The sequence below is a fragment of the Thalassobaculum fulvum genome (assembly GCF_014652915.1).
GTDB classification, from domain to species: domain Bacteria; phylum Pseudomonadota; class Alphaproteobacteria; order Thalassobaculales; family Thalassobaculaceae; genus Thalassobaculum_A; species Thalassobaculum_A fulvum.
In genome coordinates this window covers 1-112,181 of record NZ_BMZS01000013.1, presented here as the reverse complement: position 1 = coordinate 112,181, position 112,181 = coordinate 1, and the positions used below count along the sequence as shown (strand labels likewise).

The window sequence follows — 112,181 nt, the reverse complement described above, 5'->3', positions numbered from 1 at the left end:
GGATCTCGTAGGCGTCGACCTCGCCGGACATCAGCGCCTGGGTCGCGGTGTTGGTGTCGGGGATGTAGATCCACTCGACGGTGTCCACCTTGGCGACCTTGCCGCCGGAGAAGCCGTCGACCGGCTCCGAGCGCGGCTTGTAGTCCTTGAACTTGCGGTAGACTACGCGGTCGCCCGGGACCCAGGCCTTGTCGTCGAACACGAACGGGCCGGAACCGATGATCGTGGTGACCTGCGTGTTCGGGTCGGTCTGGGCCTCCTCCTCGCGCATGACCGGCAGCGGCAGCGTCGGGTTGGCCAGCACGCTCAGCATCGGGCCGAACGGCTTCTCGAGACGGATCTCGAAGGTCTTCGCGTCGACCGCGACGATCTCCTTGACGCGCGTCATGAGCGCCTGCCCGTCGGCCCGCTTGACCGACCAGCGCTTGATCGACGCGATGGCATCCTTCGACTCGACCGGCGAGCCGTCGTGGAACAGCAACCCGTCCCGCAGCGTGAAGCTCCAGGTCAGGCCGTCGTCGCTGGTCTTCCAGCTGTCCACCATCTGCGGCTGCGGCTGCAGCTTGCTGTCCATCGAGAACAGCATGTCGTAGACCATGTAGCCATGGTTCTGGGTGATCGCCGCCGTCGTCCAGACCGGGTCGACGTTCTTCAGGTCGGCCTGCGGCACCACCTTCAGCGTGGTCTCGGCCATGGCCAACGACATACTCGCAAATACTGCTGCGGCCCCCAAGAGAGCCGTAACTCCCATCCTCGCGCGCCTCATAGCGGTCTCCTTCTGTTGAAATCCTCCGAGCAGGCTTTTCACTCAGATACTCACGGCGGGAACCGCACCGAACGCCGGCCGCCGCCTGCGGCCGGCCGGCTTGATCAGTGCGGCATGACGAAGTGCCCGGGGGACACTTCCTCGAGCGGCAGGGTCTCGGGCTCGAAACCCCACGGCTTGAGCGGGGAAGGAATCTCGTCGGTCATCAGGCGCAGGTCGGTCCGCCGCTGGCGCGGATCGGCGACCGGCACCGCCGACATGAGCTTCCTGGTGTAGGGATGTCGCGGATCCTCGAACACCGCCGCGCGCGGGCCGAGCTCGACGATCTGGCCGAGATACATCACGGCGACCCGGTGGCTGATCCGCTCGACCACCGCCAGGTCGTGGGACACGAACAGGTACGAGATCCCGAACTCGGCCTGCAGGTCCAGCATCAGGTTGACGATCTGCGCCTGGATCGACACGTCGAGCGCCGACACCGCCTCGTCGGCGACGATCAGGTTGGGGTTGAGGGCCAGCGCCCGGGCGATGCAGATCCGCTGGCGCTGGCCGCCCGAGAACTCGTGCGGGTAACGCCGGGCGTGCTCGGGCCCGAGCCCGACCCGCCGCAGCAGGTCCGCCACCCGGTCCTGGAGCGCCTTGCCCGAGGCCAGGTTGTGGATGCGCAGCGGCTCGCCGATCAGGTCCGCGACCGACAGCCGCGGGTTCAGCGAGGCGAACGGGTCCTGGAAGATCATTTGCATCTGACGGCGCACACTCTCCATGGCGCCGCGGCCGAGCTTGGTGATGTCGCGGCCGCCGAACACCACCCGGCCGCGGGTCGGCTCCTGCAGGCGCAGGATGGTGCGGGCCGTCGTCGACTTGCCGCAGCCGGACTCGCCGACCAGCGCCAGGGTCTCGCCGACGCCGAGGCTGAACGAGATGTTCTCGACCGCGTGGATCGCCGCTTTCGGCTTGCCCAGCAATCCGCCGCCGACCGGGAACCGGGTCACGAGCCCGTCGACCTCCAGCAGCGGCCCGGCATCCGCCGGCCGCGGCGCGGCGTCGGCCGCCGGCTTCGCCGCGGTCGCCGGCTCGCTCGCATCCCGGCCATATTCGAGGTTCGGGAACTTCATCGGCAGCGGCTGGCCGCGCATCGCCCCCAGCCGGGGCACCGCGTCCAGCAATGCCTTGGTGTAGGGATGCTGCGGCGCGTGGAAGATCTCCTCGACCGGGCCCTCCTCGACCTTCTCGCCGCGGTACATGACGACGACCCGGTCGGCCATCTCGGCCACCACGCCCATGTCGTGCGTGATGAACAGCACGGCCATGCCGATCTCGCGCTGCAGCGTCTTGATCAGGTCCAGGATCTGCGCCTGGATCGTGACGTCGAGCGCGGTGGTCGGCTCGTCGGCGATCAGCAGCGCCGGCCGGCAGGCCAGGGACATCGCGATCATCGCCCGCTGCCGCATGCCGCCGGACAGCTGATGCGGGTACTCGTCGAGCCGCTTCTCGGCCTCCGGCATGCGCACCAGATTCAGCATCTCCAGGGCCAGCTCGTCGGCCTCCCGCCTGGACTTGCCCTGGTGCAGGCGGATCGCCTCTACGATCTGGAAACCGATGGTGAACACCGGGTTCAGCGAGGTCATCGGCTCCTGGAAGATCATCGAGATCTCGTTGCCCCGGATGTCCCGAAGCACCGGCAGCGGCTGCTGCACCATGTCGACCACCGCGCCGGACTTGCGGCGGAACTCGATCTCGCCCGAGACGATCCGGCCGCCACCGAGCTCGGTCAGCCGCAGCAGCGACAGCGCCGACACCGATTTGCCGGAGCCGGATTCGCCGACGATCGCCAGGGTCTCGCCGCGGTCGATGTGCCAGGAGACACCGTCGACCGCCTTCACCACGCCGCCCTCGACCGGGAACTGCACCCTCAGGTCGCGGACGTCGATCAGTCGCTGCTGGTCCATGGCCGCGCCGCTCATTCGTTGTTGGTCGAGCGGCGGAGCCGCGGGTCCAGGGTCTCGCGCAGGCCGTCGCCGAGCAGGTTCACCGCCAGCACCACGAGGCTGAGGAGCAGCCCCGGGAACAGCAGCAGCCACCAGCCGACCAGCACGTAGGTGCGCCCCTCGGCCATCATGTTGCCCCAGCTCGGGATCGCCGGCGGCGTACCGGCCCCGAGGAACGACAGGATCGCCTCGATGATGATCGCCGAGGCGCAGACATAGGTCGCCTGCACGATCAGCGGTGCCATGGTGTTCGGCATGACGTGCACGAACAGGATCCGCGGCAGCTTGGCGCCGAGCGAGACCGCGGCGTCGACGAACAGCTGCTCGCGCAGGGTCAGGACGATGGCGCGCACCAGCCGCACCACGCGCGGCACCTCGGGGATGGTGACCGCGATCACCACGGCCCAGATGCTCGACCGGGTGATGCCGACGATGGCGATCGCCAGCAGGATGGCGGGGATCGCCATCAGCCCGTCCATGATCCGCATGACCACCGGGTCGAGGACCCGGATGAAGCCTGACACCAGGCCGATCACCAGCCCGACGATGCAGGCGAAGGCGGCGACGGTGAAGCCGACGATCAGCGAGACCCGGGAACCATAGACGGTCCGGGCGAAGACGTCCCGTCCGAGCTGGTCGGTGCCGAACCAGTGCTCGGCCGACGGCGGCTTGAGGCGCTGCAGCGGGTCCAGGCGCTGCGGGTCGTAGATGGTGAACAGCGGCGCGAACACCGCCATCAGCGTAACCGTCAGCAGGATGACGAGCCCGGCCAGGACCGTCGGGTGCCGGCGGAGCCAACGCATGGCCTGCCCGACCCTGGCCATCGCGCCGGCCGACGGCGCGGAGGTGTCGATCGCCATCAGTAGCGAATCCGTGGATCGACGAGGATATAGATGATGTCGATCGTCAGGTTGATGAGCACGTAGATCCCCGAGAAAATCAGGATAACCCCCTGCACTATCGGATAGTCGCGTCTAAGGATCGAATCGGCCGTCAGCCGCCCGAGCCCGGGAATCGCGAACACGCTCTCGGTCACCACCACGCCGCCGATCAGCAGCGCGATGCCGATGCCGACGGTGGTGACGATCGGCACCGAGGCGTTGCGGAGCGCATGGCGGAACAGGATCGGCACGATGCCGAGCCCCTTGGCGTGGGCGGTCCGGATGTAGTCCTGGTTGATCGCCTCCAGCATCGACGCCCGGGTGATCCGCGCGATCAGCGCCACGTAGGTGACCCCGAGCGCCACCGTCGGCAGGGCGATCGCCCGCAGGAAACCGCCCAGGTCCTTGAACGGCGACACGTAGCCCATCACCGGGACCAGCTTGAGCTGCGCCGCGAACACCATGATCAGCAGGTAGGCGAAGACGAAAACCGGCACCGAGAACCCGAGCACGGCGAAGCCCATCATCGTGCGGTCGATCCAGGAGCCGGCGCGCCAGGCGGCGGCGATGCCCAGCGGGATCGCGACGACGACGCTCAGCAGGATGGTGGTGGTGGTGAGCGCCAGGGTCGGCTCGACCCGCTGCAGGATCAGCTCGGAGACCGGCCGGCCGGAGAAGATCGACGTGCCGAGGTCGCCCTGCATGATCGCGCCCAGCCAGTTCAGGAACTGGGTGTGGAACGGCAGGTCGAGGCCGAGGGTCGCGCGGATCCGCTCGATGTCCTCCTTGGTCGCGATGTCGCCGGCGATCACCGCGGCCGGGTCGCCCGGCGCCAGGTGCAGCAGCCCGAACACGAAGAACGCGACGAACGCCATCACGAAGGCGGTCGCGACCAGGCGCTTGAGGATGAGGGCGATCACCGGCCGGGCCTCACAGCGCCGGCCGCCGGTCGGCCCAGGGGCGCGCCCGCTCGAAGGCCCGGCTGGCCTGCAGCACGCGGAGGTCCTGCCCCCGGCCCGCGACGATCTGGATGCCGACCGGCCGGCCGTCCGGCGTAAAGCCGCACGGACAGGTCGCGGCCGGGACCCAGGTCAGGTTGAACGGGTAGGAGAACCCGGCCCAACGAATCCAGTCCCATGAATGCTGTTCCCAGTGCTCGGGGATGATGCGCCCGGCCGGGAACGCCGCGACCGACATGGTCGGCGTCACCAGCAGGTCGTAGCGGGTGAAGAGGTCCTGGACCTTGGCGTAGAAGTTCAGGCGCTCCTGCTTGGCCCGGACGTATTCGGCCGCGGTGACCGACAGGCCGTCGCGCACGCACGCAACCAGGCCCGGGTCCATGCGGTCCTGCCACTCATCGAGCAGCAGGCCGAGATTGCCGGCGAAGTTGGACACCCAGAAGCAGCGGTGCATCTCGCTCGGGTCGTCCCACAGCTGGCCGACCTCCTCGACATGGCAGCCGAGCTCGGCGAACGCGTCGACCGCCTTGCGCACCGGTTCGGCGACCTCGGGGTCGACCTTCAGGTAACCGAGGTCCGGGCTCCAGGCGACCCGCAGGCCGCTGAGATCGGCCTCCAGGTTGTCCAGGAATCCCGGCGGCCGGTCGGTCAGGCTGGCCATGTCGCGGTCGTCCGGTCCGGCCAGCACGTCCAGCATCATGGCGGCGTCGCCGACGGTGCGGGTCATCGGGCCGATGTGGGAGACCATGTCGTTGTTCGGCGCCGGCGCGTACGGGATCCGGCCGAAAGTCGGCTTGATGCCGTAGACCCCGCAGAACGACGCCGGCATCCGGATCGAGCCGGCGCCGTCGGAACCCTGGTGCAGCGGGCCGATGCCGGCGGCGGCGCAGATGCCGGCCCCGGTGCTGGATCCGCCGGCGTTGTAGCCGTGCTTCCACGGGTTGTGCGAGATGCCGGTCAGCGGACTGTCGCCGCAGCCCTTCCAGCCGAGCTCCGGGGTCGTGGTCTTGCCGATCGTGATGGCGCCGGCGTCCCGCAGCCGCTCGACGATCGGGGCGTCGGCCTCGGGCACCCGGTGCTCGTGGATGAACGAGCCGGCCATCGACCGGATGCCCTTGGTCATCACCAGGTCCTTGATGGTGACCGGGATCCCCTCGAGCGGCCGAAGGTGCTCGCCGGCGGCGATCCGGGTTTCCGCGCGCTTCGCGGCCTCGCGCGCGGCATCGAACGTCGGGGTGCAGATCGCGTTCAATCGCGGATTGAGGGCCTCGGCGCGGTCGATCACCGCGTCCACGAGTTCGGTCGGCGAAAGCGCCTTCGACCGAAGGAGCTCGCGCAGGGTCGTCGCCGGTGTGAAACAGAGATTTTCGTCAGGCATGCCGACCCCCATCCCCCATGGAGCAATCGCGATGTCGGGATGCTAGCATCCGTTCAAAATTGGAAACAACCACCCTATCGCGGCCCTTTCATTGCCTGGATGTCAACAGAAGTGGGCCACGAGACACCTTCCGTTCCCAATGGGACATGGCCGGCCAGCCTCGACCGCAGCCTAAGATCGAAGATCCCGGGGCCCGCACAGGCAGCACGCCGAGCCACGTCGCAAATCTCTTGGAACTCAAATCCTTACCGCGACTGCGAAATCGAACGCCGGGCCGTCCGCCCCGAACCGCTGCGCCGCGAACGGCCGCGGACCCGGCCGTTCGCGGCGGGCTTCCCGGCACCGCCGCCCCCGAGACGGGGCCGCAGCTGCCGGCCCGCAGGCGAGGTTCCGGCGGGAACCGCGGGTGCTCCGAAACCGATGTACCAGGAGCCGATCCCGCGGCGGGTGTCGGGCTTCCCGGAGCGCCACCGGCGACGGCACGCCCGGCCCGGCCCCGCCCTCGCGGCGGGCTCGCATTGGTGGAGAGACCGCATTGGTGGCGAGACCGCGGTCCGGCCGATCCGCGGGCGCCTAAGCCTTTGCCGTCCCGCCGAGAATGCTCTTCTGCAGCGCCTGCTGGGTGTCGTCGAGCGGTCGGACGTCGACCGGGATGTTGCCGACCAGAAAGCCCGAGCAGGCTCCGTCACCTGCGAACAGCGGCAGGATGAGCCGTCGCCACGACCGGGCGGAAAGCCAGGACGGCGAGACGTGCTGCGTGAACAGGGCGAAACGGGCGCGGTACACCGCCCTGTAGCAGGCCCGGTACATCAGCGAGAGCGAGGTACGGGTGACCGCGTTCATCTCCGAGACCGTCGCACCGGTCCAGTCGCGCCCCGCGTAGTTGGCGATCCCCGAGCCGTACACCCGGTACCGCGCGTCGAAGCCGTCGCGCAACGAATCGAGCAGCAGCACGTTGCCCGCCGCCGGCAGGATCGCCAGAACGTCGACATGCTCCCGCGACGGACGACCGTCGTGCTTCGCGAACAGCTCCTGCCAGTACGCGTACAGCACCTGCAGCTTGGCCTCGGGAAGCTGCCGCCCGTCGTCGACCACGAACATCTCGGTCAGGCCGTGGCCGAAGCGGCCCGACAGGTCGCCGGAAACGATCCAGCCCGCGGCCTCCTCGATCTCGTCGTCGGTCGGCTCCCGCCACGACGCCTCGGTTCCCGGCGCGTCCAGCTTCGACACGGGGTCAGGCACGCCCGGCCCTCGCCGGCGCGAGCCCCGGCGCCGACGACTCGATCCCGCGGATCCAGCCGCCGCCGAGCACCCGGCTGCCCTGCGGCGCGTACAGCACCGCGGCCTGCCCGGCCGACACACCGTACTGTGGCTCGTCGAGCACGATCGCCGCGCGGCCGCCACCGGCCGGCCACACGGTCGCCGCGGCCGGCGGCTGGGTCGAGCGCAGCTTGACCAGCACCCGCCCGCCTTCGGCCGGGATGCCGTCGCCGCCGCCGAGCCAGTTGACTTCGCTCGCCAGCACGGTCGCCGCCGCCAGCGCCTCGCGCGGGCCGACCACCACGCGTCGCGTCTCGGGCTCCAGGCGGACCACGTAGAGCGGGTCGGTATCGGCCTCGCCCTCGGGACCGCCCCCACCCGCTCGGCGCCGCCCGCCGATGCCGAGGCCGCGGCGCTGGCCGATGGTGTAGCCGATGATGCCGTCGTGCCGGCCGAGCACGGACCCGTCCAGGTGCACGATCTCGCCCGGATCGACCGCCCCCGGCCGCAGCCTGCGCACCACCTCGGCGTAGTTGCCGTTCGGCACGAAGCAGATGTCCTGGCTGTCCGGCTTGTCCTGCACGGCGAGGCCGAGGCGGCGGGCCTCGGCCCGGGTCGCGTCCTTGTCCATGCCGCCGAGCGGGAACCGCAGGAAGCCGAGCTGCTCCGGCGTGGTGGCGAACAGGAAGTAGCTCTGGTCCTTGGCCGGGTCGGCGGCGCGGTGCAGTTCCGGTCCGTCCGGCCCGACGACCCGGCGCACGTAGTGGCCGGTTGCCAGCGCCTCGGCGCCGAGGTCGCGCGCGGTCGCTGCCAAGTCGCGGAACTTGACGGTCTGGTTGCAGCGCACGCAGGGGATCGGGGTCTCGCCGCGCAAGTAGCTGTCGGCGAAGTCGTCGACCACGCTCTCGCGGAACCGGCTCTCGTAGTCGAGCACGTAGTGCGGGATGCCGATGCGCTCGGCCACCGTCCGGGCGTCGTGGATGTCGGAGCCGGCGCAGCAGGCCCCCTTGCGCGCCACCGCCGCGCCGTGGTCGTACAGCTGCAGGGTGATGCCGACCACGTCGTAGCCGGCCTCCTTCAGCAGCGCCGCGGTCACCGAGCTGTCGACGCCGCCTGACATGGCCACGACCACGCGCCGGCCACTGCGCGGACCGGGGAGGCCGAGATCGAGATCGGGGGCACCTGTCGTCATGGGCGGGATATAGGGCCGCGAGGGTGGCCGGCGCAAGCAACCGCGCCGTCAGTTACCGTCCGGCCGCGTCCAGGCCCATCTGCCAGAACCCGACTTCGAGGTCGGTCGCCTGCCGGAAGGTGCAGGCCAGATCGTCGAACCGGGCGTCGCCACCGCGCCGGACCGCCAGCCGGTCCATCTGCGCGATCGAGTTGCGCACCACCTCGCGGTAGTCCTCGCCGGCGTACACGGCGATCCAGGCCTCGTAGGGGTTGGCCTCGCCGCGCAGGGTGGCCGGGTCGGCGGCCAGCCGCTCGCCGATCACCCCGTAGCCGACCACGCAGGGCGCCAGGGCGGCGTACAGGTCCAGCAGGTCGCCGGCGTGGCCGCGGTCCAGCACGAAACGGGTGTAGGCGACGCAGGCGGGATCCTCCGGCACCGCCGCCATCTCGGCCTCGGTCATACCCCAGCCGGCGCAGTACTGGACATGCAGTTTCATTTCGGTATCGATCAGGGCCGACAGCGTTCCGGCCGCGTAACGCATGTCGTCCAGGGTGTCGGCCTTGTGGGCGGCCAGCGCGTAGGCCCGCGCGAAGTGGATCAGGAACAGGTAGTCCTGCGCCAGGTAGTGCCGGAACGCCGGCTCCGGCAGCGACCCGTCGGCCATGCCGGCGACGAACGGATGCCGGGTGTAGGCGGTCCAGGAATCGGGACAGGCGGCGATCAGCCGGCCGCAGAACGAGCCGGCGGGGACGAGGTCGGCGGAAGCGGTCATCGGGACTCCTTCAAGCTGGGAGGCGGGTCGTGTCGGACGGCCAGCGACAAGCGGTCACGCATGGACCGCCAGGTGGCCAGGAAGCGGTCGATGTCGGCCTCGGTCGTGGTCCAGCCGAGGCTGACGCGGATCGCCTGACCGGCCAGCGGGTCGTCGCCCAGCATGGCCGCGAGCACGTGCGAGCGCTTCACCTTGCCGGACGAGCAGGCGGATCCGGCGCTGACCGCCACCCCGGCGAGGTCGAGCGCCATGACCTGGGTCTCGGCAGGGACGCCGGGCAGCCCGAGGCAGGTCGTGGCGATCCGCTCGGCGCCGGCACCGAACACCCGCGCCTCTGGGGCGATCCCCGGCACCGCCGCCTCCAGCCGGTCGCGCAGGGACCGGGCCCGCTCCAGTTCCCGCCGCCCGTCGGCCAGCACCGCCGCGGCGGCGGCGCCGAAGCCGGCGATGCCGGGCAGGTTCTCGGTCCCGGAGCGGCGCCCGCGCTCCTGCCCGCCGCCGACGGCGACCGCCCGCAGCGCGACCTCCGGCCGGACCAGCAGGGCGCCGCTGCCCATCGGGCCGCCGAGCTTGTGCGCCGACAGCGCGATCAGGTCGGCCCCGCCCAGCACCGCCGGGTCCAGCTTGCCGGCGCCCTGGACCGCGTCGACATGGACCAGCGCGCCGGCGGCGTGAGCCAGGCGGATGGCCTCGGCCACCGGCTGGATCACGCCGGTCTCGTTGTTCACCCACATGACCGACACCAGGGCAGGCTCTTCGCTCGCCGCCAGCCGCCGCTCCAGGTCGGCGAGGTCGAGCCGGCCCTCGGCATCGACGGCGATCCGCTCGGCCCCTTCGGCCGCCGCCAGCACCGCGTCGTGTTCGATCGCCGACACCAGCAGCCGCGACCGACCGCAGCCGCGGACCGCCAGGGCGTCCGCCTCGGTGCCACCCGACGTGAACACCACCTGCTCGGCCGGCCGGTCGAGCAGGGCCGCGACCTGCCGCCGGGCCGCCTCCAGCCGCCCGCGCGCCGCCCGCCCGGCCGCGTGCACCGACGACGGGTTGCCGACCGCCCGGGCCGCCTCGGTCATGGCCTCCAGCGCCGCCGGTCGGATCGGGCTGGTGGCGTTGTGGTCGAGGTATGTGGAACCGCTCATCGTCCTGCCGTGCCCGGCCGTCTGCGACCGTTCTCTTGACTTGCCACGACCTGCCACAAAATTTCATCGGAATCGACAAATCGACACTCGACGCGCTATGTGCTCCCCCTGCGCCGAGTTCGGTCACGAGGAGGCCATGCCCGAGGTCATCATCAACGGTCCCGAAGGTCGCATCGAGGGACGCTACCTGCACGCGCAAGAGCCGAACGCGCCGATCGCGCTGATGCTGCACCCGCATCCGCAGCACGGCGGGACGATGAACAACAAGGTCGTGTACGCCATGTACCAGACCTTCGTCGCCCGCGGCTTCTCGACCCTGCGCTTCAATTTCCGCGGCGTCGGGCGCTCCCAGGGCAGCTACACCGGCGGCGAAGGCGAGCTGTCGGACGCGGCGACCGCGCTCGACTGGCTGCAGACCTACAACCCGAACGCCAGGTTCTGCTGGATCGCCGGCTTCTCGTTCGGCGCCTGGATCGGCATGCAGCTGCTGATGCGCCGGCCGGAGATCACCGGCTTCGTGTCGGTCGCCCCGCCGGCCAACATGTTCGACTTCTCGTTCCTCGCCCCCTGCCCGGCCTCCGGCCTGGTGGTGCAGGGCGACCAGGACGACATCGTGCCGCCGGAGTCGGTGAAGAAGCTGGTCGACAAGCTGTCGGCCCAGCGCGGCATCACCATCACCCACTCGGTGATCAAGGGTGCCAACCACTTCTTCGGCCAGCAGATCGACCAGCTGTCGGACATCATCGGCGGCTACGTCGACAAGTCGGTCGAAGCGCACGAGAAGGAAAGCGCGTAAGGCCTTCCCTCAGGAAGCGGGATTCAAGCGGCCGCCGGTCAGCGGGCGCGGCGCCCGGGTCGTGCCCGGGAAGCTGATCGGCAGGCCGAGCCGGCTGCGCACCGCCAGGTAGGCGAAGGCCTGCGCCTCCAGCGCGTCGCCGTCCCAGCCATGGGCGCCGGCGTCGTCCACCGGCACGCCGAGACGGTCGCGCAGCCCGGCCATCAGCACCGGGTTGCGCCGGCCGCCGCCGCACACGATCCAGCGCCGCGGCGGCTCCGGCAGCCAGTCCAGCGCCCGGCCGACCGAACCGACCGTGAACGCCGCCAGCAGCGCCGCGCCGTCGGCCGGCGACAGGCCCTCGGTCCCGGTCGCCGCGATCGCAGCGAACTCGTCGCGGTCCAGCGACTTCGGCGGCCGCCGCGCGAAGTAGCCATGCTCCAGCAACCCGGCCAGCCGGTCCGGGTCGACCCGGCCGGACGCTGCCAGCCGGCCGTCGAGGTCGCATTCGGTACCGACGGTGCGCCGGCACCAGTCGTCCAGCAGCGCGTTCGCCGGACCGGTGTCGAACGCCAGCAGGTCGTCCTCGCCCGGCCCGATCCAGGTGACGTTGCCGACCCCGCCCAGGTTCAGCACTGCCAGCGGCCGTTCCAGCCCGCCGGCCAGCGCCCGGTGATAGGCCGGGGCCAGCGGCGCGCCCTCGCCGCCGGCCGCCACGTCGGCGTAGCGCAGCCGGTCCACCACCGCGATCCCGAGCGCCGCCGCCAGCCGGGCGCCGTCGCCGATCTGGCGGGTGATGCCCTTGTCCGGCTCGTGCCGGATGGTGTGGCCGTGAAAACCGACCAGGTCGACCTCGGCCACCGACAGCCCGGCCTCTTCCATCAGCCGCCGCACGGCGTCGGCGTGCCGGCAGGTCAGCTCGGCCTCGACCCCGGCGACGTCGCCGCGCTCGCCCAGCACCGACCGCAGGCGCGCCCGGAACCCCTCGTCGTAGGGAACCGTCAGGGCGGCGCCGGCCTCGACCACCAGCGCGCCATCGGTTCGGATCACCGCGGCGTCGATGCCGTCCATCGAGGTGCCGCTCATCAGGCCGATGGCGACAAACAGGGAATTGTCCGTCATGGCGGGACAATCCCCCGCCGGCAGTCGACTGGCAAGCGGCGGCTGTGCTACATCCCGACGCCCTGCGCACGGACCAGCCGACGGACCCGAACCATGACCGCGCCCCGCTCCGAGTTCCTGAAGACGATCGTCGATCGCGGCTTCTTCCACCAGTGCACCGACCTCGAGGGGCTGGACGCCGAGTTCGCGTCCAAGATGGTCACCGGCTATATCGGCTACGACTGCACCGCCGACAGCCTGCACATCGGCTCGCTGCTGCAGATCATGCTGCAGCGCTGGATGCAGAAGACCGGCCACAAGCCGATCGTGCTGATGGGCGGCGGCACCACCAAGATCGGCGATCCGTCGGGCCGCGACGAGAGCCGCAAACTGTTGTCGGTCGAGGACATCGAGCGCAACAAGGCCGGCATCTTCCAGGTGTTCGACAAGTACCTGACCTTCGGCGACGGGCCGACCGACGCGGTCATGGTCGACAATGCCGAGTGGCTCGACCGGCTGCAGTACATCCCGTTCCTGCGCGACTACGGCGCGCATTTCTCGGTCAACCGGATGCTCAGCTTCGACTCGGTGAAGCTGCGGCTCGAGCGCGAGCAGCCGCTGAGCTTCCTCGAGTTCAACTACATGATCCTGCAGGCCTACGACTTCCTGGAGCTGCGCCGGCGCTACGGCTGCGTGCTGCAGATGGGCGGCTCGGACCAGTGGGGCAACATCGTCAACGGCGTCGAGCTGACCCGCCGGGTCGACCAGCAGACCATCTACGGCCTGACCTCGCCGCTGATCACCACCTCGTCCGGCGCCAAGATGGGCAAGACCGCCCAGGGTGCGGTGTGGCTGAACGCCGATCGCCTCAGCTCCTACGACTTCTGGCAGTTCTGGCGGAACACCGAGGACGCCGACGTCGGCCGGTTCCTGAAGCTGTTCACCGAGCTGCCGCTGGACGAGATCGCCCGGCTGGAGGCGCTGGGCGGCGCCGAGATCAACGAGGCCAAGAAGATCCTGGCGACCGAGGTGACGGCGCTGTGCCACGGCCGGGCCGCCGCCGACGAGGCCGCCGAGACCGCGCGCCAGACCTTCGAGGCCGGCCAGACCGCCGAGGGCCTGCCGAGCGTCGAGGTGCCGCGTGCCGAGTTGGCCGCCGGCCTGCCGGTGGTCGAGGCATTGCGCCGCTCCGGCCTGGCCGCCTCGAACGGCGAGGCCCGCCGGCTGATCCGCGGCGGCGGCGCCCGGGTCAACGACCAGCCGGTCGGCGACGAGAACGCCACGCTCGGCGAGGCCGACCTGGACGGCGACGGCGTGATCAAGCTGTCGGCCGGCCGCAAGCGGCACGCCCTGGTCAAGGCGGGCTGACGCCGCCGCGGGCGCGCCGGAAACCGGCTACCGCCCGCGGTCCTCGCGCTGCCCGGGTTGCGCCGCCGGCGGGGGCGGCGGCTCGACGACCGGGGCGTCGGCCGGGCGCTCGGCGGTCGACACCAACTCGCGCAGGAAGCCGGGGGCGAGCGCGGTCAGCGGATTCACCGCGACCTGCGGATCGTCGATCTTGCCGCGGACCCGGAACTCGGTGGCCAGCAGGCCCTCGCCCTCGCCGCCGGTCAGCAGCTGGCCGAACACCGGGATCTTGTCGATCAGCCGGGACAGCGAGTACGCCGGGGCGAGCAGGCCGACGAAGTCGATCAGCTCCGAGGTGCGGTCGTATGCCCCCTCGACCTTGAGGCCGAGACCGGGTCCGTAGGCGATGCCGTTACGCGCCTCGATGCGCTCCGGCGTCATGCTCAGATCGACCCGCAGGCGGCTGAACCGGATGCCGTCGCCGCGCAGCGTGTCGGCCAGCCCGGTGAACGACGCCACCGACAGGACCTGGGCCAGCACCGGGGCGTTGACCACGCGGTATTCGTCGATCCGGGCGGTCATCGCGAGGTCGTCGGTCAGCCCGTCGCCGTTCACCACGCCGTCGACGCCGAGCCGCCCGCCACGGATCGTCTCGACGATGTCGAAGGCACTCAGGAACTCGCCGGCATCCTCGGCCCGCAGGGTCAGCCGCCGCTCGCCGTCCACCGGCAGGACCGTCACGGTCGCGTAGCCCTCTCCCACGCGCCCGCGCAGGTCGAGCGACTCGATGCGCTTGCCGACCCGCCGGACCGCCAGGGTGGCCCGCGTCACCGGGGCCTTGCGGGTGACCATCAGGGTGTCGGCGGCGACCCTGAGATCGAGCGTCTGGGTACCGTCCGGCTCGTCCGGGGTGGTCGCCGCCCGGTCGGCGGCAGTCTCGTCCTGCTCCGGGTCGACGATCGGCGACAGGTCGATGACGCTGCCCCGCAACGCCACCCGCCAGTCGCCGGGCCCGATGCGCTCGACCCGCCCGGCCGCGTCGGTCCTGCCGATCTTCAGGCGCTCGAAGTCGATGACCTGCGGCACGCCGCCGGGCCCGAGCGCCGCGGTCGCCAGCGCCGCCATGTCGCCGGCCTTCATGTCGAAGGCGTCGACCGAGACCGGATTGCCGTCGCGCATCCCCAGCCTGGCCCGCAGGATGCCGCTGGAACCGGCGGGCTTCTCCCAGCCGAGTTCGTCGACGGTCAGCCGGGTGTCCTGCAGATCCGCCGTGATGGTGACCGTCTCCGCGCCGTCGGGGCGCACCTCGACCTGGGCGTCGACCGCCGCCTGCCCGCCGATCCGGTCGCCGAGGTCGAGGCCGAAGGCGGCCAGCCGCTCGCGGTCGGCCATGGTCCGGATACGGCTGCGGCTGGTGTAGGCCCCGCGCTTGTGGAAGCGCTGGTCGAGCGACACCTCGGCCCTGGTCCCCAGGACCGTCCCGGTGCCGTTCAGCTTCATGCCGGCGCCGTTCAGGTCGAGCGTCAGGTCGGCGTCCCGCAGGTCGTGCCCGGCGACCACCTCGGGAAGGTCGACATCGGCGAGGTTGGCCGCGGCCGCCAGCTTGACCTGCTCGATCTTCAGATCCTTGATCAGCGGCAGCTCGAACCGCAGCCGGACGCCGGCCTGCCCGGCGACCCCGTCGAGCTTCAGCCCGAGCCTGGTCGGATAGCCGAGCGGCTCGTGATCGATGACCTTAAGGGCGTCGAGCACCGGGCCGCGGGCGGCGACGTCGATCGCCGCCTTCTCGTTGTCGGTGTCCAGATCGCGGATCCTGACGATCGAGGGGTCGATCTCCAGCCGCCCGAGACGACCGCCGGCGATCGCGATGTCGAAGCTCCGGGCGTCGTACTCGGCGACGCCGTGCACGCCGGTCGCCGGCGGCAGCGGCCGGAAGTAGTGGGTGGTCACGCCGCTGAAGTCGATGCGCCCGCCGAGTTCGTCGAGGCGCGTCGTGCCGGGGTCGGCAGGGTCCAGCCAGCCGGCCGCCCGGACGGTCGCGCGCGGCACGGTGCCGTCCAGGAGATTGCCGGTGACCCATTCGCGCGCCGCTTCGCCGACCGTCTCGGGCCAGTAGCGCTTCAGGTCGTCGACCGGCACCGACTGCGCGGTCCCGTCGACCGTCACCCCGTAGCCGGAACCGCTCCGAACCGCCACCGCCCCGACCTCGAGGGTCGGCCCGCCGAGATCCAGCTTCAGCTCGAGCTCGGCACCGTCGAGACCCGGCTTGAGAACCCCGGACACCGACGCCCCGGCGACATCGACCGGCCGGTCGAGCAGGCCCGGGACCGTCACGGTCCCGGCACCGACCTCGATCTCCGCCGAGGCCGACAGCCCCTCGCCGGATATCCCGGACTCCGCCCGGATCGTGCCGCTGACCGGCACCGCCACGCCGCCCAGCGCGGCCAGCGTCGGATCCAGGGAGGCCAGCGCCGCCACCGGCAACCGGCGCACCAGGGCCTCCACGCGGAGCCGCCCGGCCTCGCGCTGGTAGCCGCCGTGGACCTCCAGCGGGGTTCGGGCGCCGCCGTCCCACAGCACGGTCCCGTCGCCGTGGAACGCGAGGCCCTCGCGGGTTCGCAGCAGGGCCATGGAGACCTCGTTCGCCTCGATCGCGTAGCCCCGCCGATCGTCGATCAGCCGGACGTCGGCGCCCGACACGTCGATCTCCAGCAAGTCCGACAGCGGACCGCCGGGCTCGGCGCCGGAGAACGCCCGCAACAGGCGCGCCAGGTCGAACTCCCCTGCGTCCTCGGCCTGCTCCGCGGCTTCCGGAACCAGCCGCCAGCCGCCTTCGGCGGTCCTGGTCACGACGATCCGGGGGTCCAGAACGTCGATCCGCTTCGGCGCCAGCCGCCCGGCCAGCAGCGCCTTCGGACTGAGGGCGACCGCCACCCGGTCGATCCGGACGCTTTCGGTGCCGTCCGGCTCGACCAGCCGGACATCCTGCGCGACCAGATCGAGGGCATGGTTCCAGCCGCTCCACGCGACCTGCGTGCCGCCCACCTCGGTCCGGAAGCCGATCCCCGGCGGGCTCAGCATCGTCTCGACATAGGGCCGCAGCCCGTCGAGCACGATCGGACCTTCCGACAGCCGCCATACCAGGACCAGGACGGCCAGCACCAGGCCGACGACCAGCGCCAGCAGGACCTCCAGGCAGACGACGGCGACGCGATGGATCACGGGTAGCGAACCCCGTTGGCGGGTCGTTGGGCGGTCTGCCCTGATAGCACGTTCCTCCTCCGCCTACGACGCCCGCCGAGCGCGACCGTGCGACGCTCCGGCTTGACCCGGGCGCGCGGAACTCCTCACTCTCCAACCGACTTCGAACCAGCGCGCCGAGACCGAGTTGAGCTTCAAACTGCAGCCCCGGACGCCTCCGGTCCCGACCGACCCGAACGCCGTTCGCGTCGGCCTCGAACGCTGGCAGGAACGCGCCGCGGAACTGTCCGGTTCCGAGGACCGCGACGCCGCCCTGGCCGCCCTGGAGGACGCCGGCACCCGCGCCCTCGTCGAGGGTATCGTGGCGCATTCCCCCTACCTGACCCGCGAGATGCTGCGCGAGCAGGCGTTCGTGGTCGGCGCGTTCCGCGACGGGGTCGACGCCGCCATCGCCCGGGTCTGGTCGGACTTCGCGGCGATCGATCCGCGCGACGGCGCCGACGCGATCATGAAGGCCCTGCGGGTCGCCAAGCGCCGCGCCGCGGTCACCATCGCGCTCGCCGACATCGCCAACCAGTGGAACCTGATCCAGGTCACCGACGCCATCACCGGCGCCGCCGACCGCGGCCTCGAGGTGTCCTGGCGGCACGCCCTGCTGGAGCAGATCCGGCGCAACAAGCTGCCGCTCGACCCGGACGCCGAGGACCCGCTGCTCGGCTCCGGACTGGTCTGCCTGGCGATGGGCAAGATGGGCGCGCGGGAGCTCAACTACTCCAGCGACATCGACCTGATCGTGCTCTACGACGACGCCCTGCCGGCCTATGCCGAGCACTGGGAGCTGCGGCAGGCCTTCGTCAACGCCACCCGCACGATGGTCAAGCTGATGGAGGAGCGCTCCGCCGACGGCTACGTGTTCCGCACCGACCTGCGGCTGCGCCCCGACCCCAACTCGACGCCCCCGGCGGTCTCGATGACCGCGGCCGAAACCTACTACGAGAGCATGGGGCAGAACTGGGAGCGGGCGGCGATGATCAAGGCCCGGCCGGTCGCCAGCGACCCGGAGTCGGCCGACGCCTTCCTGCGCGCGCTCAGGCCGTTCGTGTGGCGCCGGCACCTGGACTTCGCGGCGATCCAGGACGTGCACTCGATCAAGCGGCAGATCGCGGCCCACAAGAAGGGCATCGCGATCAAGGCCGAGGGCCAGAACGTCAAGCTCGGCCGCGGCGGCATCCGCGAGATCGAGTTCTTCGCCCAGACCCAGCAGCTGATCTGGGGCGGCCGCGACGCCCGCCTCAGGGTGCGCGGGACCGAGGACGCCCTGGCCGCGCTGGTCGACGCCGGCCGGGTGCGCGGCGAGGTCGCCGGCACGCTGAAGCTGGCCTACCGGTTCCTGCGCAAGGTCGAGCACCGGCTGCAGATGGTCGACGACAAGCAGACCCAGATCCTGCCGGACGACCCGGCCGAGTTGGACCGCTTCGCGGCCTTCCTCGGCTACGAGGACCCCAAGGGCTTTCGCGGCGATCTCGCGCACCACCTGCACACGGTCGCCTACCACTACGCCCGGCTGTTCGAGGAGGCCCCCGCCTTGTCCATTCCGACACGCGAGGCCGGGAGCCTGGTGTTCACCGGCACCGACAACGACCCGGAGACCGTGGCCACGCTCGCCGGCCTCGGCTTCGAGGACCCGGGCGCGGTCGCCGAGACCGTCCGCGACTGGCACCGCGGCCACACCCGCGCAACCCGCAGCGAGCGGTCGCGCCAGCTGCTGACCGAGCTGACCCCGGCGCTGCTGGACGCGCTCGGCCGGATGCCGCAGCCCGACCAGGCGTTCCGCCGGTTCGACCGGTTCCTGGAGGCACTGCCGGCCGGGGTCCAGATCTTCAGCCTGTTCCACGCCAACCCGGCGCTGATCGAGGTGATGGCCGAGATCCTCGGCATGGCGCCGTCGCTGGCCTCGCAGCTCGGCCGCGAGCCGGCGCTGTTCGAGGGCGTGCTGACCCACGACGTGATGCGCCCGCTGCCCGACGCCGACGCGCTGGCCGCCGAGCTCGACAGTCATCTCGCGGTCGTCGAGGACTACGAGGTTGCGCTCGACACCGCGCGGCGCTGGACCGGCGACCGGCGGTTCCAGGTCGGCGTGCAGATCATCCAGGCGCATCTCGACGCCGACCACGCCGGCGAGACCTTCTCCGACATCGCCGACGCCACCATCCGGTCGCTGCTGCCGGTGGTGGAGGACGAGTTCGCGGAGCGCCACGGCCGGCTCCCCGACGCCGGCTCGCCGGCGATCGCGGTGCTGGCGCTCGGCAAGTACGGCGGCCGCGAGCTGACCCACGGCTCCGACCTGGACCTGGTGTTCGTCTACGACACCCCGCTGGACCGCGAGTCGGACGGCCCCAAGCCGCTGATGACCTCGGCCTACAACATCCGCCTCAGCCAGCGCCTGCTGGCCGCTCTGTCGGCCAAGACCGCCGAGGGCGCGCTGTACGAGATCGACATGCGGCTGCGGCCGACCGGCAACAAGGGGCCGCTGGCGATCGGGCTGGACACTTTCGAGCACTACTACACCCACGACGCCTGGATCTTCGAGCACATGGCGCTGACCCGCGGCCGGGTGGTCGCCGGGACGCCCGCTCTGCGGGCCCGGATCGACGGGACCGTCCGCTCGATCCTGACCGCCGAGCGCGATCCCGGCGAGCTGCTGGCCGCGGTCCAGGCGATGCGGACGCGCACCGCCAAGCAGCACCGCTCGTCCAGCCCGTGGGAGGTCAAGCACTGGCGCGGCGGCCTGCTGGACCTGGAGTTCATCGCCCAGTACCTGCAGCTGCGCGAGGCGCACCGCCACCCGGCGGTGCTGGACGGCAACACCGCCGAGGCGTTCCGCCGGCTCGGCGCCGCCGGCGTGCTGGACGACGAGGAGGCCCGGTTCCTGGCGGCAGCGACCCGGATCTGGCGCAACCTGCAGGGCCTGCTGCGGCTCACCGTCGGGCGCGACTTCGACCCGGAGACCGCGCCCGAGGCGCTGAAGCGCCGGCTCGCCCGCACCGGCCGGGCCGTCGACTTCCCGAGCCTGCAGCGCAACATCGAGAAGATGAGCGAGACCGTCCGCGCCGCCTTCGCCCGTCACATCGGCGAGGCGCCGGAGTAGGCGGCGGGGGCCGAAGCGGCGGGTGGGTCCCGGGTCGCGCTGCGCTTGCCCGGGATGACGACAGGGAGGGTGGCGGTAGACCTCCGTACCGACGTCATCCCGGCCGACGTGGAGCGGCGAGCCGGGACCCACCCGCCGCCACCCCCTAATCAAGCTCATGCGCGGATGAGAGTTTTTCATCCCACGCCGCCGCGGATATCGGCCAGGATGCCTGCCCAGACCAGGACGCCCCCGGGAGAACGCCATGCCATACGCCTATGTCGTCGCGCAGGTCGACGTGAAGGATCCGGTCGCCTACGAGGAGTACAAGGCCCAGGTGCCGGCCACCATCGCCCAGTACGGCGGCGAGTACCTGGCGCGCGGCGGCGTCGTGGAGACCCTGGAGGGCGAGCCGCCGCTCGGCCGCGTCGTGGTCCTGCGGTTCCCGAGCCTGGAGCAGGCCAGGGCCTGGTACCGCTCGCCGGAATACGCCGGGCCGCTGGCCATCCGGCACCGCGCCGCGGTCAGCCGCTCCATGCTGATCGAGGGGATGGAGTAAGCCGATGAGCCGTCTCGCCGGACGCCAGTTCCTGAACATCCCCGGTCCGACCAACATCCCGGACCGCATCCTGCAGGCCATGCACCGGCCGGCCCTCGACTTCATGACCCCGGAGTTCTGGGAGATCCAGGTCGAGTGCCGCGACAACCTGAAGAAGGTCATGAAGACCGACGGCGAGGTGATGATCTACGCCTCCTCGGGCCACGGCTCGTGGGAAGCGGCGATGACCAACATCTGCTCGCCGGGCGACACCGTGCTGATGTGCGAGACCGGCCGGTTCTCGGAGTCCTGGGCGGACATGTGCAAGGCCTTCGGCCTGACCGTCGAGGTTCTGGCGAACCCCTGGGACCGGGCGACCGACCCCAACCGGGTCGAGGAGCGGCTGCGGGCCGACACCGCCGGCACCATCAAGGCGGTGGCCGTCGTCCACAACGAGACATCGACCGGCATGACCCACGACGTCGCCGGCATCGGCGCGGCGATCCGGGCCGCCGGGCATCCGGCACTGCTGATCGTCGACACCATCTCGTCGCTGGCCTCGATGGACTTCCGGATGGACGAGTGGGGCGTTGACGTGGCGGTCGCCGGCTCCCAGAAGGGGCTGATGCTGCCGGTCGGGCTCGGCATCTCGGCCGCCAGCGAGAAGGCGCTCGAGGCGACCAGGACCGCGAAGCTGCCGCGCAAGTACTACGACTGGAACGAGATCAAAACCGGCGACCACGGCCGCCTGCGGTTCGCCGGCACCGCCCCCAGCCACCTGTTCTTCGCCATGCGCGAAGGCCTGCGCCTGCTGCTGGAGGAAGGCCTGGACAACGTGTTCGCGCGGCACGCCCGGCTGGCCGAGGCGACCCGACGGGCGGTGCGGGCCTGGGGCCGCGGCAACGGCCCGACCCTGTTCGGCAAGGACGAGGCGGCGCTGTCGAACTCGGTGACCGCCGTGCAGATGCCGGCCGGCTTCGACGCCAACGCGTTCCGCGGCAAGGTCCTGTCCGAAACCAACGTGGCGCTCGGCGGCGGTCTCTCGCGGCTCAACGGCAAGGTGTTCCGGATCGGCCACCTCGGCGACCTGAACGAGCCGATGATCCTGGGTTGCCTGGCGACCGTCGAGCTCCAGCTCAAGCGGCAGGGCATTCCGCACGGGGCAGGCGGCGTCGATGCCGCGATCGAATACCTCGCCGGCTCGCTGGCCGCCTCATAGGTTCGTGAAGCGCGAAGATCAGGCTTGACGGACCGTTAACGGGTAGCGTGGCATGCTGCGCCGTTGAACAACCGAAACGAGCCTGTCCGAATTGACGACGACACCGTCGCCTATCGCTTCCCTGTTGCTCGGCGCCGGTGACGGCGACGAGGTGTGGGGCCGCCTCGCCTTCGCGCTCGGGCAGACCCGGATCGGCGTGGCGGTGTGGGATGCCGACGATCGGCTGGTGCTCGCCAACGCCCGGTTCCGCGAGATGTTCGCCGAGGTGGCGCCGTTCGACGGGAAGCTGCGGTTCGACGTTCTCCTGGAGCGCGCCAGGCAGGCCCGCGGCAGCGCAGCCCGCCCCGACCCGGTCGGTCACGACAGCCGCCACCGCGAACGCCCGGCGACCGGCGAGTTCCTGTCGTTCGGCAACCGGACCCTCCGCTACCACGACATCGCGACGCCGGACGGCGGCCTGGTCACGCTGTACGAGGACGTCACCCGCGAGCGCTCCGCCGAGGCGACGCTCGCGGCGCTGGCCAAGACGATCCCCGGTGCGATCTTCGAGCTCCGCCGCGATTCGCTCGACCGGATCGAATGCACCTATGTGAGCGAGCGCATCCGCGAGCTGACCGGGCTCGCCCCCGAACGCTACACGGCCGACTGGGGCGAGGCGGTCCGGGAGATCACCGGCGTGGCCGAATGCGCCGGTCTGGAGGACAGCCTGCGCGCCTCGGCGCGCAGCCTCGAGGACTGGCACGCCAAGCTGCCGATCCGGCACCCCGAGGCCGGGCAGCGATGGCTGCGCGCCCAGGCCTCTCCGCGCCGCCTGGAAGACGGCACGGTCCTGTGGTCCGGGATGGTCACGGACGCCACCGAGACCGTCCAGAGCAACGCCGCGCTGGCCGAGAGCGAGCGGCGGTTCCGCGACATCATCGACATCGCGTCGGACTGGGTGTGGGAATCCGACGCCGACGGCCGCATCACCTTCGTGTCGGAGCGGTTCACCGAATCCACGGGCCTCCCGACCGCTGCGTTTGTCGGCCGAACCCGGGCGGAACTGCCGTTCTACGACCGCAGCGACCCGGGCTTCCACGCGCTCGAGGAGGACACCCGGAACCGCAGGCCGATCCACGGGCGGCGCGTGCGGTTCGTCGTGCCGTCAGGCCATCGCCAGATCTCGCTGCGCGGCCGGCCGGTGTTCGACGAGGACGGCGACTTCCTCGGCTACCGCGGCACCGGCACCGACGTGACCCGCGAGCACGAGTACGTCCAGCGCCTGCACGAGGCCATGGTCGAGGCGCAGTCGGCGAACCGGGCGAAGTCGCGCTTCCTCGCCAACATGAGCCACGACCTGCGGACCCCCCTGAACGCGATCATGGGGTTCAGCGAGATCATGCAGGCCGAGGTGTTCGGACCGGTCGGCCACCCGCGCTACGCAGAGTACGTGCGCGACGTCCGGACCAGCGCCAGCCACCTCCTGGAACTGATCGACGACCTGCTGGACCTGGCCCGGATCGAATCCGGCCGGATCGAGATGGTCGAGGAACGCCTGGTCATCGCCGACATCGTGGACGAGGCGATGATGCTGGTGGCCCCGCGCTGCGAGGCGCGCGGCGTCGTGCTGGCCAAGACCTGCGACATCGAAGCGCCGGTCGTCCGCAGCGACCGCCGGGCGGTCAAGCAGATCCTGGTCAACCTGCTGACCAACGCGGCGAAGTTCACCGAGCGCGGCGGCTCGATCGAGGTGGCGGTGGAGCCGGACCGCAGCGGCGGCGTCTGGGTGACGGTCCGGGACGACGGCTGCGGCATCCCGCCGGCGATGATCGACGAGGTCACCAAGCCGTTCGTGCAGGGTTCCGACCCGTCGGCCGCCCCCCGCGACGGCGTCGGCCTCGGGCTCGCCATCGTGCGCTCTCTGGCCGAGGCGATCGGGGCGGAGATCCGGATCGAGAGCCAGGTCGGCGAAGGGACCAGCGTGGCGTTCAGGCTTCCGGCCGGGCGCGCCGCCCGGGCCGCCTGAGCGCGGCTACTCCGCCGCTTCGGCGTGCCGGACCGGCACCCCGTGCAGCCCCATCCGGTCGAACAGCGCGTTGGTCCAGCGCTCGATTCCGGCGTCGAACAGCTCGTAGCCCTTGACGTGGGCCCGCTTCGGCTGCGCCCCCGGCGCGTTCAGTCGATGCCCGCCGCCCATGTTCCAGCGGTGGATCATCTCCAAGGTCATCTCGGGGTGGAACTGCAGCCCGTAGGTCCGGTCGCCGACCCGGAACGCCTGGTTCGGGAACGAGTTGGTGCCGGTGGCCAGCAGCTCGGCGCCCGGCGGCACGTCGAACCCCTCGCGGTGCCACTGGAAGAAGAACCGGGAGTGCTCGAACAGTGACTCGGCCCCGGGAACCGGCTCGACCCTGGTGTAGCCGATCTCGACGTGGTCCTCCGGGTGCGGCTCCACCGTGCCGCCGAGTGCCCGGGCCAGGATCTGACCGCCGAGACAGATGCCGAGATAGGGCACGTCGGCGTCCAGGACCCGCTTGGTGAAGTCGATCTCGTGCCGGATGCCGGCCAGGGTGCCGCAGTCGTTCGCGCTCATCGGCCCGCCGAACACCACCACCGCGGCATAGTCCCGCGGGTCGGCCGGCAGGGGATGCTCGATGCAGGGACAGCGGCGGTCCAGCGTGTAGCCGCGCGCCTCGAGCAATTGGCCGACCCGACCCGGTGTGGAATGCCTCTGATGGACGAGAATCAGAACCCGATCGCGGCTCATCGCTCCCCTTCGCGCAGCAGAAACTCCCGGCCGACCTTCACGCGGGCCTCGCCATCGTAGTCGATGATGTCGGCCGTCGCGTAGGTCTCGCTCCACTTCTCGGGAAGATAGGAACCGGTGCCGATGACGTCCACCGGCGCCTTGGCCAGTGCCATCACCCGGCACTTCTCCGGCCCGAATCCGGACGACGCGACGATCCGCACCGCCGGATAGCCGGCCTGGTCGAGCTGCTCGCGGGTGTGCCAGATCGCGGCCGCCGACACGCCGGTGCCGATCAGCGACTTCAGCTCGGCCTCCGAGCGGTAGCCGCGGATCGCCTCGGGCGCGTTGCGGTCGAGGACCCTGTACGACTCCGCCATGTCGAGCCCCTCGATGTAACGGCCGCCATGGGTGTCCAGGCGGACCGCCAGCCGGCCGGCCGCCGCCAGTTCCGGGAACTTCCGGCAGACCGCGAGGGAGTCGGTGATCTCCTGGCCGAAATAGTCGACCAGCACCGTCAGGTTCTCGGACGGGTGGGTGTCGTGGAACATCTCGGCGGCCCGCACCGTCGAGCCGGCATAGCCGATCAGCGCGTGCGGCATGGTCCCGTAGCCGCGCGGCTGGCCGAAGTAGTGCGCCGTCGCGTCGGAAGCATTGCCGATGAAGCCCTTGGCACCGACCTTCTTCTTGGCCTTCTCGGAGCCGACGCTGGCGCCGTAGGCCATGATCTCGGCCATCTCGGTGCCGGCGCAGTGCCGCGCGTCCATCGCCAGGAACGCGGTCTCCGGCAGCTCCACGCACATGGTGTAGGCGTTGTAGGCCGCCACGCAGGCGGCCCCGAGCTTCTGCAGGTACTGGGTCTCGAGGTCGACCAGATGGAACAGCGAACCCGAGATGTACAGGATTGGCTCGCCGGCCCCGACCCAGGCGCCCTCGCGGTGGGTCAGCTGGATGTCGACGCTGGTGCCGCGGGCCGCCGCCATCGCCTCGATCCACTCGACCGCCAGGCGCGGCGCGCAGGTGACGGGCCGGCGCATGAACACCGCGTAGGTGACGCGCTTGTCGCCGAACCGGCGCACGCACTCCTTGGTCCGCAGGAAATACTTGTCCACATAGCCGGACAGCGTCGCGTCCGTCGGGTGGCGGGTCGTCGACATCCACTCGACCTCTCCGGCGCTTTCCTCCGGGTCTGGGACGGCGGCCTCACGATCTATCGCATTCATTGCCGGCTCCGGCCGTTGCACGCGGCACGATAACGCGACGTCCGTCGAACCGACAACGGTCGCTCGGCGAAGGAGTTATGCGCTCCGGGCAACGCTGCCGCGGAGGATCGCCGTCAGGACGCCGCCTTCAGGGGGGCGGCGGTCCCGGTGCGCCGCCGCCGCAGCATGTCGGCAATCAGAAACGCCAGCTCCAGCGACTGCGAGGCGTTCAGGCGCGGATCGCAGTGCGTGTGGTAGCGGTCGGCGAGCGCGTGCTCGGTGATCCGGGTGGCGCCGCCGATGCATTCGGTGACGTCCTGGCCGGTCATCTCGAAGTGCACGCCGCCGGCATAGGTGCCCTCGGCCTCGTGCACCTCGAAGAAGCTGCGCACCTCCGACAGGATCCGGTCGAACGGCCGGGTCTTGTAGCCGGTGGACGACTTGACCGTATTGCCGTGCATCGGGTCGCAGGACCAGATCACCTTGCGGCCCTCGCGCTCGACCGCCCGGATGAGCCTCGGCAGCGCCTCCTTGACCTTGTCCGAGCCGAACCGGGCGATCAGGGTGAGGCGACCGGGGTCGTTCTTCGGGTTCAGCGTGTCGATCAGCCGGATCAGCTCGTCCGGATCGAGGCTGGGGCCGCACTTCATGCCGATCGGGTTGTGGATGCCCCGGCAGTACTCGACATGCGCCCCGTCGAGTTGGCGGGTGCGGTCGCCGATCCACACCATGTGGGCGGCGGTGTTGTACCAGCCCTTGTCGTCGGTGATGGTGTCCTTGCGGGTCATCGACTCCTCGTAGCCGAGCAGCAGCGCCTCGTGGCTGGTGTAGAAGTCGGTCTCGCGCAGCTGCTGGACGTTGTCCGGGGTCAGGCCGCAGGCCCGCATGAACGCCAGGCATTCCTCGATGCGGGCCGCCAGCTGCTCGAACCGGTCGTTCTGCGGGGCGTCCGACAGGAACGACAGGGTCCAGGAATGGATCTCCTCCAGGTTGGCGAAGCCGCCCTGGGCGAAGGCGCGCAGCAGGTTCAGGGTCGCCGCCGACTGGTTGTAGACGCGCAGCAGCCGGTCCGGGTCGGGCGTGCGGGCGTCGGCGGTGAACTCCATGGCGTTGATCATGTCGCCGCGGTAGCTCGGCAGGGTCACGCCGTCGATCGCCTCGACGTCGGACGAGCGCGGCTTGGCGAACTGCCCGGCCATCCGGCCGACCTTCACGATCGGGCAGGCCGCACCGAAGGTCAGCACCACCGCCATCTGCAGGAACACCCGGAAGGTGTCGCGGATGTTGTCGGCGGAGAACTCGGCGAAGCTCTCGGCGCAGTCGCCGCCCTGCAGCAGGAACGCCTTGCCGTCGGCGACGTCGCCCAGCGCGTGGCGCAGGCGCTGCGCCTCGCCGGCGAACACCAGCGGCGGGAAGCTCTGCAGGGTCTGTTCGACCTGCCGCACCCGGTCGCTGTCCGGGTACTGCGGCTGCTGGTGGATCGGCTTCGAACGCCAGCTCGACGGGCTCCACTCGCGCATCATCGCACCCTCCCTGCGGTGCTCCCCGTTCGGGGCGTTTCCTGGATCGGACCGGCCGGTTCTACCAGCCGCTCCGCGGCTCTTCCAGCCGATTCGGGCGGTGCCGGCCGGGTTGACCGTTGCACCGAGCGGTCGGCCGCGCCATCGTCGAGCCGAACCAGCCAACCGGAGTCTTGCAGATGGCCACCGAATACCTCCCGGCGACCCCGACCGTTCAGGTCGACGACGAGCGCGTCCGGGTCACCGAATGGCGCATCCCGAAGGGCGGGGCCACCAGCTGGCACCGCCACGAAATGCCGTACGTCGTGGTGCCGATCCAGGGCGGCAAGCTGAAGATCGCCACCGCCAACGGCGACGTCGCCGCCGAGATGGTCGCCGGCCAGGCCTACTCCCGCCCGCTCGGCGTCGAGCACGACGTGATCAACGACGACGACCACGACATCGTGTTCATCGAGGTCGAGGTGAAGGGGTAAGCGGACGCCCGTCGCTCTGTAGGTTCCGGCTCCGTGCCGCCGCCGGCGGCCCGGTCCGGAATGACGGAGAGAAGTAGAAGGCGAGCAACCCTTTCCAAAATCCTCGTCATTCCGGGCAAGCGGAGCGCGACCCGGAACCCACGGGGCGACGGGCGCTATGCCCCCTACTCCGCCGCCTCCTGGCCCGGCTGCGGCTCGGGGCGCTTCTCGCGCATGGTGACGAACTCCTCGGCCGCGGTCGGGTGGATGCCGATGGTGCGATCGAAGTCGCGCTTGGTGGCGCCCATCCGCACCGCGATCGCCACGCCCTGGATGATCTCCGGGGCGTCGACGCCGAGCATGTGGGCGCCGACCACGCGCTGGCTGCCGCGGTCGACGATCAGCTTCATGAAGCCGCGTTCGGTGTTGTGGGTCAGCGTGTACTTCATCGGCCGGAAGCCGGACACGTAGACGTCCAGATCGCCGTACTTCTCGCGCGCCTGGGCCTCGGTCAGGCCGACCGTGCCGACCGGCGGCTGGCTGAACACCGCGCTCGGCACGTCGTCGTGGTCCGGCCTGATCGGGTTGCCGTTGAACTCGGTCTCGGCGAAGGCCTGGCCCTCGGCCAGCGCAACCGGGGTGAGCTGGATGCGGTCGGTGACGTCGCCGATCGCCCAGATCGACGGCACCGACGAGCGCGACCATTCGTCGACCTTCACCGCGCCGTTGGCGGTCAGCTCGACGCCGGCCTCCGCCAGACCGAGCCCCTTGGTGTTGGGCGCTCGGCCGGTCGCGTACATGATCGCGTCGACCTCCAGTGTCTCGCCGTCGGAGAGATGGACGACGTAGCAGCCGTCGGCCTTCTCGATCCGGGTCGGCAGGGTCTCCGGCAGCAGGTTGATGCCCTTCTTCTCGAGCTCGGCGGTCAGCGCCGTGCGGACGTCCTCGTCGAACCCGCGCAGCACCTTGTCGGCCCGGTAGATCAGGTGGGTCTCGCTGCCGAAGCCGTGGAAGATGCCGGCGAACTCGACGGCGATGAAGCCGCTGCCGACGATGGCGACGCGCTGCGGCCGTTCCGTGAGGTCCAGCGCCTCGTTCGAGGTGATGGCATGCTCGATGCCGGGCACGTCCGGCAGGGTCGGCCAGCCGCCGGTTGCGATCAGGATCCGCTCGGCGGTGTAGCGCTTGCCGTCGACCGCGACGGTGTGCGGGTCGACCACCACGCCGCGGCCGTCCAGCACCGTGTTCCCGGCGCCCTTCAGCAGGTTCATGTAGATGCCGTGAAGACGATCGAGCTCCTTCTCCTTGGCCGCGATCATCGCCCCCCAGTCGTGGCTGACGCCCTCGACCGACCAGCCGTAGCCGGCCATGTCCTCGATCTCGTGGCGCAGGTGCGAGCCGTAGACCAGCAGCTTCTTCGGCACACAGCCGCGCAGCACGCAGGTACCGCCGACCCGCAGTTCCTCGACCACCGCGACCTTGGCGCCATAGCGCCCGGCCAGCCGCGAGGCCCGCACGCCGCCGGAACCGGCGCCGATGGTGATCAGGTCGTAGTCGTAGCGTGCCATGACGGGGCCCCTGCTGGTCGAAAGCGAACGTTGGCGTATCTGGTGACGCGCACTCTAGGCGAAACCCGCGCGCCGTTCACGGTCTCGTGCCGAAGGGGAACGAGCAGGTCCGGAACCGCGGCGTTGCAGCCATCGGTGGAATCTGGCAATCACCCGACATGCCGGGCTGCCGGTCCGGCCCCGGCGGATGCGGGGGATGTTGCGATGCACGGGGCGATCTACGCGCTCGCGCTCGGCCTGTTTCTGGGCGGGTGCGTGAAGCTGACGGCCGGCAACGAGCTGGCCCAGGCCGGCGACGGAAGCGCCGCGGCCGCTTCCAACGGCGTCATCCTGTTCGGCTTCGAATCGGTCAAGGAAGAAGACCCGATCTTCTGGTCGGTCGCCATGAACCGGCTCGACCCCCGGACCGGCCGGCCGGAACCCTCCGACGGCACCAACGAGGTGGCGTTCCGGCAGTTCGGCGGCATGCTCGAGCGCGACGAGCGCTACGCCGCCTTCACGGTCCGGCCCGGCGAATATGCGGTGACCGGGCTGGTCCCGGCACAGCAGAGCGGGCTGTTCATGGACCTCAACTTCCGGGACAGCGCCGGACAGGCGGCCTCCATGGGGCTGGTCGGCCTGGCGTCCCTGGCGGTTCTCGGAACGGCGGCCAATGCCGAGCGGGCGGCCGAGGAAGCGCGGTTCGGCAAGCGCGGCCGGTCGCCGCTGGTCTATCTCGGCGAGGACGGCACCCTGAGCCCCGACGCGCCCCGTTTCACGGTAGAGCCCGGCGAGGTCGTCTATCTCGGCGAGTTCCTGTTCGGCACCAGGCGGTACTACGACGAGCGCCCCGACATCGGCGGCGGTGCCGGCGCCAAGTGGGTCCGGGTGTTCTCGAGCCCGTTCGTCGAACACGCGATCGACGAGGGCCGTGCCCGCGCCGGCATGGCGAAACTGGGCCTGAGCCGCTGGCCCATGCGCACGGTCCGCCCGAAGGCCCTGGCGAGCGGGCCGGTCTACTACGCCCCCTACCTCACCCGGGAGCGGGTCGACTGGCTGTCCAGCGGAACCGTGATCCGCGAGGAGGTCGTGCACGCCCGGCCGGGCGCTGCGTCGGCGCCGGACCGGACGGCGGCACCGGCACCCGCTTCCGCGACCGGCGCGGTGACCGGCCTTTCCGGCAGCAGCCGCGAAGAACTGCAGCGGCGGTTCCTGGCCGGCGAGATCTCGATCGAGCAGTACCGGGCCGCCATGGCGGCCCGGCGGTAGCCCCGCGGCCCGGGAGCGCCTTACGGCGCCCCGATGCCGCCCATCAGGATGTACTTCAGCTCGACGAACTCGTCGGCGCCGTACTTCGAGCCCTCTCGGCCGAGGCCGGACTCCTTCATGCCGCCGAACGGCGCCACCTCGGTCGAGATCACGCCTTCGTTGACGCCGACCATGCCGTACTCCAGCGCCTCGGCGACCCGCCACACCCGGCCGAGGTCGCGGGCGTAGAAGTACGACGCCAGCCCGTACTCGGTGTCGTTGGCGTGCCGGATCACCTCGGCCTCGTCCTTGAAGCGGAACAGCGGGGCGACCGGGCCGAAGGTCTCCTCGCGGAAGATCTTCATGTCCGGCGTGGTGCCGGTCAGCACCGTCGGCTTGTAGAAGTTCGGGCCCATGTCGGCGAGCCGCTGGCCGCCATAGGCGACCTTGGCGCCCTTGGCGACGGCGTCCTGCACGTGCTCCTCGACCTTGTCGACGGCGGCACCCTCGATCAGCGGGCCGAGCACAACGCCGTCCTCGAAGCCGCCACCCTGCTTCATCGCGCCGACCGCCGCCGACAGCGCCTCGGAGAAGCGGTCGTAGATGCCGTCCTGCACGAAGATGCGGTTGGCGCACACGCAGGTCTGGCCGGCGTTGCGGAACTTCGAGGCGATGGTGCCCTGCACCGCGGCGTCGATGTCGGCGTCATCGAAGATGATCATCGGCGCGTTGCCGCCGAGCTCCAGGCTGATCTTCTTCACGGTGCCGGCGGCCTGCTTCATCAGTTCCTTGCCGATCGGCGTCGAGCCGGTGAAGCCGATCTTGCGGACGATCGGGTTGGTGGCCAGCTCGGTGCCGATGGCGCTGGCGCTCTTGCCGATCACCACGTTGAACACGCCCTTCGGGAAGCCGGCGCGCTCGGCCAGCTCGGCCAGGGCCAGCGCCGAGTACGGGGTCATCTTCGCCGGCTTGATCACCACCGGGCAGCCGACCGCCAGGGCCGGCGCGCACTTGCGGGTGATCATGGCGTTCGGGAAGTTCCAGGGCGTGATCGAGCCGACCACGCCGACCGGCTGCTTGATCACCACGATGCGCTTGCCGGGCGCGTGGTTCGGGATGATGTCGCCGTAGACCCGCTTGGCCTCCTCGGCGAACCACTCGACGAACGACGCTCCGTACGCGATCTCGCCCTTCGCCTCGGCCCACGGCTTGCCCTGCTCGGCGGTCATGATGGCGCCCAGGTCGTCCTGGTTGGCCATCATCAGGTCGAACCACCGGCGCAGGATCGCGGCGCGCTCCTTGCCGGTCTTGGCCCGCCACTCCGGCCAGGCCCGGTTGGCGGCCTCGATGGCGCGCCGGGTCTCGGCCGCACCCATGTCCGGAACGGTGCCGATCTTCCGGCCGGTCGCCGGATCGTCGACGTCGACCGTGCCGCCGCCGTCGGCGTCGACCCAGGCACCGTCGACATAGGCCTGCTGGCGGAACAGGCTCGGATCCTTCAGGCGGCTGACGAGATCCATGATTTCCTCCGGATCGTTCGGTTAAGCGGTTGCTGCGTACTATAGGAACGGCACTGCGGTTTGAAAGGGTCGGCCGCCCCGGATCAGGTTACCGGGCGGAAATCCGCCGGCGCGAACTCGCCGAGCCGGCGCAGGATCGCCGGCCAGGCACGCAGGCCCATGGCGATCGACTCCATACGGAAGAACTCGTTCGGCGCGTGCACCGGCTCGTCCGGCAGGTTGAAGCCGAACATCAGCGTGTCGATCCCCATCGTCTCCTTGAAGATCGCAGTGATCGGCACGCTGGCGCCCAGCCGCACATGGATCGGGCGTCGCCCGGTCTCGGCCTCGAGCACGGCCTCGGCGGCCCGCACCAACGGATGTTCGGGGGCCAGGGTCGAGGCCGGCGAGCCGTCGCCGATCCGCCCGAAGGTCAGTTCGACGCCGGCCGGGCAGTGCCGGCGCAGGTGCGCCGCAACCGCGTCGACCACCCGGCGCGGGTCCTGACCCGCCACCACCCGGACCGAGACCTTGGCGTGCGCCTCGGCCGGGATGATGGTCTTGGAACCGGCGCCGAGATAGCCGCCCCACATGCCATTGATGTCCAGGCAGGGCCTGAGCGTGATCCGCTCGCGCATCGAGTACGCCGGGTCGCCGTGGGGCGCCGCCCCGACCTCCTCGACGAAGGCGGCCTCATCGAACGGGAATGCGGCGACGTCGGCGCGCTGGCGGTCGGTCACCGGCACCGCGTCGCTGTCGAAGCCCGCGACCGCCACCCGGCCGTCGCGGTCGTGCAGGGTCGCGATCAGCGCCGCCATCTCGTGCAGGGCGTTGCGCACCGCCCCGCCGTAGCGCCCGGAATGCAGGTCGCCGGACGCCGTGCGCAGGGTGAACTCCAGGCCGTTGGCGCCGCGCGCCCCGGTATTGACGGTCGGCAGTTCCCGGCTGGCGCGGCCGCCGTCGGCCGACAGCACGCCGTCGGCCCGCAGCAGGTCGCGGTAGCGCCCGATGATCGCCCGCAGGCTCGGGCTGCCGGTCTCCTCCTCGCCCTCGAGGAAGAACTTCACGTTGACCGGGCAGCACCCCTCGACCGCCAGCAGGGCGGCGACCGCCTCGATGGCGATCATGGTCGAGCCCTTCACGTCGGAGGCGCCGCGGGCAAACAGCTTGCCGTCGCGGATCGCCGGCTCGAACGGCGGCGTGGTCCAGGCGTCGAGCGGGTCCGGCGGCTGCACGTCGTAGTGACCGTAGACCAGCAGGGTCGGCCTGCCGGGCGCGTGCAGCCAGTCGCCGTACACTGCCGGCTGGCCACCGCCGTCGAGCAGCCGGACGTTCTCCATGCCGATCGCGGTCAGGCGGTCCAGCAGGAACCGGCGGGCATCGTCCATGCCCCGGGCGAAGGCCGGGTCGGCGCTGACGCTGGGCATCCGCAGCAGGGTCATGAGGTCGGTCACGATGGCGTCGTGGCGCGCCAACAGATGATCGACGACGGGGTCGCTCATGGGAAGGTCCGCTGATCGGGTTCGGATCCGTCACCGGCGGGTCGCCGGGCCGGGAACGCTGCGCGTACTATAGGCCCCGCCGCCCCGTTTGAAAGGACGCCGACCGGTGAGTGCCCCCGTGATCGTCAAGCTCGGCCCGAACGACTGGACGACGTTCCGGGCGATACGCCTGGAGTCGCTGGAGCGCGCCCCGCACGTCTTCGGCACCGCCCATCACCAGGAGGTCGACCGCCGCGGGGTCTGGTGGCGTAGCCGCCTGGCGTCGCCGGACATCGGCGTCTATGCCGCGCAGTTGGGCGACGACACGGTCGGCATGGCCGGCTGGCTGTTGCCGGCAGCCGCCAACACCCGGCACCGGGCCTATGTCTGGGGCGTCTACGTCCGCGACGGCCTGCGCGGCGGCGGGGTCGGTCGGGCTCTGATGACGGCGACCCTGGCCGAGGCGGAAACCCGCTCGGACGCCATCGACCTGAACGTGCTGACCGACAACGCCGCGGCGATCGGGCTCTACGAGTCCCTCGGCTTCGTCGTCGTCGGCACCGTGCCGCGCGCGCTCAAGCATGCCGGCGTGTACCGCGACCAGCACCTGATGGCGCGCGATCCCGGCGCTCAGTCGACGCCCGGAACCTTGCAGTCGCCGGTGGTGTAGATCGTCCGCACCGCTTCGGTCGCGCCGAGGTCGATGACCAGGTTGCCCTGGCAGTCCGTGAACGACACCCAGCCGACATAGCTCTGTACCGGCCGGTCCTGAGAGAACCCCTCGGGGGCCAGGTAGATCGACTTGATCCGCGACCGGTCCACGCCCAGGCGGTCCAGGACCGCCTCGACCGTGGCCCGAGCCTCGTCCTGCTTCGACGAAGCCGCCGCCGGCCGCGCCACCGCGAACAGCACCAACGCCCCCAGCAGCACAATCGCGAGGACGATCCGCATCGCTCCCTCCTTCGCACCGCCGGCCCGCTGCCGGCCTCCAGGACATGGGACGCCGGCGGCCGGCTGTCCACCGGCGAGGATCAGGAAGCGGTCAGCTTCAGGACCGCGTTCAGGACCGGCCGGCCGAACAGGATACGCAGGTGCCCGAGTCGCTCGGTCACCAGCAGCCGGGCGTCCGGCCGGGCCGCCGCCAGCCGCTCGGCATCGGCGACCGGCACCTCGGGGTCGCTGGCATCGTGGGCGATCAGCAGCCTCGACGGCAGCCGGTCCGCCGCCTTGACCAGATCGAAGTCGGCGGCGTCGTACCCGAAATCGTCGTGCAGGACGCGGTGCAGGCCCGGCATCAGCTCGTCCGGCAGCCCCTCCCCGCGCAGGAACCGCAGGGTCATGCTGTCGATCGTACTGGGCGCTGCCACCAGGGCCAGCGCCCGCGCCGCCAGCGGAACGCCGGGCTCCGGCCGCTCGGCGAAGGCGAGCCCGGCCGCCATGCCGCCGAACGAGTGCCCGACCACCGCGTCGACCGGGCCGAGTTCGGCGACGACCGCCCGCATGCAGCGGATTACCTGCGGCATGCTGGTGGCCCGGCCGGGGCTCTCGCCATGGGCCGGGGCGTCGAAGGCGAGGCAATCGCGGCCGGCCCGGTTGAGCGCCCGGACGAACGCCGCGAGATGGGTCGCGCGCGACGCCCAGCCGTGCACCAGCAGGACCGGCGGCCGGCCGTCACCGCCGGGCGCCCGCCAGCGATAAGCCGCGACCTCGATGCCGTCCGGCGCGACCCGCACCCGGGCGCGCTCGGCCGCCTCGGCCAGGGACCGGTCGCCATCGGTGGTCTCGGGCGGCTTCGGGGTGCGGTACCGCTCGAACAGGGCAGCCGCGTCCGGGGCGCCGCCCGCGCTCATTCCAGCCTTCTCATGCCAGCGGGCTCATTCGACCGTCACGCTCTTCGCCAGGTTGCGCGGCTGGTCGGCGTCGGTGCCCTTCTCGACCGCCGCGTAATAGGCCAGGAGCTGGACCGGAACCGCATACAGGATCGGCGCCACCACCGGCTCGACATCCGGCAGGATCATCACGTGGTCGTCCTTCTCGGCCAGCCGCTCGGCTCCGGCGGCGTCGGTCAGCAGGATGACGCGGCCGCCGCGCGCCCGCACCTCGGCGACGTTCGAGGCGGTCTTCTCGAACCAGCCGTCGCTCGGCGCCAGCACCACCACCGGCATCTTCTCGTCGATCAGCGCGATCGGCCCGTGCTTCATCTCGCCGGCGGCATAGCCCTCGGCATGGATGTAGGTGATCTCCTTGAGCTTCAGCGCCCCCTCGAGGGCGATCGGGTAGGACAGGCCGCGGCCGAGGTAGAGCACGTCGCGGGAATGGGCGAGCTCGCGGGCGACCCGCTGGTACTGCGCCTCGCGCTGCAGGACCTCCCCCACCCGGCCCGGCACTCCGGCCAGCGCCCGGCGCAGCTCGGCCGCCCGCTCCTCCGACAGCCGTCCGTGCTTGCGTCCGAGCGCCACCGCCAGCGAGCAGAACGCCGTGAGCTGCGCCGTGGTCGCCTTGGTCGACGCGACCCCGAACTCCGGCCCGGCCCGGGTCAGCAGCACGCCGTCTGCCTCGCGGGCGATCGTGCTCTCCGGCACGTTGACGATCGCCAGGGTCTTCTGGCCAAGCGCCTTGGCCCGGCGCAGCGCCATCAGGGTGTCCAGGCTCTCGCCCGACTGTGAGACCGCGATGGTCACGCCGCCCTCCGGCAGCACCGCGTCGCGGTCGCGGAACTCGCTCGCCAGCTCGACTTCGGTGGCGATCCCGGCCAACGACTCCAGCCAGTACCGCCCGGTCAGGCCGGCGTAGTAGCTGGTGCCGGCGGCGACGATGGTGATCTTCGGGATCGTCGCGGCATCCAGCGGCGCCGGGATGGTCGCGGCGCCGGTCCCGGAATCCAGCACGGCATGCAGGGTGTGGGCGATCGCCTCCGGCTGCTCGTGGATCTCCTTCTCCATGAAGTGCCGGTAGTTGCCCTTGCCGGCCATGGCGGCGCTGACCGTGGAGATCTGCTCGCGCCGCTGGACCGGCACGCCGGCGTCGCGGAACACCTGCACCCCCGACCGGCGCACCACCGCCCAGTCGCCGTCCTCCAGGTACACGATGCGCCGGGTCAGCGGCGCCAGCGCCACCGCGTCGGAGCCGACGAACGCCTCGCCGTCGCCGACCCCGATGGCCAGCGGCGACGCCCGGCGGGCGGCGATCAGCAGGTCCTCCTCGCCGGCCACCAGCACCACGAAGGCGAAGGCGCCGGTCAGGCGCGGCATCAGCGCCGCCATCGCCGCCTGCGGGGTCTGCCCGGCCCGGATCGCCCGGTCGAGCAGGTGGGCGACCACCTCGGTGTCGGTGTCGCTGGTGAACACCACGCCCTCGGCCTTCAGCTCGGCCTTCAGCTCGGCGTGGTTCTCGATGATGCCGTTGTGGACCACCGCGACCCGCCCGGCGACGTGCGGGTGGGCGTTCTCGGCGGTCGGCGGGCCGTGGGTGGCCCAGCGGGTATGGCCGATGCCCGAGGTGCCCGGCAGCGGATCGGCGGCCAGCACCGCCTCCAGCTCGGCCAGCTTGCCGGCGGCCCGGCGGCGGTGCAGGGCGTCGCCGACCACGGTCGCCATGCCGGCCGAGTCGTAGCCGCGGTACTCCAGCCGCCGCAGGGCGTCGAGCATCAGCGGCGCGGCCGGCCGGCCGGTCAGGGCTCCAACGATACCGCACATGGTTCAGTCTTCTCCCGATCCGGCCCGGCGCGACCGGAACCGCGTGGCCCCGCCCGGAATGGTCTTGCTCTCGGCCCGCTCGACGGTCAGCGCATCGGCCGGGACGTCGCCGGTGACGGTCGACCCGGCCCCGACGATGGCGCCGTCGCCGACGGTCAGCGGCGCCACCAGCGCGGTGTTGGAGCCGATGAACGCGCCGGCGCCGATGTCCGTGCGGTGCTTGTCGAAGCCGTCGAAATTGCAGGTGACGGTGCCGGCCCCGAGGTTGGCGCCGGCCCCGACCCGGGCGTCGCCGACGAACGACAGGTGGCTGGCCATCGCCCCGGCCCCGAGCACCGCGTTCTTGGTCTCCACGAAGTTGCCGATCACGGCGCCGGCCCCGATCTCGGTGCCCGGACGCAGCCGGGCGAACGGCCCGACGATCGCGCCGGTTCCGACGGTGGCGCCCTCGAGGTGGCTGAAGCTGCGGATCTCGGCGTCGTCGGCGACGCTGACGCCCGGACCGAACACCACGTGCGGCTGCACCGTCACGTCGCGGCCGAGCCGGGTGTCGTGGCTGAGGAAGACGGTCTCCGGGGCGACCAGCGTGGCACCGCCCGCCATCGCCGCCGCCCGCAGCCGCGCCTGCATGGCGGCTTCGGCGTCGGCGAGGCCGTGCCGGCTGTCGACGCCCATCGCCTCGATCGGGTCGCAGGTCACCACCGCACAGCGCCGGCCGCGCTCGTTGGCGATCCCGACGATGTCGGTCAGGTAGTACTCGCCCTTGGCGTTGGCGTTGCCGACGGCGTCGAGCAGCGGGAACAGGGCGGCGGCGTCGATCGCCATCACCCCGCCGTTGCACAGCCGGATGTCGCGCTCGACCGGGCCGGCGTCGCGGGCCTCGACGATCCGGTCGAGACCGTGGTCGGCGCCCAGAACCAGCCGCCCGTACAGCCCCGGGTCCTCCGGCTCGAAGCCGAGCACGACGACCGCCGGGTCCTCGACGCCGCTACGGGCCTCGACCATCCGGGCCAGCGTGGCGGCCGACATCATCGGGGTGTCGCCGTACAGCACCAGCACCGTGCCGCCGGCGGCGGCGATCCCGGCCAGCGCCTCGCGCGCCGGCTTGACGGCGTCGCCGGTACCGAGCGCCTGCTCCTGCACCACCGCCGTCGCCCGCCCGTCGACGGCGCGCCGCACCGCGTCCTGGTCGGGGGCGGTAACCACCACGACGGGATCGGCGCCGATCGAACCGGCCGCATCCAGCACCCAGTCGATCATCGGCCGGCCGGCGACCGGGTGCAGCACCTTCGGCCGGTCCGACTTCATGCGCGTCCCCTTGCCCGCGGCCAGCACGACCGCGGCGAGGCGATCCGTCATCGCACGCTTCTCCATCCTGATTCCGACTGTTGCCGGAAATTGCCATGCCATTGAGTCGGAACGAAGTCACGAATTACGACGATCCATGACGGCGGCGGACGGCGGTGCGGCAATGCGCTTGCCGGACTCCCCGGCCCTGGACGACACTCGCCGACCGATCCCGCCGCCCGCTTCCCGTGGAGACAGCCCCGATGCCCTCGCCCGCCCGATTCGCCGGCCGCCCGGTCGACGCCGTGGTCTTCGACCTGGACGGCACGCTGATCGACAGCGCCGCCGATCTGGGCCGGGCCGCCAACCGCCTGCTGGACGAGGAGGGCCGGCGTGCGCTGTCGATGGCCGAGGTCCGCAGCTTCATCGGCGACGGTGCCCGGGTCCTGGTCGACCGCGCGATGGCGGCGACCGGCGCGGCCGCCGGGTCGGCTGCCCTGGACGCGCTGACCCGGCGCTTCATCGCCCACTATGAGGCCGACGCGACCGCCGCGACCACCGTCTATCCCTCGGTTCCCGAGACCCTGGCCGCGCTGCGCCGGACCGGCATCCGGGTTGGGGTCTGCACCAACAAGCCGCAGGCCGCCACCGCCGCGGTGCTGGAGGCTCTCGGGCTCGCCGGCATGGTCGAGGCGGCGGCCGGCGGCGACCGCTTTCCGGTGCGCAAGCCCGATGCCGGCCACCTGCTCGGGACCCTCGACCTGCTCGGGACTCCGGCCGAGCGGGCGGTGATGGTCGGCGACAACGAGCACGACGCCGCGGTCGCCCGGGCCGCCGGCACCGGTGCCGTGCTGGTCACCTACGGCTATGCCCGCAAGCCGCTGGCCGAGATCGACGTCGACGCCCGGATCGACCGCCTCGACCGGCTGCTGGAACTTCTCGGCCTGAGTGGCTGATCGGGCGTTGACAAGGCCACGGCGCGCCCGTAGAAACCGGTCTCCCTTGGGCGGGCGCGTAGCTCAGCGGGAGAGCACTACGTTCACACCGTAGGGGTCACTGGTTCAATCCCAGTCGCGCCCACCATCCTTCCTCTCGATATCGTTGATGGTTCCGAAGCGGACGCCGGCGCGGCGTCCGGCGGGGCCCGGGCGCTTTGACCCGGATCAATGTCCGGCGACGGCGGCGGCCCTACTGATCGCCGATGCTGCGGCCGCTGCTCCACCTCGCTCGCCTCCTCGCCTTCCTGACCGCGCTGGCCGGTCCGGCACATGCCGCCGCGACCCAGGCGGCCATCCCGGCAGCCCCGGGACCGCGGGAGGTCACGGTCGGGGTCTATGTCTCGAGCCTGCACGGGCTGGATTTCGCGCGCGAGACCTTCCGGACGACGTTCTGGCTGTGGGCCAGCCACGACGACCCTGAGTTCCGGCCGGCGGCCGCCCTCGAGATCGTCAACGCCCAGACCATCCAGGTCGAGAAGGAATACCGCGAGGCCCTGCCGAACGGCCGGTTCACGGACATGATCAAGGTCCAGGCCGTGCTCAATCAGCGCTGGGACGTGCAGGACTATCCCTTCGACGATCAGCGGCCTTCCATCGTCGTCGAGAGCGTCGGGAGCGACGCGACGCGGCTGCGCCTGGTTCCCGACGCCCGCAACAGCGTGATCGAGCCGTCCCTGCACGTCACCGGCTGGACGACGGGCGCGCTCGCCCTCGAAACGGCCGACTTCCTCTACCGCACCAATTTCGGGATCGAGGGGGCGGGATATACCGCCTACAGCCGCCTGACCGCGTCGGTCGCGATCGAACGCGACGGATTGCGCATCTTCTTCACCGCCTTCGTGGGCTTCTTCGTCGCCGCCGCCCTGATGCTGCTGGTCGCGGCAACCGGCGCAGTCGAGACGATCCGCCAGGCGGTCGGCCTCCGGGCCCGCCTCGGCCTCGCGACCGCGGCCATCTTCGCCGCCGTCGGGAACAAGTACGTCCTCGACGCCTCGCTGCCGTTCGGCGGCAGCTTCTCGCTGGCCGACGTCATCGAGCTCGCGACCTTCGCGATGATCGCCTTCGTGCTGCTCGTCGCCGTCGTGGCCGAGTGGGCCGACGCGCGGCACCGCCCCGACGTCGCGACCCGGGTCAGCTGGATCGGCCTCGTCGCCTTCGTCGCGGTGCAGTTCGCCCTGACCGGGTGGTACGTCGTCGACGCGGCGGCTTAGGCCGGCCTTCGATGCGGCCTTGCGCGTCCCGGGGGATCGCCGGATGACGATGCGAATCGCGTCATCCCGGCCGGATCAGGTCCTGCAGGGCGGCGGCCAAGTCGGTTATCCGGAACGGCTTGCGGAGGAGCCGCGTGTCGGGTCCCGCCGGCAGTTTGCCGTTCGGCACCCGACCGACGTTCCCGGATATCAACAGCGCGGGCAGATCCGCCCGAAGACGGCGAGCCGCTCTGACGAACGCAAAGCCGTCCATCGAGCCCGGCAGCCTGACGTCGCAGAGGATCGCAGACACCGTCGCGGTCGTCTCCTCCAGGTAGCCGAGTGCGTGCGCCGGCAGACCGAACGCGGCGACCTCGAACCCCAGGTCGGAGAGCCCCTCTTCGACGAACTCGAGGACGTTCCGATTGTCCTCGACCAGGATGATGGTCCGACCTGTCTGGCGCACCACCGGCAGCGGCGGGGGCTGCCGGTCGGGCGGTTCGGCCCCGACCTGCACGGGCAGCAGGATCGACAGCGTCGTGCCCTTCCCCGGAGCCGACCGAAGCGCCACGGTTCCGCCGGAGTCCTGCGCGAAGTCACGGATGATCGCGAGCCCGAGCCCGGTGCCCCCGTGGTTGGACCTGGTCGTGAAGAACGGCTCGAAGACCTGTTCCCGGATCGCCGGGGGGATCCCGGTCCCGGTATCGGCGATGGCAAGCCGCACCATCGGGGCCGCCGGGTCCGCGGCCCCGGAGATCGAGAGCGTGATTCGGCCGCCGCCGGGCATGGCATCGCGGGCGTTCAACACGGCGTTCAGGAGAGCGGTCTCCAACCGCACCTTGTCGAGCCTGCACAGCACCCCGTCGAGCGTCGACCGGAAATCGATGACGACCTGTTCGCCGACGACCCGCGCCAGCGTCGGCAGGAACTCCCGCACGGTCGTACCGAGATCGATCGTGACGGGTACGCTGAGCTGACGGTTGAAGAACGCCAGCAGCCGCTCGGCGAGGGCCGCGCCGTTGACCACCGACGCCTGCGCCCGGTCGAGCAACCGTCCGGCGTCGGGCATGTCCCCGTATCGGATCCGCAGGATGTCGAGGTTGCCCGAGACCACGGACAGGAGGTTGTTGAAGTCGTGGGCGACTTCGCCCATCACCCGCGACAGGGTCGCTTCCCGCTCGGCACGGACCAGCCGCTCGCGGATCTCGTTGATCGGCGATATGTCCTGGACGGTCCCGCGGAAGAAGATCGGGCGAGCCGCCTCGTCATACTCGTGCTGCCCGTGCTCGAGAACATGGCGGACCGTCGAGTCCGGCCGGACGATCCGGTGCTCGATCTGGTAGGCCGTCCCGCCATCCCGGGAAGCGTGGATCGCCGCATGGACCGCCTCCAGGTCGTCGGGATGGATGAACCGGTCGAACCGGTCCAGCGACGGCTTGAAGGTCGCCGGGTCGACCCCGAAGAGCCGGTAGGTGGCCGCCGACCAGAGCAACGTCCGCTTTGTGAGGTCGACTTCCCAGTAGCCGATGCCGGTCAACTGCTCGACTAGGGCATGGCGTCGCCGGACCTCGGAATCGGACAGGCTCGGATCCGCACGCTTGTCCATTTCCCGCCCCCGCCCGCCTCGATCGCCGGTCAGACGATCGACAGGCGCAGAGCCGACGCCACCGCATCGGCCCGGTTGCGGACACCAAGAATATCGAAGATCCGCGACACGTGTTCCTTCACGGTGGCCTCGGATATCCCGAGGTCATTGGCAATTTCCTTGTTGGTCCGGCCATCGACGATCCGACTCAGGATCTGCATCTGCCGCGCGGTCAGCGTCGGCGACGAAGAGCCGGACGGTTTCCCTCCGTTCTGGCTCAGGGTCCGGGCGATCGAGCCGGACAATGGCGGGAAGTACGAGCCGTCGCGGAACACCTTGATGACGAGATCGAGGACGGACCGGGCCCCGAAGCTCTTCGGAATGTAGCCGGCGATCCCGACCGACCGCGCCGCCTCGAGTTCGGCTTCCGTGACGGCACCGGAGAACAGAACCACCGGAACGCCAGGATGCCGTTCCACGACCTTCTGGATCCCGGCGATCCCCGAATCGCCGGGCAACCTGAAGTCGATTAGTATCAGGTCGGGAACCTCGCCGGAGTCTAAGACTCGCAACGCTTCCGCGAAATCACCGGCCTCCGACACCTCCAAGCCAGGAATCGATGCCTTGAAGTACTCGGCAAGCGTTTCCCTGAGAACCGCGTGGTCGTCGACGATCAACAAACTTCGCATGGATCTACATTTATCATCCGCAACAGAGATCTTGCGCTGATAGTTCGGATGTCCAGCCCTACGATCGTAGGGAGTCATTTTCTCAAAACTCAACGAAATCTGAATCGATTGCCTTCGACACTCCCCCGGTGGCTTCCAGGAGGAGAAGTGTGATGCACCCCGCAACCGGCTCCGACACCTCAGACCTCGCGACCCGTCTCCGGTTCATGCGAGCGGACGACGAGACCACGGCGGTGCTTCGCGAAACCTGGCAGTTGATAGAGCCCGAACTGCCCCGGATCCTCGAAGGCTTCTACCGCCATGTGCTGGCCGTCCCCGCGCTGGCCCGCCTGGTCGGCGACAAGGCGTCCACCCTCACCGCGGCCCAGAACGCGCACTGGAAGCGGCTGTTCACGAGCGGCTTCGACGCCGGCTACGTCGCGAGCGTGCGCCGCATCGGGTCGGCTCATAACCGGATCGGCCTGGAGCCGCGCTGGTACATCGGCGGCTACAACTACGTGATGTGCGAACTGGTCGACATCATCATCAGGCGAAACCGCTGGTCGACGGCGAAGGCCGCATCCGCCGTCACGGCGACCACCAAGGCCATCATGATCGACATGGACTTCGCGATCTCCGTCTACCAGGAGGAGATGCTGGCGGAACGACAGGCCCGCCAGCACCGGATGGATCAGGCCATTCGGGATTTCAGAAGCGAGAGCGAGGGCGTCCTCGGCCTCGTTGGCGAGGCGATCGACGCGATGCGCGCCGTGGCGCAATCGATGACGGGAACCGCGCAGCAGACGATGGACCAGTCGGTGAGTGTCGCGGCGGCGTCCGAGCAGGCCTCCAGCAACGTCCAGACCGTGGCTTCGGCCGCCGAGGAGTTGTCGTCCTCGATCATGGAGATCGACCGGCAGGTCGGCGAGTCGGCCCGGATCACCTCGACCGCGGTCGCCAGCGCCGAGCGCACCAATGTCCAGATCAAGGGTCTTGCCGAGGCTGCGCAGAAGATCGGCGAGGTGATCAAGCTGATCAACGACATCGCCAGCCAGACCAACCTGCTCGCCCTCAACGCCACGATCGAGGCGGCGCGCGCCGGCGAGGCCGGAAAGGGCTTCGCCGTGGTCGCGTCGGAGGTGAAGTCGCTCGCGACCCAGACGGCCAAGGCCACCGAGGAGATCTCGGGCAAGGTCGCCGAGATGCAGTCGGCGACGGCCGGGGCGGTCGATGCCATTCGCGAGATCACCGACACCATTCGTCGGATCGACCAGATATCCACTTCGATCGCTTCCGCGATCGAGCAGCAGGGGTCGGCGACCGCCGAGATCGCCCAGAACGTCCAGCAGGCGGCGGTCGGCACCCACGAGGTGTCGAGCACCATCGTCGACGTCACGGCCGGGACGCGCGAGGTCAGCAACGGCGCGTCCGAGGTCGAAGGCTCCGCCCGCGAAGTGACGGAGCGCACGCAGCGCCTGCGCGCCGGGATCGAGGCGTTCTTCGAGCGCATCCGCGCCGCCTGAGGGAACACCCGGAGGCAGCGGTCGAGGCTCCGCGCTCCACGCTCCGTTCGGCCCGAACCCGGCCGGCCCACCGAACCCGAGATCTGCTGCGAGCCGAGAGACGATGGACACCAGTCCGAGTCATGTCCTGTTCGATACACTCAGCGAGGCGGTGGTCGCGGTGAGCGACCGCGCGGAGATCGTGTTCGTCAACAGGAGCGCCGAGAAGCTGTTCGGGTATGCGCGTTCGAGTCTTCTCGGCCGCCCGCTCGACATCCTGATCCCGGAACGGCACCGATCGGCTCACTCCCGACACCTTGCCGATTTCCGCGACAGCGGGGTGACCGCCCGCATGAAGAACGACCGGACGGAGGTGCGGGGGCAGCGAAGCGACGGGACGGAGTTCGATGGCGAAGCGTCGATCTGCCGGTCCGAACTGAACGGGACCCAGGTCTTCATCGCCTTGATCCGCGACGTGAGCGAGCGCAAGGCCGGCGAGTCCCTGCTGGCCGAGGCAGAGCGCGAGCAGCGGGTGATCCTCGACTCCTGTGCCGACGGCATACTTGTCCTCAGTGCCCAGACGGGCCTTGTCGTCAGGTCCAACGAGCGGGCGGCGGAACTGCTCGGCCACGAACTCCGGGACATGATCGGTCAGCCCCTGGACAGCCTGGGCCTGAACAGCAGGAATGTTGGCGACTTGCCCAGCACTCCGGACGACCATGCCGATCCGATACTCTTCGAGGAGGTGGTTACCAGGCCGGACGGCACAGCCCTGCCGGTCGAGGTCTTGGCCAGTACGACGCGTCTCGGGTTCGGACCAGCCGTCGTCTGTTGCGTGCGCGACATTTCGCAGCGCAAGGCCCATGAACGGGACCTGATCGAGGCCCGGAACGCGGCGCTGCGGGCGAACCGCCACAAGTCCGTGTTCCTGGCAGGCGTCAGTCACGAACTCCGCACCCCCCTGAACGCCATCATCGCGTTCGCCGAGATCATCCGGGATCAGACCTACGGCAACAGCCCCTTGGCGCACACCAAGTACCGGGAGTATGCCAACGACGTCGCCGAAAGCGGGGTCCACCTGGTCTCGGTGATCAACGACCTTATCGACCTGTCCCGGGTCGAGATGGGGATGATGGTCCTCCAGCACGAAACGGTCGATCTGCACGACATCGCCGCACAATGCATCCGGACGCTGCGGTCCCTGATCGACGACAAGTCGATCGATTGCCACGCGCGCATCGGCGAAGCGGCGCGCTGGCTCCGGGCGGATCCGAAGGCGGTCCGGCAGATGATCATCAACCTGCTGTCGAACGCGATCCGGCACACCCCGTCAGGCGGCACGATCGAAATCGCCGCGGCGGTCGGCGGCGACGGTGAACTGCTGGTTTCGGTCGAGGATTCCGGCGCCGGCATCCCCAGCAGCCGGCTCGCCTGGGTTACCACCCCGTTCAACAGCAGCGAAAGCGGCGTCGCTGCCGAACGGGTCGGCACCGGCCTGGGTCTCGCGATTACCAGAAGCCTGCTGGAGCTTCACGGCGGGACGCTGTCGATCCGGAGCGAGGTCGACGCCGGAACCTGCGTGACGCTCGCGTTTCCCGCAGACCGTATTCCCCAGCGAGGCGCCGGCCTGGGATGTCGGCGGGACCCGGCAAGCAGTCATCGCAAGACATTCCTGAAGTTGGTTCCGGCCGGCAACCGGGACGACGGGTCCCCCGCACACGGCAAATCAACCGGCCACGAGCATCCGTAGCCAGCGCTCGACCCGCGCGCGGTTGACCCCGAAATCCCAGTGGCCGTAGTTCGAGCGGCTGTAGACGATCAGCGCCGAGCCGCTGCCGGACGCCACCGCCTGGACCCGGACGGTATCGGGAAACCCGAAGACCGCCGAGCGCTGCACGAACACGAGTTGGTGCAGGTCGCGATCCTCGGCGACCAGCTCGGTCCGGGGGCGGCCGGACAGGATTGCCGCGACGCGGGCGGACAGCTGGTCGACCGGCAGCTCGAAGAACGGGCCGTCCCGGTCGGCCGCGGCCCGGCACAGCCCGGGCGGACAGGCCAGCGCGTCGTTCGGCTTGCCGCTGCGGGCGATCGTCCGCAGGTCGAGCGGGACCGTATCCGCCCGGCAGCCGGCCAGCACGACCGCCGACAGCAGGGCGGCCAGCGTCCCGGGCCGGCGGGTCACGCCCGGCCTTCCCAGCACGCCCGGCCTTCCCGTCGCCCGCTCACCGCCGGAACGCCGACAGCCGACCCCAAAGCGGGACCAGCACGCCGGACACCAGCGGGATCAGGGTCGCGCCCAGCAGCAGTCCGGCCACTCCCGCGGCGACGGCGCCGGCCAGCCACTCGACCGCTCCCGACGCCACCGGAACCCGATGCGCGACCGCCCCGGCGATCGCCTCGACGGCGTGGGCCGGCCACGGCAGGCCCAGCTCCTCGAGACCGTGCACGACGATCCCGCCGCCGACCCACAGCATGGCCGCGGTCCCGACGGTCGCCAGCAGTTCCAGGAACAGCGGCATGGTCCGCACGATCGCCAGCCCGAGGACCCGGCCGACCGATCCCAGGAAGGATTGCGACCGGTTGCGGCCGATCAGCACGCCGAAGTCGTCCGCCTTCACCAGCAGCGCCACCGCCCCGTACACCCCGACGGTGATGCCGACCCCGACCAGCGCCAGGACCGCCGCCCGCGACCAGAAGTCGGTGGCCGGTATCGCATACAGCGTGATCGCCATGATTTCCGCCGACAGGATGAAGTCGGTGCGGATCGCGCCGGCGACCCGCTGGCGCTCCATTGCCTCGGCATCCAGCACCGCCCGGGCCGCCTCCAGGCGCTCCTCCCCGCCCTTGTGCGGCACGATCGCCTCCCAGACCTTCTCGGCCCCCTCGAAGGACAGGTAGGCGCCGCCCAGCATCAGCAGCGGCGTGATCGCCCAGGGCGCGAACACGCCGAGCGCGAGCGCCGCCGGCAGCAGGAACAGCAGCTTGTTGCGCAGCGACCCCACCGCGATCTTGGCGACGATCGGCAGCTCGCGGTCGGCCGTGAAGCCGACCACGTAGCGCGGCGTCACCGCGGTGTCGTCGATCACCACCCCGGCCGACTTGGCACCCGCCTTGGCGGCATATCCCACCACGTCGTCGACCGACGCCGCCGCGACCTTGGTCAGGGCGGCGACGTCGTCGAGCAGCGCTAACAGTCCGGAACTCACGGGCAACTCCGAGCGGCGGCCGACGGTCGGGCGCACTGTATGGGAACCCCGGCGCCCGGTCACGCCCGCGGCGCTACCCCCCTTGCTCGCGGAACCCCGCATAGGCGTGGCTCAGGGCGTGCATCCAGGTCCGGGCCAGGACCTCGGGCCGATGGGTCTCGGCGACGTGCCGCTGAAGGGCGGCGAGTTGCCCGGCCGCCGCGTCCGGGTTCTCGACGGCCCAGGCGATGCCGTCGACGATCGAACGGTGCAGCACCCCGAACCGGGCGAACTCGGGATAGCCTTCCACGTCCTCGGAGACCGGCAGCCGGCCGCGCCAGGCCGCCTGAATCAGCCGGACCGGCGAGCGCCCCGAGTACGAGATGCTTTCGTTGTAGGGGATGACCGCGATGTCGCTCCGCTCCATGGCCGTGTTGAACGCCGAGAGGTCCCAGGGCACCGCCGCGATCGACAGCCGGTCGTACCGGCTCTCGACGATCGACTGCAGGATCGGCCCGACCGGCCGCAGGTTCGACATGATGGTCAGTTCGAGGGGTCGACGGGCCGCCAGCTCGGCCAGCGCCGGCAGACGCTCGGAGAGCGTCCGGAGCTTGTGCTGCCAGCCGTACCAGAACAGGCGGAGCGGCCCCTCGCGGCGGGGCGGACGGACCGGCGCGGGCTCGCCCTCGACCGCATCCGGGACGATATAGATCCGCTTGCCCTCGACCCGGGCCGCCAGGCGACGTGCCAGCGAGGCGGTCGGTACGGTGATCGCGAAGGCCCGCTGCGCGTTCTCCCAGTTGTAGTTCAGCACCCCCTTGTAACGCGTGAGATCGTCGCACACGTCGACCACCACGCACTTCCCGGCGTCGAGCAGCGAGCCGACGATCGGCCGGTGGTCCTCCAGGGTCTGGTAGATCATGAAGACGTCGGCGTCGAAGTAGGAGCCGTCGGCGATCCGGCGGTCGAGGTTCTGGCTCTCCACCAGCTTCACCGCCGCCCCGAGCGCCCCCAGATGCGGCGCGATGGAAGCGCACCGGATGCGGATACCGGCATCCTTCCAGCTTCGGGTCCCCAGCGACCCGTCGTTCGGCCGCGGCAGCAGGCCGGTGATGCGCAGGGGCGCGTCGATCGGTCGGGCGGTCATCGTGTCGGTCCGGCGCGGCATCGGTTCCGCCGATCTTAGCGCGTCGGTCTCGGCCCGCCCCACCGAACTGCACCGTCGTCTTCCCGCATTCGGGGGATTATCGCTGGAAAATTGAAAGTTAGATTGCCCGGCAATCGCAATGCATGACCATCGAGCGGCACATAGCCGCAACGCCGGGGGATCGATCCGTGACGGACCAGCCGGAGGAAGCGCCAGACGCCCCGGAGGGTGGGGCCACCCCGCCTGGGGGCCTCCCGCCACAGGACGAACCGCCGCAGGACGAACCGCCGCCGGCGGACACCATCGACATCGGCCCACCGCTCGGCCGGGAGGTGGCCGACGCCCTCGGCCTGCTCGACTACGCGACACGAACCGGCTTCAAGGCCGCCAGCGGAGCGACGGTGGGCGACGACGTCCGCAAGCCGATCCTGGCGCTGGTGGCCCGGCTCAGGCTCGGCTGCCGGGCCCCGGCGCCCGACACCTGCATCGCCGTGCCGCGGGTCGAGTGGCTGGCCTTCGTCGACGCGTACGCGCGGCTCGCGGTGCTGCTGCACCCCGTTACCGCCGCAACCCTGGAAGCGACGACCGAGCGTCCCCGGAGATGGGGAACCCTGCTCGGCCGATCCGACGCCCTGCGCTTCACGCGGTGGCTGTGGCTGTGGACGATACTCTTCGCGGTCGCGGTGATCTTCACCCAGTGGCTCAAGGTGATCTACGGACCGCCGGTGGCGTTCGACGCCAACATCAACGCCGTCGCCCCGGAATTCTGGAACCGCGCGCGCTTGCTGGTCACGACGCTCGCCCCGTTCGCCTATGGCGGGCTCGGCGCCTGCGTCTACCTGCTGCGCAGTGCCCATTCCTTCATCGCCGAACGCAGCTTCGACGCCCGCCGCAAGCCCGAGTACTACAACCGGATCCTGCTCGGCATCATCAGCGGCGGCACGATCCTGCTGTTCACCAAGCACCTGACGAACGACGGCGGGCAGGTCATCGAGGTCAGCAGCGCCGCGCTCGGCTTCCTCGCCGGCTATTCCACCGAGTTCCTGTTCCAGGCGATCGAGCGCGTGATCGCCGCCATCCTGCCACGGGTCGGCCTGGACTCGGTGCAGCGGGCCCGAGGGACACGGAGCAGCATCGACGTCCCGGTCGGCAACCTGACCCTGGAAGACCTCGTCGACCGGTTCTCGAAGGCCACCAACGAGCAGGACAAGGTGCTCTACAGGGGGCTGATCGACAAGCTCGCCGAGCGCATGTGACCGGCCGGACCGCCGTCAGGTCGCGGCCGCGAGCTCGATCAGCCAGCGCTCCAGGCGGCGCGCAGCGGCAGTCAGCGGGGTATCGGTCGCCCGGCACAGATAGTAGGCCGCCCCGGTCGGGTCGGCGTCGCCGAACGGCGCGATCAGCACGCCGCGGGCCAGCCTGTCGTCGACCATAGGCCGCCGGCCGATCGCCAGGCCGTGCCCGCCCTCGGCGACCTGCAGCGCCTGCTCCTGGGCGTCCATGGTCACCGCCCCGGCCAGGCTCGGCGGCTCCAAGCCGCGGGCCCGGGCCCACTCCTCCCATTCGTCGGGGAACCGGGCGTTGACGATCAGCCGGGCCCGGTACAGCGCCTCCTGCGGGCAGTCGCCGACCCCGAAGGTCAGGTAGCCGGGCGCACACACCGGGGTCGCCGCCTCCTCCAGCAGGAACGCGGCGTCCAGGCCGGGCCAGGTGCCCTTGCCGTGGCGGATCGCCAGGTCGACCTGGTCGCGCCGCAGGTCGACCACCCGGGTGGTGGTGACCAGCTGCAGGTCGACGTCCGGGTGGGCGCGCTCGAACGCCCCGAGCTTCGGAATCAGCCAGGTGGCGGCCAGCGACGGCGGCATGGTCAGGCGAACCACCCCGCGCCCGGCCGGCCGCAGCATCGCCTCGGTCGCCGCCTGGATCTGCCGGATCGCCGGGTCGATCTGCTCGAGGTACTGCCGGCCGGCGGCGGTCAGGCGCACCCCGTTGCCGGACCGGTCGAACAGCGCGGTGCGCAGGAAGTCCTCGAGCCGCCGCACCTGGTGGCTGATCGCCGACTCGGTGATGCCGAGGGCCGCCGCGGCGTCGCGGAACCGGCCGTGCACGGCGGCGGCGTGAAACGCCCGCAGGGCGGCGAACGGCGGCAGCGGCGTACGCGGCTCGGTCATGGCGCGACGGTGGCAGCCACTTGAACGGAATTCAAGTGGCGCGACGGTCGGCGCGCGCGACCCTGCCCTCCGGTCGGAACGGCGGAGCGGCATCCATGCACTGCGACGTGTGCATCATCGGTGGCGGCATCATGGGGCTGAGCACCGCGGTGTTCCTCAAGCGCCTCGATCCCGGCGCGTCGGTTCTGGTGGTCGAGCCGGACCCGACCTACGAGTTCGCCTCGACGGTGCTGTCGGCCGGCGGCGCCCGGCGGCTGTTCTCGCGCCCCGAGAACATCGAGATGTCGACCTTCAGCATCGGCTTCCTGACGCGGTTCGCCGACGAGATGGCGGTCGACGGCGACCGGCCGGACATCGCCTGGCGCGAGGAAGGCTACCTGTTCCTGGTGCCGCCGGCGGCCGTGGCCATGCTGGAGGCCAACGCCCGCACCCAGGAAGCGCTCGGTGTCGAGATCGTCATGATGGATCCGGCAGCGCTGAAGCGGCGCTACCCGTCGATGACCGTCGACGACGTCGGAGCCGCGGTCCTGTCGCCGCGCGACGGCTGGTGCGACCCGAGTGCCGTCCTGCAGGGCTTCCGCCGGATGGCGCGCCACCTGGGCGTGGCATTCGTCCGCGACAGGGTGATCGCGCTCGACGACGGCGACGGTCCGGTCCGCCGGGCCGTGCTGCAGGACGGTCCGCCGCTCGCCGCCGACCGGTTCGTGATCGCCGCCGGCGCGTGGTCCGAACCGATCGCCGCCAGCATCGGCATGCCGCTGCCGATCTCGCCGATGCGGCGCTTCGAGCACTACTTCGCGACCCGTACGCCGATCGAGCCCCTGCCCTTCGTCAAGGACCTGGCGCGCCTGGCGTTCCGGCCGGAGGGGTCGGGCTACACCGGGACGGTGGTGAACTCGGACGAGCCGCGCGGGGTCAACTTCGAGCTCGACCCCGGTCACTTCGAGGACATGGTCTGGCCGGCCCTGGCCCACCGCTTCCCGGCGTTCGAGGCGACCCGGTGCCTGCGCTCCTGGGCCGGACTGTACGAGGTGTGCGAACTGGACGGCAACCCGGTCATCGGCAACTGGCCAGAGCGCCATCCGAACGTCTACACGGTCGCCGGCTTCTCCGGTCACGGCCTGATGCACGCGCCCGCCGCCGGCCGCGGCGTCGCCGAGCTGATCGTGCACGGCGAATTCCGCAGCATCGACCTCGCCCGCCTCGGCCTCGGCCGGGTGCTGCGCGGCGAACCGTATCCCGAGACCGGCATCCTGTAGCCGCGCACCGTGGCCGCCCGATCAGGACACTGTCACGATCCGGCCGAGTTGCTAAGCTCGCCCGAGTCGTCCGACGAAAGGCCCCCGACATGGTCGAACCCTGCCCCCTCATCGAGGTTTCCGGGCCGCCGCGCGAGCGCGGCCGGCAGTACGGCCGGCAGGCCGGCGAACGGATCGCCAAGGGCGTGTCGCACTACACCGCGCAGCTGCAGCATCTCGGCCTCGGCTGGCCGGCGGTCCGGGCGCTGGTCGACGACTACCTGCCGGTGATCGAGCGGTTCGATCCCGACTATGTGGAAGAGATGCGCGGCATCGCCGACGGGGCCGCAGTCCCGTTCGAGGAAATCGTGCTCCTGAACGCCCGCACCGAGGTGCTGAAGCTCGGCGCCCGACCGGACCTGCGGGCGAAGCTGGCAGCCGCGGAGCAACCCGACGGCTGCACCGGCGTGGTCGCCCTGCCCGGCGCCACCCGGGACGGCCGGCTGATCCACGCCCAGAACTGGGACTGGAAGGCGGAGTGCGCCGAGACTGCGGTGGTGCTGAAGATCCGGCGCGACGACGGGCCCGACCTGTTGACCTTCACCGAGGCCGGCGGGCTGGCGCGCTGCGGACTGAACGCCGCGGGCATCGCGATCACCGCCAACTACCTGGAGTCAGACCGCGACTACTGCCGGATCGGCGTGCCGCTCGCCCTGATCCGCCGCAAGGTGCTGGAGAGCGAGCACCTGGCGCTGGCCCTGCGGACGGTCTACGCCACCCCGAAGTCGCCCTCGAACAACATGATCGTCAGCCACGCCGAGGGGCTGGCGATCGACTTCGAGTGCGCGCCCGACGAGACTTTCCAGGTGCATCCCGAGAACGGCCTGCTGGTGCACGCCAACCACTGGCAGAGCCCGGTGGCACTGGCCAAGCTGAAGGACACCGGGATCGCCAACACCCCGGACAGCCTGTACCGCGACATCCGGGTGCGCGACCTGCTGACCCCGCGGATCGGCTCGCTCGACACCGACGCCGTCAAGGCCGCCCTGTTCGACGACTTCGCCTCGCCGTGGTCGGTCTGTCGGCCGCCGCGACCGTCCTTCACCACCGACCTCAGCGCCACCGTCGCGATGATCGTGATGCAGCCGGCCCTTGGGCGGATGGAGGTGGCTATGCTGCCGGCCCTGAACCGGGAGTTCCAGACCTTCGACCTGGCGGCCTCGTCCCCCGCCGAAGCCGCCGCCGAATAGCCCGGAGGGCGCCATGACCGGGCGAGACGTGGAGACGCACCCGATACCCGCGAACGGCCGGCTGCCGAACAACCCGCATCTGCCGCTGCTGGTCTATCGCGGCGTCCTCGACCTCGCCGGCGATCCGGCCGCCGCCTGCGAGGCGCTGTTCGCCCGGCACGGCTGGCCCGGCGCCTGGCGCAACGGGATCTTCGGCCACGACCACTTCCACGCGACCATGCACGAGGTCCTGGGGATCGTCCGTGGCCGGGTCCGGGTGCTGTTCGGCGGCGATGGCGCGCTGGAGACCGAGGTCGCCGCCGGCGACGTGGTGGTGATCCCGGCCGGCGTCGCGCACCGCAACCTCGGCGCCAGCCGGGACCTGCTGGTAGTGGGCGCCTATCCCGGCGGCGGCTATCCCGACACGACCACCGAGGCCGGGCCGGATACCGCCGCCCGGATCGCGCGGGTGCCGGTGCCCGACCAGGATCCGGTATACGGCCCGGCCGGACCGCTTCTCGATCGATGGACAAGCACGGAGCAAGCATGACCGCCGAACCGCTGTGGTGCCTGGACGCCGTCGAACTCGCCGAGCGCATCCGTCGCCGGGAGGTCTCGGCCCGCCAGGTGATGGACGCTCATCTGGCGCGCATGGACGCGGTCAATCCGCAGCTCAACGCCGTCGTGCTGGCGCTGCCGGAGCAGGCCCGGGCGGAGGCCGACGCCGCCGACGCGGCGCTGGCCCGCGGCGACGCGGTTGGGCCCCTGCACGGGGTGCCGGTGACCATCAAGGTCAACACCGACCAGGCCGGCTGCCCGACCGACAACGGTGTCGTAGCGCTCAAGGACCTGGTCGCCGAGCGCGACAGCCCGACCGTCGGCAATTTTCGCAAGGCCGGCGCCATCGTGATCGGCCGGACCAACACGCCGTGCCTGTCGATGCGCTGGACGACCGAGAACAGCCTGCACGGCAACACGCTGAACCCCTGGGACCCGGCCCGCACCCCGGGCGGGTCGAGCGGCGGCGCCGGGGCCGCCACCGCTTCCGGGATCGCGCCGATCAACCAGGGCAACGACATCGCTGGCTCGGTCCGCTATCCGGCCTATTGCTGCGGTGTGGTCGGCCTGCGCCCGAGCTACGGCCGGGTGCCGGCCCGCAACTACAGCAGCCCGAAGCCGAGGCCGATCTCGGCCCAGCTGATGGCGGTGCAGGGCCCGCTGACCCGGACCGTGCGCGACGCCCGGCTGGCGCTGCGGGTCATGGCCGCCGGCGACGTCGGCGACGCCCGCTGGGTCGACGCGCCGCTGGAAGGCCCGCCGGCGCCGAAGCGTGTTGCCCTGGTGCCGGACCCGGCCGGCCGCGGCGTCCAGCCGGCGATCCGCGCGTCGGTCCTGCAGGCCGGAAGCTGGCTGGCCGAGGCCGGCTACGAGGTCGAGGAGGTCGAGCCGCCGCGGCTCGGCGAGGTCGCCGACCTGTGGGCCAGGATGGCGATGGCCGACACCATCCGCTCGCTCGACGCCACCATCGAGCAGGTCGGCGACGAGGGCATCCGCCGGGCGATCGGGTTCTGGCACGAGGTCATGCCGAAATGCGGGCCGCAGGACACCCTGGACGCCCTGGCCGAGCGCGACGCCATGCTGCAGGACTGGCAGGACTTCCTGGAGCGCTGGCCCGTCGTCGTCATGCCGAACTCGGCCGAACCGGCGTTCAGGGTCGGCGAGGACCTGATCGACGTCGAGACGACGCGGCGGCTCATCGCCGCCCAGCTTCCGCAGCTGGCGATCCCGGTGCTCGGCCTGCCGGCGGTGTCGGTGCCGACCGGCACCCATGACGGACTGCCGATGGGCGTGCAGATCGTCGCCGGCCGGTTCCGCGAGGATCTGTGCCTGGCCGCTGCCGAGGCGGTCGAGGTAAAGGCCGGCATGACCCTGCCGATCGATCCGAAGACGGCCTGACCGGTCGGCGACAATCAGAACACGACAGGAGGAAGACGAGATGGCTGAACGGCAACGGGTCGCGCTGATCACCGGCGGCGGTGGCGGAATCGGCAGCGCCATGTGCGCCGCGGTCGCCGCCGTTGGAGCCCGGGTCGCGGTGGTCGACCTGGACGGCGGTGCGGCCCGGCGGGTGGCGGCGCAGATCGGCGGCGGCGCCGTGGCGATCGAGGCCGACGTCTCGACCGAGGACGGCTGTGCGGCCGCGGTCGCCGCGGTCGAGAGCGCGCTCGGGCCGGTCGACGTCCTGTTCAACAACGCCGGCATCGGCCTCAGCTCGCTGCGCCCGGACGCCGAGCGCAACCTGCCGGGCCTGCAGGAGGTGACGCCGGAGATCTTCGACCGCTTCATCGCCGTCAACCTGCGCGGCCCGTACCTGATGACCCGGCTGGTGACCCCGGGCATGAGGCAGCGCGGCTGGGGCCGGGTGGTGAACAACACCACCAGCTTTTTCACCATGCTGCGCGCCTTCCCCTACGGCGCGCTCAAGGCCTCGCTGGAGGCGGCCTCGGCGATCTGGGCGACCGAGCTGGACGGCAGCGGCGTCACGGTCAACGTGCTGGTCCCCGGCGGCCCGACCGACACCGCCTTCATCGCCGACGGCAGCGGCATGGACCGCGCCACCATGCTGAGGCCCGCCGTCATGGGCCCGCCGGCCGCCTGGCTGGCTTCGCCGACGTCGGACGGCTTCACCGGCAGGCGGATCGTCGCCGCCTGGTGGGACCCGGCGCAGCCGACGGAACAGGCGGTCGCCAGGGCGGCCTCGCCGATCGGCTGGCCGGAACTCGCCCACGCCACCCGGGTCTGGCCGAAGGACGCCCAATAGCCCCGAGTCCTCGGAGCCGCGCTCATTTCTCCGAGATCAGGCGCTCGTACAGGTGCCAGGTCGTGTGCCCCAGGAACGGGAAGACGAAGATCACGCCGACGAGGGCCGGCGCGATGGCGAGGAGCGTCAGTGCGCCGACCGCGGCCCCCCAGCCGAGCATGACCACGGGACTCCCCAGGACGGTCCGCACGCTGGTGATCATGGCGGTCACGAAGTCGACGTTGCGGTCCAGCAGCAGCGGCATGGCGATCACCGTGACGGTGTAGAGGACCGTCGCCAGGAAGCCGCCGATCAGCGTGCCGATCAGCAGGAACAGGGCGCCCCCGGACGTGGTGAACACGCCGACGAGCAGGTCCTCGACGGACCGGAAGTGCTTGTAGTGGATGGTCAGCGCGAGCACGAGCCGCACCTGGTACGCCCAGATCCAGAAGATGAACAGCACGACGAACGACATCCAGCGGAACTCGCGGCGCTGCTGCCGGAAGATGACCAGAAGGATGTCGGACGCCGAGAACGGCTCGCCGCGCTTGAGCCGGCGCGACATCTCGTACAGCCCCACGGCCAGGAACGGCGCGACGAGCGGAAAGCCGACGGCGACCGCGATCGTGATCCATATCTGATCGAACACCACGAGTCCGGCGATCAGCGCCGCGCCCAGTACGGCAAAGGCGAGACCGAAGAAGAGACTGAGGCCCGGGCGGGCGACGACATCGCGCAGGCCGGCGCGCATCGACGCCTTCACGTCGTCGAATGTGGCGGCGGCGACCGCCAGGCGGACCGGTGGCTGTCCGTCCTGCCCTACCTGCTCTGCTTGCATGTCAGAGTGCCTCCCCTTGTGTCGATGCCGCGCGGCTTGCCGCCGCTTACAGGTCTGGAACCGTTCCAGGTTTCGGCGGACGGTGGACGGCGTCCATGACCCATCTCAATCCTTCGACGGAATGTCCGACGCCCGGGCCGTTCTGAATTCAATATCTTTGCCGGCGCGCGTCGGGGTCTGCTAAGGGTTAGGTCCTCTCCCATCCTGCGCATTCGCGAGGGATACCAGCGCATGGACAGCTTCGACTACGTCATCGTCGGCGCCGGCTCGGCCGGCTCGGTGCTCGCAAACCGTCTGACGGAGGACGGCACCGCCACGGTCTGCCTGCTGGAGGCCGGCGGCTCCGACCTGCACCCGTTCATCCACATCCCGGCCGGGTTCATGAAGACCATGGTCGATCCGGCGGTGAACTGGCTCTACGACATGGAGCCGAGCGAGTGGACCGGCGGCCGCCGAATCAAGGCGCCGCGCGGCAAGACGCTGGGCGGATCGAGCTCGATCAACGGGCATATCTACAACCGCGGCCAGCGCATGGACTTCGACGGCTGGGCCCAGCGCGGCAACCGCGGCTGGGGCTATGCCGACTGCCTGCCGTATTTCCGGCGCTGCGAGAAGCGGATCGGCGACGGCGACGACACCTTCCGGGGCCGCGACGGCACGCTGCAGGTCACCGACATCGACTGGCGGCACCCGCTGTGCGACGCCTTCATCGAGGGCTGCACGACCCTCGGCATCCCGCGCAACCCGGACTACAACGGCGCGATCCAGGAAGGCGTGTCCTACGCCCAGCGCACCATCGCCGGCGGCCGCCGGATGAGCGCGGCGCGCGCCTTCCTGCGCCCCGCCATGGGTCGCAAGAACCTGACCGTGATCACCCACGCGCACGCCACCTCGATCATGCTCGAGGGCAGGCGCGCGGTCGGCATCCGCTACAACAAGGGCGGCCGCCACGGCATCCCGAGCGAGGTCCGGGCACGCCGCGAGGTGATCCTGTCCGGCGGCACCTACAACTCGCCGCAGCTCATGCAGCTCTCCGGCATCGGCCCCGCCGGACTGCTGAAGTCGCTCGGCATCCCGGTCCGGCACGAGCTGCCGGGAGTCGGCGAGAACCTGCGCGACCACTACGCGCCGCGGTTCGTGGCCCGGGTGAAGAACTCGGATACCATCAACGAGGAGGCGCGCGGCCTGCGGCTGGTCGGCAACGTGCTGAAGTGGATGGCCACCCGCAAGGGCATCCTCTCGCTCAGCCCGACCCTGGTGTACTGCTTCTGGCACTCCGACGAGGTGGCGCGGAACAGCGACGTCCAGTTCACCTTCACGCCGGCCAGCTACAAGGAGGGCGTGCAGTCCAAGCTCGACGACCATCCGGGCATGACGGTCGCGTCCTGGCAGCAGCGGCCGGAAAGCAAGGGCTACGTGCGGGCGCGCAACGCCGACCCGTTCGAGGCGCCGGTCATCCAGCCGAACTACCTCGCCGAGGAGGAGGACCGCCAGGTCCTGCTGAAGGCGATGAAGCTGGCCCGCCGCCTGCTCGCCACCGAGCCGCTGGCGCCGTTCTACGACTTCGAGGAGTACCCGGGCGCGCAGGTCCAGAGCGACGACGAGCTGCTGGCGGCGGCGAAGGAGCGCGGCACCACCACCTTCCACCCGATGGGCACCTGCCGGATGGGCCCGGAGACCGACCCGACGGCGGTGGTCGACGACCAGCTGCGGGTGCGCGGGATGGAGGGACTGCGGGTGGTCGACGCCTCGATCATGCCGACCATGCTGTCCGCCAACCTGAACGCCTCGGTCATGATGATCGCCGACAAGGCGTCCGACATGATCCGCGGCCGGGCGGCGCTGGAGCCGACCATCCTGCCCGACTGACCCGCACCGGAAACCGACCGGGCACACGAATTTGTTAACTGACCGGTCCCGGCCCGCCCATCATGCTTAACGTCGCGAGGGGTGGGCGCGACGACCCGCCCCGACAACGGGCAGGAGGATACATGCGACATCTGGTTCGTGCGGCCGCCATCGGCGCGGTACTTCTGGCGACCGCCGGCGGGGCTATGGCCGCCGGCGAGATCGCCGCTCGCCAGGAAGCCATGAAGGGGGCCGGCGGCGCCATGAAGGCGATCAAGGCGGCCGTCGAGGGCAACAAGGCAGCCGACGCGGTCGAGCCGGCGATGAAGATCGCCGCGACCATGAAGAAGGCTCCGTCGCTGTTCCCGAAGGGCTCGGACGCCGGCGAGACCGACGCCAAGCCGGAGATCTGGCAGGACTGGGCGAAATTCGAGCAGGCCGCCGCCGACGCGGCAGCGGCAGCCGAGAAGCTGGCGATGGTCGCGAAGGGCGGCGACGCCGCCGCCACCGGCGAGGCCATGAAGGCGCTCGGCGGCACCTGCGGGGCCTGCCACAAGCCGTTCCGCAAGCCGAAGACCTGATGCCGACCGGGGGACGCGCAGGCCGCGACAGGCGGCGCGTCTCCCTCCCCCCTGAAATCCGTCCCTCCGTCTGCCTTAGCCGTCGGGCAACCGGCGGAAGGCATCGTGCATGGCGGCGGAGGACGACCACGACGACCGGCTCGGACACCGGGCCCGGCTGCGCCGGCGGTTCCTGGAAGCCGGCGCCGAGGCGCTGGCCGACTACGAGCTGCTTGAGCTGCTGCTGTTCCAGGCCAGGCCGCGCGGCGACGTCAAGCCGCTGTCCAAGCGGCTGGTCGCGCGCTTCGGCTCGTTCGCCGAGGCGGTCAGCGCGCCGGCCGACGCGCTCGCCCGGGTCGACGGCATGGGCGAGGCCTCGGTCGCCGCGCTGAAGACCGCGCACGCCGCGGCGACCCGCCTGCTCGGCCAGGCGATCCGCGACCGCCCGGTGCTGTCGAGCTGGAGCCAGCTGCTGGACTACTGCCGGGTGGCGATGGCGAGCCTGCCGGTCGAGGAGGTGCGGGTGCTGTACCTGGACCGCAAGAACCGGCTGATCCGCGACGAGCGCCAGGGCCGCGGCACCGTCGACCACACGCCGCTGTACCCGCGCGAGGTGGTCAAGCGGGCCCTCGAGCTCGGCGCCTCGGCGCTGATCGTGGTGCACAACCACCCGTCCGGCGACCCGTCGCCGTCGCAGGCCGACATCGCCATGACCCGCCAGCTATCCGAAGCGGCCGCCGCCCTCGGCCTGGTGCTGCACGACCACCTGATCGTGGCCCGCGGCGGCCACACCAGCTTCCGGTCGGCGGGACTGTTGTAGGGCTACTCCTCGAACGGCCGCGCCCCGGTCTCGCGCACGAACAGGGTGATCAGCACGCCCCAGGCGCAGGTGACCGGCAGGATCAGGAACGCGCCCTGGTAGGCCGCCAGGCTGTAGATCCGCGCGCCGGCGACCAGGCTTCCCTCCCAGCCGAGGTCGAGCAGCCAGCCGACCAGGGGCTGCAGCACCGCGCCGGACCCGACCACGAAGCCGTTGACGATGCCGAGCGTGACCCCGGCCGACCACGCCGGCGTGTTCTCGCGCGCCACCGCGAAGCACAGCACCATCGACGACGACCCGAAGCCCTGGATACACAGGATCGCGGCCAGCGACACCGTGTCCAGGCCCGGCAGGTAGACCGCGCCGGCGATCCCGGCGGTCGCCAGCACGCCGCCGATCGCCATGAACGGCCGGCGCCGGCTCCAGCGGTCGGACAGGACGCCCCACAGCGGGGCGCCGACGCCCCAGCCGACGAACAGGATCGAGACCAGCGCGGCCGCCTCGGCCTTCGGCAGGTCGTAGGCCTGCTCGACATAGGGCACGCCCCACAGGCCGCCGAACGCCAGCATGCTGCCGGTCATCGCCATGCCGAAGCCGGCGGCCAGCCAGACCTGGCCGGTCGCCGCCGCCCGCTTCAACCCGGACAGCAGGCGCAGGCCGCCGGCCGAGGCGGCCGGAGCCGACCGCGGCCGGTCGCGCAGCACCAGGCCGGTCGCCACCGCCAGCGCCAGCCCGAACGCCGCCAGCCCGGCGACCGCCAGCCGCCAGCCGACGCTCTCGACCAGATAGCCGAGCGGGGCCTGCCCGAGGATGCCGCCGGCGACGCCCAGCATCTGGGCCCAGCCGCTCAGCGTGGCGAACCGGTTGGGCGGGAACCACAGGGCCGCGTAGTTGAGCGCGCCGACGAAGCTGAACGCGCAGCCGAAACCGATCATCAGCCGACCGACCGAGGCCAGCCACAGCCCGTCGGCCATCACGAACACCAGCGACCCGGCCCCGGCCAGGGCCGCCGCGATGGTGACCAGCCGGCGCGGACCGAACCTGTCCATCAGCACGCCGACCGGAATCTGCGATCCGGCATAGGCGTAGTAGTAGTACGCCGACAGATTGCCGAGCAGGGCGCCGCCGACCGCGAAGTCGCGCATCAGATCGTCGACCATCACCGACGGCGCGACCCGCTGCACGAAGGCGTACAGGAAGAACAGGGCGCACAGCAGCCAGCCGAAGCCGAGCAGGGCGGCGCGCGGCACCGCCGGAGCGGATGGTGTGTCGATTGCCTGGATCACGGGACGGTTGCGACGCTGAAGGGAGCGCGAAGCTAGGCGCGCCCGGCGACCCCGGTCAAGGTGCTGCGGCCGCGCCGAGGATGGGGCCAAGCCCCATCCGGTGGCGATGCGTCCGGCGGCGATGCGTCCGGCGGGGATGCGTCCGGCGGCCGGTCAGGCGACGATATCGACGATCGAGCCACGCGGCGCGTTCGGGTTCAGCCGGCGGATTTCCTCGGCCGCCTGCTCCAGGTTGAACTGGCGGCGCTCGGCATCGTCGAGCGGTTCGGCGACCACGGCCTCGCCGCTGCCCCGCGAAGCGTTCCGGCTCCGGAAACCGAAGGCCTCCTGCAGCCCCTGCGCCAGCCGCGAAGGAGCGACCGGCCCGCCCTGCCCTTGCGGGGCCGGGACCAGGGGGGAGGATCCTGTCGGGCCGATCGCCATTCTGACGCTCCTCGCTCTCGGGCGGGCGTCCTGGCGGAGACACCCGTCGAGAAACTAGAACATATTTAGATCGTATTTTAAATAAAATTCGTCAGATCCGCGAGCGGTCGTCACGCGAGGATGTCGATCACCTTCGCCACCGCCCGGGCCGTCGCCTGCTGCCCGACCGACCGGATGTACTCCGCCCGTTCCGACGGGCTCATCTTCGCCACCTCGGAACCCGATGCCACCGGCACCAGCGGCTGGTTCACCGGCTGCGCCCTCAACCCGCCGCCCGAACCGGAGCCGGCCAGATGGACCTTGTCGGGACCGGCGACCTTCGAATGCGGGATCGGCGCCGGAACGCCGGAAATGCCTTCCATGACAGGCTCCCAAGAACCGAACGCCTACTATCGCACACAAAGGCCGTTTCGGCGAGCCGCTTTAAATTTCGAAAGCCCATTCACGGCATCGGTTAACGATGCCGAATCGAACCCTGCGACTGGCGCGACGCGTTCAGCGCTGCCGGTCGTCCTCGGGCGGCAGGAGCCGGTCGCGGAACCGCCGGGCGAAACCGATCGGATCGTCGGTCAGCCGACCCTCCGCCGAGGTCTCGCGCGCGCTCTCCAGCACGTGGCGGCCGGCATTCTCCACCCTCGGCGCCACCTTGCCGTAGACCTCGCCAGCGACCCTGGCGGCGGTGCGTCGCACCTCCGGGTTCTGGGCGGCCCGGCGGCCGGCCTCGAAGATCAGACGGCGCAGCAGGCTCATCCCCCAGCCTTTCCGATCGACCTTCCGGCCTCCTCGATCACCGGTCGGCGGGCATCGAGGAATTCCTCGAAGGCTGCCACGAACCGGTCGAACTCGGCCGCCCCCATCGGCAGCGACAGCACCGCCATGCCGCGGCGGGCGGTGTAGACCCCGCCGGCGATCAGGTCGAGATGCATCAGGTCGATGAGTTTGCGCGGCCGCCTGCCGGCCTCCGGCGGCGACATCGGCACCGTCGTGCCCGGGTGCACCGCCATCATCGATCCGCGTCCGGCTACCACCAGCGGCAGGCCGCGCCGGGCGATCGCGTCGTTCAGCCGGCCGCGCAGGCTGTCGCCGGCGGCGTTCAGCATCACCGCCCGCTCCGGCGTGTACTTGTGGGTCAGCCCGGCCAGCCCGGCCGACATGGTGAAGACGTTGTTGTTGAAGGTCCCGGCATGCGGCCAGCCGTCCGGCCGGCGCGGGTCGAACCGGTCGAGGATCTCGGCCCGGCCGCCGAACGCGCCGAAGCTGAGGCCGCCGCCGAGATACTTGCCGAGCGTCAGCAGGTCCGGGGTGATGCCGAGCAGGCCGTGCAGCCCTTCCGGCGACAGCCGCGAGGTCATGACCTCGTCGAAGATCAGCAGCGCGCCGGTCTCCCGGGTCGCGTCCCGCAGGCTCTGCAGGAACTCGACGCTGCCGGGCAGGCAGCCGCCGGAGCCGCACATCGGCTCGACCAGGACACAGGCCAGCCGGTCGCCCTGCTCGCGGATCAGCGCGGCCGAGCCCTCGGCGTCGTTGTAGTCGCCCATCACGTAGTCGAACGGCGCATTCAGCGGCGAGCCGCCGAAGTACAGCACGCCGCCGTGGTAGCCGCCCTTGAACACCATCACCCGGTCGCGGCCGGTGAAGGCGCGCGCCGCGGCGATCGCCATCAGGTTGGCCTCGGTGCCGGAGTTGGTGAAGCGGACCCGTTCCAGGGCCGGGAACCGGTCGACGATGGTCTGCGCCAGCCGGGCCTCCAGCAGGTTCGGCCCGCCCAGCACCCAGCCGTCGTCGGCCGCCTGCTTGATGGCCTCTCGGATCACCGGCTCGGAATGGCCGTACAGCCCGGCGGTGTACTCGCCGAGGAAGTCGACCAGCTGGTGACCGTCGGCATCCCACAGGTAGCAGCCCTCGCCGCGGGCGAAGCGCAGCGGGAACGGGTGGTAGTGCAGCACCGTCCGGGTGTTGCCGCCGGGCATGGCCTTCTCGGCCTGCTCCTGGATCGCCTTGCTCTTGGGGTTGGCCGCGACGAACCGCTCGGCCGCCTCGGTATAGGCGGCGTCCAGCGAGGTGTTGACCAGTGTCGCGTTCGCCTGGGTCGTGCTCATGCCGCCTTGCCCTTTCGCTTCCTCGGCTTTGCGGCGCCCTTCTCGACGGCGCCGTAGCCCATGGTGCCGAACTTGACGCCGACCCGCTCGATCTCGTCGTCCGGCAGGATCACCGGTTTGCCTACCTGCAGGGCGCGCCAGTACATGCCGGCCAGGGTCTCAACCTCGAGCGCCAGGGCCAGCGCCTTCTTCAGGCTCGGGCCGATGGCGATCATGCCGTGGTTGGCCAGCAGGCAGGCCCGCCGCCCCTCGAGCGCCTCCAGCGCGGTGTCCGACAGCTCCTGGGTCCCGAAGGTGGCGTAGCCCGAGCAGCGGATGGTCGGACCGCCGGCCTGGGCGATCATGTAGTGGAACGCGGGGATCTCCATGCGCAGGCAGGCCAGCGTGGTGGCGAACATGCCGTGGGTGTGGACGATCGCACCGCAGTCCGGCCGGTGCCGCATGATGTCCAGGTGGAAACGCCACTCGCTGGACGGGCGGCGGTTGTCGCTGTGGCTGCCGTCGAGTTCCATGCGCACGATGTCCTCGGGCCGGATCTCCTCGTAGGGGATCGCCGAGGGGGTGATGAAGAACCCGGCGTTCGGCTCGTCCGACACCCGCACGCTGGCGTTGCCCGAGGTGCCCTGGTTGATGCCGAGCGCGTTCATCTTCAGGCAGGTGTCGATCACCTCCTGGCGCAGGGCGCGTTCCTTGTCCGGCATCATGGGCGGGGCGTCCTTCGTCGGTGCTGCGTTCCGCGATCCTGGAACAAGACGGCGACCAGGTGAAGGGGGGGCGTTGCGGACCTTCATTGCGGTCCTGCGAGCCCGTCCGCGGCGATCATGCTCCAGAGCCGGCCGAGGCTGTCCCGGGCCTGCTCGCGGTGCGTCCGATAGCGTACATGCGCATCCGGTGCGGCCCCCGGCGACAGTTCGATCGACCAGAGGCCGCGGACGCTGGTCGGCAGGAAGGAGTAACGGACATCGATGATCCGGTCGGGGTGATCGGGATCGCGCGCCACGAAACCGTCGCTGAACCGCCGGAACCGCTCGAGGTCGCGGGCCTGCTGTGTATCCGGGTCGAGCCACGGAAGGTCGCGGGCGCGGTCGAGCCGGGCGATCGAGGTGCCGGGGAACACGCGCCGCAGGACGCCCGGCCGGACCCCGTCGACGTGGAACCGCTCCGGCGTCTCGTAGACGGTCTTCCAGAGCAGGATGTTGCCGAAGGTCGGCTTGACCTCGATCCGGCTCGGCTGGTGGCCCCGGGCGGCCGCGATCTCGGCCGCCATCGCCCGCGCCGCCTGATGCTGCACGGCGCCGAGCGTCAGGTACAGGCCGGCCCAGACCAGCGCCAGCCGGGCCAACATCGGTCGCCGGCGCAGGCCGGCCAGCACGACCAGGACCGCGACCGGCAGCGTGAACAGCGGGTCGACCACCGAGACGATGCTCAGCGCATAGCGCTCGTCGCTGAACGGCCAGAACAGCATCGTGCCGTAGGAGGTCCCGGCATCCAGGACGGCGTGGGTCGCGTAGCCGAGCGTGCAGAACAGCAGGGTCCGCGCGAACGGCAGCCTCCAGCGCCGTCCCAGCAGGCCGTGCAGCGCCAGCGCGCACAACAGCCCGCCGACCGGAATGAAGACCAGGGAGTGGGTGAAGTGACGGTGGTAGTCGAGGAACAGCAGCGGGTCGGTCCCGGAGCGGATCAGAACGTCGAGATCGGCCGCCATGCCCGAGAGAAAGCCGAGGCAGCCGGCCAGCCCGACTTCGACCTTCCGACGCGTCGCCTGCGGCAGCGCCGCGCCGAGCACCCCTTGAGTCAGCGGATCCATGTTCGGAGCGTCTCCCGGGATCGGGTCAGCGAGGACGAGCGCCTTCCGGGAACGGGCGCCGGCTCAGTCCTCCCCCGCCGCCCGCCGCTCCGGGAACAGCCCCAGCAGCCCCTCGGGGGTCGCCGGTGCGGTGCCGCGCTCGGTGATCAGGCCGGTGACCAGCCGCGCCGGGGTGACGTCGAAGGCCGGGTTTGCGGCCTTGCTGCCCTCGGGCGTGATGGTCACCGCGCCGATGCTGCCGTCGTCGAGCCGGCCGGGGATCCGGGTGACCTCGTCGGCCGAGCGCTCCTCGATCGGGATCGCGAAGCCGTCGGCAAGGGTCCAGTCGATGGTCGGGCTCGGCAGCGCCACGTAGAACGGCACGCCGTTGTCGTGGGCCGCCAGCGCCTTCAGGTAGGTGCCGATCTTGTTGGCGACGTCGCCGTTGGCGCTGGTCCGGTCGGTGCCGGTGATGCACAGGTCGACCTGCCCGTGTTGCATCAGGTGGCCGCCGGCGTTGTCGACGATCACCGTGTGGTCGACCCCGTGGTTGCCGAGTTCCCAGGCGGTCAGGAAGGCGCCCTGGTTGCGCGGCCGGGTCTCGTCGACCCAGACGTGGATCGGGATGCCGGCGTCGTGCGCCTGGTAGATCGGCGAGGTGGCGGTGCCCCAGTCGACGGTGGCCAGCCAGCCGGCGTTGCAGTGGGTCAGGACGTTGACGGTCTGCCCGGGCTTCTTCGCGGCGATCGCCCTGATGATCTCCAGCCCGTGCCGGCCGATCGAGTGGTTCAACTCGGCGTCCTCGTCGCAGACGTGGCGGGCGAAAGCGGCCGCCGCCTCGACCCGCTCGCCGGCCGGCAGCGGCGCCAGCTTCGCCCGGCCGGCGTCGAGCGCCCAGCGTAGGTTGACCGCGGTCGGCCGGGTCTGCATCAGCGCCTCGTAGGCCGACGTCAGCCCGGCGTCGCTCGCATCCTCGCGCATCGCCAGCCACAGCCCCCAGGCGGCGGTCGCCCCGATCAGCGGCGCGCCGCGCACCAGCATCGCCCTGATGGCGTGCGCCGCGTCGGCCATCGAGGTCAGCCGCGCGACGACGAACTCGTGCGGCAACTTGGTCTGGTCGATGATCTCGACCGCCGAGCCGTCGGCCGCCTGCCAGACCGGGCGGTAGTGGATTCCGTTGACCTTCATGACGCACTCCCTGGATCTCCCGACCGCAAGGTGGCGTGTCGGGCTCGCGCGCACAACCGTTCCGTCGGCAGCTAAGGCAATCCGGCCGCGGCGAGCGATTTCCGGTCGGTCTCCAGGCGCTCGAGGTCCGCGCAGTTCTGGGTCAGGCTCCAGCGCTCGATGGTGAAGTCCGGCCGCGCCGACAGCAGGTCGCGGGCGCATTGCGCCGCCCGTTCAGGATCGCCGGCGTCGGCATGGGTCAGCACCAGGTCGACGAGCCCGAAGCCGGGCGAGCAGCGATTGTAGTCCGACAGCACCGCGATCGCGTCGTCCAGCCGCCCGGCATAGCGGAAGGCGTGCCCCAGCACGCCGCGATACCAGCCGGGATCCAGCGGATTCAGCCGGATCGCCGCTTGCGCCTGCGCGATCGCCTCGTCGGCCCGCTCGGCGAAGGTCAGCGCGAGCGCGTAGAGCGCCCGGAGGTCGGCGTGGTCCGGCGCCAGCTCGACCGCCCGGGCATAGGCCGCGGTCGACTCCGCGAGCCGCCGGTAGCCCATGTGCCAGTACCCGAGCGCGGCATAGGCGTCGGCGTTGCCGGGATCGCGCGCCAGCGCCTCGTCGGCGTGCCGCTTCGCCAGGTCGAGCGACCCGTCGCGGTCGGCGGTCCAGTAGAACCGGCCCTCGATGGCGTGCACGCAGGCCAGCATGGCGTGGATCTGCGCCGAGTCCGGATCGTGCGCCAGGGCCTGCTCGAAGCTCGCCCGGGCCTGGCGGTAGGTATCGGCGCTGACCGTGCGGAACAGGCTGAGGCCGCGGATGAAGTGCATCCACGCCGTCACGTTGTCGGTCGTCGTGTAGCGCAGCCTGGCCTGCTCGCCCTCGGTCAGCTTCACCTGCAGGGCGGTCGCGATGGTCAGGGTCAGCTCGTCCTGCATGGCGAAGATGTCGGCGATCTGCCGGTCGTAGCGCCCGGTCCAGACCTGCACCTCGGCGCGGGCGTCGGTCAGCTGTGCGGTGATCCGCAGCCGGTCGCCGGCCTGCCGCACGCTGCCGGTCAGCACGAAGTCGGCCTTCAGCTCGGCGCCGACCTGCTTCGCGGTGACGGTCCGGTTCCGGTACGCGAAGGCGGTGTTGCGCGCGACCACCGACAGGGTGCCGATCTGCGACAGCGTGGTGATCAGGTCCTCGGTGATGCCGCCGGCGACGGGGTCCTGCTCGGAGTCCCGGCTCAGACTGTCGAACGGCAGGATCGCCAGGACCGGGACATGGTCCGGCGACGGCTCGGTCGTCCGTCCCCCACCGGCGCCACCCGTGTCCGGGGCGTCGACCGCCACCCGGTACACCTCCACCGGCTGGGCGATGTTCTTCAGGCGCTGCGGGCCGAGCGGCTGGAAGCCGACCGGGACCTTGTTGCGGAGCTGCTCGCGCACGGCCTGCGAGACCACGACGCCGCCCGGCGGCGCCAGCGGCTCGAGCCGTGCGGCGATGTTGACCCCGTCGCCGTAGACGTCGTCGTCCTCGACGATGACGTCGCCGATGTTGAGCGCCATGCGGAAGACGGTCCACTCGCCCGGGGCACGGTCGACGTTGCGCAGGCCGATCGTCCGCTGCATGTCGACGGCGCAGTTCAGGGCCGCGATGGCGCTCGGGAACTCGGCCAGGAAGCCGTCGCCGGTGGTCTTGAAGACCCGTCCCCCATGCGCCGAGATTTCCGGCTCCGTCACTTCGAGCCGGGTCGCCCTCAGCCGCGCCAGCGTGCCGAGTTCGTCGGCCTCCATCTGGCTGCTGAAGCCGACCATGTCGGCCGCCAGGATGGCAGCGAGCCTGCGTTCCATATCGTCGACTATAGGCCCGCCACCGGCGATTGACCCGTCATTTCCGCCCCCCGACCGCCGGAGACACCTCGCGACCGATGCGACGTTCCGTTGCCTTCCCTCGCCCGGCCGGGGCGCTAGGATGGCGCCGGTTCCCCGCACACGGAGGCATCCGACCATGGCCACCTGCCGCGTCCACATCCTGGGCGCCTCGGGCTCCGGAACCACCACGCTCGGCCGGACCCTGGCGTTGGCGCTGGCGGTCCCGCACCACGATTCCGACGACTATTTCTGGGAGCCGACCGACCCGCCCTACAGCCGGCCGCGGCCGGCCGAGGAGCGTCTCCGGCTGATGGAGGCGCTGTTCGTGCCACGGCCGGCCTGGGTGCTGAGCGGCTCGCTGTGCGGCTGGGGCGACCCGCTGATCCCGTCCCTCGACCTGGTGGTGTTCCTGCAGACCGCCACCCGCGACCGCATCGAGCGCCTGCGCCGCCGCGAGGCGGTCCGCTACGGCGCCGAGGCGACCGCCCCGGGCGGCCCGAACCACGAACGCACCGCGGCCTTCCTGGAATGGGCCGCCGGCTACGACGACGGCGACCTCGCCGGCCGCAGCCTGCGCCGCCACGAGGCCTGGCTGGCCACCCTGCCCTGCCCGGTCCTGCGGCTCGACGGCGGCCGCCCGAGGGCGGAGCTGGCCGCGGCGGTCATGGCTCGGTTGCGCCCGGACCGGGTGACAGCCCCCGACCCCGGTGCTAGAAGCCCGCTACCGATCGACGACGGAGTGCCGCCCGCATGATTCCGCGCTATTCCCGCGAGAAGATGGCCGCCATCTGGGCGCCCGAGAGCAAGTTCCGGATCTGGTTCGAGATCGAGGCGCATGCCTGCGACGCCCAGGCCGAGCTCGGCGTGATCCCGAAGGAGGCCGCCAAGGCGGTGTGGGAGCGCGGCGCCTTCGAGGTCGAGCGGATCGACGCCATCGAGGCCGAGGTCAAGCACGACGTCATCGCGTTCCTGACCAACCTGGCCGAGCATGTCGGGCCGGAGGCGCGCTTCGTCCACCAGGGCATGACCTCGTCGGACGTGCTCGACACCTGCCTCGCCGTGCAGCTGGTGCGCGCCGCCGACATCCTGATCGAGGACGTCGACCAGTTGCTGGCCGCCATCGAGCGCCGCGCCTTCGAGTACAAGGACACCCCGACCGTCGGCCGCAGCCACGGCATCCACGCCGAGCCGGTGACCTTCGGCCTCAAGCTCGCCGGCTACCACGCCGAGTTCCAGCGCGCCCGCGAGCGCCTGCTGATCGCCCGCAAGGAGATCGCCACCTGCGCGATCTCCGGCGCCGTCGGCACCTTCGCCAACATCGACCCGCGGGTCGAGGAGCACGTCGCCAAGGCGCTCGGCCTGGAGCCGGAGCCGGTGTCGACCCAGGTGATCCCGCGCGACCGCCACGCCATGTTCTTCGCGGTGCTGGGCGTGGTCGCCTCGTCGGTCGAGCGGCTGGCCACCGAGATCCGCCACCTGCAGCGCACCGAGGTGCGCGAGGCCGAGGAATTCTTCAGCGAGAAGCAGAAGGGCTCGTCGGCGATGCCGCACAAGCGCAACCCGGTGCTGACCGAGAACCTGACCGGGCTCGCCCGGCTGGTCCGGATGACCGTGGTGCCGGCCATGGAGAACGTGGCGCTGTGGCACGAGCGCGACATCAGCCACTCCTCGGTCGAGCGCATGATCGGCCCGGACGCGACCGTCACCCTGGACTTCGCGCTGGCCCGCCTGACCGGCGTGGTCGAGAAGCTGATTGTCTACCCCGAGAACATGCAGGCGAATCTCGACAAGCTGGGCGGGCTGATCCACAGCCAGCGGGTCATGCTGGCTCTAACCCAGAAGGGGGTTAGCCGCGAGGACGCCTATCGCCTGGTGCAGCGCAACGCCATGCCGGTTTGGTTGGAGGGCAAGGACTTCCGGGCGCTTCTTGGAGCGGACAAGGAAGTTACCGCGGCGCTGTCGCCGGCCGAGCTCGACGCCCTGTTCGACCTCGGCTACCACACCAAACATGTCGACACGGTGTTCCGGCGGGTGTTCGGCCGGGCCTGACGCCCGGCCCCGACACGCAACGTTCGGCCCCGGACCCTCAGCCCTGCTGCGGCTGTTCCGCCAGGATGGTGGCGAACAGCGGCGTCGGGGCTTCCGCCTCGAGCCGGTACAGCAGCTCGCACGAGAACGCTGCGGCAGCTCCCTGCTGCAGCCGGTAGGCGTGCGGGCCGTACTCCGGGAACACGATCCCCGGCGCGGCATCCCCGGCGGTCAACCCGACCAGCACCACGAATCGCCGGCGCGGATACTCCTCGTCGGCGCCGCGCGTGCTTCCGGCGGCACCGGCGGCGTCGACGACCCGAAACGGCTCGAACCGCAGCACCGGCCGGAACTGGAAGACCCGCCGGATCTCGTTGCCGAGCCGGGCGCCCAGCCGCTGCGCCACCGCCTGCGTCAGCTCGCGGTCGTCGACCGCCCGGCCGGCCCCCACGGCGGCCAGCCGGTCGCACAACGCATCCGGCAGCAGGCGCGGCAGGGTGAGCACCGGGGCCGTCCGGTCGAGGTCCCGGGGGGCAGCCGCCATCGCCGCGGCCACGGTCGCGACGAGGCCGGCCGCCTCGCTCACCGGGTCGGCATGATCCTCGGCGGCGAAGATCGCCACCAGGCGCTGATTGGCATCGAGCACGGCGGCCGAAGCCACCGACTGCCCGCCGTTCGGTAGCGGCGGCCGGAACAGCGCCATCGCGTCGCCGTACGGGTCGATCCACACCTGCGCCCCGAGCTCGTCGGGATCGGCCGGCGGCCGGCGGGTCAGGACGAAGCCGTGGGCGCCGGCGCTGCGGATCCGGCCGGCGTGGCGCGCCAGGCCGTCCAGCGCGGCGCGCCCCGGGCCGGTCAGCGGATCGGGAACGGTGACGACCAGGATCGGTCCGCCGACGATCTCTCGGTAGAGCCGTCGGGTACGGCCCGCCAGGTCGGGCAGCGTCAGGTTCGGCACGCGATCGCCGGGCGCCAGCACCGGGACGCGAACGGTGCCCGCCGTCGCGGCATCCGGCGTCACGGCAGCGGACATCGCGGCACCGCCGGGCAGGAACCGCCGGTCAGGACCCGGCCTTCAGCTCGGCCACGGCCTCGCGCAGCAGCTCGTCCATGCGATGACGGAGGCGCGCCTCGGTCAGCTCGCCGCCGGCATCGGCAACCCGCTTGAGGACGAACTCGACCACGTCGTCGTCGCCCGGCTTCTCGAAGTCGGACGCGACCACTTCGCTCGCGAAGTTCGCGGCGGCCTCGCCGTCGAGGCCCAGGAACTCCTCGGCGATCCAGAGACCGATGCGACGATCGCGGCGGACGGTCGCCTTGAAGGTCAGTTCGGCATCGTGGGCGAAACGCGTTTCCTCGGCGCGCTCGCGATCCTGGAACCCACTCATCACGGCCCTCCTGGAACCCTGTCGGCTGAAAGCGCGCGGACCATACACTGCACGTTCCGGGTTGTGAACGGCCGATCTCAGCCTTGCGCAACACGGTGCATGTCGCCACTTTCGACCGGTCATGTGCACCGTCGTCATCCTGCGCCGACCCGGCGCTCCCTGGCCCCTGATCATGGCCGCGAACCGCGACGAGCTGGCCGGCCGGCCCTGGCGCGCGCCGGACCGGCACTGGCCGGACCGGCCGGAGATCGTTGCCGGGCTCGACGTCCTGGCCGGCGGCAGCTGGCTCGGCATCAACGACCACGGCGTGGTCGCCTGCATCCTCAACCGCCACGGCACCCTCGGGCCGGCGCCCGGCAAGCGCTCGCGCGGCGAGTTGGTGCTCGAGGCACTGGACCACGCCGATGCCGCCGATGCGGCGCACGCGCTCGGCGCCCTGGAGCCGGACAGCTACCGGCCGTTCAACATGCTGCTGGCCGACAGCCGCGACGCGTTCTGGCTGGCGCATCGCGGCGACGGCGGCGGGATCGACGGCGGCGGGGTCGATGTCAGCCCGGTGCCGGCCGGCGTGTCGATGCTGACCGCCCACGACCTGAACGACCGGGCCGGCTCGCCCCGCACTGCGCGCTACCTGGACCGGTTCCGCGCCGCCCCCGCCCCCGACCCGGCGGCCGACGACTGGGCGGTCTGGGAAATGCTGATGGGCGCCACCGACCACGCCGCCGAGGCCGGCCCCGGCGGCGCGATGACGATCTCCGGCCCCGGCGAGTTCGGGACCAGCAGCGCCGCCATGATCGCCCTGCCGGCCCCCGGCGGCGGCAAGCCGGTGTTCCGGTTCGCGCCCGGCCGGCCGGACCGGACGGGCTTCGAGAGGATCGCGGTCGAACCGGTGGAACGGGCGGCCGAGCCGGCCGATTGAGTTTCGCCAAGCGTGCTGCTATAGGACCGGCTCGGTAACGCCGGCGCGCCGCGGATGCCGATCCGAACAACACGACGCCCGCCCGCGCGCACCGACGCGTGGCCCCGGAGACCGCCTCATGGCCAGACGCCGCAAGCTCTACGAGGGCAAGGCGAAGGTTCTCTACGAAGGACCCGAGCCCGGCACTCTTATCCAGTACTTCAAGGACGACGCCACTGCCTTCAACAACCAGAAGAAGGGCGTCATCACCGGCAAGGGCGTGCTGAACAACCGGATCAGCGAGTTCCTGATGACCCGGCTGTCCGAGATCGGCGTGCCGACGCACTTCATGCGCCGCCTCAACATGCGCGAGCAGCTGGTGCGCGAGGTCGAGATCATCCCGATCGAGATCGTGGTCCGCAACGTCGCCGCCGGCTCGCTGGCCGAGCGCTTCGGGCTCGAGGAAGGCACCATCCTGCCGCGCTCGATCATCGAGTACTACTACAAGTCCGACGAGCTCGGCAGCCCGATGGTCACCGAGGAGCACATCACGGCGTTCGGTTGGGCCGGCACCCAGGATCTCGACGACATGGTCGCCCTGGCGCTGCGCATCAACGACTTCCTGATCGGGCTGTTCCTGGGCGTCGGCCTGCGGCTGGTCGACTTCAAGCTGGAGTTCGGCCGGCTGTACAACGAGCACGACGAGATCCAGGTCGTCGTGGCCGACGAGATCAGCCCGGACAACTGCCGGCTCTGGGACATCCGGACCAACGAGAAGATGGACAAGGACCGATTCCGCCGGGACCTGGGCGGGGTGGAGGAGGCCTATCAGGAGGTCGCCCGCCGCCTCGGGGTGCTGCCGGAGGCCGGCCCGATGGACCTCAAGGGTCCGCAGGCGATGCAGTAGGCGGAGGACCGATGAAGGCGATTGTTCACGTCACCCTGAAGCCCGGCGTCCTGGACCCCCAGGGCAAGGCGATCGGCCACGCTCTCGACACCCTCGGGTTCTCGGGTGTCGGCGAGGTCCGGCAGGGCAAGGTCATCGAGATCGACCTCGACGAAGCCGATGCCGGCAAGGCTCAGGCGACCGTGAAGTCGATGTGCGAGAAGCTTCTCGCGAATACGGTCATCGAGAACTACGCGATCCGGATCGAAGCCTGACCGGCACGAGCGTCGGGCGAAGGCCGAGCCGGAGCCCGCCGCCGCTCTCCGGATCCTTGTCGACGTACATGATCCCGGCTCCCATCGCCAGGCTGCCGAACGTCACCCATACCCCGACCGCCAGCAGCGCGACGGCGACCCAGCCGTTCGCATCGGCGCGCGCCAGCGACGCCAGGCCGAGCGCATCGGTCGCCAGCAGCGCGCCGACGAACACCGCCGCGGCGGCCGTGCCGACGGCGAGGTGACCGGCGAGGAAACGCAACATCCGGCGGGGTCGATTGGCCATCGGGCCATGCTCCCTGAGGTGTGTGTTGTGGAAAATCGTGCCGTTCGCGGTGCCCGTCAAGCCGCGTCCCTTGGAATTCGGATGGCCTCCGCTACAGTAGTCGGGAACGTGCGAAGGCCTGTCGGAGTGAAGTCTTGCCCGATCCGACGACACCGCCGCCGGAAGTCGGCGCCCTCATAGCGGCGCTCGACCACACCGACATCGGAATCTCGGTGTTCGATCGCGACCTCGCGCTGGTCTACTGCAACAAGCGCTTCATCGAGTTGTTCGAGTACCCGGCCGAGTTCGCCACGCCGGGGACGCCCCTGGACAGCTTCCTCCAGTTCGAGGGTGGAAGGAGCGCGTACGGACCGCGCGACGACCAGATGCAGGCCCGGGAGTGGATCCACCCCGCCCGCCGTCCCGTGGCCCAGCGCGTCGAGGTAACCCGTGCGAACGGCACCCAGGTCGAACTCGTGCGGCGGCCGCTTCCCGACGGCGGCGTGGTGACGACCTACCGCGAGCATGCCCGCGCGAGCCCGGACCTGGTCGTGCCGAGCATCTCGTTCGAAGGCCTGATGCTCGCCCTCGACTACGTGACCGACGGGTTCCATGTCTGGGACGTCGACGACCGGCTGGTGTACGCCAACGCCCGGGTCCAGAAGCTCAACCAGGCGGCGGGAACGCCGTTGCGCCTCGGCATGACCTTCGAGGAGCATGTCCGCGACCGCGTCGCGGCGGGCCAGGTCCCGGACGCGCTCGCCGACCCGGAGGCCTACGTCGCCCACCGCGTCGAGCTGCACCGGCTCGGCGGTCGCAGCCTGACCACCCGCACGCCGGGCGGCCGATGGGTGCTGATCCGCGACCACCGCCTGCCGGACGGCGGAACCATCACCTCGTCGCAGGACGTCACCGAGCTGAAGCGCGTCGAGCAGGCCTACCGCGACAGCGAGCAGCGCTTCCATGACTTCGTGAACGCCAGTTCAGACAGGTTCTGGGAAACGGACGCCAATCAGCGCTTCACCATGGTCGTCGACACCAAGGTGGCGCGGCGCTTTCCGCCGGTCTCGCAACTGATCGGCAAGACCAGGTGGGAAGTCATCGGCCGGGATCCCGAGGACGATGCCCATCTGGCCGCACACAAGGCCGCCCTGGAGGCCCACCAGCCGTTCCGGGACTTCCGGTACGAAGTCCCCGCCCCCGACGGGTCGACCAGATTCTGGCGGGTCTCCGGGGTCCCGGTGTTCGACGAGGCCGGGACGTTCACCGGCTACCGCGGGACCTCCTCCGACGAGACCGAGTTCAGCCAGGAACTGGCCCGGGCCCGTCGCGAGCTGCAGGAGGCGCTGCGCCAGGCGGAGGTCGCCAACCGGGCCAAGAGCCTGTTCCTGGCGACGGTGAGCCACGAGTTGCGGACCCCGCTCAACGCCATCATCGGGTTCTCCGACCTGATGGTGAACCGGGTGTTCGGACCGCTCGGCAACCGACACTACGAAGGCTACGTCCAGGACATCCAGGTCAGCGGCCAGCATCTCCTGAGCCTGATCGAGGACGTCCTGGACCTGTCGCGGATCGAGATGGGGCAGATCCGGCTGCGGCTCGGCCGGGTCGACCTGCGTTCCGAGGCCCAGTCCGCCGTCGCCATGGTCAAGGCGCGGCGCGGGCAGCAGGTCGCCGAGATCCTCGTCGACATTCCCGACCAGTTCCCGCCCCTGAGCGCCGATGCCCGGCTGATCCGCCAGATCCTGATCAACCTGGTGTCGAACGCCGCCAAGTTCACGACCGCCGACGGGCACATCCGGGTGGCCGCGGAGGTCGACGGCGACGGCGTGGCGATCAGCGTGGCGGACGACGGCATCGGCATCGACCCGGCGGATCACGGCAAGGTGCTCAGGCCGTTCGAGCAGGCGGACAACCGCCTGACCCGCCGCTACGAGGGGGTCGGCCTGGGGCTGCCCCTGACCAAGGCGTTCGTCGAGGTGCACGGCGGCGCGCTGAGCCTGGACAGCGCGGTCGGCAAGGGAACGACCATCACGATTCGCCTGCCGCGGGAGCGGATCGCGGGACCCGAAGAAGGGCTGCAGGCCGCCGCCGCCGATCGATAGCCGCCATGCGTCCAGCACGCTTGCGTCGGCGACGCGTCGGACCTAGGTTCCGGCTCACCGTGACGCCCCCTTGCGACGCCTCCGGAGCGCCCATGAGAACCGCCATCATCGTCTTCCCCGGCTCGAACCGCGAACGCGACATGGTGATGGCGCTCAGGCGCTCCTTCGGAAGCGACCCGGTCATGGTCTGGCACAAGGACACCGAGCTGCCGGACGTCGACCTGATCGTGGTGCCCGGCGGGTTCTCCTACGGCGACTACCTGCGGGCCGGCGCCATGGGCGCCCATTCGCCGGTCATGCGGACGGTCAAGGAGCGGGCCGACAAGGGCGTGCCGGTGCTGGGCGTGTGCAACGGCTTCCAGATCCTGACGGAGGCCGGGCTGCTGCCGGGCGCGCTGATGCGCAACGCCGGGCTGAAATTCGTCTGCAAGAACGTTCACCTGCGGGTCGAGACCGCGCAGTCGGTGTTCACCAGCGGCTACGCCGACGGCCAGACCATCGCGGTGCCGGTCGCCCACAACGACGGCAACTACTTCGCCGACGACACCACCCTGGACCGCCTGGAGGATCGCGGGCTGGTCGCGTTCCGCTACGTCGACGAGACCGGCTCGGAAAGCGACGCCGCCAACCCGAACGGGTCGCGCCGGAACATCGCCGGCATCTTCAACGACACCAAGACGGTGCTCGGCCTGATGCCGCATCCCGAGGACGCGATCGACCCGCTGCACGGCGGCACCGACGGGCGCGGCCTGTTCGACGGCCTGGCCCGCGCGCTGGCGTAAGAGGACCTTCATGAGCATCCCGAACGTCGCGATCACGCCCGAGGTGGTCGCCGAGCACGGCCTGTCCGAGGACGAGTACCAGGTCCTCCTCAAGATCATGGGCCGCGAGCCGAACATCACCGAGCTCGGCATCTTCTCGGTGATGTGGTCGGAGCACTGCTCCTACAAGTCGTCGAAGCGCTGGCTGAAGACCCTGCCGACCGAGGGCCCCTGCGTGATCCAGGGCCCGGGCGAGAACGCCGGCGTGATCGACATCGGCGACGGGCTGGCGGCGATCTTCAAGATCGAGAGCCACAACCACCCGAGCTTCATCGAGCCCTACCAGGGTGCTGCGACCGGCGTCGGCGGCATCCTGCGCGACGTGTTCACCATGGGCGCGCGGCCGATCGCCAACCTGAACGCGCTGCGCTTCGGCAGCCCCGACCATCCCAAGACCCGCCACCTGGTGCACGGCGTGGTCGCCGGCATCGGCGGCTACGGCAACTGCGTCGGGGTGCCGACGGTGGCCGGCGAGGTGAACTTCCACCCGGCCTACAACGGCAACATCCTGGTCAACGCGATGACCGTCGGCCTCGCCAGGACCGACCGGATCTTCTACTCGGCCGCCGCCGGTCCCGGGAACGCCGTGGTCTACGTCGGCGCCAAGACCGGCCGCGACGGCATCCACGGCGCCACCATGGCGTCGGCGGAGTTCAGCGAGGACTCCGAGGAGAAGCGGCCGACCGTGCAGGTCGGCGACCCGTTCACCGAGAAGCTGCTGATCGAGGCCTGCCTGGAGCTGATGCAGAAGGACTGCATCATCGCGATCCAGGACATGGGGGCCGCCGGCCTGACCTCCTCGAGCGTCGAAATGGCCGGCAAGGGCGGCCTCGGCATCGAGCTCGACCTGGACAAGGTGCCGGTCCGCGAGACCGGCATGACGGCCTACGAGATCATGCTGTCGGAAAGCCAGGAACGGATGCTCATGATCATCCGTCCGGAGTCCGAGGCCGAGGCCAAGGCGGTCTTCGACAAGTGGGACCTGGACTTCGCGGTGATCGGCACGGTCACCGAGACCGGCCGGATCGTCCTGAAGAAGGACGGTGCGGTGCAGGCCGACATCCCGGTCGGCCCGCTGGTCACCGAGGCGCCGGAATACGACCGGCCGCACGTGCCGTCGCCGAAGCGGCCGGTGATCGCCGCCGCCGACGTGCCGGCACCGGACAGCCTGACGGGTCCCCTCGCGCGGCTGCTGGAATGCCCGGACATGGCCAGCCGGCGCTGGATCTGGGAGCAGTACGACCACCTGGTGATGGGCGACACCATGATCCGGCCGGGCGCCGATTCCGGCGTGGTCCGGGTGCAGGACACCGACCGGGGCCTGGCCCTGACCGTCGACTGCACGCCGCGCTACTGCCTGGCCGACCCGGAGACCGGCGGCGCCCACGCGGTGGTCGAGACCTGGCGCAACATCACCGCGGTCGGCGGCCGTCCGCTGGCGGTCACCAACAACCTGAACTTCGGCAACCCGCAGAAGCCGGAGATCATGGGCCAGATCGTCGGCGCGGTAGCCGGCATGGGTGCCGCCTGTCGGGCGCTGGACTACCCGGTCGTGTCCGGCAACGTGTCGCTCTACAACGAGACCGAGGGCCAGGCGATCCTGCCGACCCCGGTGATCGGCGGCGTCGGCCTGATCGACGACGTCCACAAGCTGTGCACCCCGGCCCTGAAGGCCGCCGGCGAGACCCTGGTGGCGATCGGCCAGCCGGCGGACCGGACCGACGGCTGGCTCGGCGCCTCGCTGTACCTGCGCGAGATCGAAGGCCGCGAGGAAGGCGCGCCGCCGCCGCTCGACCTCGCCGCCGAACGGCGGACCGGCGACCTGGTCCGCGGCCTGATCCGCGACGGCAGGGTGTCGGCCTGCCACGACGTCGGCGACGGCGGCCTGCTGGTCGCGGTCGCCGAGATGGCGCTCGCCGCCCGCGGCCTCGGTGCGACGCTGGAGGTGCCGACCGCGGCACTGGCGCACGCCTGGTGTTTCGGCGAGGATCAGGGCCGCTACGTGGTCGCCACCTCCGACGCCGGCGGCGTGCTGGCGGCGGCGGCGGCTGCCGGCGTCCCGGCCATGACGGTCGGTGCGGTGACGGCGGACGGTGATTTGACAGTCGGGGCCGGCGATCTCATATCGGTGGAGACGCTGCGGCGACGGCACGAGGCATGGCTGCCGGACTACATGGCCGGCGGCGCCTGAGAGGGGAGAGGAGAGGCCTGATGGCAATGGACGCGGGTGACATCGAGCGGCTGATCAAGGCCGCCCTGCCCGACGCGCAGGTGACCATCGAGGACCTGCGCGGCGACGGCGACCACTACGCATGCCATGTCGTGTCCGCTGCCTTCACGGGAAAGAACCGCGTTCAGCAGCACCAGATGGTGTACAAGGCCCTGCAGGGGCGGATGGGCACCGAGCTCCACGCCCTTGCACTGCAGACGGCGACGCCGGAATAGCCGCTCGCCGCCGGAAAAGGAGGATTTCCAGGATGCTCGACGACACCCTGCGCCAGCGCATCGACCAGGAGGTCGGGAGCAACGACGTGGTGCTCTTCATGAAGGGCACACCGGTGTTCCCGCAGTGCGGCTTCTCGGCCGTCGTGGTCCAGGTGCTGAGCCACCTCGGCGTCAAGTTCAAGGGCATCAACGTGCTCGAGGACCCGTCGATCCGCGAGGGCATCAAGGAGTATTCGGCCTGGCCGACGATTCCGCAGCTCTACGTGAAGGGCGAGTTCATCGGCGGCTGCGACATCGTCCGCGAGATGTTCGAGACCGGTGAGTTGACCGAGATGTTCAACACCCGCGGTATCGACGCCCGGCCGGCCGCCTGATCCGGGTCCACCCCCGGCCGCTGCCCGACGGCGGTCACCGCGCAAATTGCATGGCACCCGACAGGGAGGCGCCGTAAGGTCCGGCGTCTCCCTTTCTTGTGCCTGGAGAAGCAGCATGAACGCCCCTGCGGCCTCTGTTTCGCGTCCCGATCCGTCGGCGCTCGGCACCGCCCTGGCGGCGCTCCGACAGCGCCTTGGAGACCGTCTCTCGGAAGCCGAGGCGGTCCGGGAGCAACACGGCCGGGACGAGAGCTACCATGCCGTCCAGGCGCCCGACGCGGTCGCCTTCGCGGACTCCACCGAAGAGGTGGCGGCGATCGTCGAGATCTGCGCGGCGCATCGCATACCGGTGATCCCGTTCGGCACCGGCACCTCGCTGGAGGGGCACATCGGGGCCGGCGCCGGTGGCGTCACCGTCGACCTCTCGCGCATGAACGCCGTGCTCGAGGTCAACGCCGAGGACCTGGACTGCCGGGTCCAGGCCGGCGTGACCCGCAAGCAACTGAACGAGTACCTGCGCGACCAGGGGCTGTTCTTTCCGATCGACCCGGGCGCCGACGCCTCGATCGGCGGCATGTGCGCGACCCGCGCCTCCGGCACCAACGCCGTGCGCTACGGAACCATGCGCGACAACGTGCTCAGCCTCACCGTGGTGACGGCCGACGGCCGCGTGATCAAGACCGCCCGACGGGCCCGCAAGTCCGCCGCCGGCTACGACCTGACCCGGTTGTTCGTCGGCTCGGAGGGCACCCTCGGGGTGATCACCGAGATCCAGCTGAAGCTGTACGGCATCCCCGAGGCGATCTCTTCGGCGGTCTGCCCGTTCCCCGACCTGGACAGCGCGGTGAACACCGCGATCGCGACGATCCAGACGGGGGTTCCGGTCGCGCGGGTGGAGCTGCTGGACGACGCCCAGATGCGCGCCTGCATCGCCCACTCCAAGCTCGAGGGCTTCGAGCCGGTGCCGACCCTGTTCTTCGAGTTCCACGGCACCGAGGCCGGCGTGCGGGAACAGGCCGAGACGGTGCAGGCGATCGCCGCCGAGTTCGGCGGCGACTTCCGCTGGGCGACCAAGCCCGAGGACCGCGGCAAGCTGTGGGAGGCCCGGCACAACTCGCACTACGCGACCCGCGCCCTGCGACCCGGCTGCCAGGTGATGGCCTCCGACGTCTGCGTGCCGATCTCGCGGCTGGCCGAGTGCATCCGCGAGAGCAAGCTCGACCTCGACGCCTCCGGCCTGGTCGGCTGCATCGTCGGCCACGTGGGCGACGGCAACTTCCATATCGGCTACGTGGTCGACCCGAACGACGAGGACGAGATCGCCCGGGCGATCGCCCACAACGACCGCATGGTGCTGCGCGCCATCGGCATGGACGGCACCTGCACCGGCGAGCACGGGGTCGGCTACGGCAAGATCCGGTTCATGGAGGCCGAGCACGGCGACGCCATCGCGGTCATGCGCTCGATCAAGCACGCCCTGGATCCGCTGGGGATCATGAACCCGGGCAAGATCCTGCCGGCCTGACGACGATGAAGAGCCGTCGCCGCAGGCCGTTCCTGCGCCCCCGCGCCCTGATCGCGGTCGCCCTCGTGTCGTTCATCGCCGGCACGCTCGGTCTTTCCAAGGACGCCGGCTTCCTCAGCCGCGTGCAGAGCGTGGAGGCCGAGGTGGTCGGCGTGGAGTCGCTGGGATCGCAGGAGGGGTTCCCGCTGTATCGGGCGACCCTCCGGTTCTCGCCGACGCCGGGCGAGACGGTCGAACGGGCGGCCGCCGAGACCTACCGCCCCACTGCCGTCGGCGAACGGCTGTCCGTCGGGTTCGACCCGCAGAACATCGACGACGTTCGGCTGATGGACATCCGCGACCGCTGGCTGAGCCCGGTCTGGATGCTGATCTTCGGGATCGTGACCCTCGGAATCGCCGTCTATCGCTGGCGCAACCCGGCGCCGGATCCGCTCGACGACGCCTGAATCCGGGTCACACGGGCGCGCCGTCGCCCGCCGGCTTGACCGCCAGGTAGACCGCACCGTCCAGCGGTTCGCCGGCCTCCTGGCGAACCATGATCGGCCGGCTGGCGAGCAGCCGGAAGCCATGCCGCTCCAGGGTCTCGGCGACGTAAGCCTCACCGTGCGCATACCGGCCGGACGGTCGCAGGAACCACTCCAGGCCGTCGGCCGCCGTCTCGATCGAGAACGCGAACATCCCGCCCGGCGCCATCCGGCGTGCGAGCCGCGCGATCGTCCCGTCGAGCTCGCCGACATAGATGAACACGTCGGTCGCTAGCACCAGGTCGGGCGCCGCCGTCTCCTGGTCCAGCACGTCGTCGATGTCGCCGCAGATCAGGGTGTCGTACAGCCCCTTGCGTTCGGCCCACTTCAGCATCTCCGGCGACAGGTCGATCCCGACCAGCCGCTTGGTCCGCGCCCGCACCAGTTCGCCGACGAGCCCGGTCCCGCAGCCGAGATCGTAGGCCAGCGCGAACCGCCGGGCCGGCCCGCCCACCGTGTCGAGGATATCGACGGTCGCCTGATGGGCCCGGTACTGCAGCTCTCCGACCAGATGGGACTCGAACCGGTTGGCGTACGCGTCGAACAGGCTTCGCACGTAGGCGCGCGGCGCGGTCGGGGTCGTCTCGCCTTCGATCGCTGCGATCAGGTGACGGGCGCCGTCGCGCTCCGGCGCCAGTTCCACGGCCCGTCGCAGATGGACCAGGGCGTCCTCGTGGTGTCCCATACGCATCAGGAGCAGCCCGACATTGTACGCGACCGTGTCGCAGTCGGGCATCCGGTCGGCCGCCGACAGGTAAGCCTCGACGGCGTCCTCGAGCTCGCCGAGTTCCTGCAGGACATTCCCGAGATTGTTCCAGGCCTCACCAAGCGACGGATCCAGGTCCAGCGCCCGGCGGTAGTGCCGGACCGCCAAGGCCGCCTGGCCTTCCGCCTTCAGCACCACACCCAGGTTCGAGTGCGCCTCGGCGAACTTCGGCGAGACCAGCGTCGCCTGCAGATAGCAGCGGGCTGCCGCCGCCGCCTGTCCGGCCCCCTTCAGGATCAGGCCGAGGTTGTTGTAGGCGTGCGCCAGCGCCGGCTCGACCAGCACCGCTTTGGCGGCATAGGGAACCGCGGCCATGGCGTCGCCGCGCTGCAGGTGCAGGGCGCCCAGGAGGTGCAGCGCATCCGGGTCGGCGGGATCGCTCGAAAGGGCGCGCTCGTACAGGTCCGCGGCGGAATCCAACCGTCCGCTTCGATGTTCGCGAACCGCCTGGCGCACCAGCAAGGGCGCCGCCACGTTCACCGACGACATGTTGCCACTCCATTCTGGAGGGCGGAGTCACGGCCGGTGTTTTACCGGCGCCCTTCTCCACTCCCGCAAGCCTAGTCTCACGGCGAGGAATGAACAATCGGTTAAGCAGAATGCGAAACGGCCGGCGCAGTCGCCGGCCGTTCTGCGGGCACCGGCGGCAGCCGGTACCGAAACCCGTCGGATCAGCGCGAGTAGTACTCGATGACCAGGTTCGGTTCCATCTGCACCGGGTACGGCACGTCCTCCAGCTTCGGCAGCCGCAGGAAAGTACCCTTCATGGCGCTGTGGTCGACCTCCATGTAATCCGGGAGATCGCGCTCGGCCGACTGCACGGCCTCGAGCACCATCGGCAGCTCCCGGCTCTTCTCCTTGACCTCGACGACGTCGCCCTCGCGCACCAGGTACGACGGCACGTTGACGCGCTTGCCGTTCACCTTGACGTGGCCGTGGCTGACGAACTGGCGGGCGGCGAACACCGTCGGCACGAACTTCATCCGGTAGATCACCGCGTCCAGGCGCGACTCCAGGATGCCGACCAGGTTCTCGCCGGTGTCGCCGCGGCGGCGGACCGCCTCGGCGTAGTACTTGCGGAACTGCTTCTCGCCGATGTTACCGTAGTAGCCCTTGAGCTTCTGCTTGGCCATCAGCTGGATGCCGTAGTCGGACGGCTTGCGGCGGCGCTGACCGTGCTGGCCCGGCCCGTACTCGCGGTTGTTCAGCGGGGACTTCGGCCGGCCCCACAGATTGACGCCGAGGCGCCGGTCGATCTTGTGCTTCGCTTGCTCACGCTTCGCCATGAAGCGGTCTCCTTGTTCTTGGCCGTCCGGTTGCCGGACGGTCGGGTTGTCCCGATAGGGCCTCCGGACCGGGGTCCGGGCCGGGGACGCGCCGCACAGGCGGGCACCCCGCGTTCTCGGGAATGGAGCGGGCGTTATACGGATCGCCCAGCGAAAGTCAAACGCCGTTCGCGCCCCACCTGCCGCGCGGCGTCACCCGCCGCGCAGGTGGCACGCCGACCAGTGCCCCGCCGGTCCCTCCTTCAGCATCGGCGTCTCGGTGCTGCACAGCGGCAGCTGCCGGATCGGACAGCGGGTGTGGAAGTGGCAGCCCGACGGCGGGTTGATCGGGCTCGGCACGTCGCCCTGCAGGCGGATGCGCTCGCGCTTGAGGGTCGGATCCGGGATCGGCACCGCCGACAGCAGCGCCTCGGTGTAGGGATGCAGCGGGTTGGTGTACAGGTCCCGCGACGAGGCGATCTCGACGATCCGCCCGAGATACATCACCGCCACGCGGTCGCTGATGTGCTCGACGACCGACAGGTCGTGGGCGATGAACATGTAGGTGAGGCTGAACTTCTCCTGCAGGTCCTCCAGCAGGTTGATCACCTGCGCCTGGATCGACACGTCGAGGGCCGACACCGGCTCGTCGCACACGATCAGCTTCGGCGAGACCGCGAGGGCCCGGGCGATGCCGATGCGCTGACGCTGACCGCCTGAGAACTCGTGCGGATAGCGCCGGGAATGGTCGGCGTTCAGGCCCACGGTCTCCAGCAACTCGACGATGCGGTCCTCGTATTCCTGCCGGCTGTTCGTCAGCTTGTGGATGGTCAGGGCCTCGCCGATGATCCCGCCGACGGTCATCCGCGGGTTCAGCGACGCGAACGGGTCCTGGAAGATGATCTGCATGTCGCGGCGGAGCGCGGTCAGCTCGCGGGTGTCCAGCTGGGTGACGTCCTTGCCTTCGAACCAGACCTCGCCCCCGGTCGGCTCGATCAGGCGCAGGATGCAGCGGCCGGTGGTCGACTTGCCGCAGCCGGACTCGCCGACGACCCCCAGGGTCTCGCCGGCCTGCATCTCGAAGCTGACGCCGTCGACCGCGTAGACCCGGTCGACCTCGCGCCGGAACACGCCGCCCTTGATCGAGAAGTGCTTCTTCAGGTCCTTGACCCGGAGCAGTGGTTCGGTCATCGCGCGGCCTTCCCCAGGCGTCTTGGTGAATCAGGCATCGTAGAGAACACAGGCGACCTTGTGGCCGGGCGCCACGTCCCGCAGCGGCGGCATCGCCTCGGTGCACTTGTCGGTCGCGAACCGGCAGCGCGCGGCGAACCGGCAGCCCGGCGGCGGGTGCAGCAGACTCGGCACGACACCGCCGATCGCCTCCAGCCGCTCCTTCTTCTCGGCCGCGGTGTCGATGCGCGGGATCGACCGGATCAGCCCCTGGGTGTAGGGATGCTTCGGGTCGCCGAACAACCGGTCGACCGTCGCCTCCTCGACCACACGTCCGGCGTACATGACGACCACCCGGTGCGTGGTCTCGGCGACCACGCCCATGTCGTGGGTGATCAGCATGATCGCCATGCCCAGGCGCTCGCGCATCTCGGCCAGGAGATCGAGGATCTGCGCCTGGATGGTCACGTCGAGCGCGGTCGTCGGCTCGTCGGCGATCAGCAGCTGGGGATTGCACGACAGCGCCATGGCGATCATCACCCGCTGGCGCATGCCGCCGGAGAACTGGTGCGGGTAGTCCTTCACCCGGCGCTCCGGCGTCGGGATATTGACCAGCCTCAGCATCTCGATGGCCCGGTCCGTCGCCTCCCGCCGGCTCAGCCCCTCGTGCAGCCGCACCACCTCGGCAATCTGGTCGCCGACGGTGTAGACTGGGTTGAGGGAGGTCATCGGCTCCTGGAAGATGATGCCGATTTCCTTGCTGCGGATCTTCCGCATCTCGTCGGGGCTCATCTTCACGATGTCCCGGCCCTGCCAGAGGATCTCGCCCTCGACGATCTCGCCGGGCGGCATGGCGATCAGCTTCATCACCGTCATGGCGGTGACGGTCTTGCCGCACCCGGACTCGCCGACCACGCCGACCGTCTCGCCGCGCCCGATGGCGATGTCGACCCCGTCGACCGCCCGCACCATGCCGTCGTCGGTCTTGAAGTGAGTCTTCAGCCCCCGGATGTCCAGCAATGGTTCGGTCACGTCACGCCTCCGACCGCGCGGCTGCGCCGCCGCAGCCCGCCCTGTCTCGCCCACCCGAACGGAATGCCGTCATTGAACGTCCCCACTGACTGATTGACCGGTCCGCCGTCCGACGGGCCGCGATGCCGTTCGGTCCCGGCACGGTGTTAGATCACCCGGCGCGGATCGAGCGCGTCGCGCAGCCCGTCGCCGATATAGTTGATGCAGAGCACGGTCAGGAAGATCGCCGCCCCCGGGAACAGCGCCCAGTGCGGGGCGAAGTCCAGGTAGTCCTTGGCGTCGAACAGGATGCGCCCCCAGGTCGGGATGTCCGGCGGCACCCCGAGGCCGAGGAACGACAGCGTCGACTCGGCGATGATGGCGACCGCGACGTCGATCGTGGCGGCGACGATCACCGGCCCGAGCGAGTTCGGCAGGATGTGGCGGACCACCTGGCGGCTCTGCGACGCCCCCAGCGCCCGTGCCGCCTCCACGAATTCCTTCTCGCGCAGCGAAAAGAACTGGGCGCGCACCAGCCGGGCAACCGGCATCCACCGGAGACCGCCGATCACCACGATGATCAGGATCAGCACGCCGAGTTCCGGCCCGGCCCACTCCTTCAGCACGTCGCGGAACAGGTAGATCAGGACCAGCAGCAGCGGCAGCTGCGGCAGCGACAGGAACAGGTCGGTCAACCACATCAGCGCGGCGTCGATGCTGCCCCGCGCCATTCCGGCGATGGCGCCGATCAGGACACCGAGGCCGATCGCCACGAACATGGCGCACAGCCCGACCGCCAGCGAGATCCGGCCGCCGTACAGCATGCGCGCCAGGACGTCCTGCCCGAGGTCGTCGGTGCCCATCGGGTGAGCCCAGGACGGTCCCTGCAGCATCGCGCTGAAGTCGATGTCGTTGATCGCCACCGGCCAGAGCACCGGGCCGAACAGGACCGCGAAAATCATCAGAAAGAGGATCACCGCGCTCGCAACCGCCAACCGGTGCTTCCGGAAGCGACGCCAGGCCTCCATGGCCGGCGTCACGCTCTGACGCCGGGCCGTCGTGGCCCCGGACGCGTTAGCGGTAGGAGATGCGAGGGTCGAGCCAGCCATAGAGCAGGTCCGCGATCAGGTTGAAGAGGATCACGAGGCACGCAAAGACGAAGGTGACGGCCATGATCACCGGCGTATCGTTGGCCAGGATCGCCGCGATGAGCAGCGAGCCGATGCCCGGCACCCGGAAGATCTGCTCGGTGACGACCGCGCCGCCGAACACGGCCGGCATCTGCAGAGCGACCAGCGTCACCACCGGGATCATCGCATTGCGAACGATGTGCTTCACGATGACGGCGCGCTCGCGCAGGCCCTTCGCCCGGGCGGTGGTCACGAAGTCGAGACGCACCACGTCCAGCACGGCCGAGCGGACGAAGCGCGTCAGCACGCCGGCCTGGAACAGGCCGAGCACACTGACCGGCATGATGGACTGCTTGAAGTGCTCCCAGTAGAACGCCAGGCCGGTCGCCTCGACGTTGGACTGGTAGACGAACGGCAGCCAGTCGAGCGTGATGCTGAAGATCAGAATGAGCATCAGGCCGGTGAAGAAGGTCGGCAACGAGAAGCCGATGAACGCGAGCGTCGTCGCGATCTGGTCGAACAGCGAGTACGGGCGGACCGCCGCGTAGACGCCGACCGGCAGCGCCACCAGCAGAGCGAGGATCTGCGACGAGCCGATGACGATCAGCGTCGTCGGCAACCGCTGCATGATCAGCACGTCCACGTCGACGCGGCTGACGAAGGAGAAGCCCCAGTTGCCCTGCAGCATCTGGGTCAGCCACTTGACGTAGCGTTCCCAGATCGGATCGTCCATGCCGAACTTCTCGCGCAGGGAGGCTGCCACCTCCGGCGGCACCGCCGGGTTCTGTGCCAGTTCGCCGAACGGATCGCCCGGCGCGAGCGCCAGGACGGTGAAGAGCACGAGGCTGATTCCGAGCAGGCTCGGAAGCGCGATCAATATGCGCCGGATCAGGTATTGGCTCACGGTGTCGAAGCCCTTCGAAAGAAATGACGGGAGCCGGCCGCCAGGCGGCCGGCTCCCTCGCTCAGACCGGCATCAGGCTTCGCGGAACCAGTCCTTGATGTTGAACGTGTTGTTGTCCCAGCCGCTGAGCGGAGCGTTCAGCTTGTTGGACACGGCGGCCACGCCACCACGCCAGACCACCGGGATGACCACGACGTTCTCGATCACCAGTTCGTTCATCTTGACGAACAGCTCGGCCCGCTTGACCGGATCCAGCTCGCCCTCGGCAGCGCGATACAGCTTGTCGTACGTCTCGCTCTGCCAGCGGGTGATGTTGCGGCCCTGCCACTTGTTCTCCTTCGTGGCCACTTCCCAGGAAGTGAACTGGTTCATGAAGGTGCCGGCGTCGGGCTGCGGCTGGGTGGTCGTGTACATCTGCAGGTCGGTGTAGAACTTCGTGTAGGTGTCGGGGTTGCCGACGTCCGACGAGAAGTACACCGAGGCGGTGACCGCCTTGACCTCGATGTCGATACCGGCCTTCTGGCAGGCCTGCTTGATGATGGCCTGGGTCTTCTGGCGCGGCTGGTTGATCGAGGTCTGGTAGACGTACTTCAGCTTGACCCCGTTCTTCTCGCGGATGCCGTCGGCACCCTTCTTCCAGCCGGCATCGTCGAGCAGCTTGTTGGCCTTGTCGATGTTCAGCTCGAACGACGTCTTCTTCGAGGCGAACCGCTCCGGGTTGTTCAGGAAGTTCGGAGTGGCCTTGCCGGTCCGGCCGTAGATGTGGTCCTCGACCGCCTGGCGGTCGACCAGGACGTTCAGGGCCTTGCGGACCGCCATGTCGGTCAGCGACGGGTGCTCGGTCTTCAGGCTCGAGCGCTCGCCGTCGACCTCGGTCCACGGATCGGTGTTGTTGAGCTGGATGTGCTCGATCGAGCCGCCGAGGGTGATGTGGATCCTGCCCTTGCCGCCCTCCTCGAGCCGCTTCAGGATCGCGTCCTCGACCTGCATGTTCCAGGCGAAATCGTACTCGCCGGTCTGCAGCACCGCACGGGCCGCCGAAACCGCATCGCCGCCGCCCTTCATCTCGATGGCGTCGAAGTGCGGCTTGTTGGCTTCGTGGTAGTTCGGGTTGATCTTGCCGCGGACCAGGTCGCCCGGCTTGAACTCCTCGAACAGGTACGGGCCGGTGCCGATCGGCGACAGGTTCGCCGGCGCGTCACGCGACTTGGCGCCCATGTACGGCTCGAAGACGTGCTTCGGGATGAGACAGCCGCGGGCACCGACGAAGGCGTCGGCCCAGAACGGCGTCGGCTTCGAGAACAGCACCTTGATGGTGTGGTCGTCGACCTTCTCGACCTCAACGTCCTTGTAGCTCGCGATGGTGTAGGTCGCGGCCGCCGGGTCGGAAGCGTATTTCCAGTTGAAGATGCAGTCGTCGGCAGTGAACGGCTTGCCGTCGTGCCACTTGACGCCCTGCTTCAGCTTCCAGGTGACCGACAGGCCGTCCTTTGCGACGCCGCCGTTCTCCAGGCTCGGAATCTCCGCCGCCAGGACCGGCATCAGGAAGCCGTCGTCGTCCCACGCCGCGAGCGGTTCGTAGAAGATGCGCGAGCCGTCCTGGTCCTTGGTGCCGACCGCGAAGTGCGGGTTCAGCAGGGTCGGGCCCTGCCACCACAGAACCTTCAGCACACCGCCGCCGCCGGCCTTGGTGGGCTTGTACGCCGATTTGACCTGGGCCATCGCGACGCCGTTGTAGGCCAGCATCTGGGCCGCAAGCGGTGCGGTGAGGCCGACTGCAACCATCCGGCGCACGAACGCCCGACGCGACAGGTTCCCCTCCTTCACGTCCGCGATCAGACCTCGCAATTCTCGTTCGTTCATCGGGATCCCTCCTCCCCGGAGCCGCCAAACAATTCGAGGTCCATGGCCATGACGCGGCGCGTCGGTCACCCCCGAACGGGGCGAATGTTACGGCTATATAGTCAGGGGAAACAACACCATCATTTTGAATTCAATACCGGCTATTGATGCACAGCCTCTAGTTTATATCCGTCCAGATCACGCACGAATGCCGCGTAGTATGTCGAACTATAGTGCAATCGCACACCGGGTTTGCCTTCGTCGACGGCACCCGCGGCCATCGCCGCCGCATGGAAAGCGTCGACGGCGTCCCGGCCCGGGGCGTCGAACGCCAGGTGGAAGCCCGGACCGGGGGCAACGACCTCCCCCGGTCTCGCGAACAGCGCCAATTTGTCACCCCCTCCCGGCGGGCCGAACCCGACCGCCCGGGGGGAGGTCCAGACCCTGACGTAGCCGAGCGGAGCCAGCACCGCGTCGTAGAAGGCCGCGGCCCGTTCCAGGTTCTCGACGCCGAACGAGAGATGGCCGAGCATCGCCTGCTTCCCGAAGATGTGAACGCACCGCCATCCTGGCGCATCCGTGCGCGCCGGTCGATCCGGGACGATGTCAGTCGGTGCGGGTGCGCCGCCGTGGCCCTTCGGACAGCGCCCGCAACACGCCGTGCAGGGTCTGCACTTCCTGGTCCGACATGCCGGCCCGGGTGAACAGCGTGCGCAGGTTGCGCTTCATGGTCGGGCCGATGTGCTCGGGATAGAAGAACCCGGCTTCCTCCAGCAGCGCTTCCAGCCGGGCCAGGAAGAACTCGCGGGTCGCCACGGTCGCCGGCGGCGAGGACTCGTCCATCAGCGCCGAAGCCGGCGTGGCGTCGCCCGCCTGGTACCATTCATAGCCGATCAGCAGCACCGCCTGGGCGAGGTTGAGCGACGAGAACGCCGGGTTCAGCGGCACCGACAGCACCGCATCGGCCAGCGTCACGTCCTCGTTCACCAGCCCGGCCCGCTCCGGGCCGAACAGCACCCCGGTCCCCTGCCCCGAGCCGATCCGCGCCCGCAGCTCGCCGGCCGCGGCCCGCGGGGTGAGCGCCGGCTTCTTCATGTCGCGGGTGCGCGCGGTGGTGGCCAGCACGTAGGACAGGTCGGCACAGGCCTCGGCCGTGGTGTCGTAGACCCGGGCTCGCTCCAGCACCGCCGTCGCGCCCGAAGCCATCGCCTCGGCCTTTGGGTTCGGCCAGCCGTCGCGCGGCCGTACCAGCCGCAGGTCGGTCAGTCCGCAGTTCAGCATGGCGCGCGCGCAGGCGCCGATGTTCTCGCCGAGCTGCGGCTCGACCAGGACGATGGCCGGGCCGGCGGCCGCGGCGAGGTCCTCGCGGGAGCTGTCGGTGCCGGCCACCGCGCTCAGGCTCCCGGTCCCCCGGTGCCCGGCGCCGGCACGCCGTCCTTCAGCAGCCGCCAGATCAGGGCGTCGGCCAGCGCCTCGATCGAGGCGTCGATGATGTTCGGGCTGATCCCGACCGTGCGCCAGGTGTTGCCGTCGCTGTCGGCGCTCTCGATCATCACCCGGGTGACCGCGTCGGTGCCGTCGCCGTCGCGCGACGGCGGCAGGATCCGCACCTTGTAGTCGACCAGCCGCATGCCCTCGATCGACGGGTAATGCGGCACCAGCGCCTTGCGGATCGCGGTGTCGAGCGCGTTGACCGGGCCGTTGCCGACCGCCACCTCGTGGCAGGCCCGGTCGTCGACCGTCAGGGTCGCGGTCGCCTCCGACTCCACGACCAGCACGCCGCGGGCGTTGAACCGGCGCTCGTCCATGACCCGCCAGCGCTCGATGCTGAAGTACTCGGGCACCCCGTGGATCAGCCGGCGCGCCAGCAGCTCGAAGCTGGCCTCGGCGCTGTCGAAGGCGTAGCCCTGGAACTCCTTCTCCTTCACCTCCTCGACCAGTCGCTGCACCTTCGGGTGCTTGGGATCGATCTCGACGCCGATCTCGGCGAAGCGGGCGAGGATGTTGGAGCGGCCGGCCTGGTCCGACACCAGGATGTGGCGCTGGTTGCCGACCGAGGCCGGGTCGACGTGCTCGTACGTCGTCGGATCCTTCTGCACCGCCGAGACGTGCAACCCGCCCTTGTGGGCGAAGGCGGCGGCACCGACATAGGCGCGGTGCGGGTCGGACGGCCGGTTCAGCCGCTCGTCCAGCATCCGCGAGACCGCCGTCAGGTGGGTCAGCCGCTCCGGCGTGACGCCGCAGTCGATCCCCATCTTCAGCACCAGGCTCGGGATGATCGCCATCAGGTCGGCGTTGCCGCAGCGCTCGCCGAGCCCGTTGATGGTCCCCTGGACCTGGCGGGCGCCGGCCCGGATCGCCGCCAGGGAATTGGCGACCGCGTTGCCGGTGTCGTTGTGGCAGTGGATGCCGAGATGGCTGCCCGGCACCGCCTTGGCGACCTCGCCGACGATCTCCTCGATCTCGTGCGGCAGGGTGCCGCCGTTGGTGTCGCACAGCACGATCCAGCGCGCCCCGGACTCGTAGGCCGCCTTGGCGCAACTCACGGCGTAGTCGGGGTTGGCCTTGTAGCCGTCGAAGAAGTGCTCGCAGTCGAACATCGCCTCGCGGCCGACCGCGATCGAGCGCTTCATGGAATCCCGGATCATCGCGACGTTCTCGTCGCGCTCGATCTCCAGGGCCACGTCGACGTGAAAGTCCCAGGTCTTGCCGACCAGGCAGACCGCCGGCACCCGGGCGTCCAGGATGGCCGCGAGGCCGGGATCGTTCTCGGCGCTGCGGCCCGGGCGGCGGGTCATGCCGAACGCCACCAGCCGCGCCTGCTCCAGCTTCGGCGGCTCGGCGAAGAACCGGTCGTCGGTCGGGTTGGCGCCCGGCCAGCCGCCCTCGACATAGGCGACCCCGAGGGCGTCGAGGGCGCGGGCAATCGCGATCTTGTCCGCCACCGTGAAGTCGACGCCGCGGGTCTGCTGCCCGTCGCGCAGGGTGGTGTCGAACAGATAGACGCGGTCGTCGCCGGCCATGACGTGCCCTCCGGTACCGGAATTCGGCGGTGCCGGTCTCTACCAGCGAGGGCGCGGTGCCGCAAGGAATCAGCGGCGCAAAGCCGGCTTGCGCGGGTGTGCCCCCTCCCGGCCGCCCCACCACGACGGGAATGGGGGAGCCCTGCGCCCCTCCTTACCCCGCCCGCTTCCAGGTCGTGCCCTGCGGGCCGTCCTCGAGCTCGATGCCCTGGGCCTTGAGCGTGTCGCGGATGCGGTCGGCCTCGGCGAAGTCCCGGGCCTTGCGGGCGTCGGCCCGGGCCGCGATCAGCCGCTCGATCTCGATCTGACTGATGTCGCTGACTCCACCCCTGAACCACTCATCCGGAGTGTTCTGCAGCAAGCCGAGGAGTTCAGCACCCTGCAGCAAAGTACGCTTCATCCCGAACTTCTGATCGTCCGGCGCCTTGTTCAATCGCGTAGCCAGCTCATGCAATCTGGAGATCGCAAGCGGGGTGTTCAGGTCGTCGCACAGTGCGTCGGTGATGTACGTTTCTTGAGGACGGTCGATGTTGACCATTGCGTCGCCCTGATTCTTCAAGGCGAGGTCGGGGCGCACGGTTGAGACGTTCTGCGCACTCTCCAGCGCCTGGTACAGCCGGTCGAGCTGGGCCTTGGCTTCCCGCAGCCCCGCCTTCGAGAAGTCCAGCGGCGCCCGGTAGTGGGCCGACAGCAGCAGCAGGCGGATCGCCTCGCCCGGCCACTCCTGGAGCACGTCGCGGACGGTGTAGAAGTTGCCGAGCGACTTCGACATCTTCTCGCCCTCGACCGTCACGAAGCCGTTGTGCATCCAGTAGGTGGCCATGACGTGGCTGCCGAAGGCGCAGCGCGACTGGGCGATCTCGTTCTCGTGGTGCGGGAAGATCAGGTCGAGCCCGCCGCCGTGGATGTCGAAGGTCTCGCCGAGGTGCTTCCACGACATCGCCGAGCACTCGATGTGCCAGCCCGGCCGGCCGCGGCCCCACGGGCTGTCCCAGCCCGGAAGCTCCGGGTCCGACGGCTTCCACAGCACGAAGTCCGCCGGGTCCTTCTTGTAGGGTGCCACCTCGACCCGGGCGCCGGCGATCATCTCGTCGCGGTCGCGCCGCGACAGCCCGCCGTACTCCGGCATCGACGGCACGCTGAACAGCACGTGGCCGTCGGCGGCGTAGGCGTGGCCCTTGGCGATCAGCCGCTCGATCAGCGCGATCATCTCGGCGATGTGGTGGGTCGCCCGCGGCTCGACGTCCGGGTCCTCGGCCCCGAGGGCTCTCATGTCCTCGTGGAACTGGGCGGCCGTGCGGGCCGTCAGCTCGGCGATGGTCTCGCCGTTCGCGCGGGCCCGCGCGTTGATCTTGTCGTCGACGTCGGTGATGTTCCGCACGTAGGTGACGCGGTGCTCCGGGGCCGGGTACAGCCGGCGCAGCAGCCGGGCCAGCACGTCGAACACCACCACCGGACGGGCGTTGCCGACATGGGCGAAGTCGTAGACCGTCGGGCCGCACACGTAGAGGCGCACGTGGCTCGGATCGATCGGGCGGAAGACTTCCTTCTCCCGCGTGAGCGTGTTGGTGATCTTGAGATCCATGGTCTCGGCTCCAGGCATCTGTTCCCCCGGCATGCGTATCCGGGAGCGGGTCGCTTGTTTTCGGACGGGCGCGCGCGGGCGCGGGCCGTCAGCGACAGATGTCGGCCGTCGGGTAAAGCGCGATGCCGAGCGAGGCGATCGGGCGGCGCGCGAACATGGATCCGGTTCTCCCGTGGCGTGAACGAGTGTGTGGTTAGCAGATCGGGGTCCGGCGGTCCACTCAAACACCCGTCCAGCTATGGGTCCCGGATCGCGCGGTGCGCGTCCGGGATGAGGACAGGAGACAGCACCCCCCTCATCCCGGCCGCAGCGGCGAAGCCGTGGAGAGCCGGGACCCAGGACGCCACGCGCTCTAACGCACCCTACTCCGCCGCCGACTTCATCGATGGGCGGTAGACGCCGACGAAGGCGTTGGTGATCGGATAGCGGCGGTCCTTGCCGAACGACTTGCCGGTCACCTTGACGCCCGGCGGTGCCTGGCGGCGCTTGTACTCGGCGCGGTCGAGCAGCTTCCAGACCCGCAGCACGGTCTCGGGCTCGTGGCCCTGGCCGACGATGTCGGCGATCGGGGTCTCGTTCTCGATCAGCTCGGTCAGGATGGCGTCCAGCACCGGATACGGGGGCAGGCTGTCCTCGTCCTTCTGGTCCGGCCGCAGCTCGGCGGATGGCGGCTTGGTGATGATCCGCTCCGGCATCACCGGGCCGTCGGGGCCGAGACCGGTCGCCGGCCTGTGGGCGTTGCGCCAGCGCGACAGCTCGAACACCGACATCTTGTAGACGTCCTTGAGCACCGAGTAGCCGCCGCACATGTCGCCGTACAGGGTGGCGTAGCCGACCGACATCTCCGACTTGTTGCCGGTCGACAACACCATGTGGCCGAACTTGTTGGACAGCGCCATCAGGGTAATGCCGCGCGAGCGCGCCTGGATGTTCTCCTCGGTGATGTCCGGCGACGTGCCGGCGAAGGCGTCCGCCAGCATGCCGTCGAAGGCCTGCATGGCCGGGCCGATGTTGATGGTCCGGTAGTCGACCCCGAGCATCTGCGCCGCCGCCGCCGCATCCTGCAGGCTGTGATCGGAGGTGTAGGGCGACGGCATCATCACGCAGCGCACCTTGTCGGCGCCGAGCGCGTCGACCGCGACCGCGGCGCTGAGCGCGGAGTCGATGCCGCCGGACATGCCCAGGATGACACCGGGAAAGCCGTTCTTGCCGACATAGTCGCGCAGGCCGGTCATCAGCGCGCAGTACAGCGACTCAGGTCCCTCCGGCTGCCTGACCCGGTCGCCGACCGCGCACGACCAGCCGTCGGCCCCGCGGGTCCAGCGGGTGGTGACCACCGCCTCCTGCCAGGCCGGCATCTGCAGGACCAGATCGCGGTCGGCGTTCAGCACGAAGGAGGCGCCGTCGAACACCAGCTCGTCCTGGCCGCCGATCTGGTTGAGGTAGACCAGCGGCAGACCGCTCTCGACTACGCGGGCGACGCCGAGCTGCACCCGCACGTCCGACTTGCCGAGCTCGAACGGCGAGCCGTTCGGGACCAGCAGGATCTCGCCGCCGGTCTCGGCGACGCACTCCACGACCTCGGGGGTCCAGATGTCCTCGCAGATCGGCACGCCGATGCGCACGCCGCGCACGTCGATCGGGCCCGGCGGCGGGCCGGCGGCGAACACCCGCTTCTCGTCGAACACCCCGTAGTTCGGCAGGTCGACCTTGTAGCGCGCCGTGACCACCCGGCCGCCGTCGAGCAGCAGCATGGCGTTGTACAGCTTGCCGCCGTCGAGCCACGGCGCCCCCAGCAGCACGGCCGGCCCGCCGTCGCCGGTCTCGCGCGCCAGCTCCTCGATCGCGGTCCGGCACTCGGCCACGAACATCGGCTTCAGCACCAGGTCCTCGGGCGGGTAGCCGCAGACGTAGAGCTCCGGTGTCAGGATCACGTCGGCGCCGTCGCCGGCGGCCTGGGCGCGCACCCGGCGCAGCTTGTCGAGGTTGCCGGCGATGTCGCCGACCCGCGGGTTCAGCTGCGCCAGGGTAATGGTGAGGGTGTCGGTCATGACGGATCACTTAACGCCGGGGGAAGCGGGGGGCAACGGGATAGGCGATGCCCGGGTCCCGGCTCTCCGCGGCCGGGATGAGGAAAGCAGGGAAACGCGCCCCTCCGCCCTCGTCCCGGGCGGGCCAGGCGCGACCCGGGACCCACCGCCCCTACCCCTGCTTCGCCTTGATGCCCTCCCAGACCGCGCGGAAGTCGTAGGTCGGGTAGAACTCGGTGTCGAAGGCGCCCCAGGCCGACTGCTCGATCGCCAGGTTGACCTCCCGCAGCCGGTGCCCCGGCACCTTCAGGGTGACCACCTGGCCGATGCCCATCATCACGTACCAGGACACCACCTCGATGCCCTCGGGCGGGAACTTCTTCCAGAACCCGGCGGCGTCCAGCTTGGCGTTGATCTCGCCGAGGTTCTTGTCCTTCTGATGCTTCAGCATCACGGTCAGCAGGATGTCACCTTCGCCCGCGCTCATGCTTGCCTCCGTCGGGTCACCGTCCGCCGGAGCTTAGTTGGCGATCTCCGGCTCCGCCACCATCACTCGCGGGCGCTGCCGGAGCACAGGTCGCGGACGACCCTGTCGGCCATGCCGGCACAGCGTGCGCCGTCGAACGGGAAGACATCGGCGAACCGCGGTGCCAGGACCCGTTCGACCTCCACCCGGACCAGCTTGCGCGCCCGGAACAGCCGCGTCTTCACGGTCGCGGACCGGACCGACAGCAGCTCGGCCGTCTCGTCGACGCTGAAGCCCTGGACGTCGCGCAGGATGAACACCAGACGGAACGGCTCCGGGATCGCCTCGATCGCCCGCTCCAGGACCTGCCGCACCTGCTCCCGTCCCGCCTCGTTCTCCGGGTCGGCCGGGGATCGAGCCGTCGGGAACGCCAGCAGCCGTCCTTGCTCGATACCGTCGGCCACCGTCTCCGAAAACTCGACCGTCGGCCGCCGCCGGCGCAGCCGACCATAGGCCTCGTTGAGGGCAATCCGGGTCAGCCATGTCGAGAACGCGGCTTCGCCGCGATAGCCGTCGAGTCGGGTGAAGGCCTGCACATAGGCCGCCTGCACCACGTCCTCGGCCTCGGCATCGTCGGCCACGACGCCGCGCGCGACCCGGAAGAGAAGCTGGTTGTAGCGCCGAACCAGCACCCGCACCGCCCGCTCGCTGCCCCGCCGGGCGAGGGCGACCAGCCGCCCGTCGGTCACCGTGTCGCCGACCGGTGCAGACGCGCTTGCCCGCATGACATCGCCTCCCGTTTCAGCCGCGCCGGACGATTCCTCTGGCCATGATCTCCCCGACCGACGGAAAGGCCCGGAGCGCCGCTTCCGGCAATCCGCCGCCGGGGCGGCCGGCCGGATCGGCCGCCCCGACGACGATCCGGCCGACCATTCCCGCGTGCTCGTGCGGGATGCAGTAGTAGTCGTAGACGCCCGGCACACTCAGCATCACCTCGTACGCCTCGCCGGGCAGAAGGTAGCCCGAGTTCCAGCCCGCGGCGCCCTCGGGGACGCGCCGGGGCCGGTCAAAGGCCGACGGATGGTACGCCGTCGAGGTGTGGGCGTTGCCGGGATCGCGGTTGATCCAGCGGATCACCTGGCCGGGCCGGATCCGGATGCCGATGGGATCGAACCAGACCCGTGAGCCGTCGCCGGTGCCGGCCATCGTGACCTCGACCACGTCGCCGGCTTCGGCCTCGGCCGGGTCGCGAAGCGCCAGGGCGGCGGCGAGCCCGCCGCCCAGCCCGAGCATCCGGCGCCGGGTCACCGTCACTTCGCGACCCTCGCCTCGCCGCTCTCCGGCACGTGCCAGAGAACGACGTGGGCATGCGGCACCGCCACGCCCGGGTGACCCGCGTTGTAGTAGACGTCGACATGGTCGACCGGGCCGCCCGCGGCCTTCAGGTTGTCGAACCGCTTGTCGGGGGCCAGATCCGCGACCGGGATCATGTAGATCGTGCTCACCAGCTTCCGGTCCCGGTCGTAGGCAAGGAACGGCCCGGCCGGCAGCGTGGCAGGATCGACGAACAGTTGGCCCAGGCCCGGGATGAAGTCCGGCAGGGGCACCAGCTTGCTGACCTGCTGGTAGGGCGCGGCCGGCGGCGACGTCGCCACCGACTTGTCCAGTGCGCCGGCGCAGGCCGCGGTCGTGCCACCGAGGAAGACTGCGGCGCCGAGGGATAGCATTCGTTTCATGACCTGTTTCCTGGTTGAGGTTCAGCGCCGCCGACCGTGACGGCGCCTGTCCCCGTTGGATGCAGGTCTCGATGAAAGGTTCCCGGCTGTCCCCGGCCGGGGCGCCTACGCCGCCAGCGGCGACTCCGCCCGGGCCCAGGCGCGGCGGGCCCGCTCCTGGTCGCCGCGCAGCACGTGGGCACGCGCCACCAGCCGCCAGTTCTGCGGGCTCGACGGCTTGAGCTGGCAGCGCTCGTTGGCCAGCGCCAGGGCGAGGTTGCCGTCACCGGCCCGCAGCGCCGCCTCCAGCAGGGTCCAGGCGATGATGTCGCGCTGGGCGTGGCTGCCGCCGAGACGGTGGGTCATGTAGCGGACCGGCAGCAGCCGGTCGACGCAGGCCCGGTAGTCGCCGGCGGCGAACGCCTGCAGGGCCCGGCAGAACGGCAGGCCGATCTCGCGGCTCATGGCGGCGTTGGCGTCGCCGGCATGCTCCAGGTAGCGCTCGTTGGCGGTCAGCAGCCGGCCCTGCGCCTCGGTCCGGTTGTCGCCGACGAACGCCATCATCGCGTGGACGTCGTTGAAGGCGTAGAGCGTGTCGGCGGCGCTCGGCTCCCACTTGTCGGCGAGATCGGCCCAGCGTCGGCCGACGTCGACCCCGACCAGGTTGAGGCGCCACAGCAGGGCGGCGGAGTCGAGTTCCTCGTACCTCTCACCGGCGACCCCGCTGCCGCGCAGGTGGTTGTCGTAGATCGACAGCACCTCGTCGGTCCGGCCGAGGTCGAGGTGGAACAGCGACAGGTGCCACCACAGGTGATTGCGGAAGTGGCTCTCGGCCCAGACGTCGCGGCGCTGGTTCATGAAATGCACGCCGCCGAGCTGGCGGCCCTGCATCTCCATGACGTGGGCGACGGCGTGGATCGCGTAGGGATGGTCCGGCCGCAGCGCCAGCGCCTGGCGGCCGGCCTCCTCGGCCCTGCTGTAGGCGTTGTTCTCCTCCAGGCCGAAGGAATAGAAGCCGAGCACGAACTCGTAGCCGGGGATCGACTCGTCCCACAGCGGGAACGCCCGGGCCACGCAGTCGCGCTGGCCGGCGACGTCGCCCAGCAGCACGTCGGTCAGGTGGATCAGCGCCATCGCCAGCAGGTCGTGCGGATGGTCGACCAGCCCGGCCTCCCAGCGCTGCACGGCACCGTGGAAATCGCCCTCGATCCAGGCGCGCACGGCCCGGATATGCGCCCGTTCGCGGTCGTTGGCCCGGTCCCAAAGCGCCTCGGCCTTCTCCAGGCTGTCGACCATCGTCCGGTAGATCCGGGTCTCCATCGCCTGGGTCAGCAGCCCGGCCCGGAACACATGGCCCATGACGAAGTCGGGATGCCCGGCCAGCACGGCGTCGATCCGCGCGATCGGGTCGCCCCGGAAGGCGAGCGCGTCGTCCAGGGCCGCGTCCAGCGCCTCAGCGCAGGCCGGGGTGGCGTTCGACAGCTTCAGGCCGCGGCGATCGGTGACGGTCATGGCTTCCTCGGAACCGCTGTCTGCCGATTTCGGCAGCAATGCCGACGAAGATACGCCTCCGCCACGCTCGCTTCCAGTCACGGTGAAGCGCGTCGCGCGTGATTGACATCCGGCGCGCGGGGCGGAACGTAACGATGGCATTTCCACAGTTCCCACCGGAGAGAGATCGATGAGCCTGCAGATCGGCGACAAGGCCCCCGCCTTCACCATGCCCACCGACGGCGGCGGAGAGGTGTCGCTGGCGGCGCTGAAGGGCCGGCCGGTGGTGCTGTACTTCTACCCGCGCGACGACACCCCGGGCTGCACCACCGAGGCCTGCGGCTTCCGCGACGCCATGCCGGACTTCTCGGCGGTCGACGCCGCCATCGTCGGGGTCAGCCGCAACACCGTCGCCAAGCACGACAAGTTCAAGGCCAAGTACGAACTGCCGTTCACCCTCGGCGCCGACGAGACCGGCGCCGTGACCGAGGCCTACGGGGTGTGGGTCGAGAAGTCGATGTACGGCAAGAAGTCGATGGGCATCGAACGCTCGACCTTCCTGATCGACGGCGCCGGCGTGATCCGCGGTATCTGGCGCAAGGTCAAGGTGAAGGGGCACGTCGACGAGGTGCTGGCCGCCGCCAGGGCGCTGTAGGCCCGGGACATGGCCCGCGCGCCGAAGACCCCGCCGATCCCGCCCGACGCGCGGGCCGTGCTCGGGCGGTTCGAGACCCGCGGGCCGGTCCGCTCCAGGCCGATGTTCGGCGGCCACGGCGTGTGGTGCGACGACCGGTTCGTGGCGATCGTGTTCCGCGGCGTGCTGTACCTGAAGGTCGACGGCGAGACCCGGCCGCTGTTCGAGGCGGCCGGCTGCTCGCCGTTCCGGATGAGCGCCGACCGGCCGTCGCGGCTGGCCTTCTACACCCTGCCGGCCGGGGTCAACGCCGGATCGGACGACCTGGAGCCCTGGCTCGACCGGGCGCTCGATGCCGCATCGACGTGACCGGCCGGCAGCGGCCCGAGGTCCATGACCAGCGGCAGGTGATCCGAGGCGAGGCCGGCCTCGCGCACCGCCCGGCTCTCGGACACCCGGCCGTGCGCCCGCGCCCAGATCCGGTCGAGCGCAAACAGCGGGCGGGCGGCCGGAAAGGTCCGATGCCGGGTGCCCGGGCCCAGCAGCGCCGACAGCCGACGTTCCGCGAAACCGCGGCCGCGCCACTCGTTGATGTCGCCCAGCAGCACGGTGTCGACGTCCGGCCGCGCCTCCACCAGGCCGCACAGTTCGCCGATCTGGAACCGCCGTTCGCCACCGGCGAGGCCGAGATGGGTCGCGATCACCCGGGTCGGCGTGCCCGGCGTGTCGACCAGCGCGTCGATCGCCCGCCGCGGCTCGCGCCCGGGTACCGAGATGTCGACCTTGCGCCCCCAACGGACCGGGTAGCGGCTCAGCAGGACCTGACCGTAGATCCCGGCGATCCGGCGGTTGACGTTCGCGGCGACCATGTCCGACCCGCCCATCGCCTCGCGCAGCAGGGCGAAGCCGTCGACGCCGCGTTCGACGCCGATGACCTCCTGGATCGCGGCGATGTCCGGCTTCAGGTCGGCGAGGATACCGGCCGTCCGGTCCGGGTCGAAGCGCCCGTCCTGGCCGAGGAAGCCGTGGATGTTCCAGCTGACGATGCGGATGCCGATCACCCTGCCCGGCCGCCGGGCGTGCCGAGCCGCCGGTTGATCACGCGCTGCAGCAGAACGGAAACCAGCACCCAGGCCAACAGCAGGCCGACCAGCAGTCCGACGTCCTCCGGCCGCCCCTCGGTGAGCACCGCCGCGAACTGCACGCCCATCAGGTTGAACGCGACGATCCCCGGCGCCAGCCCGAGCGTCGAGCCCAGCGCAAAATCCACGAACCTGATCCGAACGACGCCGGCGGCCAGGTTGATCAGGGTGAACGGTGCGACAGGCAGCATCCGCAGGCTGGCCATTCCGATCACGCCGTTGTCGGCGAACGTGCGGATCAGCCGGGCCAGCCGCCCGTCCCGCGACCGCCACGGCACGGGCGCCCGGTCACCCATGAACCGTCCCAGCGCATAGCCGACCAGCGCACCGGCGATCGACCCGACGCCGGAGTACAGCACGCCCTCCCAGGGTCCGAACACCATCGCGGTGACGCCGATCAGCACGGTGATCGGGAACATCGTCAACCCGGCCGCCAGATAGATCCCAAGGATCGCCAGCGGCGCCCAGCCCGACGCGGCGACGGCGCGCATCGGTGCCGCCAGGTGCTCGACCTCGGCCCACTCGCCGAGCGGCGAGTACCGCCAGGCCAGGACCAGGACGAAGGCGACCAGCGCCACCGCCGCCACCGGCCATCGCTTCAGCCAACGCCGTGCCGACCGCGGCGGCCGCAGGGCCTCCAGCGATATCAGCTCCGGTATCGGGCGGTCCGGGTCGGCCAGTGCCGCCACCGGCTCCGGCACCGCCTCGCCCAGCGTCGGATCGTCCGCCACCGGCCGCAATCCGCGGCGGCCGGCGCCGGAGAGCCGCTCGAACGCCGCGAGCACCGACCCCGAGCCGTCCAGTGCCTCCGCGACCTCGTCGACGCTGCGACCGGTGTGCTCGGCGATCAGGGAGTCGCGGAGCCGCCGGATCGATCGTCGGCTGTCGTCGTCGCGCCCGAGCACGACGACGTCGCACTCGGTGTCCAGTCCCATCGAGCGGTTGTTGAGGTTGGACGACCCGATCCGCAGGCTGCGGTCGTCGACCACCACGATCTTGGCATGCACCATGACCCCGACCGGCCCGGCCTCGCCGTCGACCACCGGAGTCACCAGCCGGACCCGGTCGCCCAGCCCGGCGGCCCGGAACCGGGCCATCAACCGGACCCGGCCGGCCTGCATGGCCGCCTTCTCCAGCCAGCCGTCATGGTCGCCCGGCACCACGGCGAGGACCTCCAGCGCCGGCCGCGCCAGCATGCGCTCGATCAGCGCGTCGCCCAGCGCATCGGCGGTCAGGTACTGGTTCTCGATGTAGACCAGGCGCTCGGCCTCGGCGATCGCCGCCCGCAGCGTGGCCTCGCCCTCGCGCACCTCCGCGGCGCCGCCGTAGCGCGGCCGGGTCCGGGCGATCGCGACGCCGACCTCGCGCAGGTCCGGGGTGAGGTCGGCCGGCCAGGGGTCGCCGTCGGCAGGGGCCGGCTCAAGCGGGGCGTTGCCGGCAGCCGCCCAGCGCTCACGGGCGATCTCGGCCAGCGCTGCGGCGGCTTCGCCGTCGACCACCATCTGGGCGTCGTGGAACGGCGGATAGGACTGCCCCTTCGGGTCGACCCGGCGGTCGTCGTCCGGATCGTGGGCCGGGGTGTCCCAGCGGCGGATCGTCAGGTCGAGCCCGCCGCAGAACGCCATCGCGTCGTCGACGATCGCCAGCTTCTGGTGGTGCGAGGCCGCGACCGGCAGGCTGCCGTCCAGGCACAGGGCGATCTGCGGCGGTGAGGTCCAGTCGAGCTGCACCCGCGGCAGCGGCTCGCGCTCCAGCGCGTACAGCATCGCGTAGTCCCAGAGCAGCAGGCGGATCTCGATACCCGGCCGGCGCTCCGCCAGCGCCGCCAGGAACGGCCCGAGCTCGAGCGGCAGGTCGTCGCCGGTATCGCTCGGATCGGCGGCCAGCGGGGTCCGGCTGTCGATGTCCCAGCCGACGATCAGGATGCGGCGGCGGGCACGCTTCAGCGCCTCCCGCAGGGCACCGTAGTAGTTGGACGCGTCGACCAGGAGCCTGGCTCGCCCGGCGCGGGCAACGCGCCAGGCGGCGCGCTCCAGGTCGGGGCCCGGCGCGGTGTTCGGAGACTCGGATGTCGGCATGTTCCGGATCGGTTCCCGCAGTTCGGTGAAACGGTCGGTGTCCGCCACGACCGCCGGTGATCCCCGGCGGCGGCTATCGAGCCAACGACCGAACTGCGTGAACGTTCCCCGCCGGGCCTACGATGCCGGACGTGGGGCGGCCTAGGCGCTCTCGAGCAGGATGCGGGCCAGTTCGGCCGGCTCGTCGACCATGATGTCGTGGCCGCAGTCTACCACATGGGCCCGGAACCGCGAATCCGCCCGGGCGTCGGCCAGGGCCTTGTCGAAGGTCGGGTTCGGGTAGGCGCCGGCCCGGACGTACACCCGGTCGGCGATCCGGTCGACGGCACCGGACAGGTGCAGCTTCTCGCTGAAGCAGCCGATCGGCAGGTCGGTGCACTTGGCGTCGACCCAGGCCCGGTCGGCCAGGTTGACCATGAACGCCTCGGCCGGGGTGGGGGCGATCCGCCAGCCGCCGCCGGCCTTCGCCTTCTGCAGGGTCAGCGCGTTCGCCTCCGGCGCCCGCAGGTCGAACGCCGCCTGGCCGTGCCTGGGCGTGAAGGCGTCGACGAACACCAGCGTCCTGATGCGGTCGGCGACGCGGTCGGCGGCCCCGGTGATCACCATGCCGCCATAGGAGTGGCCGACCAGCACCACGTCGGTCAGTTCCTCCCAGGAAATCAGGTTGGCGACGTCCTTGATGTGGGTCTGCAGGCTGATGTTGGGCGCCAGCAGGTGCGAGCGGTCGGACAGCCCGGTCAGGGTCGGGCTGAATACGGTGTGGCCGGCGGCGCGCAGCCGCTCGGCGACCCGCACCCAGCACCACCCGCCGTGCCAAGCGCCGTGAACCAGAACATACGTCGTCATGAACCGAGCCTCCCCAGACCTCTGGACCAGTGTTCGAGCGTGCGCATGCCGGCCGGGTGCGGCGCGGTGGCCGGACCGCGGTCGTGCACCGCGTCGAGCCCGATCCGCCGGGCCGCCAGCCGCTTGCCGTAGCACAGCAGGTGGTCGACCGTGCTCATCAGGAAGTGCAGCAGCGGCAGGATCTCGCGGAACGCGGCGTCGGCCTCGCCGGCCTCGCCGGCCCGGTGCAGGTCGTAGATCCGGCTCTGCACGTCGCAGGTCTCGACCCCCGGGATCATCCCGGCGCAGCCGTTGCGCAGGCTGTCCAGCAGCTCGATGCCGTTGCGGCCGTTGAACAGCGTCAGCGCGCCGCCGGCCTCCTCGGCGAGGCGGGCGATGGTCATCACCGGCCCCTCGGCCTTCAGCACCCTCACGTTGGGGTGGCGGCGGTTCAGCTCGATCAGCCCGGCGTTCGACAGGCCGATGCCGATGTATTCCGGCGCGTTCTGGATGCCGACCGGGATCGGTGCCGCATCGGCGACCGTGCCGAAGAACTCGATCAGCGCCGCCTCGCTGGCCGACTTCACCGGCGGCGGCTGCAGCACCGCCCAGGCGGCCCCGGAATCGGCCGCCCGCCGGACCGTCGCGATCTGGCCGCCGGTGGTGTTGTCAGACACGGTGACGCTGACCGGCACCCGCCCGGCCGCCGCCTGCAGCGTCCAGTCCGCCAGCGCGTGCCGCTCCTCGACCGTCAGCTTGTTGCACTCGCTGGCCAGCCCGCCGACCGCCAGGCCGTGCACGCCGGCGGCGATGCAGGCCTCGACCTGGGCCACGTGGGCGCCGGGGTCGAGCCCGCCATCGGCCCCGAACAGCGCGTACAGCATCGGGTAGATGCCGTGGATGTCGGTCATCGCTGCCACCTCAGTATAGCTTGGCGCCTCAGTACGGCCGGTCGCCCAGCACCGTGCAGCGCCGCATTACCCGCCGCGCGACCGCCGGATCGTATTCGGTCGCCCGGTGCAGCAGGCAGCGGTTGTCCCAGACCGCGCACTGGCGCGGGCTCCAGCGGTGCCGGTAGACCAGCGCGTCCGGCGTAGCCAGCGCGTTCAGCTCCTCGATCAGCGCCCGGCCCTCGTCGTAGTCCATGCCCTCGATCGACTCCGCGTGGTCGCCCAGGAACAGGCACTTGCGGCCGGTCTCCGGGTGGGTCCGGACGATCGGGTGGGCGACCGGCGGCACCTCGGCCTTCTGCTTTTCGGTCATCGGCTCGTGGCCGTGCCGGCGGGTGCGCGAGAAGTCGAGGTTGTGGATCGCCTTCAGGCCCTCGATCCGGGCCTTCCATTCCGGGCTCAGCGCCTCGTAGGCGGCATACATGTCGGCGAAGTGGGTTTCGCCGCCCTCGTCCGGCACGATCTCGGAATACATCATGGTGGCGTGGCCCGTCGTCGGCCGCCACGAGCCGTCGGTGTGCCAGTACAGCGTGCCCTTGTCCGGGTGCCGGCCGTTCGGGTTGCCGTCGGCATCCAGGTTGGTCAGCCGGTAGATCTCCGGGTGGTCGGGATAGCCGTGGTACTGGTTCATGACGTGGACCTGGACCTCGCCGAACCGGCGGGCGAACGCCACCTGGGTGGCCGGCGGCAGGTCGACGTCGCGGAACAGGATCAGCTTGTGCTCGAGGAACACCTCGTAGATCCGCTCGAACATCGCCTCGCCGACGGCGTCCTCCAGGGTGATCCCGACGATCTCCGCGCCGAGCACGGGATGCAGCGGACGAACCTCGAACGGACGGCCGGCGGCGGAGCCGGCCTGAGCAGCGACAGCCATTGTTTCCTCCCGAAGGCGCCTGTTCCGGCGTTTCGGGAGAGCCTACCCCAGCAGGCGCCGGGCGCAATTGGGAGGTTGCCCAGGCAACCAAAATTCAGCCGACTCAAGCCACGTCGTAGATCAGGCCGACCGCCCCGTTCGGCCACGCCCGGGTCTCGCGCAGCGCCAGCGGAACCTCCGGCCCGTCGCCGGCGAACAGCGGCACGCCCTCGCCCAGCAGCACCGGCATCAGGAACAGCTCGACCGTGTCGATCGCGCCGAGCGCGATGCAGGCGCCGGCGGTCGCCGCCCCCCCGACGATCCACACCCGGGCGCCGTCCTCGCGCAGCTCGGCGATCAGGCCGGCCAGGTCGGACGTGCCCTCGACCCCGTCCGGCGCCGCGCCGAGCGGCCGCGAGGTCAGCACCACGGTGCGCTTGCCGGCATAGGGCCAGTCGACGCCGAAACCGGCGATCTGGTCGTAGGTCGTGCGCCCCATGATCAGGGTGTCGACCTCGGTCATGAAGTCGGCGGTCCCGTAGTCGACGTCTTCCCAGCGGTTGAGCCATTCGACCCCGCCGTCGGCGTCGGCGATCATGCCGTCGAGGCTGAGCGCCATGTACAGGCGGAAGCGGGCGTCGCTCACGGGGTCACTCCTCGGCCGGCTCATGACGGGGGCCGGATTGTGGTGTAGGGAGGGGGCCGGTTCAAGCGACGGAGAGCCCCGGGTGGCCGGTACCCTCGTCATCCAACCGCTGCCCGGGATCGGCGACATGGTGTGGCACCTGCCACACATCGAGGCGATCGCCAGGGCCTGCCCCGGGGGCCGCGTCACCGTGCTGACCAAACGGCGGTCGCGGGCCGACGAGTTGTTCGACGGCTCGGGCTTCGTGCACGGCGTCCTGTGGCTGGAGCGCGCGCAGAGCGGCGAGCCGGCCGGGCGCCACGACGGCCCGCTCGGCGCCTGGCGGCTGGCCGCCGACCTCCGCGGCCACCGGTTCGAGACGGTCTGGATCCTCCACGACTCGCCGCGCTATGCGCTGGCCGCCCGGCTCGCCCGGGTGCCGGAGCGGATCGGCTTCGGCACCGGACGGCAGCGCCGGTTCCTGAGCGACCGGCGGATCCTGCCGCGCGCCGACCGGCATCTGCCGACGGTCGAGAAGGCCAGCCGGCTGCTGGCGCTGCACGGGCTCGCGGTCGAGGCGACGCCGCGCTACCGGCCGTCCGACGCGGCGATGCGGAACATCGCGGAGCGCTTCGGCGACCGCCCGCGGCCGTGGATCGGCCTCGGCATCGGTTCCAGCGAGCCGTTCAAGCAATGGGGGGCCGACCGGTTCGCGGCGCTGGCCGCCCGGCTGACCGCGGAGACCGGCGGGACGGTGTTCGCCATCGGCGGCCCGGCCGAGACGGCGATGGTCGAGGTTATCCGCTCCTCGGGCGGCGCCGCGATCGTCCCGGCGATCGGCCTGCCGCTCGGCGAGGCCGCGGCACTGTCCCGGACCTGCGACGCGATGGCGGGCAACGACACCGGGCTCCTGAACCTCTCGGCCGCGACCGGCGTCGCCACGGTCGGCCTGTTCGGCGGCTCGCCGCCGCTTACCCAGTACCCGAACCTCGTGGCGCTGGAGCCGGCCGGCGGGGCCGTCTACCGGGTCGACCGGATGGCCGAGATCGAAATCGAGGCGGTGGCGGCGGCGGTGCTGGCCTCGCTGCCGGCCGACCGGTCGTACGCCACAAGCTGACCGCTGGCGCAAACCGTCGTACCCTGAAGCCACCCGGCGGTGCATGCCGCTCCGCCGGATGCGCGAAGGTGAGAACATGTCGGCCCTGTTCGACGGCCGCTTGGCGCGCCTCCTCAGCTACTGGTCCGCCAGGCGCGGAGACCGGCCGGCGCCGCGCCGCGCCGACATCGACCCGCCGCTCGACATTCCGGACCTGCTGCCGATCCTGACCCTGGTCGACGTCCTCCACGACCCGCTGCGCTTCCGCTATCGGCTGGTCGGAACCGCGGTGGCGGAAGGGTTCGGCCGCGATGCGACCGGCCGGTTCGTCGACGAGACCCTGTACGGCGACGAGGCACCGGCGATGTTCGCGACCTATGAACGGCTGTCCACCGAGATCCGGCCGTTCCGACGCCACTCCCGGCTCGCCTGGAACCAGCAGGAGTGGCTGGTCCTCGATGCGATCGAACTGCCTCTGGTCGATGACGACGACCGGGTCTGCATGATCCTGGGCGGCAACTGCTTCACCATGACCTCCGACACCGGCGGACCCGCGCGGGACTATCGGCCGCTGGACCGGGACGGCGGCTGGGACCAGGATTGAGGCCTTCGGCAGTGGACAACCCCGTCAAGCGCGACAGCACGGGCGCCGAAGTAGTGGTGTGCCGGAACTGCTCGACGGGCGTCCAAGGCGCCTCCTCGCCTGCTGGGATGAGAAGCGCGGAGACCGTCCCGCTCCGCGTCGTAGCGACGTGGACCCCGTTGATCCGCTGTCAGTCGGTCCGCGCCAGCAGCCCCTCGGCCGCGTCCACTACGCGTGCGACCGGCAGGCCGGTCATCAGGGCGCCCGGCGCGTCGTCGACCTGCCCCGAGCGCGACAACAGGTCCGCCGCCGGCTCGTCGGCCCGCACCCATTCGGCCAGCGGGCCGCGCGGCGCGTAGTGACTGGCGTCGCTCGGGCCGAACAGACCGAGGGTCGGGGCGCCGGCGGCGGCGGCCAGGTGCATCAACCCGCTGTCGTTGGCGATCGCCAGCCGGCAGCGCCCGAGGCAGGCGGCCAGGGTCATCAGCGGCTCGGTGCCCACCAGGTCGATCCGGCGCCCAGCCGGCACCGCCTCCAGCACCGGTGCGGCCAGTCCGCGCTCACCCGGCCCGCCGGCCACCAGCACCCGGGCGCCCGGCAGCGCGCCGCCGGGGCCGGTCAGCGCCGCGATCGCCTCGACGAAACGCTCGCCCGGCCAGGCCTTCGGCGGCCAGTTCGCGGTCGGCGCCACCGCCAGCACCGGGTCGCGGCCGTCGCCCAGGATCCGGGCGGCCCGCCGGCTGTCGGCCTCGGAAATCCACAGCCGCGGCTCGGTATCGCCGTCGAGCCGCAGGCCGGTGCGGATCTGATCGACCCGGTGTCCGCCGCCCCACGGTGTGCGGAACACCCGCCGCTCGCCGGCCCGCACCGCCCAGGCGAACATCGAGCCGCGCAGGTCGACCACCAGGTCCCAGCGCGTCCCGACCGTCTCGTGCCACAGCATCCGCCACTGCGCCTGCCACGGCCCCTTGCGCATCGGGATCACGCGCTCGACACCTGGGACCGCCTCGAACAGCGCGGCCGCCACCGGGCCGCACGCCACCGTCACCCGGACGTCGGGCGCGCGCCGCAGCACCCAGGCGAGCGCGCCGGAGGTCAGGATCGCGTCGCCGAGCCGCGTCGACGAGATGAACAGCGCCTGCATGCCGAGCCTTATAGGGGCAAGCCGGCATCGGCGCGAGCGCCCTTGCCAGTTCCGGACATGCGACATACCTGAACGGGATCGTGGCGGGGAGCAGGCATGGCCAAGGGCTGGTATCACCTTCTTGAGAATCGCGGTTTCCTGCGGGTCGACGGCCCCGACCGGGTCGAGTTCCTGCAGGGACTGGTGTCCAACGACGTCACCAAGGTGACCGCCGGGCGGGCCGGCTACGGCGCGTTTCTGACCGCCCAGGGCAAGTTCCTGTTCGACTTCTTCATGGTCGCCGACGGCGACGCGCTGGTGCTCGACACCGAGGGCGACCGGGTCGGCGATTTCTTCCGCCGCCTGCGCATGTACAAGCTTCGCTCCAAGGTCGAACTCAGCCAGAGCGGCTATCGCACCGCCGTGGCGATCGGCGACGACGTCCTGACCGCCCTCGACCTGCCGGCGGAGCGCGGATCCGCCCGGCCGTTCGCCGGCGGCATCGCCTATGTCGACCCGCGCCACGCCGAGGCCGGCGCCCGCATCCTGCTGCCGGCCAGCGCCGACGAGGGGGCGCTGACCGCCGCCGGGCTGCAGCCGATCGGCATCGAGGCCTACGAGCGGCGGCGGGTGGCACTCGGCCTGCCCGACGGCAGCCGCGACATGGCGGTCGAGAAGACGGTGCTGCTGGAGGCCGGCTTCGAGGAGCTCGGCGGGGTCGACTTCGACAAGGGCTGCTACATGGGCCAGGAGCTGACCGCCCGCACCAAGTACCGCGGCCTGGTGAAGCGCCGGCTGATGCCGATCGCCATCGACGGGCCGCTGCCGGCGTCCGGAACGCCGATCACCCTGGACGGCCAGGAAGCCGGCGAGGTGCGCTCGGTGGTGCCGAACGGCGACGGGCACGCCACCGGCCTCGCCATGATCCGGCTGAACCGGCTGGACGAGGCGTTCAAGGCCGGCCTGCCGCTGATGGCCGGCGAGGCGACGGTGATCGCCAGCCCGCCGGCCTGGGCCCGGTTCTGATCGTTCTTCCCGGGCGATGGGGGTGGCGTCTATTGCAGTGCAGCGATAGGATCGGCGCCCTTCCGTTCCACCGCCCCCGAGACCCATGAACGACACCGCCGCACCCGCCCAGAACCTCTCCGAACTCGAAGACACCGTCGGCTTCAACGCCGTGCTCGGCATGAAGCTGGTGGAGTGGAGCGAGAGCCACGCGGTCATGGAGCTGCCGATCCAGCCGCAGCACCTGAACCGCTCGAACGCCCTGCACGGCGGGGTGATCGCTACGCTGATCGACGCGGTGCTCGGCTATGCCGGGGTATGGGTGCCGGAGGGCGAGCCGCGGCGCAAGGCGCTGACCCTGACCCTGACGACCAACTTCATGGGCCAGGTCCGCGAGGGCACGGTGCGGGCGACCGCGGTCAAGAAGGGCGGCGGCCGCAACATCTTCTTCGCCTCGTGCGAGGTGCACGACGAGGCCGGCAACCTGATCGCCATCGGCGAGGGCTCGTACCGCTACCGCAAGTCGGACCCGTTCGGCGACCCGCCGAAGGCATGAGCGCCCAGGTTTCGCGAGCCCGTCGCTTCGTGGGTTCCTGTGTGTTTGAAGTGTGCTTTTGTTGGAGCGGGGCGGGAGGCCGTTGGGTTCCCGGTGCGTGACACC

General features: G+C 70.6%; 104 protein-coding genes and 1 tRNA gene (1 of these 105 running past the window's edge). 41 read left to right on the top strand and 64 right to left on the bottom strand.

Features of this window, described 5'->3' with window-relative positions:
• The 9 genes from IE246_RS24690 to IE246_RS24650 all read right to left on the bottom strand — a co-directional run.
• On the bottom strand, positions 1–694 hold the start of the coding sequence (locus IE246_RS24690; RefSeq protein ID WP_189994756.1) for an ABC transporter substrate-binding protein. It extends 830 nt beyond the left edge of the window; only the first 694 of its 1,524 coding nucleotides appear in the window; the start codon lies at positions 692–694; its stop codon lies off the left edge, out of view.
• A 176-nt stretch (positions 695–870) separates the two neighbouring features.
• Positions 871–2,715: an ABC transporter ATP-binding protein gene (locus IE246_RS24685; RefSeq protein ID WP_189994754.1), complete on the bottom strand. Its 1,845-nt coding sequence runs from the start codon at positions 2,713–2,715 to the stop codon at positions 871–873.
• 11 nt (positions 2,716–2,726) lie between these two features.
• Complete coding sequence (locus IE246_RS24680; RefSeq protein WP_189994752.1) at positions 2,727–3,614, bottom strand: ABC transporter permease; 888 nt, start codon at positions 3,612–3,614, stop codon at positions 2,727–2,729.
• Positions 3,614–4,555 carry an ABC transporter permease gene (locus IE246_RS24675; RefSeq protein ID WP_189994750.1) on the bottom strand — a complete coding sequence of 314 codons (942 nt, stop codon included), beginning with the start codon at positions 4,553–4,555 and terminating at the stop codon, positions 3,614–3,616. Before IE246_RS24675 ends, IE246_RS24680 begins: the two co-directional genes overlap by 1 nt.
• Positions 4,556–4,565: 10 nt before the next feature.
• Complete coding sequence (locus IE246_RS24670) at positions 4,566–5,972, bottom strand: amidase (protein ID WP_189994747.1); 1,407 nt, start codon at positions 5,970–5,972, stop codon at positions 4,566–4,568.
• 573 nt (positions 5,973–6,545) lie between these two features.
• On the bottom strand, positions 6,546–7,214 hold the full coding sequence (locus IE246_RS24665) for a PAS domain-containing protein (RefSeq protein ID WP_189994745.1): 669 nt from the start codon (positions 7,212–7,214) through the stop codon (positions 6,546–6,548).
• Positions 7,207–8,424: a tRNA 2-thiouridine(34) synthase MnmA gene (mnmA, locus tag IE246_RS24660; protein ID WP_189994744.1), complete on the bottom strand. Its 1,218-nt coding sequence runs from the start codon at positions 8,422–8,424 to the stop codon at positions 7,207–7,209. The genes IE246_RS24665 and mnmA overlap by 8 nt, the downstream gene beginning before the upstream one ends.
• 52 nt (positions 8,425–8,476) lie before the next feature.
• Positions 8,477–9,178, bottom strand: a complete 702-nt coding sequence (gene tenA / locus IE246_RS24655; protein ID WP_189994741.1) for a thiaminase II — start codon at positions 9,176–9,178, stop codon at positions 8,477–8,479.
• Entirely contained in the window at positions 9,175–10,317 is a 1,143-nt protein-coding gene (locus tag IE246_RS24650) for a cysteine desulfurase family protein (RefSeq protein ID WP_189994740.1), read from the bottom strand. The genes tenA and IE246_RS24650 overlap by 4 nt, the downstream gene beginning before the upstream one ends.
• A 136-nt stretch (positions 10,318–10,453) precedes the next feature.
• Between IE246_RS24650 and IE246_RS24645 the strand changes: the two genes are divergently transcribed.
• Positions 10,454–11,113, top strand: a complete 660-nt coding sequence (locus tag IE246_RS24645; RefSeq protein ID WP_189994738.1) for an alpha/beta hydrolase — start codon at positions 10,454–10,456, stop codon at positions 11,111–11,113.
• A 9-nt stretch (positions 11,114–11,122) separates the two neighbouring features.
• Here the strand turns inward: IE246_RS24645 and IE246_RS24640 are convergent, their stop codons facing one another.
• Entirely contained in the window at positions 11,123–12,214 is a 1,092-nt protein-coding gene (locus IE246_RS24640; protein WP_189994736.1) for an anhydro-N-acetylmuramic acid kinase, read from the bottom strand.
• Positions 12,215–12,307: 93 nt separating this feature from the next.
• On the opposite strand from IE246_RS24640, the gene tyrS reads away from it, so the two are divergent.
• The gene (gene tyrS, locus IE246_RS24635) at positions 12,308–13,561 is read left to right on the top strand and encodes a tyrosine--tRNA ligase (RefSeq protein WP_189994734.1); all 1,254 of its coding nucleotides are present in this window, start codon (positions 12,308–12,310) and stop codon (positions 13,559–13,561) included.
• 27 nt (positions 13,562–13,588) lie between these two features.
• Here tyrS and IE246_RS24630 read toward each other — a convergent pair whose 3' ends face one another.
• Positions 13,589–16,762: a YhdP family protein gene (locus IE246_RS24630; RefSeq protein ID WP_189994732.1), complete on the bottom strand. Its 3,174-nt coding sequence runs from the start codon at positions 16,760–16,762 to the stop codon at positions 13,589–13,591.
• A gap of 166 nt (positions 16,763–16,928) precedes the next feature.
• On the opposite strand from IE246_RS24630, the gene IE246_RS24625 reads away from it, so the two are divergent.
• The 4 genes from IE246_RS24625 to IE246_RS24610 all read left to right on the top strand — a co-directional run bounded on the left by IE246_RS24625 (position 16,929) and on the right by IE246_RS24610 (position 23,630).
• The gene (locus tag IE246_RS24625) at positions 16,929–19,889 is read left to right on the top strand and encodes a bifunctional [glutamine synthetase] adenylyltransferase/[glutamine synthetase]-adenylyl-L-tyrosine phosphorylase (RefSeq protein ID WP_189994730.1); all 2,961 of its coding nucleotides are present in this window, start codon (positions 16,929–16,931) and stop codon (positions 19,887–19,889) included.
• 244 nt (positions 19,890–20,133) lie between these two features.
• The gene (locus IE246_RS24620; RefSeq protein ID WP_189994728.1) at positions 20,134–20,427 is read left to right on the top strand and encodes a DUF1330 domain-containing protein; all 294 of its coding nucleotides are present in this window, start codon (positions 20,134–20,136) and stop codon (positions 20,425–20,427) included.
• Between the two features lie 4 nt (positions 20,428–20,431).
• Positions 20,432–21,625: a pyridoxal-phosphate-dependent aminotransferase family protein gene (locus IE246_RS24615; protein WP_189994726.1), complete on the top strand. Its 1,194-nt coding sequence runs from the start codon at positions 20,432–20,434 to the stop codon at positions 21,623–21,625.
• Positions 21,626–21,716: 91 nt separating this feature from the next.
• Complete coding sequence (locus tag IE246_RS24610) at positions 21,717–23,630, top strand: sensor histidine kinase (RefSeq protein WP_189994725.1); 1,914 nt, start codon at positions 21,717–21,719, stop codon at positions 23,628–23,630.
• A gap of 6 nt (positions 23,631–23,636) precedes the next feature.
• On the opposite strand, the gene IE246_RS24605 is transcribed toward IE246_RS24610, so the two are convergent.
• The 3 genes from IE246_RS24605 to IE246_RS24595 form a co-directional block, all read right to left on the bottom strand.
• Positions 23,637–24,302, bottom strand: coding sequence for a glutamine amidotransferase-related protein (locus IE246_RS24605; RefSeq protein WP_229837478.1), 666 nt, complete (start codon positions 24,300–24,302; stop codon positions 23,637–23,639).
• Between the two features lie 62 nt (positions 24,303–24,364).
• On the bottom strand, positions 24,365–25,504 hold the full coding sequence (locus IE246_RS24600) for a beta/alpha barrel domain-containing protein (RefSeq protein WP_189994721.1): 1,140 nt from the start codon (positions 25,502–25,504) through the stop codon (positions 24,365–24,367).
• 179 nt (positions 25,505–25,683) lie between these two features.
• The gene (locus tag IE246_RS24595; RefSeq protein WP_189994719.1) at positions 25,684–27,072 is read right to left on the bottom strand and encodes a class II 3-deoxy-7-phosphoheptulonate synthase; all 1,389 of its coding nucleotides are present in this window, start codon (positions 27,070–27,072) and stop codon (positions 25,684–25,686) included.
• Positions 27,073–27,248: 176 nt separating this feature from the next.
• Here IE246_RS24595 and IE246_RS24590 point away from each other — a divergent pair, with 176 nt between their 5' ends.
• Positions 27,249–27,542, top strand: coding sequence for a cupin domain-containing protein (locus IE246_RS24590; protein WP_189994717.1), 294 nt, complete (start codon positions 27,249–27,251; stop codon positions 27,540–27,542).
• A 164-nt stretch (positions 27,543–27,706) separates the two neighbouring features.
• Here the strand turns inward: IE246_RS24590 and gor are convergent, their stop codons facing one another.
• Entirely contained in the window at positions 27,707–29,089 is a 1,383-nt protein-coding gene (gene gor / locus IE246_RS24585; protein WP_189994715.1) for a glutathione-disulfide reductase, read from the bottom strand.
• A 204-nt stretch (positions 29,090–29,293) separates the two neighbouring features.
• Between gor and IE246_RS24580 the strand changes: the two genes are divergently transcribed.
• A complete protein-coding gene (locus IE246_RS24580; RefSeq protein WP_189994713.1) occupies positions 29,294–30,337 on the top strand; it encodes a hypothetical protein in 1,044 nt (347 codons plus the stop codon).
• Positions 30,338–30,357: 20 nt separating this feature from the next.
• Here the strand turns inward: IE246_RS24580 and IE246_RS24575 are convergent, their stop codons facing one another.
• Both IE246_RS24575 and IE246_RS24570 read right to left on the bottom strand, forming a co-directional pair.
• Complete coding sequence (locus IE246_RS24575; RefSeq protein ID WP_189994711.1) at positions 30,358–31,836, bottom strand: NAD-dependent succinate-semialdehyde dehydrogenase; 1,479 nt, start codon at positions 31,834–31,836, stop codon at positions 30,358–30,360.
• A gap of 83 nt (positions 31,837–31,919) precedes the next feature.
• Complete coding sequence (locus IE246_RS24570; RefSeq protein WP_189994709.1) at positions 31,920–33,317, bottom strand: dipeptidase; 1,398 nt, start codon at positions 33,315–33,317, stop codon at positions 31,920–31,922.
• A gap of 106 nt (positions 33,318–33,423) precedes the next feature.
• On the opposite strand from IE246_RS24570, the gene IE246_RS24565 reads away from it, so the two are divergent.
• Positions 33,424–33,966, top strand: coding sequence for a GNAT family N-acetyltransferase (locus IE246_RS24565; protein ID WP_189994708.1), 543 nt, complete (start codon positions 33,424–33,426; stop codon positions 33,964–33,966).
• Here the strand turns inward: IE246_RS24565 and IE246_RS24560 are convergent.
• The 4 genes from IE246_RS24560 to glmU form a co-directional block, all read right to left on the bottom strand.
• The gene (locus tag IE246_RS24560; protein WP_189994706.1) at positions 33,927–34,247 is read right to left on the bottom strand and encodes a hypothetical protein; all 321 of its coding nucleotides are present in this window, start codon (positions 34,245–34,247) and stop codon (positions 33,927–33,929) included. The two genes, IE246_RS24565 and IE246_RS24560, sit on opposite strands and share 40 nt — an antisense overlap.
• An 80-nt stretch (positions 34,248–34,327) precedes the next feature.
• A complete protein-coding gene (locus tag IE246_RS24555) occupies positions 34,328–35,146 on the bottom strand; it encodes an alpha/beta hydrolase (protein WP_189994703.1) in 819 nt (272 codons plus the stop codon).
• A gap of 24 nt (positions 35,147–35,170) precedes the next feature.
• Entirely contained in the window at positions 35,171–36,991 is a 1,821-nt protein-coding gene (glmS, locus tag IE246_RS24550; RefSeq protein WP_189994701.1) for a glutamine--fructose-6-phosphate transaminase (isomerizing), read from the bottom strand.
• Positions 36,992–36,994: 3 nt separating this feature from the next.
• A complete protein-coding gene (gene glmU, locus IE246_RS24545) occupies positions 36,995–38,350 on the bottom strand; it encodes a bifunctional UDP-N-acetylglucosamine diphosphorylase/glucosamine-1-phosphate N-acetyltransferase GlmU (protein WP_189994700.1) in 1,356 nt (451 codons plus the stop codon).
• 191 nt (positions 38,351–38,541) lie between these two features.
• On the opposite strand from glmU, the gene gph reads away from it, so the two are divergent.
• The 3 genes from gph to IE246_RS24530 all read left to right on the top strand — a co-directional run bounded on the left by gph (position 38,542) and on the right by IE246_RS24530 (position 40,487).
• Positions 38,542–39,234: a phosphoglycolate phosphatase gene (gph, locus tag IE246_RS24540; protein WP_189994698.1), complete on the top strand. Its 693-nt coding sequence runs from the start codon at positions 38,542–38,544 to the stop codon at positions 39,232–39,234.
• Between the two features lie 52 nt (positions 39,235–39,286).
• Positions 39,287–39,361: transfer RNA gene (locus IE246_RS24535), tRNA-Val, on the top strand.
• Between the two features lie 118 nt (positions 39,362–39,479).
• Positions 39,480–40,487 (top strand): ligand-gated ion channel, encoded by a 1,008-nt coding sequence (locus IE246_RS24530; RefSeq protein WP_189994696.1) that lies wholly within the window; start codon positions 39,480–39,482, stop codon positions 40,485–40,487.
• A 61-nt stretch (positions 40,488–40,548) separates the two neighbouring features.
• Here IE246_RS24530 and IE246_RS24525 read toward each other — a convergent pair whose 3' ends face one another.
• Both IE246_RS24525 and IE246_RS24520 read right to left on the bottom strand, forming a co-directional pair.
• Complete coding sequence (locus IE246_RS24525; protein WP_189994694.1) at positions 40,549–42,072, bottom strand: PAS domain-containing hybrid sensor histidine kinase/response regulator family protein; 1,524 nt, start codon at positions 42,070–42,072, stop codon at positions 40,549–40,551.
• A gap of 29 nt (positions 42,073–42,101) precedes the next feature.
• Positions 42,102–42,728, bottom strand: coding sequence for a response regulator transcription factor (locus IE246_RS24520; protein WP_189994692.1), 627 nt, complete (start codon positions 42,726–42,728; stop codon positions 42,102–42,104).
• 164 nt (positions 42,729–42,892) lie between these two features.
• Here IE246_RS24520 and IE246_RS24515 point away from each other — a divergent pair, with 164 nt between their 5' ends.
• On the top strand, positions 42,893–44,242 hold the full coding sequence (locus tag IE246_RS24515; RefSeq protein WP_189994690.1) for a globin-coupled sensor protein: 1,350 nt from the start codon (positions 42,893–42,895) through the stop codon (positions 44,240–44,242).
• 103 nt (positions 44,243–44,345) lie between these two features.
• On the top strand, positions 44,346–45,971 hold the full coding sequence (locus IE246_RS24510; RefSeq protein ID WP_189994688.1) for a PAS domain-containing sensor histidine kinase: 1,626 nt from the start codon (positions 44,346–44,348) through the stop codon (positions 45,969–45,971).
• Here IE246_RS24510 and IE246_RS24505 read toward each other — a convergent pair.
• The 3 genes from IE246_RS24505 to IE246_RS24495 all read right to left on the bottom strand — a co-directional run bounded on the left by IE246_RS24505 (position 45,948) and on the right by IE246_RS24495 (position 48,553).
• The gene (locus IE246_RS24505) at positions 45,948–46,403 is read right to left on the bottom strand and encodes a DUF1499 domain-containing protein (protein WP_189994686.1); all 456 of its coding nucleotides are present in this window, start codon (positions 46,401–46,403) and stop codon (positions 45,948–45,950) included. The two genes, IE246_RS24510 and IE246_RS24505, sit on opposite strands and share 24 nt — an antisense overlap.
• A gap of 40 nt (positions 46,404–46,443) precedes the next feature.
• Entirely contained in the window at positions 46,444–47,427 is a 984-nt protein-coding gene (locus IE246_RS24500) for a DUF808 domain-containing protein (protein ID WP_189994684.1), read from the bottom strand.
• A 73-nt stretch (positions 47,428–47,500) separates the two neighbouring features.
• Positions 47,501–48,553, bottom strand: a complete 1,053-nt coding sequence (locus tag IE246_RS24495) for a hypothetical protein (protein WP_189994683.1) — start codon at positions 48,551–48,553, stop codon at positions 47,501–47,503.
• A gap of 188 nt (positions 48,554–48,741) precedes the next feature.
• Between IE246_RS24495 and IE246_RS24490 the strand changes: the two genes are divergently transcribed.
• Positions 48,742–49,809 carry a hypothetical protein gene (locus IE246_RS24490; RefSeq protein ID WP_189994681.1) on the top strand — a complete coding sequence of 356 codons (1,068 nt, stop codon included), beginning with the start codon at positions 48,742–48,744 and terminating at the stop codon, positions 49,807–49,809.
• 15 nt (positions 49,810–49,824) lie between these two features.
• Here IE246_RS24490 and IE246_RS24485 read toward each other — a convergent pair whose 3' ends face one another.
• On the bottom strand, positions 49,825–50,724 hold the full coding sequence (locus IE246_RS24485; RefSeq protein ID WP_189994679.1) for a LysR substrate-binding domain-containing protein: 900 nt from the start codon (positions 50,722–50,724) through the stop codon (positions 49,825–49,827).
• A 95-nt stretch (positions 50,725–50,819) separates the two neighbouring features.
• Here IE246_RS24485 and IE246_RS24480 point away from each other — a divergent pair, with 95 nt between their 5' ends.
• The 5 genes from IE246_RS24480 (at position 50,820) to IE246_RS24460 (ending at position 56,012) form a co-directional block, all read left to right on the top strand.
• The gene (locus tag IE246_RS24480) at positions 50,820–51,983 is read left to right on the top strand and encodes an NAD(P)/FAD-dependent oxidoreductase (RefSeq protein WP_189994678.1); all 1,164 of its coding nucleotides are present in this window, start codon (positions 50,820–50,822) and stop codon (positions 51,981–51,983) included.
• Positions 51,984–52,072: 89 nt separating this feature from the next.
• Positions 52,073–53,212 carry a C45 family autoproteolytic acyltransferase/hydrolase gene (locus IE246_RS24475; RefSeq protein WP_189994677.1) on the top strand — a complete coding sequence of 380 codons (1,140 nt, stop codon included), beginning with the start codon at positions 52,073–52,075 and terminating at the stop codon, positions 53,210–53,212.
• Positions 53,213–53,225: 13 nt separating this feature from the next.
• Positions 53,226–53,741, top strand: coding sequence for a cupin domain-containing protein (locus IE246_RS24470; protein ID WP_189994676.1), 516 nt, complete (start codon positions 53,226–53,228; stop codon positions 53,739–53,741).
• The gene (locus IE246_RS24465) at positions 53,738–55,147 is read left to right on the top strand and encodes an amidase family protein (RefSeq protein WP_189994675.1); all 1,410 of its coding nucleotides are present in this window, start codon (positions 53,738–53,740) and stop codon (positions 55,145–55,147) included. The genes IE246_RS24470 and IE246_RS24465 overlap by 4 nt, the downstream gene beginning before the upstream one ends.
• Before the next feature lie 40 nt (positions 55,148–55,187).
• Positions 55,188–56,012 (top strand): SDR family oxidoreductase, encoded by an 825-nt coding sequence (locus tag IE246_RS24460; RefSeq protein ID WP_189994674.1) that lies wholly within the window; start codon positions 55,188–55,190, stop codon positions 56,010–56,012.
• A gap of 22 nt (positions 56,013–56,034) precedes the next feature.
• On the opposite strand, the gene IE246_RS24455 is transcribed toward IE246_RS24460, so the two are convergent.
• Entirely contained in the window at positions 56,035–56,829 is a 795-nt protein-coding gene (locus IE246_RS24455) for a DUF2189 domain-containing protein (RefSeq protein ID WP_189994673.1), read from the bottom strand.
• Between the two features lie 231 nt (positions 56,830–57,060).
• Between IE246_RS24455 and IE246_RS24450 the strand changes: the two genes are divergently transcribed.
• From IE246_RS24450 to radC, 3 genes are all read left to right on the top strand, one after another.
• Complete coding sequence (locus tag IE246_RS24450; protein WP_189994671.1) at positions 57,061–58,698, top strand: GMC family oxidoreductase; 1,638 nt, start codon at positions 57,061–57,063, stop codon at positions 58,696–58,698.
• Positions 58,699–58,820: 122 nt separating this feature from the next.
• The gene (locus IE246_RS24445) at positions 58,821–59,258 is read left to right on the top strand and encodes a c-type cytochrome (protein WP_189994669.1); all 438 of its coding nucleotides are present in this window, start codon (positions 58,821–58,823) and stop codon (positions 59,256–59,258) included.
• A 109-nt stretch (positions 59,259–59,367) separates the two neighbouring features.
• A complete protein-coding gene (radC, locus tag IE246_RS24440; protein WP_189994667.1) occupies positions 59,368–60,057 on the top strand; it encodes a RadC family protein in 690 nt (229 codons plus the stop codon).
• A 2-nt stretch (positions 60,058–60,059) separates the two neighbouring features.
• On the opposite strand, the gene IE246_RS24435 is transcribed toward radC, so the two are convergent.
• The 9 genes from IE246_RS24435 to IE246_RS24395 form a co-directional block, all read right to left on the bottom strand.
• Complete coding sequence (locus IE246_RS24435; RefSeq protein ID WP_229837477.1) at positions 60,060–61,343, bottom strand: MFS transporter; 1,284 nt, start codon at positions 61,341–61,343, stop codon at positions 60,060–60,062.
• A 153-nt stretch (positions 61,344–61,496) separates the two neighbouring features.
• Positions 61,497–61,766 carry a hypothetical protein gene (locus tag IE246_RS24430; protein ID WP_189994665.1) on the bottom strand — a complete coding sequence of 90 codons (270 nt, stop codon included), beginning with the start codon at positions 61,764–61,766 and terminating at the stop codon, positions 61,497–61,499.
• A gap of 110 nt (positions 61,767–61,876) precedes the next feature.
• The gene (locus tag IE246_RS24425) at positions 61,877–62,128 is read right to left on the bottom strand and encodes a hypothetical protein (protein ID WP_189994663.1); all 252 of its coding nucleotides are present in this window, start codon (positions 62,126–62,128) and stop codon (positions 61,877–61,879) included.
• Between the two features lie 133 nt (positions 62,129–62,261).
• The gene (locus IE246_RS24420) at positions 62,262–62,516 is read right to left on the bottom strand and encodes a hypothetical protein (RefSeq protein ID WP_189994661.1); all 255 of its coding nucleotides are present in this window, start codon (positions 62,514–62,516) and stop codon (positions 62,262–62,264) included.
• Positions 62,513–63,865: an aspartate aminotransferase family protein gene (locus IE246_RS24415; protein WP_189994659.1), complete on the bottom strand. Its 1,353-nt coding sequence runs from the start codon at positions 63,863–63,865 to the stop codon at positions 62,513–62,515. Before IE246_RS24415 ends, IE246_RS24420 begins: the two co-directional genes overlap by 4 nt.
• Complete coding sequence (locus tag IE246_RS24410; RefSeq protein WP_189994657.1) at positions 63,862–64,569, bottom strand: class II aldolase/adducin family protein; 708 nt, start codon at positions 64,567–64,569, stop codon at positions 63,862–63,864. Before IE246_RS24410 ends, IE246_RS24415 begins: the two co-directional genes overlap by 4 nt.
• 83 nt (positions 64,570–64,652) lie before the next feature.
• A complete protein-coding gene (locus tag IE246_RS24405; protein WP_189994655.1) occupies positions 64,653–65,672 on the bottom strand; it encodes a metal-dependent hydrolase in 1,020 nt (339 codons plus the stop codon).
• 63 nt (positions 65,673–65,735) lie between these two features.
• Positions 65,736–66,839, bottom strand: a complete 1,104-nt coding sequence (gene mtnA / locus IE246_RS24400; RefSeq protein ID WP_189994653.1) for an S-methyl-5-thioribose-1-phosphate isomerase — start codon at positions 66,837–66,839, stop codon at positions 65,736–65,738.
• A 71-nt stretch (positions 66,840–66,910) separates the two neighbouring features.
• The gene (locus tag IE246_RS24395) at positions 66,911–68,653 is read right to left on the bottom strand and encodes an adenylate/guanylate cyclase domain-containing protein (RefSeq protein ID WP_189994651.1); all 1,743 of its coding nucleotides are present in this window, start codon (positions 68,651–68,653) and stop codon (positions 66,911–66,913) included.
• A 157-nt stretch (positions 68,654–68,810) separates the two neighbouring features.
• Between IE246_RS24395 and IE246_RS24390 the strand changes: the two genes are divergently transcribed.
• Both IE246_RS24390 and purB read left to right on the top strand, forming a co-directional pair.
• Positions 68,811–69,428: a P-loop NTPase family protein gene (locus tag IE246_RS24390; RefSeq protein WP_189994649.1), complete on the top strand. Its 618-nt coding sequence runs from the start codon at positions 68,811–68,813 to the stop codon at positions 69,426–69,428.
• On the top strand, positions 69,425–70,723 hold the full coding sequence (gene purB / locus IE246_RS24385) for an adenylosuccinate lyase (RefSeq protein ID WP_189994647.1): 1,299 nt from the start codon (positions 69,425–69,427) through the stop codon (positions 70,721–70,723). The genes IE246_RS24390 and purB overlap by 4 nt, the downstream gene beginning before the upstream one ends.
• Positions 70,724–70,760: 37 nt before the next feature.
• Here the strand turns inward: purB and IE246_RS24380 are convergent, their stop codons facing one another.
• Both IE246_RS24380 and IE246_RS24375 read right to left on the bottom strand, forming a co-directional pair.
• Positions 70,761–71,735, bottom strand: coding sequence for a hypothetical protein (locus IE246_RS24380; RefSeq protein WP_189994645.1), 975 nt, complete (start codon positions 71,733–71,735; stop codon positions 70,761–70,763).
• 28 nt (positions 71,736–71,763) lie between these two features.
• Entirely contained in the window at positions 71,764–72,090 is a 327-nt protein-coding gene (locus IE246_RS24375) for a DUF1476 domain-containing protein (RefSeq protein ID WP_189994643.1), read from the bottom strand.
• A 121-nt stretch (positions 72,091–72,211) separates the two neighbouring features.
• Here IE246_RS24375 and IE246_RS24370 point away from each other — a divergent pair, with 121 nt between their 5' ends.
• The 3 genes from IE246_RS24370 to purS all read left to right on the top strand — a co-directional run bounded on the left by IE246_RS24370 (position 72,212) and on the right by purS (position 74,149).
• Positions 72,212–73,009 carry an NRDE family protein gene (locus tag IE246_RS24370; RefSeq protein WP_189994641.1) on the top strand — a complete coding sequence of 266 codons (798 nt, stop codon included), beginning with the start codon at positions 72,212–72,214 and terminating at the stop codon, positions 73,007–73,009.
• A 118-nt stretch (positions 73,010–73,127) separates the two neighbouring features.
• On the top strand, positions 73,128–73,895 hold the full coding sequence (purC, locus tag IE246_RS24365; protein WP_189994639.1) for a phosphoribosylaminoimidazolesuccinocarboxamide synthase: 768 nt from the start codon (positions 73,128–73,130) through the stop codon (positions 73,893–73,895).
• Positions 73,896–73,906: 11 nt separating this feature from the next.
• A complete protein-coding gene (gene purS / locus IE246_RS24360; RefSeq protein WP_189994637.1) occupies positions 73,907–74,149 on the top strand; it encodes a phosphoribosylformylglycinamidine synthase subunit PurS in 243 nt (80 codons plus the stop codon).
• Here purS and IE246_RS24355 read toward each other — a convergent pair.
• Positions 74,115–74,435 (bottom strand): hypothetical protein, encoded by a 321-nt coding sequence (locus tag IE246_RS24355; protein ID WP_189994635.1) that lies wholly within the window; start codon positions 74,433–74,435, stop codon positions 74,115–74,117. The two genes, purS and IE246_RS24355, sit on opposite strands and share 35 nt — an antisense overlap.
• A gap of 134 nt (positions 74,436–74,569) precedes the next feature.
• Between IE246_RS24355 and IE246_RS24350 the strand changes: the two genes are divergently transcribed.
• The 7 genes from IE246_RS24350 to IE246_RS24320 all read left to right on the top strand — a co-directional run bounded on the left by IE246_RS24350 (position 74,570) and on the right by IE246_RS24320 (position 82,130).
• A complete protein-coding gene (locus IE246_RS24350; RefSeq protein WP_189994633.1) occupies positions 74,570–76,519 on the top strand; it encodes a PAS-domain containing protein in 1,950 nt (649 codons plus the stop codon).
• A gap of 92 nt (positions 76,520–76,611) precedes the next feature.
• A complete protein-coding gene (gene purQ / locus IE246_RS24345; protein ID WP_189994631.1) occupies positions 76,612–77,301 on the top strand; it encodes a phosphoribosylformylglycinamidine synthase subunit PurQ in 690 nt (229 codons plus the stop codon).
• A gap of 10 nt (positions 77,302–77,311) precedes the next feature.
• Positions 77,312–79,531: a phosphoribosylformylglycinamidine synthase subunit PurL gene (purL, locus tag IE246_RS24340; RefSeq protein ID WP_189994629.1), complete on the top strand. Its 2,220-nt coding sequence runs from the start codon at positions 77,312–77,314 to the stop codon at positions 79,529–79,531.
• A 20-nt stretch (positions 79,532–79,551) separates the two neighbouring features.
• Positions 79,552–79,785: a BolA family protein gene (locus IE246_RS24335; protein ID WP_189994627.1), complete on the top strand. Its 234-nt coding sequence runs from the start codon at positions 79,552–79,554 to the stop codon at positions 79,783–79,785.
• Positions 79,786–79,817: 32 nt separating this feature from the next.
• Positions 79,818–80,159, top strand: a complete 342-nt coding sequence (grxD, locus tag IE246_RS24330; RefSeq protein ID WP_189994625.1) for a Grx4 family monothiol glutaredoxin — start codon at positions 79,818–79,820, stop codon at positions 80,157–80,159.
• 115 nt (positions 80,160–80,274) lie between these two features.
• Positions 80,275–81,684: an FAD-binding oxidoreductase gene (locus IE246_RS24325; RefSeq protein ID WP_189994624.1), complete on the top strand. Its 1,410-nt coding sequence runs from the start codon at positions 80,275–80,277 to the stop codon at positions 81,682–81,684.
• 5 nt (positions 81,685–81,689) lie between these two features.
• On the top strand, positions 81,690–82,130 hold the full coding sequence (locus tag IE246_RS24320) for a DUF3592 domain-containing protein (protein ID WP_189994622.1): 441 nt from the start codon (positions 81,690–81,692) through the stop codon (positions 82,128–82,130).
• A gap of 7 nt (positions 82,131–82,137) precedes the next feature.
• On the opposite strand, the gene IE246_RS24315 is transcribed toward IE246_RS24320, so the two are convergent.
• The 17 genes from IE246_RS24315 to IE246_RS24235 all read right to left on the bottom strand — a co-directional run bounded on the left by IE246_RS24315 (position 82,138) and on the right by IE246_RS24235 (position 100,627).
• Entirely contained in the window at positions 82,138–83,463 is a 1,326-nt protein-coding gene (locus IE246_RS24315) for a tetratricopeptide repeat protein (protein ID WP_189994621.1), read from the bottom strand.
• 182 nt (positions 83,464–83,645) lie between these two features.
• Positions 83,646–84,260: a 30S ribosomal protein S4 gene (gene rpsD / locus IE246_RS24310; RefSeq protein WP_189994620.1), complete on the bottom strand. Its 615-nt coding sequence runs from the start codon at positions 84,258–84,260 to the stop codon at positions 83,646–83,648.
• 192 nt (positions 84,261–84,452) lie between these two features.
• Positions 84,453–85,430 (bottom strand): ABC transporter ATP-binding protein, encoded by a 978-nt coding sequence (locus tag IE246_RS24305; RefSeq protein WP_189994619.1) that lies wholly within the window; start codon positions 85,428–85,430, stop codon positions 84,453–84,455.
• Between the two features lie 30 nt (positions 85,431–85,460).
• Positions 85,461–86,381 carry an ABC transporter ATP-binding protein gene (locus IE246_RS24300; RefSeq protein WP_189994873.1) on the bottom strand — a complete coding sequence of 307 codons (921 nt, stop codon included), beginning with the start codon at positions 86,379–86,381 and terminating at the stop codon, positions 85,461–85,463.
• 206 nt (positions 86,382–86,587) lie between these two features.
• Positions 86,588–87,448, bottom strand: a complete 861-nt coding sequence (locus tag IE246_RS24295; protein WP_229837476.1) for an ABC transporter permease — start codon at positions 87,446–87,448, stop codon at positions 86,588–86,590.
• 46 nt (positions 87,449–87,494) lie between these two features.
• On the bottom strand, positions 87,495–88,454 hold the full coding sequence (locus IE246_RS24290; protein WP_189994617.1) for an ABC transporter permease: 960 nt from the start codon (positions 88,452–88,454) through the stop codon (positions 87,495–87,497).
• 72 nt (positions 88,455–88,526) lie between these two features.
• The gene (locus IE246_RS24285) at positions 88,527–90,317 is read right to left on the bottom strand and encodes a peptide ABC transporter substrate-binding protein (RefSeq protein ID WP_189994616.1); all 1,791 of its coding nucleotides are present in this window, start codon (positions 90,315–90,317) and stop codon (positions 88,527–88,529) included.
• Positions 90,318–90,457: 140 nt separating this feature from the next.
• Positions 90,458–90,829, bottom strand: a complete 372-nt coding sequence (locus IE246_RS24280) for a VOC family protein (protein ID WP_189994614.1) — start codon at positions 90,827–90,829, stop codon at positions 90,458–90,460.
• 73 nt (positions 90,830–90,902) lie between these two features.
• Entirely contained in the window at positions 90,903–91,685 is a 783-nt protein-coding gene (locus IE246_RS24275; RefSeq protein WP_189994612.1) for an RNA methyltransferase, read from the bottom strand.
• Between the two features lie 5 nt (positions 91,686–91,690).
• Positions 91,691–93,319, bottom strand: a complete 1,629-nt coding sequence (cimA, locus tag IE246_RS24270; RefSeq protein ID WP_189994610.1) for a citramalate synthase — start codon at positions 93,317–93,319, stop codon at positions 91,691–91,693.
• Between the two features lie 154 nt (positions 93,320–93,473).
• A complete protein-coding gene (gene cysS / locus IE246_RS24265) occupies positions 93,474–94,904 on the bottom strand; it encodes a cysteine--tRNA ligase (protein WP_189994608.1) in 1,431 nt (476 codons plus the stop codon).
• A 362-nt stretch (positions 94,905–95,266) separates the two neighbouring features.
• Positions 95,267–96,955, bottom strand: coding sequence for an NAD+ synthase (locus tag IE246_RS24260; RefSeq protein WP_189994605.1), 1,689 nt, complete (start codon positions 96,953–96,955; stop codon positions 95,267–95,269).
• A gap of 151 nt (positions 96,956–97,106) precedes the next feature.
• The gene (locus IE246_RS24255) at positions 97,107–97,421 is read right to left on the bottom strand and encodes a hypothetical protein (protein WP_189994603.1); all 315 of its coding nucleotides are present in this window, start codon (positions 97,419–97,421) and stop codon (positions 97,107–97,109) included.
• Between the two features lie 62 nt (positions 97,422–97,483).
• Complete coding sequence (locus tag IE246_RS24250; protein WP_189994601.1) at positions 97,484–98,185, bottom strand: RNA polymerase sigma factor; 702 nt, start codon at positions 98,183–98,185, stop codon at positions 97,484–97,486.
• A gap of 16 nt (positions 98,186–98,201) precedes the next feature.
• Positions 98,202–98,714 carry a plastocyanin/azurin family copper-binding protein gene (locus IE246_RS24245; RefSeq protein ID WP_229837474.1) on the bottom strand — a complete coding sequence of 171 codons (513 nt, stop codon included), beginning with the start codon at positions 98,712–98,714 and terminating at the stop codon, positions 98,202–98,204.
• On the bottom strand, positions 98,711–99,136 hold the full coding sequence (locus tag IE246_RS24240) for a DUF5602 domain-containing protein (RefSeq protein ID WP_189994599.1): 426 nt from the start codon (positions 99,134–99,136) through the stop codon (positions 98,711–98,713). The genes IE246_RS24245 and IE246_RS24240 overlap by 4 nt, the downstream gene beginning before the upstream one ends.
• Before the next feature lie 105 nt (positions 99,137–99,241).
• Positions 99,242–100,627 (bottom strand): tetratricopeptide repeat protein, encoded by a 1,386-nt coding sequence (locus IE246_RS24235; RefSeq protein ID WP_189994598.1) that lies wholly within the window; start codon positions 100,625–100,627, stop codon positions 99,242–99,244.
• Positions 100,628–100,796: 169 nt separating this feature from the next.
• On the opposite strand from IE246_RS24235, the gene bcp reads away from it, so the two are divergent.
• Positions 100,797–101,261 carry a thioredoxin-dependent thiol peroxidase gene (bcp, locus tag IE246_RS24230; protein ID WP_189994596.1) on the top strand — a complete coding sequence of 155 codons (465 nt, stop codon included), beginning with the start codon at positions 100,797–100,799 and terminating at the stop codon, positions 101,259–101,261.
• A 9-nt stretch (positions 101,262–101,270) separates the two neighbouring features.
• Positions 101,271–101,609, top strand: a complete 339-nt coding sequence (locus tag IE246_RS24225) for a TfoX/Sxy family protein (protein ID WP_189994594.1) — start codon at positions 101,271–101,273, stop codon at positions 101,607–101,609.
• Here the strand turns inward: IE246_RS24225 and IE246_RS24220 are convergent.
• From IE246_RS24220 to IE246_RS24195, 6 genes are all read right to left on the bottom strand, one after another.
• Positions 101,525–102,301 (bottom strand): endonuclease/exonuclease/phosphatase family protein, encoded by a 777-nt coding sequence (locus tag IE246_RS24220; RefSeq protein WP_189994592.1) that lies wholly within the window; start codon positions 102,299–102,301, stop codon positions 101,525–101,527. The two genes, IE246_RS24225 and IE246_RS24220, sit on opposite strands and share 85 nt — an antisense overlap.
• Complete coding sequence (locus IE246_RS24215; RefSeq protein ID WP_189994590.1) at positions 102,298–104,460, bottom strand: VTT domain-containing protein; 2,163 nt, start codon at positions 104,458–104,460, stop codon at positions 102,298–102,300. The genes IE246_RS24220 and IE246_RS24215 overlap by 4 nt, the downstream gene beginning before the upstream one ends.
• A gap of 141 nt (positions 104,461–104,601) precedes the next feature.
• Positions 104,602–105,306 (bottom strand): alpha/beta fold hydrolase, encoded by a 705-nt coding sequence (locus IE246_RS24210; RefSeq protein WP_189994588.1) that lies wholly within the window; start codon positions 105,304–105,306, stop codon positions 104,602–104,604.
• On the bottom strand, positions 105,303–106,196 hold the full coding sequence (locus tag IE246_RS24205) for a dihydrodipicolinate synthase family protein (protein WP_189994586.1): 894 nt from the start codon (positions 106,194–106,196) through the stop codon (positions 105,303–105,305). The genes IE246_RS24210 and IE246_RS24205 overlap by 4 nt, the downstream gene beginning before the upstream one ends.
• A gap of 28 nt (positions 106,197–106,224) precedes the next feature.
• The gene (locus IE246_RS24200; protein WP_189994584.1) at positions 106,225–107,109 is read right to left on the bottom strand and encodes a TauD/TfdA dioxygenase family protein; all 885 of its coding nucleotides are present in this window, start codon (positions 107,107–107,109) and stop codon (positions 106,225–106,227) included.
• A 103-nt stretch (positions 107,110–107,212) separates the two neighbouring features.
• On the bottom strand, positions 107,213–107,734 hold the full coding sequence (locus IE246_RS24195; RefSeq protein WP_229837473.1) for a dihydrofolate reductase family protein: 522 nt from the start codon (positions 107,732–107,734) through the stop codon (positions 107,213–107,215).
• 82 nt (positions 107,735–107,816) lie between these two features.
• On the opposite strand from IE246_RS24195, the gene IE246_RS24190 reads away from it, so the two are divergent.
• A complete protein-coding gene (locus tag IE246_RS24190) occupies positions 107,817–108,830 on the top strand; it encodes a glycosyltransferase family 9 protein (RefSeq protein ID WP_189994580.1) in 1,014 nt (337 codons plus the stop codon).
• 76 nt (positions 108,831–108,906) lie between these two features.
• Positions 108,907–109,413: a PAS domain-containing protein gene (locus tag IE246_RS24185; RefSeq protein ID WP_189994579.1), complete on the top strand. Its 507-nt coding sequence runs from the start codon at positions 108,907–108,909 to the stop codon at positions 109,411–109,413.
• A gap of 169 nt (positions 109,414–109,582) precedes the next feature.
• Here IE246_RS24185 and IE246_RS24180 read toward each other — a convergent pair whose 3' ends face one another.
• Positions 109,583–110,536 carry a glycosyltransferase family 9 protein gene (locus IE246_RS24180; RefSeq protein ID WP_189994577.1) on the bottom strand — a complete coding sequence of 318 codons (954 nt, stop codon included), beginning with the start codon at positions 110,534–110,536 and terminating at the stop codon, positions 109,583–109,585.
• A gap of 96 nt (positions 110,537–110,632) precedes the next feature.
• Between IE246_RS24180 and ygfZ the strand changes: the two genes are divergently transcribed.
• Together ygfZ and IE246_RS24170 are read left to right on the top strand one after the other, a co-directional pair.
• The gene (gene ygfZ / locus IE246_RS24175) at positions 110,633–111,541 is read left to right on the top strand and encodes a CAF17-like 4Fe-4S cluster assembly/insertion protein YgfZ (protein WP_189994575.1); all 909 of its coding nucleotides are present in this window, start codon (positions 110,633–110,635) and stop codon (positions 111,539–111,541) included.
• An 85-nt stretch (positions 111,542–111,626) separates the two neighbouring features.
• The gene (locus tag IE246_RS24170; RefSeq protein ID WP_189994573.1) at positions 111,627–112,076 is read left to right on the top strand and encodes a PaaI family thioesterase; all 450 of its coding nucleotides are present in this window, start codon (positions 111,627–111,629) and stop codon (positions 112,074–112,076) included.
• Positions 112,077–112,181: the final 105 nt, after the last annotated feature.

Excerpts from the sequence above, each read along its gene's own strand:
- IE246_RS24315 (WP_189994621.1), bottom strand. The coding sequence starts at position 83,463 with ATGTCGTCGGTGAACGTGGCGGCGCCCTTGCTGGTGCGCCAGGCGGTT.
- IE246_RS24450 (WP_189994671.1), top strand. The coding sequence starts at position 57,061 with ATGGACAGCTTCGACTACGTCATCGTCGGCGCCGGCTCGGCCGGCTCG.
- IE246_RS24620 (WP_189994728.1), top strand. The coding sequence starts at position 20,134 with ATGCCATACGCCTATGTCGTCGCGCAGGTCGACGTGAAGGATCCGGTC.
- tenA (WP_189994741.1), bottom strand. The coding sequence starts at position 9,178 with ATGACCGCTTCCGCCGACCTCGTCCCCGCCGGCTCGTTCTGCGGCCGG.
- ygfZ (WP_189994575.1), top strand. The coding sequence starts at position 110,633 with ATGGCCAAGGGCTGGTATCACCTTCTTGAGAATCGCGGTTTCCTGCGG.
- IE246_RS24485 (WP_189994679.1), bottom strand. The coding sequence starts at position 50,724 with ATGACCGAGCCGCGTACGCCGCTGCCGCCGTTCGCCGCCCTGCGGGCG.
- IE246_RS24470 (WP_189994676.1), top strand. The coding sequence starts at position 53,226 with ATGACCGGGCGAGACGTGGAGACGCACCCGATACCCGCGAACGGCCGG.
- IE246_RS24680 (WP_189994752.1), bottom strand. The coding sequence starts at position 3,614 with ATGGCGATCGACACCTCCGCGCCGTCGGCCGGCGCGATGGCCAGGGTC.
- IE246_RS24280 (WP_189994614.1), bottom strand. The coding sequence starts at position 90,829 with ATGCTCGGCCATCTCTCGTTCGGCGTCGAGAACCTGGAACGGGCCGCG.
- IE246_RS24590 (WP_189994717.1), top strand. The coding sequence starts at position 27,249 with ATGGCCACCGAATACCTCCCGGCGACCCCGACCGTTCAGGTCGACGAC.
- cimA (WP_189994610.1), bottom strand. The coding sequence starts at position 93,319 with ATGGCCGGCGACGACCGCGTCTATCTGTTCGACACCACCCTGCGCGAC.
- radC (WP_189994667.1), top strand. The coding sequence starts at position 59,368 with ATGGCGGCGGAGGACGACCACGACGACCGGCTCGGACACCGGGCCCGG.
- IE246_RS24395 (WP_189994651.1), bottom strand. The coding sequence starts at position 68,653 with ATGGAACGCAGGCTCGCTGCCATCCTGGCGGCCGACATGGTCGGCTTC.
- IE246_RS24460 (WP_189994674.1), top strand. The coding sequence starts at position 55,188 with ATGGCTGAACGGCAACGGGTCGCGCTGATCACCGGCGGCGGTGGCGGA.
- IE246_RS24355 (WP_189994635.1), bottom strand. The coding sequence starts at position 74,435 with ATGGCCAATCGACCCCGCCGGATGTTGCGTTTCCTCGCCGGTCACCTC.
- IE246_RS24255 (WP_189994603.1), bottom strand. The coding sequence starts at position 97,421 with ATGAGCGCGGGCGAAGGTGACATCCTGCTGACCGTGATGCTGAAGCAT.
- mtnA (WP_189994653.1), bottom strand. The coding sequence starts at position 66,839 with ATGAAGGTCAACGGAATCCACTACCGCCCGGTCTGGCAGGCGGCCGAC.
- gph (WP_189994698.1), top strand. The coding sequence starts at position 38,542 with ATGCCCTCGCCCGCCCGATTCGCCGGCCGCCCGGTCGACGCCGTGGTC.
- IE246_RS24455 (WP_189994673.1), bottom strand. The coding sequence starts at position 56,829 with ATGCAAGCAGAGCAGGTAGGGCAGGACGGACAGCCACCGGTCCGCCTG.
- IE246_RS24650 (WP_189994740.1), bottom strand. The coding sequence starts at position 10,317 with ATGAGCGGTTCCACATACCTCGACCACAACGCCACCAGCCCGATCCGA.
- IE246_RS24525 (WP_189994694.1), bottom strand. The coding sequence starts at position 42,072 with ATGGACAAGCGTGCGGATCCGAGCCTGTCCGATTCCGAGGTCCGGCGA.
- IE246_RS24670 (WP_189994747.1), bottom strand. The coding sequence starts at position 5,972 with ATGCCTGACGAAAATCTCTGTTTCACACCGGCGACGACCCTGCGCGAG.
- IE246_RS24510 (WP_189994688.1), top strand. The coding sequence starts at position 44,346 with ATGGACACCAGTCCGAGTCATGTCCTGTTCGATACACTCAGCGAGGCG.
- IE246_RS24305 (WP_189994619.1), bottom strand. The coding sequence starts at position 85,430 with ATGACCGAACCACTGCTCCGGGTCAAGGACCTGAAGAAGCACTTCTCG.
- IE246_RS24430 (WP_189994665.1), bottom strand. The coding sequence starts at position 61,766 with ATGGCGATCGGCCCGACAGGATCCTCCCCCCTGGTCCCGGCCCCGCAA.
- IE246_RS24515 (WP_189994690.1), top strand. The coding sequence starts at position 42,893 with ATGCACCCCGCAACCGGCTCCGACACCTCAGACCTCGCGACCCGTCTC.
- rpsD (WP_189994620.1), bottom strand. The coding sequence starts at position 84,260 with ATGGCGAAGCGTGAGCAAGCGAAGCACAAGATCGACCGGCGCCTCGGC.
- IE246_RS24600 (WP_189994721.1), bottom strand. The coding sequence starts at position 25,504 with ATGTCGACGACCCGCCACCCGACGGACGCGACGCTGTCCGGCTATGTG.
- IE246_RS24215 (WP_189994590.1), bottom strand. The coding sequence starts at position 104,460 with ATGCCGACATCCGAGTCTCCGAACACCGCGCCGGGCCCCGACCTGGAG.
- IE246_RS24480 (WP_189994678.1), top strand. The coding sequence starts at position 50,820 with ATGCACTGCGACGTGTGCATCATCGGTGGCGGCATCATGGGGCTGAGC.
- IE246_RS24240 (WP_189994599.1), bottom strand. The coding sequence starts at position 99,136 with ATGAAACGAATGCTATCCCTCGGCGCCGCAGTCTTCCTCGGTGGCACG.
- purC (WP_189994639.1), top strand. The coding sequence starts at position 73,128 with ATGGCCAGACGCCGCAAGCTCTACGAGGGCAAGGCGAAGGTTCTCTAC.
- IE246_RS24300 (WP_189994873.1), bottom strand. The coding sequence starts at position 86,381 with ATGGTGCGGGCGGTCGACGGGGTCGACATCGCCATCGGGCGCGGCGAG.
- IE246_RS24335 (WP_189994627.1), top strand. The coding sequence starts at position 79,552 with ATGGCAATGGACGCGGGTGACATCGAGCGGCTGATCAAGGCCGCCCTG.
- gor (WP_189994715.1), bottom strand. The coding sequence starts at position 29,089 with ATGGCACGCTACGACTACGACCTGATCACCATCGGCGCCGGTTCCGGC.
- IE246_RS24415 (WP_189994659.1), bottom strand. The coding sequence starts at position 63,865 with ATGAGCACGACCCAGGCGAACGCGACACTGGTCAACACCTCGCTGGAC.
- IE246_RS24250 (WP_189994601.1), bottom strand. The coding sequence starts at position 98,185 with ATGCGGGCAAGCGCGTCTGCACCGGTCGGCGACACGGTGACCGACGGG.
- IE246_RS24285 (WP_189994616.1), bottom strand. The coding sequence starts at position 90,317 with ATGAACGAACGAGAATTGCGAGGTCTGATCGCGGACGTGAAGGAGGGG.
- purQ (WP_189994631.1), top strand. The coding sequence starts at position 76,612 with ATGAGAACCGCCATCATCGTCTTCCCCGGCTCGAACCGCGAACGCGAC.
- IE246_RS24200 (WP_189994584.1), bottom strand. The coding sequence starts at position 107,109 with ATGGCTGTCGCTGCTCAGGCCGGCTCCGCCGCCGGCCGTCCGTTCGAG.
- IE246_RS24560 (WP_189994706.1), bottom strand. The coding sequence starts at position 34,247 with ATGCGGATCGTCCTCGCGATTGTGCTGCTGGGGGCGTTGGTGCTGTTC.
- IE246_RS24405 (WP_189994655.1), bottom strand. The coding sequence starts at position 65,672 with ATGGATCCGCTGACTCAAGGGGTGCTCGGCGCGGCGCTGCCGCAGGCG.
- IE246_RS24475 (WP_189994677.1), top strand. The coding sequence starts at position 52,073 with ATGGTCGAACCCTGCCCCCTCATCGAGGTTTCCGGGCCGCCGCGCGAG.
- purS (WP_189994637.1), top strand. The coding sequence starts at position 73,907 with ATGAAGGCGATTGTTCACGTCACCCTGAAGCCCGGCGTCCTGGACCCC.
- IE246_RS24390 (WP_189994649.1), top strand. The coding sequence starts at position 68,811 with ATGGCCACCTGCCGCGTCCACATCCTGGGCGCCTCGGGCTCCGGAACC.
- IE246_RS24325 (WP_189994624.1), top strand. The coding sequence starts at position 80,275 with ATGAACGCCCCTGCGGCCTCTGTTTCGCGTCCCGATCCGTCGGCGCTC.
- IE246_RS24210 (WP_189994588.1), bottom strand. The coding sequence starts at position 105,306 with ATGACGACGTATGTTCTGGTTCACGGCGCTTGGCACGGCGGGTGGTGC.
- IE246_RS24180 (WP_189994577.1), bottom strand. The coding sequence starts at position 110,536 with ATGCAGGCGCTGTTCATCTCGTCGACGCGGCTCGGCGACGCGATCCTG.
- IE246_RS24295 (WP_229837476.1), bottom strand. The coding sequence starts at position 87,448 with ATGGAGGCCTGGCGTCGCTTCCGGAAGCACCGGTTGGCGGTTGCGAGC.
- IE246_RS24615 (WP_189994726.1), top strand. The coding sequence starts at position 20,432 with ATGAGCCGTCTCGCCGGACGCCAGTTCCTGAACATCCCCGGTCCGACC.
- IE246_RS24375 (WP_189994643.1), bottom strand. The coding sequence starts at position 72,090 with ATGAGTGGGTTCCAGGATCGCGAGCGCGCCGAGGAAACGCGTTTCGCC.
- IE246_RS24235 (WP_189994598.1), bottom strand. The coding sequence starts at position 100,627 with ATGACCGTCACCGATCGCCGCGGCCTGAAGCTGTCGAACGCCACCCCG.
- IE246_RS24370 (WP_189994641.1), top strand. The coding sequence starts at position 72,212 with ATGTGCACCGTCGTCATCCTGCGCCGACCCGGCGCTCCCTGGCCCCTG.
- IE246_RS24595 (WP_189994719.1), bottom strand. The coding sequence starts at position 27,072 with ATGATGCGCGAGTGGAGCCCGTCGAGCTGGCGTTCGAAGCCGATCCAC.
- grxD (WP_189994625.1), top strand. The coding sequence starts at position 79,818 with ATGCTCGACGACACCCTGCGCCAGCGCATCGACCAGGAGGTCGGGAGC.
- IE246_RS24185 (WP_189994579.1), top strand. The coding sequence starts at position 108,907 with ATGTCGGCCCTGTTCGACGGCCGCTTGGCGCGCCTCCTCAGCTACTGG.
- purB (WP_189994647.1), top strand. The coding sequence starts at position 69,425 with ATGATTCCGCGCTATTCCCGCGAGAAGATGGCCGCCATCTGGGCGCCC.
- IE246_RS24225 (WP_189994594.1), top strand. The coding sequence starts at position 101,271 with ATGGCCCGCGCGCCGAAGACCCCGCCGATCCCGCCCGACGCGCGGGCC.
- IE246_RS24425 (WP_189994663.1), bottom strand. The coding sequence starts at position 62,128 with ATGGAAGGCATTTCCGGCGTTCCGGCGCCGATCCCGCATTCGAAGGTC.
- IE246_RS24205 (WP_189994586.1), bottom strand. The coding sequence starts at position 106,196 with ATGACCGACATCCACGGCATCTACCCGATGCTGTACGCGCTGTTCGGG.
- IE246_RS24640 (WP_189994736.1), bottom strand. The coding sequence starts at position 12,214 with ATGACGGACAATTCCCTGTTTGTCGCCATCGGCCTGATGAGCGGCACC.
- IE246_RS24420 (WP_189994661.1), bottom strand. The coding sequence starts at position 62,516 with ATGAGCCTGCTGCGCCGTCTGATCTTCGAGGCCGGCCGCCGGGCCGCC.
- tyrS (WP_189994734.1), top strand. The coding sequence starts at position 12,308 with ATGACCGCGCCCCGCTCCGAGTTCCTGAAGACGATCGTCGATCGCGGC.
- IE246_RS24170 (WP_189994573.1), top strand. The coding sequence starts at position 111,627 with ATGAACGACACCGCCGCACCCGCCCAGAACCTCTCCGAACTCGAAGAC.
- cysS (WP_189994608.1), bottom strand. The coding sequence starts at position 94,904 with ATGGATCTCAAGATCACCAACACGCTCACGCGGGAGAAGGAAGTCTTC.
- IE246_RS24530 (WP_189994696.1), top strand. The coding sequence starts at position 39,480 with ATGCTGCGGCCGCTGCTCCACCTCGCTCGCCTCCTCGCCTTCCTGACC.
- glmS (WP_189994701.1), bottom strand. The coding sequence starts at position 36,991 with ATGTGCGGTATCGTTGGAGCCCTGACCGGCCGGCCGGCCGCGCCGCTG.
- IE246_RS24555 (WP_189994703.1), bottom strand. The coding sequence starts at position 35,146 with ATGAGCGCGGGCGGCGCCCCGGACGCGGCTGCCCTGTTCGAGCGGTAC.
- IE246_RS24645 (WP_189994738.1), top strand. The coding sequence starts at position 10,454 with ATGCCCGAGGTCATCATCAACGGTCCCGAAGGTCGCATCGAGGGACGC.
- IE246_RS24320 (WP_189994622.1), top strand. The coding sequence starts at position 81,690 with ATGAAGAGCCGTCGCCGCAGGCCGTTCCTGCGCCCCCGCGCCCTGATC.
- IE246_RS24495 (WP_189994683.1), bottom strand. The coding sequence starts at position 48,553 with ATGACCGCCCGACCGATCGACGCGCCCCTGCGCATCACCGGCCTGCTG.
- IE246_RS24685 (WP_189994754.1), bottom strand. The coding sequence starts at position 2,715 with ATGGACCAGCAGCGACTGATCGACGTCCGCGACCTGAGGGTGCAGTTC.
- bcp (WP_189994596.1), top strand. The coding sequence starts at position 100,797 with ATGAGCCTGCAGATCGGCGACAAGGCCCCCGCCTTCACCATGCCCACC.
- IE246_RS24260 (WP_189994605.1), bottom strand. The coding sequence starts at position 96,955 with ATGACCGACACCCTCACCATTACCCTGGCGCAGCTGAACCCGCGGGTC.
- IE246_RS24570 (WP_189994709.1), bottom strand. The coding sequence starts at position 33,317 with ATGAGCGACCCCGTCGTCGATCATCTGTTGGCGCGCCACGACGCCATC.
- mnmA (WP_189994744.1), bottom strand. The coding sequence starts at position 8,424 with ATGACGACAGGTGCCCCCGATCTCGATCTCGGCCTCCCCGGTCCGCGC.
- IE246_RS24445 (WP_189994669.1), top strand. The coding sequence starts at position 58,821 with ATGCGACATCTGGTTCGTGCGGCCGCCATCGGCGCGGTACTTCTGGCG.
- IE246_RS24575 (WP_189994711.1), bottom strand. The coding sequence starts at position 31,836 with ATGGATCTCGTCAGCCGCCTGAAGGATCCGAGCCTGTTCCGCCAGCAG.
- IE246_RS24380 (WP_189994645.1), bottom strand. The coding sequence starts at position 71,735 with ATGTCCGCTGCCGTGACGCCGGATGCCGCGACGGCGGGCACCGTTCGC.
- IE246_RS24410 (WP_189994657.1), bottom strand. The coding sequence starts at position 64,569 with ATGATGCCGGACAAGGAACGCGCCCTGCGCCAGGAGGTGATCGACACC.
- glmU (WP_189994700.1), bottom strand. The coding sequence starts at position 38,350 with ATGACGGATCGCCTCGCCGCGGTCGTGCTGGCCGCGGGCAAGGGGACG.
- IE246_RS24580 (WP_189994713.1), top strand. The coding sequence starts at position 29,294 with ATGCACGGGGCGATCTACGCGCTCGCGCTCGGCCTGTTTCTGGGCGGG.
- purL (WP_189994629.1), top strand. The coding sequence starts at position 77,312 with ATGAGCATCCCGAACGTCGCGATCACGCCCGAGGTGGTCGCCGAGCAC.
- IE246_RS24465 (WP_189994675.1), top strand. The coding sequence starts at position 53,738 with ATGACCGCCGAACCGCTGTGGTGCCTGGACGCCGTCGAACTCGCCGAG.